Below are 114574 nucleotides of genomic sequence, written 5' to 3' on the forward strand. Positions count from 1 at the left end.
CATCGCGCTGGTCCGGCAGAACGCCGGGTGGTCCTCGATCCCGGTCGCGTTCGCGCAGGGCGACGGGACCTGGCAGATCACCAACGGGTCGGCTCCGACGTTCATCGGGTCGTGGGCGAACACCCCGGGCGTGCGGGTGGTCACCGGGGACTTCAACGACAACGGCCTCACGGACATCGCCCTGATCCGTCAGACGCCCGGGTGGTCCTCGATCCCGGTCGCGTTCGCCCAGGGCGACGGGACCTGGCAGATCACCAACGGGTCGGCGCCCACGTTCATCGGGTCCTGGGCCAACACGGCCGGGGTGCGGTTGGCGTCCGGCGACTTCCGGTAGGCGGTCGTCACGACCACGCGCCGGGCCGAGCGCGTCGCGAGCGGATGCACCAGGCATCCGACCGTGCACGCTCGACCCGGTCGCACCGGTCGTCGGTGCTTGCAGAGGGCGAGACCTGGGCGGACAGTGTGCCCTGGGAGGCCTCCGTGGACCCGTCCGTCGCCAGTGCCCTGCACCGCAGCCAGGTCATCGACCCGACCACCGTCGGCCGTCGCTCCGGAGAGCCGCGGCGGATCGAGATCTTCCTGCACGAGCTCGACGGGCGGCTGTTCATCTCGGGCAAGCCGTCCCCACGGACCCGCGCGTGGGTGCACAACGTCGTTGCCGACCCGCACGTGGTGATCCACCTCAAGCGCGGTGTGACGGCCGACGTGCCGGCCCGCGCCCGGGTGATCGACCGCCCCGACGAGCGTCGTCCGCTGATCGAGGCCGCCGCCGCGCGGTGGGGGCGCGACGACGTCGCCCTGATGATGGAGCAGAGCCCACTGATCGAGGTCACTCCCACGGACGACTAGCGTGCGTCGCTGCCGTCCCACCACCGCAGCACCCGCAGCGCGCGCAGCGTGGCCCACCGGCTCGGCCCCCGCTGCTCCATCCGGAACCACTCGCGCCCGGGGTACCCGCGGTGCACCGGCCACCGCCCGTCGGGGCGACGGGCCGACCGCACGACGGACACGGCGTCCTCCAGCCGGGGGTCCGTCGCGGCGCCGACGGCGGCGAAGTGCTCCAGTCCGCGCAGCACGTCGAAGTGCCACTGCGGCGGGAACGGGAACCGCGTGAACGACCGGTCGATCACCTCTCCCGTGCGGTGGGACCGGTAGAGGCTATGCGCCAGGAAGAACTCCCGCCCGCGCGCGAGCGGATCCTCGACCGGAACGGCCCCGTCGGCGGCGGCATAGGCGGTCAGGGCCTCGAGCACGATGATCGACGTGTGGAACGAGCCGTGGCGCGACCCACGGCGGATCGACTCGCAGTTCCACCCACCGTCACCCAGCTGATGGGCGAGCAGGAACCGGACGGCGTCGTCCACCCGCTCGTCCCGCCGCCCGAAGCGCGCCGCCAGGTGCACGAGCAACCCCGTGATGCACACCTCCGGCTCCCGGAGGGAGAGCGCGAGGTTGAGCCCGCCGTCCCACCGCGAGGCCGCGTCCCACACCACGGCGCACCCGCGCTGCGCCCGCGGGTCGTCGGACGGCAGGCCGAGCCGCTCCAGGAGGAGGAGCGTGTACGTCGTCGAGGTCCACTTGGGGCTGTACAGCGCACCGGCCCAGCGGCCGTCGTCGTCCTGCTCGGCGAGCAGCCGGGCGCCCCAGCCTTCGTGCGCCACCGTGGCCCGCGCGGAGGCGACCTCCTCCGGCGCCGCCGACGTCAGCGCGTCGAGCGCCTGCCAGCGGATGCTCGGGTCACCGGCCAGCAGCCAGTCGAGCACGGACTCCGTCACCTGACACCTCCGAGCACCTCGTTCTCCACACGGTGCCCGCGCGGAGCCGCGCATGACAGGGCCGGAGGTCCGCATCGGTCAACCGGCGTCGTCGCGCGGCACGACGTCGCGCCGAGTCGCGCCCGGCCGGGACCTCCGGCCCTGGTCGCGTGCCGGCCGCGGAGCGCAGCCTGGCGGTGCGGGACGAGACGCACAGGTGCGTGACTCGGGAGGTCGACATGGACGGCCGGCAGACGGTCCTCACGTTCCTGGGCGGTGCCGGGACCGTGACCGGCAGCGCGTTCCTGCTGGAGCACGGCGGTCATCGCCTCCTCATCGACTGCGGCCTCTACCAGGGGGAGCGGCGCTGGCGACGCCTCAACTGGGAGCCGTTCGCCGTGCCACCGGACACCCTCGACGCCGTTGTCGTCACGCATGCCCACCTGGACCACTGCGGGTACCTCCCGGTGCTGGTGCGCGACGGGTTCCGCGGACCGGTGTGGCTGACGGCGGGAACGAACGCGCTGTCGGCGATCGTGCTGCGGGACAGCGCGCACCTGAACGAGCGTGACGCGCAGTACGCCCGCGCCGGCGGGTACTCCCGGCACGACCCGCCGCTGCCGCTCTACACCGTGGCGGACGCCGACCAGGCCATCGCCCGGTTCCGGTCGGCTGCCTACGGCGAGGAGATCGAGATCGGCGGAGGCATCCGTGTGGTGCTCTCGCCGGCGGGCCACGTGCTCGGCTCGGCGAGCGTCCTGGCTGCCGCGGGGGAGTCGCGCGTGCTGTTCTCCGGCGACCTCGGCCGAGGGTCGCACCCGGTCCTGCCGCCGCGCGCCGATCCGCCCGACGCGCGCACCGTGGTCATCGAGTCCACCTACGGCGACCGTCGTCACCCGGCGGTCGAGGCGGAGCACGCCGACCTCGCCGCAGCGGTCCGTCGGACCATCGGCCGCGCGGGGTTCCGTGCTCGTCGCCGCGTTCGCCATCGACCGGACCGTCCTGGTGCTGCGCGCGCTGTCCGACCTGATGCGTCGCGGGGCGATCCCCGAGGTGCCGGTGGTCGTCGACAGTCCCATGGCCCTGGCCGCGCTCGACGTCTACCGCGACGCCGCCGGCCGGGGTGAGCTGAAGGCGGGGATCGGCCCCGACCTGGTCGACCTGCCGACGTTGCGCCTCGCCCCGAGCCCTGGCGAGTCGATGGCGCTCAACCAGCCGCAGGTCCCGTGCATCGTCGTCTCTGCGTCCGGGATGGCGTCCGGGGGCCGGGTGGTCCACCACCTGCGCGACTGGCTGCCCGACCGGCACAACTGTGTCGTCCTGACCGGCTTCCAGGCCGCGGGCACCCGCGGGCGCGCCCTGTCCGAGGGTGCGCGTGAGGTCAAGCTCCTCGGCCGGTACGTGCCGGTGCGCGCGGAGGTGGTGCACGACGACGAGTTCTCGGTCCACGCCGACGCCGACGAGCTGCTCCAGTGGCTCCGCGACATGAGGACTCCACCGGAGACGGTGTACGTCGTGCACGGCGAGGAGCAGACGGCCCGGGCACTCGCCGACCGGATCCGCGACGACCGTGACTGCGTGGCCACCGTCCCGCGGCGCGGGGAGAGGGTGCTCGTCGACTGAGACGGCACCTACCGACCGGAGGCCGCGACCGGTCCGGTCGTCCGGACCTCGACGGGCACACCGTCGACGTCGGTCGGGACGTCGACGGCCGCGTCGACGACGTTGACGCGCAGCACGTACCCCTCGCCGCGCCGGCACAGACCCACGCCACACACCCCGGGCCGACCGGTCATCAGGGCACGCAGACGGGCGTGCGCCAGGCGGGCAGCCCCGAGCGGAACGGGCTCGACGGGCCGCACGACCAAAGCCTTCGTCGTCGACCTGTGGTCCCGTGCGTCGCGCATCGCCCCCACCTCCCGCCCGCTCGCTCTACCGCCATCCCAGCGCCGGGAGGTGCCCCTGGCCCAGGGCCGAAGTGCTCTACCGCCCCGCCGGCGCGCGTTTCGACGATCGAGACGACAGCTCGATCGCGAAGGAGGCGAGCGACATGCACGGGCAGGAACCGGAGCAGCTCGGACGAGGCCACGGACGGATGCACACGCGGTGGCGGGACCTCAGCCGGGGCGAACGGGGAGTCGCGATCGGCCTGGGTGCGGTGCAGGGTGCGCTGGCGCTGCTCGCCTGGGCGGACCTGGCCAGCAGGCCGGCCGCACTGGTCCGCGGTCGCAAGCCGGTGTGGGCGGCGGTCATCGCCGTGAACATCGTCGGACCGATCCTCTACCTGCGCCGCGGGCGCACGTTCCCGAGGATCCCCTGACCCGTCACGGCGACGCGGACCCGGCGGACAGCGGCGACCACGCGCTCAGGGGGTCTCTGACGACTGATCCGGGTGGACGACGACCACGGGGCAGACCGCGTGCTGCAGCACCGTCCGACTGACGGAGCCGAGCAGCAGGCCACGGAAACCCCCTCGACCCCGCGAGCCGACGACGAGGAGCTCGGCGTCGGCGGCGGCGGAGAGAACCACGTGCGCCGGAGCGCCGCGGCGCACCACGGCATGCACCTCGACGTCGGGGTAGCGCTCCGCGTGTCCCGCCAGGCTCTCGGCGAGCAGGGCCCTCTCCGCCGTCCGGAGATCGTCGACCTCCTCCGGCATCCACGGCGGCACCGGTCCCATCAGCGCCGGCAGCTCCCACGCGTGGACCGCCACCAGGGGAGCGCCGAGCCGCGAGGCCTGGTCGAACGCGAGGTCCACGGCGCGCACGCTCGTGGGTGACCCGTCGACCGCCACCACGACGGGCCGACGCGCCGGTGGCGCCGCGGCCTCGGCGTGTCGACGGACGACCACCACCGGGCAGTGCGCGTGCGTCGCGACGGTGAGGCTCACCGACCCGAGGAGCGCGCCTTCGAGACCGCCACGTCCACGCGACCCCACGACCAGCAGGCGGGCACGAGCGCTCGCCTCGGTGAGGACCGAGGCCACGCTCTCGTGCGCTGCCAGCCGCGTGCTGACCTCGATGTCGGGATCGACGGCGTGGGCACGTTCGACCGCGTCCGCGAGCACCTCGTTGCTCACCTGCGGCTCCATGTCCTGCGGACGGTCGCTGACCACGAACCGGTCGACGATCGTCCGTTGCACGTGGACGACCTGCAACGGCAGGTGCGCCCGGCCTGCCTCGGCAGCGGCCCAGGTCAGCGCGTCGGCGGCGTGCGCCGATCCGTCGTACCCCACCACGATCGTCCGGTCCATCTCGCACCTCCGACGCGACTGCCTGACCGCGGCCCCACCCGGCGGCAGGCGCCCCTGTCGTGCTCCCAGACTTCGACGGGCACCGAGGGGGCCAGTAGGGCAGAAGGTCCCGTCGTCCGGCAGCCGCGAGGAGTTCCGTTACCGGGCGGAGGAGTCCGCCCGGACGAGCTGCAGCACCGCGGCCGCGGTGCGCTCGGCGGCGGAGTGCTGGACGAGATGGCGGTGGCCGGGAATCTGGACGAGGGAGCCGCGACCCGCGACGTCGGACAGGTCGGTGCACCAGCGTTCGCGGGCGATCGGGTCGTCGCCTCCGCGGATCACCAGTGTCGGGACCTGCACGTGGCGCACGCGTGCGTCGGTCCGGAACGCGAGCATCACGGCGAGCTCCATCAGGTACCACCGCGGACCGCACCGGACGTAGTCGGCCGTCGTCAGTGCGTTGCCCGACAGCGGCTCCCGCAGCGCGTCCCGTGCGAGGTCGAGTGCCAGCAGCAGCCGTCGTGCCCGGCGAGGGTCGGCAGCCGGCCCGATCAGGACGAGGTGCGAGGCCAGCGGCGGCCGCTGGACGGCGAGCTCGCTGACGAACTGTGCGCCCATCGAGTGGCCGACCAGCACGGCGCTGTGCACACCCAGCAGGTCGAGCGTGGCCCCGAGCAGGGTTGCTGCCACGGCGATCGACATCGCCTCGCCGGGCCTGCGCGTGCCCCCGAAACCCGGCAGGTCGATGCAGTGGGTGGTGCCGCAGGGAGCGAGCTCCCGTTGGAGCCGCGCCAGGTAGCGGTGGGACATCCCCAGCCCGTGCACCAGGACGAACACGGGACGCCCACGGTCGCCCGCTCCCGTGGACCGGACTGCGAGCTGGTACCCGTCGATGGTCACGGTGCGGGCGTGGACGTCGAGCACGTCCGCCGAGGCGGTCCCGGACGGGGCCATGGGAGTCCGATCATGGGGCGGGCGGGGCGCGAGCCGGGTGCGCCGGTTGCTCCGCGCGCACCGACGCTAACCGCCGCGCCATACCGCCGCACGTCGGGGCAGGGGACGCGCAGGATCAGTGCGTCATGCCTTCCATCGCTGAACCGTCGTCCATGACGTGCGTCGGGTCCCACCCGGCCACGGCGGGATCGAGCATCCCGGCGATCATCGCGATGTGCGCGACGACGAGGAACAGACCCACGAGGCTCGCGTGCACCTTCAGACGCCGCTCGTCGTCCCACCCGGCCCCCACCGCGCGAGTCTCGAGCAGGCTCATTCCGAACAGCGGGACGATGCCCAGCAGGTAGAACCCGACGGCGACGACGTCCGCCCACCCGCGCCATCCGCCCGTGGAGGTCAGTGGGACGACCGCGTGCTTGGTCAGGTAGACCAGCACACCGAGGAAGTAGAAGCCGGCGACCAGCCCGGCATACCGGTTGACGGCCGCCACCACCGGGGAGACCGGGCGGCGGAACAGGATCGCCAGCTCGCTGACGGCGATGGTCTCGGCGAGGATCACCGGCACCGCCATGAAGAGCAGCAGGTTCCAAGGCTGGTTGGCGGCGAGCAGGCCCATGTAGTGGGTCGAACCCATGTCCTCGCCCGCGGGCCACGCGGGCAGCAGCAGGGCCACGGCGATGATCGCGACGCAGACGGCCCCGACCGTCGCGACGGTCGCGAGGCGTCCCGCGGGTCCCGGCGACGATCCGGCGGTCCCGATGGTGGCGGTGGGAGCGGTGACGGCCATGACGGTCCTCTCACTGAGCACGCCGGACGATCCGGCTCTCCCCACACCGTCGGGGACTGCTGCCCAGGTTCGGCTCACGGACGATGAAGAACCGATGAAGACGGGTGCCCGTGGCACGGCGACGGCTGCCCCGTGGGACCTAGGGCCCACGCGGCAGCCGCCCCGCCCCGCCGTCGGCGTCGGTCAGCGGTGGTCCCTGCAGTGCGCGTGGATGCAGCGGCGGAGCTCCTCGGGCGAGATGTCGTTGCGTTCGAGGAACGTGGCGCCGACCTTGGTCAGGCAGTCCAGCAGGTCGCACAGGTCGTGGCTCTTCGGGTCGTCGGGGTCGCCGGGTGGCGTGGTGGGGTTGTCGCCGCCACGGATGGCGACGGCGGTCAGCAGCTGCTCCCGGGTGAAGGGGCTGCCCCGAAGCGTCAGTCCGTCCGCGACGACTCGGACCTGGTAGGTCCCCGGCAGGGGTGTGGCCAGGGTGCCGGCGAACAGGCCGCCGGTGGTCTCGGTCAGGGTGAGTGTCGAGGCCCCGGTGGGTCCGGTGACGTGCGCGACCACACGGGCGCGGTGCTCGACGGGCAACCCGTACTCGGTGAGCGCGGCGTGGATCGTCGCAGCACTTCCCGGCTCGATGCTGGGCTGCTCGAGGCTCGCGGCGAGGCGCAGGTTGGACGCGGAGTAGACGTTGACCGAGTAGCGGGCGCCGTGCGCGGCGGCACGCGCGAACGCGTTCCTGCCCTCGTCGTCGTCGCGACTGCGCAGCCGCTTGAGGACCTTCTTCCACGCGCCCTCGTCGATCGTGAGGATCGCGTGCCAGGTGCCCTCGTGGGCGCCAGCCCCGACCGGGACCGGGAGGTTGGTGCGGTAGTAGCGCATGTCGTCACCGGCCCCCGCGGCGACGCCCACCCCGGGTGCCGTCGTGGGGTCGATGAGCGTGCCGTCCGGCGTCTCGAGCACCATGTCGATCACCGGGAGGTCCTCGAGCAGGACGACGGTCGCGTCGATGTCGGCCTCGGTGAGCACGAACGGGATCCGCAACGTGTCGCCGGGCGGCAGGTACCCCGACGGGTCGACCACGATCGCGGTGTCCGTGACGCCCGCGAGGATCTGCAGGAAGTACTTCGTCAGGCGGAAGTACTCGTCCGTGCCCGGCGTGAGGACGCCGGTGAGCAGCAGGTAGCCGCCGGTGTTGTTCGCCAGCTTGCGCAGCGCGGTCGTCGAGACCTGGGCCTCGTTCCCCAGCCCGATGGCGAACGTGCGCTGGTCGATGCTCGACGTCACGCTGTCGATGGTGGCGTCCCGGTTCTCGAGGCCGTCGGTGAAGACGATCAACGCCTTGTGCTGGTAGTCGGTGGCGGGCACCGCGCTCAGGACGTTGCGAGCCATGACGACCCCGTCGCCGACGGAGGTCGCGCCGGCGAGGTTGGTGTGGTGGTCACCGATCGCGGTGAGCGCGATGACGCGGTTCGGGTCGAAGTCGCCACCGGGCCCGATGAGCGTGACGCCGAGGCCGGGGAAGGTCGGGTCGGCGACCGGGTAGGCGTCGGTGTCGAACCGGATCAGGCCGAGTCCGTTGCCGGCGTGGATGAGCTGGCCGAACCGCCCGGCGGCCTGCTTGAGCACCTCGATGCGGGTCGCGCCGGAGGTCCCGGCGGGGTCGTCCATGGACCCGGACTGGTCCAGCGCCATCATGACGGCGACGGTGGGCCGGGGGATCGAGTTGCCTGTGAGGTCGAAGACGAAGTCCTGGCCGGTCTCGACGCACCGGATCGTCGTGGTCCCCGCGGTGGCGCTGGTTCCGGCGGCACCGCCGGTCATGCCGAACCAGATCCTCGCCTCGGTGTAGGGCACGAGGGCGTGCGGCACGGTGACGTGGCCGCCCGGCGTGAGGACGAGGTAGGGGCTGGCCGGGGCGACGATGACCTCGAAGGTGACCGCGTCGCAGGAGTACACGCGGAAGACCGCGGCCCGAGCGGTGGTCTCGCCGGTGGGCACGTCGTTGAAGGTGATGTGGCTGCCCGGGTTGACCACCTCGAGCAGGGAGACCTCGGGCACGGTGTCGTAGCAGGGCGGCGCGACCATCGACGGGTGCTTGTAGGTCTTGACCACCTGCTGGTTGTCCGGCGGCGCCCACGGGCGCAGCTGGAGGGACGGATCGGCCAGGTTGCCCGCCCAGGGTTCCACCGGCCCGTTCAGCCCTGCGTCGGCGCTGTCGCCGCCGTACACCGTGGCGGGGTCGAGTCGCTCCGGGTGCCCTGCCGCCGTCTGCCACATCGAGTACAGCCGGTCGACGTTCGAGTGCAGCAGGAACACGAACGGGTCGTGGAACGAGTAGTGCGCCTGCGTGAGGGTGCCGCCGATGAAGAAGTGCCCGTCGCCGTGGACGGTCTGGATGTTGCTGTTGAAGGTCTCCCAGGTCGCCGACCCGACGACGGTCGCGTCGCTCAGGCTCACCGGGGCCGCAGACAAGGTGTTGCTGCCGCCGTTGACCGCTCGCCAGATGTGCGTGTGGCCACCGCCCTCGGTCGACTCGAACGACCCGAGAGGCGCACCGGCGTCGCCCTGGGCGTTGCCCATGAACGACGTGGTGAACAGGTTGGCACGCCCGTCCGCAGTGCTGCGAGGGTCGACGCTCCAGTCCCAGTAGTGCAGCGACAGGTCGGGGTCGACCTCGCGGATGAGCTGCTCGAACCGGTTGACGATCTCCCGGTGCCACGGGACGAAGCCCGGTCCGCCGTGCACGTTGACTCCGGAGAGGTGGGCGTTCTTGTGGATGTCCTCCTGCTTGTCCCAGAACGTCACACCGTCCGGGTAGATCTTGCTCGTGTCGAGCGTGAGGATCGCGGCGATCAGCCTGTCGCGTTCCGTCTGGGAGACCAGCGCGATGTCCCGCCTGATCCCGTCGCCGATTGCCATGACAGACCTCCCCCTTGACGTCGACGGCCGGTCCGGTCGTCAACGGAGAGGAGCGCGCCGCGCGACACCGAGATACCGCGCGGCCGACCCCTGGACTCGTGCTCGTGAGACTGCGTAGGTGATCGGGAGGGCGGCAAGATCGGAGCATGCGCCTGGTTCTGCTCGCCGACACGCACGTCCCGCGAAGGGCGCGCGACCTCCCGGGTGTCGTCTGGGAGGCCGTGGACGACGCCGACCTCGTGGTGCACGCCGGCGACTGGGTGTCCGACGAGTTCTGCGACCTGCTCTCGCGACGAGCCCGCCGGTTGGTCGGGTGCCACGGCAACAACGACGGCCCCACCCTGCAACGACGGCTCCCGAGCGTCGCGCGTGCCGACCTGGACGGCGTCCGGCTCGGCGTCGTGCACGAGACGGGCTCCGCCACCGGTCGCGAGCGCCGGTGCGATGCCGCGCACCCCAACCTCGACGTGCTGGTCTTCGGGCACAGTCACATCCCGTGGGACTCGATCACCCCGGCAGGGATGCGACTGCTGAACCCCGGATCGCCGACGGACCGCCGACGTCAGCCGTTCGCGACGTTCATGACGGCGGAGATCCGGCAGGGCGCGCTCGTCGACGTGGTGCTGCACAAGGTCCACCCTTGACCCCGGCAGCCCGTAAGTCATAACTTACCGTTCGTGGCCACTTACGGGTCTGCGGCGAGCTGGGACGCGCTGGGCGACTCGACCAGGCGGGCGATCGTCGAACGTCTGGCTGACCGTCCGCGCGCGGTGGGGGAGCTGGCGGCCGAGCTGCCGATCAGTCGGCCCGCGGTCTCCCAGCACCTCAAGGTCCTCAAGGACGCCGGGCTCGTCACCGACCAGGCCGCGGGGTCCAGGCGCGTGTACCGCCTGAGCCCGGAGGGCCTGGGCGCACTGCGCGACCAGCTGGAGACGTACTGGACGCGTGCTCTGTCCGGCTACAGCGCCGTGGTCGAGCAACCCCCGCAGGAGGAGCGATGAACCCAGCACCGATGACCACGGTCCGGCGCGAGGTCACGGTCGATGCCCCGGTCGACCGGGCGTTCATCGTCTTCACCGCGCGGTTCGGGGACTTCAAGCCGGCCGAGCACAACATGCTCCGCGTGCCGATCGCGGAGACGGTGTTCGAGCCCCGGGTGGGCGGCCACATCTACGACCGCGGGGTCGACGGGTCCGAGTGCCGGTGGGCCCGCATCCTGGCCTTCGACCCACCCCACCGCGTCGTGTTCAGCTGGGACATCGGCCCGCAGTGGAAGCTCGAGACCGACCCCGCCCGGACGAGCGAGGTCGAGGTCGTCTTCGTCGCCGAGAGCGCCGACCGGACGCGAGTGCAGCTGGAGCACCGCCATCTCGACCGGCACGGTGCCGGGTGGCCCGCCCTCAGCGACGGCGTCGCGGACGACGAGGGCTGGCCGCTGTACCTGACCAGGTTCGCCCACCTGCTCACGGGAGGACGCTGACATGTCCGCGATCACGGTCGCGGTCGACGTGGAGCGCAGTGCGCCAGAGGTGTTCGGCTACGCCACCGACCCGACGCGCTTCCACGAGTGGCAGCAAGGCGTCGTCAGCGGCGAGATGGAGCAGCCGGGCGTCCCACAGGTGGGCGCGAGATGCCGGACGGCCCGGCGCATCGGTGGTGCGACCCGCGCCAGCACGTCGGTGGTCACGCACGTCCACCCTGGCGAGCACTGGGGAGTCCGCGGGATCGACGGTCCCATCAGGGCCGTCGTCGACGTGACCGTCGAACCACTGGCGCCGGAACTGACCCGCGTGACGATCTCCGTCGACTTCGAGGGGCACGGCCTCGGGCGCCTGCTCGTGCCGCTCGTCGTCCGCCGGCAGGCGGCGGCCGAGATGCCGGAGAACCTCCAGCTGCTGAAGCGGCGCCTGGAGCTGCCCGACGCTCCTCGGTAGCTCGTCGTCGCCGGGGACGACCGTGCACGCGGCGACGGCGCGGCGTGCCTCAGATCGGTACGTCGAACCACACCGTCTTGCCGTCCGCACCGCGCAGGTCGCAGCCCCACCGCGTGGCGTAGGCATCGACGAGCCGCATGCCGTGGCCGCCCACCGCAGCCGGGTCCACGGCGCGGAGCTGGGGTGGGCTGGGGCTCTCGTCGTCGACCTCGACGCGGATCTGACCGTCGACGTCGCGCACGCGGATCGTGACCTCGCCGAGGGCAGGTCCGTGCATGACCGCGTTGGTGATCAGCTCACTGCTCAGCAGCTTGAGCAGCGGCGCACGGACGGCATCCAGACCGCCGAGCCGAGCCTCGGTGGCGATCCAGTCCCTGCCCGTCGAGATGGACGAACGCCGTGCAGCCAGATGGAGAGCCATGGTGCTCCGGGTTGCGTGTCATTGCGGCGCACGAGGCGAAGATCGCGACGCGCATCCCCACGCACTGTCCATCATCGCCCCTGCGGCCCCGGACCGCGCGGCCGGGAGGAGGGTCCGCCTCCTCAGCCCGCGACGCAGTTCGCGGCCCGACCGGCTGGGCTCGAGCTCACGCGGGAGGGGTCTTGTGCGCGCGCGACGGGCACGTCGAGGCTCAGCCGCAGCGAGGCGTCGTCGAGCTCGACGTCGTGGAGGGTGACCCCCCGTGGGAGCAGGGTCCCCAGCTCGACACCGTCCGCGAGCAGCTCGCCGACCGGGAGGCTCGAGCGGATCCCGTCGACCGCAGCCGGCGGGAGGGTCAGCCCCGCGACGCTGACGTCGTCGGCAATGAGTCTGAGCGTGCCCGAGTCGATCACCGGGCTGAGGGTCACCGTCACGGGCATCTCCGCGCCCCGCACCGTGACGACTCTCCGGGCGACGATCTCGCCGCCCTCGATCGACAGCTCGGTGTCGCTCGCAGCCGGCAGACACCGCGTCAGCACGTCGAGGTTCGAGCTGCTGATCGTGACGTCCAGCGGCACCCGGCCGGCAGCGAGGGAGGGCAGCACCGGGCGGTGAGCGAGGCTGATCTGTATCCCGTCGGGAAGTCCGAGGAGCTGCGCGGCGCGCTCGACCCGATCGTTCAGCACGACCCGGACGGTGATCTCGCCACCGACCACCAGGATCGCAGCGGCTGCCGCGATCGAGACTCCCGCGATCCTCGCGCGACGGCCCGCCCAGACCACTCTCACTGCTCTCGTGGGGCCGCTGGCAGCCGGTCTGCGAGGAAGAAGCTGTCGAGGATGTCGACGAACTCGTGGGGGCGCTCCAGGTGCACGACGTGCCCGGAGTCGACCTTCAGGTAGGTGCCGTCGGAGAGGTGGGACATTGCCATCTGGGCGTCGTCCTCGCTCATCGCGCCGTTGAGCAGGCCGTCGTCGGTCCAGGAGTAGTCGGCGTGGAGGAGCAGCGTCGGGCACGAGATCTTCTCGAGGGTCACGGCATGGTCGAACTCGTCGTTCCAGGTGCCGTCGTAGAACGCGGCCCCGAACCGTGGGTCGTAGCTCTCGAGCCCTCGCATCAGCAGTCGCACGGTGTCGTTCCTGACGAAGCTGAGCTCGACGGGCTCGCCCGGGTTCGCCTCGCGGTACGAGGTGGTGAAGTACGTGAGGACGCGGGCTGAGCCGGGGAAGACGTAGGTGTCGAAGAACGTGGTGTTGTAGTCGAGCCAGTACAGGAGGAAGTCGTCGACGTCGCCGCTCTTCTCGGCGTCGTAGCTGCTCTTGAAGGCCTTGCTCGCGACGGTCTGCATGATCCGCGGGTACTCGGCGGCGAAGATCGGTGGGTCTTCGAGAACGACGGCTCTGACGAGGTTGGGCCGGTTCGCGGCCAACCACATCGTCAGCAGGCCGCCGGAGGAGTTGCCGCTGACGTACGCGGGCTGCCCGACCACCTCGTCGAGGAAGGCGCCGAGGTCGGTTCCGATCTGGTCGGCCGTCATCGGGTAGTCGTCCGGGTAGGTCGTCCGGCCATGGCCCTGGTAGTCGATGACGAACACGTGGTAGCTGCCTGCCAGGTCGGGAAGCACGCGGCTGTAGTCGAACCAGTCCATGAGCTGGGCGTGCAGCAGTACCAGGGGGGTGCCGTTGTCCGGCCCCTCGACGTAGCTGAAGTCGACGTCGTTGACCTGCGCGTTCCTCTCGACGTAGCCCGCGTCGGCGACCTTCTGGATCCAGGGGTCGACGTAGCTGTCCACCGAACGCTTGAAGACGACGAGTGCCACGCCCGCGGTGACCGCGAGCACGGTGACCACAGATCCGATCCTCGTCCAGATCCTCGTCCGCCTCGAGCGTGGTGGGCGCGCGTCGGTGGTGCTGGGCATGTGGCTCCTCGCTCACGGCTATTCTTCATGAAGAATACCAGGGTGATCAGTGTGTCGATCGCGACCGGACCATGATGGGAGCCGCACGCGTGGCGCCGACGCGACGTGCAGATCAGAAGGGGCCAACAGATGCCGTCGACGCCGCACCCGAAGGGCACCGGAGGGCGCGGGCTCCGCGCCGAGGTCGCCGCCGACGCGATCTCGCAGCTCGCCCGGCAGTCCGGCCCCGGAGCGCGGCTCGGGAGCCGGGCTGAGCTCCGGGAGGAGTGCGGCGTCTCCATCGGGACCCTCCACGAGGCGCTTCGCCTGCTCCAGTCGACCGGAGAGATCGTCGTGCGCACCGGACCCGGGGGAGGAGTCTTCGCCGGAGACCGCTCGGCGCTCTCCGACCTCCTGCGACGGACCCGCGGCCAGACGTCGTTCGCGTCTGACCTGCCCCAGGTGGTGCGCCTGTTGCGGGCCTTGAGCCCGCTCATCCTCGAGGACGCGATCGGCTCCCTCACGACCGAGGGCGCGGACCTGCTGCGCCAGCGGCTCGACGACCTCATCTCGGCCCGAGACGGCGGCCTCCGCGACGTCGTGCGCGCCAGTCTCGACCTGTTCGCGACGCTCGTCTCGATCCCTGACTTCGGGCTCCTGCGTGTGGTCGCCGGAGCGTTGCTCGGAGCCCAGATCGGCGTGCTGCCCACGATCACGAGTGCCATCGACCCGGACTGGAGCGAGGTGGTCGACCGACACATCGACGCCGCGTCCGACCTGACCTCGGCGATCCTCGGCGAAGATCTCACCGCTGCGGTCGCGGCCCGCGACCGACCTGAGTTCATGGGTCTGTTCGCGGCGCTCGCCGAGCGCGAGCACACCTGAGCGGACCACCCCACGCCGACGACGTCGGGCCGCGCCCCGATCGGAGCGCGGCCCTGGACGCCACCCGCGGGTCAGCGGACCTCGTACTCCCGCTCGTCGACGGCGCGTACTCCCGGTCGGGGAAGCAGTCCAGCCACGTGCGTCCCGGGAACGGGAGCTCGCCGGAGAACCAGCCGCCGTCGAGGTCGAACCCGTCGCGACGACCTGACCGTTGGTGACGCCCTGCCCGTCGTCGTCGCTCACGACGAGCCCAGCGACCTTCTCCTGCCTGGGCTCGACCGTCTCGAAGTGGGTTCGCGAGGCGCTCGGGATGGCAGCCGTGGCTCCATGCCGGTGCCCGGTGCGTGATCGCCGCCGGGTCGAGCGTCAACGACGTCGCGACGGCGCTCCTGACGCGCCTGCACCCGGAGCTGGCCGCCGGTGGGACCCCTGCGGAGGCCCTGCACGCTGCCGCTGGAGTCGGACCGCGGACGTCGTTCGCGGTGCACGGAGCCGGTTGGGGAGGAGCCCGCGCGGGACCTAGGTCCCTTCCTCGGGCAGACGCAGGAATCGACACTTGTCGATATCGACGCCCGTCGATGTGATCTCGGGAGGTCCTGGCGGATGAGCACCATCGCAGTCTTCGAACCGGCACTGTGCTGCAGCACCGGCGTGTGCGGGCCCGACGTCCCGCAGGAGCTGGTGACGTTCTCGGCCGACCTCGACTGGCTGCGGGACCAGGGTGTCGCGGTCTCGCGCTTCAACCTGGCCAGTGAGCCGGGGGAGTTCGCCGGCACCCCTGCCGTGCTGACGTTCCTCCAGGTCTCCGGGTCGGAGGGCCTTCCGCTGGTCCTGATCGACGGGACCATCGCCATGGCGGGCCGCTACCCCAGCCGCGCCGAGCTGGCGCGCTGGGCGACCGCGAGCGCGACCGCACCCGCCCCCTCCCTCCTGCCCATGGCTGGCTCCGCGGGTGGGTGCTGCGGCGGAGGGTCCTGTTGACCGGTGAGCGGGCTCTGCCGGGATTCCTCGTCGATGCCCCCCACTTCCTCTTCCTGACCGGCAAGGGCGGGGTGGGCAAGACCTCCATCGCCTGCGCTGCCGCGGTGGCGCTCGCGGGTGCGGGCAGGTCCGTCCTGCTCGTCAGCACCGATCCCGCCTCCAACGTCGGGCAGGTGTTCGGGCTGACCATCGGGAACACGAGGACGCCGGTCCCTGCCGTCACCGGACTCTCCGCGCTGGAGATCAACCCGGAACAGGCGACGAGCGCGTACCGCGAGCGGATCGTGGGTCCCGTCCGTGGCATCCTGCCTGCCGCCGAGGTCGCGCTCATCGAGGAGCAGCTGGCCGGGGCGTGCACCACCGAGATCGCCTCGTTCAACGAGTTCACGGCCCTGCTCACCGAGGACGCGGCCGGCGAGCTCGATCACGTTGTCTTCGACACCGCGCCGACCGGGCACACCATCCGGCTCCTGCAGCTGCCGGCGTCCTGGACCGACTTCCTCGACGAGGGCAAGGGCGACGCCTCCTGCCTCGGACCGCTGGCCGGCCTCGACCGGCAACGAGCCGTCTACGCCGCGGCCGTCGCCGCCCTCGCCGACTCGCGCCGCACCCGCCTCGTCCTGGTGACCCGGGCTCACCAGGCGGCGGTCGCGGAGGTCCAGCGCACCCACGACGAGCTCGCCGCCCTCGGGCTGCGCCACCAGCACCTGGTGGTCAACGCGGTGATGCCTCTCCCGGTCTCCGGCGACGTGCTGGCCACCGCCGTCCACGAGCGCGAGCAAGCCGTCCTCGCGGCTCTGCCCCCCGACCTCGCCGCACTGCCCCGCGACGTGCTGTCCCTCAAGGGTGGGGACCTGGTGGGCCTCGACGCGCTCGCGCGACTCTTCGAGCCGGACGACCCCTGCGACGGCCACGTCCCGGCCGCCCGCCGGCAGCTCGCGGCGGGAGCCGACTCGTTGGCGGCCCTGGTCGACGAGCTCGCCACCCAGGAGCACGGCTTGATCATGACGATGGGCAAGGGTGGCGTCGGCAAGACCACCGTCGCCGCGGCGATCGCGGTCGCCCTGGCCGAACGCGGGCTGGACGTCCACCTGACCACCACCGACCCCGCGGCCCACCTCGGGCAGACCCTCGCGGGTTCGGTACCGAACCTCGAGGTCTCACGGATCGACCCGGCGGTCGAGACCGAGCGATACTGCCAGTCGGTCCTGGCCCGCCGGGGCGCCTCCCTGGATGCCGCGGGCCGCGCCGGCCTCGAGGAGGACCTGCGGTCTCCGTGCACCGAGGAGATCGCCGTGTTCCAGGCCTTCTCCAAGGTGGTCAACGAGGGCAGGCGTCGATTCGTCGTCGTCGACACGGCACCCACCGGGCACACGCTGCTGCTCCTCGACGCCACCGGGTCCTACCACCGGGACGTCGTTCGGCAGATGGGCCCGAGCGCCGCGACGTTCACCACCCCGATGATGCGGCTGCAGGATCCGAGCTACACGAAGATCCTCATCGTCACCCTGCCCGAGGCCACGCCGGTCCTCGAGGCCGAGCAGCTGGCCGGGGACCTCCGCCGTGCGGGCATCCACCCCTGGGCCTGGGTGCTCAACAACTCGGTTGCGGCAGCGCAGACCACCGATCCGCTCCTCCTTCGTCGCGCCGCCGCCGAGATGGACCAGGTCGCCCGCGTGTACGCCGACGGGGCTGGACGGTGCGCCATCGTGCCGCTCCTGGCGTCCGAGCCGGTCGGAGTGGACGCACTGCGTGCTCTTGGAGGGAGTGGCGTGACTGCGAGAGTGCCGGCCTGACGGACACCGTGGCGCTCCCGACCTGACCGCGACGGCGTCCAGAACAGCGACCCGTCGAGCGATACCGGGGCGGGTATACCCATATACCCCCCCGGGTACAGGTCTTTCGACCCGTCGGCCGGCCCTGCGCGCGTTCTAGCGTGACGCGTTGCCTCCTCACGGATCGGACGTCCGCATGAAGATCGTCGTCGTCGGCGGAGTTGCCGCCGGAATGTCCGCTGCGGCGCGTGCGCGGCGCCTGGATGAGTTCGCCGAGATCGTGGTGCTCGAACGCGGTCACCACGTGTCGTTCGCGAACTGCGGGCTGCCGTATCACATCGGCGAGGTGATCGCCGATCGCAGCAGGCTCCTGGTCCAGACCCCGAAGAGCCTGCGTGACCAGCTCGACATCGACGTGCGGGTGGGTGTCGAGGCCGTCGGCATCGATCGTTCGGCCAGGACCGTGCGCGCCCGCGACGTCGACTCGGGCGCGGAGTACGACGAGCCGTACGACAAGCTGATCCTGACCCCCGGCGCCGAACCGGTGAGGCCAGTTCTGCCGGGGATCGATCTGCCGGCGATCCACGTGCTGCGGCGGATCGGCGACATGGACGTCATCAAGGCGGCCGTCGACGGCGCGGGCGCCACGGCGGGTGTGCGGCACGCGGTCGTGATCGGGGCGGGCTACATCGGTCTGGAGATGGCCGAGAACCTGCACGAGCGCGGTGTGGCTGTCGAGGTCGTCGAGATGGCCGACCAGATCATGCCCGCGCTCGACCGCGAGCTGACCACGACCGTGGAGAACTACCTGCGGGCGCACGACGTCGCCCTGCACCTCGGGACCGCAGCTGCGGCCTTCACCGAGCGGCCCGACGGCCGCGTGCGGGTCGAGCTGAAGAACACCACGGTCATCGACACCGACCTGGTCATCATGGCCGCGGGGGTGCGCCCGAGCACCGCCCTGGCGGTCGCGGCGGGCCTGGAGATCGGCCCGCGCGGCGGCATCACGGTGGACCGGCACATGCGCACGTCCGACCCGGACATCTACGCCGCCGGGGACGCGGTCGAGGTCGAGCACACCGTGCTGCCCGGGACCTGGCTGATCCCGTTGGCGGGGCCGGCCAACCGCCAGGGACGCGTCGCGGCGGAGAACGTCTGCGGTCGGGACACGGTCTACGAGTCCACCCAGGGCACCTCGATCGTCAAGGTCTTCGACATGGTCGCCGGCGGCACGGGCGCCTCGGAGAAGCAGCTGGTTGCGGCCGGGATCGCGTTCGACGCGGTGCAGACCCACCCGCACGGGCACGCGGGCTACTACCCAGGCACGGCGATGATGCACGTCAAGGTCTTGTTCGCCCCGGGCACCGGACGGATCCTGGGCGCCCAGATCGCCGGGTTCGATGGCGTCGACAAGCGCCTGGACGTCCTGGCGACCGCCCTGCGCGCAGGGATGGCGGTGTACGACCTGGAGACCCTCGAGCTGTCCTACGCCCCGCCGTTCGGCTCGGCCAAGGACCCGGTCAACATGATCGGGTTCGTCGCCTCGAACACGCTGCGCGGCGACCTGACGCTGTGGCACGCGGGCGACTACCCGCAGGCGACCGACGGTGCACGGATCATCGACGTCCGCGGCCCGGAGGAGTTCGCGCTGTGGCACCTGCCCGGGGCGGACAACGTCCCGCTGGAGACGCTGCGCGTGGCGCAGGCGGACTGGGACCGCGGCACCCCGATCCGGCTGTACTGCGCGGTCGGGTTCCGCAGCTACCTGGCCTACCGGGCGCTGGTCCAGCGGGGGTTCACCGACGTGTCGACCCTCTCTGGGGGACTGACCACCTTCCGGGCGTACCACGGCGTCGCTCCCAGCGACCTCGACGCCCCGACGCCGGTCATCTCCTACGCGTCCGCTAGCCCCGTGCCCTCCTCGGCACCGGCAACATCGACGGGCGTGCTGGTGGACCTGGACTGCACCGGGCTGGCGTGCCCCGGTCCGATCATGAAGCTGCAGGACGCGGTCCTCGCACTGGCCCCCGGGGACGAGATCGTCGCGCACGTCTCCGACGCCGGCTTCCGGCTCGACGCCCCCGCGTGGGCGGCCCGCAACGGCCACGAGATCCTCTCCCTGGTTCCCGAGGGGCCCGGGTATGCGGCCCGGATCCGCAAGGGCGCCCCCGCGGTGGCCACCGGCGCCGCCGTGAGTGGCGCCGCCTCGCGGATGAAGGACAAGAAGTCCTTCGTCGTGTTCTCCGGCGAGCTGGACAAGGTGCTGGCAGCGTTCATCCTGGCCAACGGCGCCGTCGCGATGGGCGACGAGGTCTCCATGTTCTTCACGTTCTGGGGGCTCAACGCCCTGCGGCGCGAGAACCCCCCGGCCCGCACCCGCTCGCGGATGGACCGCATGTTCGGCGCCATGATGCCGTCGGGCGCGGAGAGCCTGAAGCTGTCCACGCTGAACATGCTGGGCGGCGGCACGATGCTGATGAAGAAGGTGATGAAGGACCACCAGGTCCCGAGCCTGACCGAGCTCATCGCCTCCGCACAGACTGCGGGAGTCCGGCTGGTCGGCTGCACGATGACCATGGACCTGCTCGGGATCGCGCCCGAGGACCTCATCGCCGGGGTCGAGCTCGGCGGCGTGGCGACCTTCCTCGGCGAGGCCAGCGAGTCGAACGGCGCCTTCTTCATCTGACGCACGACGGGGCCGCACCGGGAGGTGCGGCCCCGTCGCGGCGGGTCAGGCGAGGGACAGGAAGAGCTTCTCGAGCTTCTGCACGTCGAGCGTGCCGGTCTCGCCGCCCGGCTCTGTCGGGGTCAGGCACTGCCGCATGCCCGAGGCGATGATCGCGAACCCGGCACGATCGAGAGCGCGGGAGACGGCCGAGAGCTGCATGACGATGTCCTCGCAGTCGCGGCCCTCGTCGAGCATGCGCACCACGCCGGCCAGCTGTCCCTGGGCGCGCTTGAGCCGGTTGGACACCTTGGACATCTCGTCCTTGTCCAGCTCCATGGCGGGACCTCCTTCGTCGCGGGCGAGCCAGGATACCCCGGGAGGTACCGAGCGGATGGTGGTAGACGTCATGGCCTGGAGACGGCGGCGAGGGCTGCCAGGAGGCGTGTGCGGGCGTCTCGTGCGACCCGCTGGAGGGCGTCGTTGCCGCTGAGGTGGACGAGCACGTCGGGGTCGACGGCCTCGACGACCGTGCGACCGTTGTCGCCAGCACGGACGACGACGTTGCAGGGCAGGAGCAGGCCGATCTGCGGCTCGGTTCCCAGAGCCTCGTTCGCGAGCACAGGGTTGCACGCGCCAAGGATCACCTGGGGCGCGATGTCGACGTTCAGCTTGGCCTTGAGGGTGCCGGCCAGGTCGATCTCGGTGAGCACACCGAAGCCCTGCGCCGCGAGTGCCTCGCGGACAGCCGTGAGCGCGTCAGCGAACGGAAGCTCGGTGGTCGTGCTGAGGGCGTAGCTCACGGCTGGGTCACCGATCCGTCCCGGTGCTCGGCGATCTCTCGACGGACGGCGTCCATGTCGAGGGCCTTGATCGCGTCGATGATCTCTTCGAGCGCCGCGGCGGGCAGGGCGCCGGGCTCGGAGTAGAGCAGGATGCCGTCGCGGAACGCCATGAGGGTCGGGATCGACGTGATCCCGGCCTGGCCGGCGAGCTCGCGCTCTGCCTCGGTGTCCACCTTCGCGAAGACCACGTCGGGATGCTGCGCCGACGCGTTCTCGAAGATGGGTGCGAACATCCGGCACGGGCCGCACCAGGCGGCCCAGAAGTCGACCAGGACGATGTCGTTCTCGTGGATCGTGTCCGCGAACGCGGCGCCGGTCAGGGTGAGGGTGGACAACGGCACTCCTTCAGGAGTCGTGGGTGGTCAGCGGCAGGTGCACTGCTGGGCGCGGGGGACGTCGGCCATGACGGCGTCGACGTGCATGCCGCAGCCGGACCAGGTGACCTTGCCGCAGGCGGAGCAGCGGGCGGGTGAGCACATCGGAGTTCTCCTTCTTCGGGGGTGGGTCAGCGGCGGACGGCGCCGCCGGCGGACTGCCAGGCGCCGATGCCGCCGGACAGGCTCGTGGCGTCGAAGCCGAGCTTGCGCAGGTGCTTGGCGGCGCTTCGCGAGCGCATGCCTGAGGCGCACATCACCACGACGGGCGTGTCCTGCTTCAGACGTCGGGGGGCCTTGTCGATCTCGCCGAGGGGCACGTGCACGGCCTGGGGCGCGTGGCCGGTGTTCCACTCGGACCGCTCGCGCACGTCGAGCAGTGCGGCTCCGTCGCGGACGAGCTCGAGCGCCCGCGCGGCGCCGATGGTGGGCCGAAGGGTGTCGTCGTCGGTCTCGGTGCGGCCGAGCAATCGGCGCAGGCTGCTGCTGAGAGACATGGGGCTTCTCCTTCTGAGGGTCAGGGGACGAGGTCGGGGCGGAGGGCGGTGAGGGTGAGCCAGCCGCCGGAGAGGTTGCGGGCGTCGAGTTCCGCGGCGAGCAGGACGCGGGTGGCGATGTGGGAGCGGACGCCCGAGGCGCAGTGCACGCTGACGGGTCGGCCGGCCGCGGCGGCGTGCACCTCGTCGAGGCGGCCGCGCAGCTCGGTGTGCGGGATGTGCAGCGCGCCCTTGAGGTGTCCGCGGTCGAACTCGCCCTGCGAGCGGACGTCCAGCACGAGGGTGTCGGCCAGTACGTCGTCGAGCTCGCCCGGGTGCCACTGCGGCGTGGTGCCGTCGAGGACGTTCTGGGCGACGAACCCGAGCATGTTCACGGGGTCCTTCGCCGAGCCGTAGGGCGGGGCGTAGGCGAGCTCGAGCTCGGCGAGGTCGTCCGCGGTCATCTCGGCGCGCAGCGCGGTGGCCAGCACGTCGATGCGCTTGTCGACGCCGTCGCGCCCGACGGCCTGGGCGCCGAGCAGCCGACCGTCGGGGGCGAAGGACGCTACGAGGTGGATCTGTGCGGCGCCGGGGAAGTAGCCGGCGTGGTGTCCGGGGTGGATGCGGACCACCTCGTGCGCGATGCCGGCCTGGGCCAGCGTCTGCTGGTTTGCGCCGGTCACCGCTGCGGTGAGCCCGAACACGCGGACGATCGCGGTGCCCAGGACGGCTGCCTGCGGGGTCGTGCGTCGACCGAGCATCGAGTCGGCGGCTCGCCGGCCCTGGCGGTTGGCGGGGCCGGCGAGTGGCACGGGGCCGACCGTCCCGGTGACGGCGTGGATGACCTCGACCGCATCGCCGACGGCCCAGATGTGCGGGTCGGAGGTCCGCTGGTCCTCGTCGACGCGGATGGCACCGTGGCGCCCCAGCGCGAGCCCGGCGTCGCGTGCCAGGTCGCTCGCGGGACGCACGCCGACGTTGACCAGCACCAGGTCGGCGCTGAGCGCTGTCCCGTCGGACAGCACGACGCTCAGCGCGGTGTCGGAAGCGGGGTTGAGGGCTTGTGCCGAGACGCCGAGGAAGAGACCGACGTCGTGCGCCTTCAGCTCGTCGGCCAGCAGCGGTGCCAGCTCGGCGTCCAGGGGTGGCAGGACGTGGTCGGCCAGCTCGACCACGTCGACCTCGAGGCCGCGGGCGACCAGGGCCTCGACCGCCTCCAGGCCGATGAAGCCGGCGCCGACGACGACGGCACGCGCCCGGTCGTCGTCGCTGCGTCCGTCGACCAGCCGCGTGACGTGCTCGTCGAGGGCGTCGAGGTCGGGGATGGTCCGCAGGGAGTGCACGGCCGGGTGGTCCAGGCCGTCGATCGGCGGACGCACCGCGACGGCACCGGGGGAGAGCAGGAGCGCGTCGTACGCCAGCTGGTACGAGCTCTCCGAGGTGGTCACCGAGACGGTGCGGGCGGCGCGGTCGATCGCCGTGACCCGGTTTCCGGTGCGCACGTCGAGCGCGAGCGCCGCGCCCAGCGAGGCGGGCGTGTGCAGCAGCAGGTCGTCGCGCCGCTCGATGTCCCCGGACAGGTGGTAGGGCAGCCCGCAGTTGGCGAACGAGACGTAGTCCGACTGCTCGAGCACCACGATCTCGGCGCGCTCGTCCAGGCGCCGTGCGCGAGCGGCCGCGCTCATGCCGCCGGCCACACCGCCGACGATGACGATCCTGCGAGGTTCTCTGTCGTTCATGCCGAGGACTATACCCCGGGGGGTATCGAGACGCGAACGCCGAACTAGATGAACAGCATCTGCTTGCGCGGGCCGTCGCGGACGAACGCGTGCCGCGACCGCACCAGGTCCTCGGTCAGGCCGCCGAACGGCACGAACAGGAACCCCGGCTGGTACGGGTGGGCGTCATCACGATCGACCACCGTGATCGCCCACGTGTCGTCGGGCCGACGTCGCAGCTTGTTGGCCACCATCGTCCCGGCCGTCCCGGCCGTCCCGGCGCCGAGCACCACCACGTGCGTGGTCATGACGGTCGGCCCGTCCAGGTGCGCGACATCGCGCGCCTCCCTTCGCACTCGGGGGGCGGCTCCACGGGGGCTCGCCCGCTCCGCCAGCCTTCGCCGGGTGCGGGCGGGCGCAGTAGAGCAGAAGGTCCCCAAGGTCACCCCGACCTTGTCGGCGCATCTCGCTCGTGACCCGACCGGATGGGCGGCGACGTTGTCCCCCCGGGACTTTCGGCCCTGCTCGTATCAGGACAAAGACGGGTATTGCTGGCAGGACTGAACAGCGTGTCGAGTGCGTCCATCGGCGGGCGAGCTGTGCGCCCGTTCGATCACTTCGCCCACGAGGTCGTGGGAAGAACGGTCCCGGGTCGGGTCGGCCTGGGGAGTCCGCCGGGTGGAAGGAACCTCATGTCATCGCAACTGGTCGCGCAAGCTGGGTCACAGAGTCGGCATCGACGCCGTGGCGTTCGCCGTGCGGGGCTCGCCTCGATCTCGATCTCTGTCGTCGTCGCCGCCATGATCCTTCCGGCAGGCCAGAGCGGTGCGGTCGGTGCCGCACCAGCCGTGCCCGCCGCACTGCCGTCCGGCCCCACGGACTCCTCCGTGGTGCCCCACTACTTCGGGCCGTCGCCGAACTGGGCCAACAGCCCGTTCACGCTCCCCACCGCGAGCGTGGCGATCACCGGAGACGGTGCGGGCGCCGAGGGGGCGGCCACGGTCGACCCCGTCTCTGGCGGGATCGCCAGCGTCGAGGTGACCGCGCCGGGCAGCGGATACACGACTGCGCCCCAGGTCACCATCACCGGCGGCGACGGGACCGCGGCTGCGGTCGCGACCATCGCGAGCACGGGAGTGGTGACCCGCTACGTCGTGGACGACCCCGGTGCCGGCTACACGGCCTTAGCGGTCACGGTCGACGGCGGCGGCGGCACGGGTGCCACTGCGACGGCTGCGGGCGGCGTCGATGCCGTGATCATCGCGGACGGCGGTGCGGGGTACACGATGCCCACCGTCGAGTTCGACCTGCCCAGCCTCCCCGAGGGCACCCAGGCGAAGGGCCACGTGCCGATGATCGCCAACGGTGACGCGGTCGACGGCATGGACGCCACCGGTGTCATCACGGCTGTCGTCGTCGACGAGCCGGGCTCCGGCTACACCAGCGCGCCGGGGGTCGCGATCCACAACGGCACGATCTTCGACCCGATCGCCGGTGCGACGTCCGCCCAGGTCAGCGCGACGCTCGCGCTCTCCCAGGTGATGTCGCTCGAGCTCGGCGCGGACTACACGAGCGCGCCGACGGTCACGGTGAGCGATCCGGACGGCACCGGCTCCGGTGCGGCCGTGACCGCACGGACGTCCATCGGCGCCGTCACCGGCATCGAGGTCACCCAGCCGGGCAGCGGCTACCTCACGGTCGGCATGCGCAAGTTCCAGGACGCGCTGCCGCTGCCGTGCGACCCGGCGGGTGCCGGCTGCCCGACCGACCCGTCCGCCAAGTTCCTGCCGGTCGCGGTCCCCGAGGCCAAGACCTACGGCACCCAGGCGGCCGACGAGTACGTCATCGGCCTGGTCCAGTACCGGTCGACGTTCAGCTCCGACCTGCCGGCCTCCCTCGTGCGCGGTTACGTGCAGCTCGAGACGGCCGCCAACGCAGCCGTCAGCCAGCACTTCCCGCTGGTCAACGAGCTGCTGGACGGCACCTCGACGCCGGCAACCGACGCCAACGGCCAGCAGTACTTCGCCGTGACGAGCCCGCAGTACCTCGGCCCGATCATCGCCGCCACCAAGGACCGCCCGGTGCGGATCGTCTTCCGCAACCTGCTCCCCACGGGCTCGGCCGGTGACCTCTTCCTGCCGACCGACAGCAGCCTGATGGGCTCGGGGATGGGCCCGATGACGATGGCCGACCCGGTCGACCAGGGCACGGTGCTCGACGCGGTGCGCAACCCGGAGTGCTCGCAGTACCCCAAGCCCGACAGCTGCTTCGCGGACAACCGCGCCACCCTGCACCTGCACGGTGGCATCACGCCGTGGATCAGTGACGGGACGCCGCACCAGTGGATCACGCCGGCCGGCGAGTCGACCGCGTGGCCGCAGGGCGTGAGCGTGAGCGAGGTGCCCGACATGGCGACGTCCGGCTGCACGGCGGGCGACGACGGGTGCCAGACCTTCTACTACACGAACCAGCAGAGTGCGCGGCTGATGTTCTACCACGACCACTCCTGGGGCATCACCCGACTGAACGTCTACGCGGGCGAGGCCGCCGGGTACATGATCAGCGACCCCACCGAGCGTGCGCTGGTCGACTCCGGGACGATCCCCGGTGCCGGCGACACGATCCCGCTCATCGTCCAGGACAAGACGTTCGTGCCCGGAGCCGAGCAGCTCGCGGCGCAGGACCCCACGTGGGACACCGACCGGTGGGGCACGAAGGGGAGCTTCTGGTACCACCACGTCTACATGCCGGCGCAGAACCCCGGTGACCCGTCTGGCATGAGCGCGTACGGGCGCTGGATGTACGGACCATGGTTCTGGCCACCGGCCGCCGACACGAAGTACGGGCCGATCGCGAACCCGTACTACAACCCGGCCTGCAACCTGGACGTGCCGTCGACGTGGCAGTACGACACGGACCCGTTCTGCGAGCCCGAGCTGATCCCTGGCACGCCGAACATCTCGGTGGGCATGGAGCAGTTCAACGACACCCCGCTCGTGAACGGGGTGGCCTACCCGACGGTCACGCTGGAGCCGAAGACCTACCGGATGCGCGTCCTCAACGCGGCGAACGACCGGTTCTTCAACTTCCAGTGGTACCTCGCCGACGCGACGCAGGGTGACGGGACCACCGAGGTGGCGCTCGACGCCGACCTGCTCGCGCGGGCGCAGACCGACCCGACGGTCTTCCCGACACCCGTCGGCGCGCACAACAGCGCCGCGGGGCCGGACTGGGTGCAGATCGCGAGCGAGGGCGGCTTCCTGCCGGCCCCGACCGTGATCGACGGGCAGCAGCCGACGACGTGGATCACCGACCCGACGCGCTTCGACGTCGGGAACGTGGACAAGCACTCGCTGCTCCTGGCACCGGCCGAGCGCGCGGACGTGATCGTGGACTTCTCGAAGTTCGCGGGGAGCACGCTCATCCTGTACAACGACGCCCCCGCCGCGTTCCCGGCTCGTGTGCCGTCGTACGACTACTACACCGGCGCACCCGACCTCAGCCCGGTCGGCGCCCCGGCGATCCTGCCCGGGTACGGCCCGAACACGCGGACCGTCATGCAGGTGAAGATCGCGGCCACCACACCGGCGGCACCCTTCAACCTGACGCGGCTTCAGGCGGCGTTCAAGCACAACGCCCAGGGCACGGGTGTGTTCGAGTCCGGACAGCACCCGGTGATCGTCGGCCAGGCCGCGTACAACAGCGCCTACGGCTCGTCGTTCGCGGCGAGCAGCAACTGCAACGCCAAGGGCTCGCCGCTGCAGAGGTGCGACGGTCTCGTCCGCATCAACGACACCACGACCTTCGGGTTCAACACGTTGCGTGGACAGACGACGAAGTCGTCGGTCACGCTGCAACCCAAGGCCATCCACGACGAGATGAACGCGACCACGTTCGACGAGTTCGGCCGCATGCAGGCCAACCTCGGCGTCGAGGCGCAGCCGCCGACACCGGGGGCGCAGAACGTCACCCTGTATCCCTACGTCAACCCGGCGACCGAGATCATCGACGGCACCGCGCTCCCGAGCGCGGACGTCAAGGTGACACCCGTGTCGTCGACGTCCGACGGGATGCAGATCTGGCGGTTCACGCACAACGGCGTCGACACCCACCCGATCCACTTCCACCTGTACGACGTGCAGGTGCTCAACCGGGTGACGTGGGACAACATCATCATCCCGCCCGACCCGAACGAGCTGGGCTGGAAGGACACCGTCCGGATCGCCCCGCTCGAGGACACGATCGTCGCGCTGCGGCCGATCATCCCGAAGGTCCCGTTCGAGGTGCCGAACTCGGTGCGGGCACTCAGCCCGATGATGCCGATCGGCTCGACCGCGATGTTCAACAACGTCGACGTCCAGGGCAACCCCACGACGCCGATCTCGAACACGCTGGTGAACTTCGGGTGGGAGTACGTCTACCACTGCCACATCCTCAGCCACGAGGAGATGGACATGATGCGACCGGTCAGCCTCGCGCTGCCACCGATCGCACCCGATGCGCCGACGTTCACGACGACGGGCAACGGGCGCAACCGGCGCATCGTCGTCACCTGGGTGGACAACTCGATCACGGAGACCGACTTCCTGGTGCAACGCTCCACGGACGGGTCGACGTGGAACACGGTGGGCACACCGCGGATCCAGCCGCTCCTCGGCAACGTCCACGGCACGCGCACCTACATCGACCCGACATCGAACGCGTCCGCGGCGGCGCTCTACCGGATCGTCGCGCGCAACGCGGTGGGCTACGGCGGGCAGTTCCCGAGCGTGACGGTGCAGAGCATGTCCGGCACCGCGGCCGTGAACGCACCTGCGGCACCGACCGGACTCACGGCGACGCCGCAGGCGGGACCGCGGGTGGCGCTGGCGTGGAACGACGCGGCCAACAACGAGACCGGCTACGTGGTGCAGCGCTCGACCGGCGCAGGGGTGTGGACGCAGCTTGCGGCGCTCCCCGCCGGCGCAAGGAGCTACGCCGACACGAGCGTCACGCTCGGGTCCGCCTACTCCTACCGGGTGGGGGCCGTGAACGTCGCGGGCACCGTCCTGGGCTCCGTGGTGGACGTGACCGTGAACGCACCGGCAGCGCCGGCGCCGGCCGCGAGCGCGGCTCGGAGCAGCGGCACCCGGGAGCGGGTCACGGTGACCTGGGCGGATGTGGCGAGCGAGACCGGCTACACCGTGCAGTGGAGCTCGAACGGCACCACGGTGACCGGTTCGGCGAACCGTGCGGCGAACTCCACGAGCTACACCACAGGAAACCTGGCAATCCAGGTCTGGTACGTCCGCGTCGGTGCGACCAACGCGCTCGGCACCACCTGGTCCGGCTGGGTGACCGTCCCGGCGGCGCCATGACGACGCCGACCTGAGCGGTGGGGCCGCACGAGCCACTCGTGCGGCCCCACCGTCTGCGCCGAGGTCGGCGGCGCGATTCAGCCGCTCGTGGGAACAGGCAAGGTGCGTGTCGCGTGTCAGGACCGTCCCGCGCGACGACACGCGCTTAACCTGCCACCGGCCGAGCCCGCTCCCTGTCCCCGAACCCGGCCGCCACGCACATGTCGATGCCCCCACGCGAGACGCCGGTCCGGTCCAGGCCGCCGGCCTCCTCAGCCGTGCCGCCGAGTCGACTGCGGCGTCGGACGGGTGCCGTCCTTCTCGCCGCGGTGATGGCGCTGACCGGTACCGGTGGCGCCAGCTGGGCCGACGGCATCGACGACCGCCGTGCCGAGGCGGAACGGCGCAGCAGTGAAGCCGACCGACGCGCCGAGGAGCTGGAGGCCTCCATCGAGGGTCTCAGTGCCGAGCTGAGCCAGGCCGCGCTCGACCTGCAGGCTACCCAGGCGCGGCTGCCCGAGGCTCAGGCCGAGCTCGAGGACGCCCGGGCGGTGCTGGAGGCGACCCAGCGCGAGGCCGCCATGCTCGCCGGCCGGCTCCAGGACGCGACGGACCTGCGCGGCAGCCTCACCTCGACCATTGCCGCAGACCGTGCCGACGAGGTGGAGCTCCGGGCGGCGGTGGGAGCGATGGCGCGGGAGGCCTACCGGGGTGCACCCGGGGTCTCCGCCATGGACGTGATGCTCGACGCCGAGAACGCCACCGACTTCCTCGACAACGCCCGGCTCGTCGATGCGGCGCTGCGAAGCCAGGCTCGCGTCCTGGACGAGCTGCGCCAGGTCGACGCGAACAACCGCAACAGCGAGGCCCGGCTGGGCGCTGTCACCGATCGCGTCGCCGAGCTGAAGGAGCAGGCCGAGGCGAACGTCATCGCCGCCGCCGAGGCCCAGCGGGTCGCTCAGGCGCGCGAGGACGAGATCAACCAACTCATCGCTGACCAGAGCGCCAGGCAGGACGCGATCGCGTCCCTCAAGACGCAGGCCGAGGCCGAGCAGACCGAGATCGACGCCGAGCGGGCCGCCATCGAGCGCGACCTCGTCGCGATCATCGCCGAGCAACGAGCCGCCCGCGAGGCTGCCGAGGCCGCAGCACGTGCGGCCGAGGCAGCGGCGCGCGCGGCCGCCGAAGCCGCTGCCCGCGCTGCCGCCGAAGCCGCCGGGCGGGAACCACCACCCCCGCCGCCGCCCCCGCCGGCACAGGTTCAGCCTCCGGTGGGGGCGGTGTCCGGAGCTCTGTTCGCCAACCCCACGTCGATCAACCCCATGTACGTGACCTCGGAGTACGGCATGCGGCTGCACCCGATCCTGGGCTACGTGCGCCTGCACGCCGGGATCGATCTGCGCACCGGGTGCAACACGCCCCTGTACGCGCCGCGCGACGCGACCGTGCTCTGGTCGCAGTGGCGCAACGGCTTCGGCAACCAGGTCATGCTCGACTACGGCACGGTCGAGGGAAACTCGGTGATGAGCAGCTCCAACCACCTGACCCGCTCGATCGTCAGGGCGGGGCAGGACGTCGCCAGGGGGCAGCTGATCGGCTACGCCGGCAACACGGGTCTGTCCGGTGCGTGCCACCTGCACTTCGAGGTGTACGTGAACGGCTCCACCGTCAACCCGCGACCTCTGCTGGGCCGCTGAGCGCCAGCGGGCGGGGCCGATCAGACGCGGCTGGGGACTCGTTCGCCGAGCGGGTGAACCCGTCACCCTCCCGTCTCGTCTCCACTGTGTGGGGCCCATCGTGGGCTCGCGGAGGAGGGGTTGACGATGACGACGATCCTGAGGCGTGTCGTGACGGCGGCGGCGATCGTGGCGACCGCTGGGTTGCTCAGTGCTCCCGCGGCCTTCGCCGGCGGCGAGCACGGGGGTGGTGGTGGGCGGACCATCCTGAGGGCGGAGCTGGCGGGCAGCCTGACGACCGACCCGGTGCTGTTCGGGACGACGCCCGGCGGAGCCGACTGGGTGATCGGCGACGGCGAGGCGCGGCTGCGCCAGAACGGTCGGCTGGACGTCCGGGTCGAGGGCCTCGTCCTGACGTCGACCGGCGCCAACCCCGTCCCGCAGCTGGCGGCGAGCATCGCGTGCAACGGGACCGTGGTCGTGACGACGGCGATCGTGCCGTTCTCGCCCACGGGTGACGCGGTGATCCACGCCCGGGTCGCCCTTCCGGAGCGGTGCATCGCCCCTGTCGTGCTGCTCAACCCCCGCGGGAACGCTGCGGTCTACATCGGGGTGACCGGCACGGAGGCCTGAGGCGGGTCCGGTCCACCGCTTCCTCGGCGGTCGATGTCGGTGATCAGCCCTCCCGGAGGCATGCGTTCGACGAGCCCTGTCCCTCGGGTCGCCGATCGGGGGCGTTCGGCAATTGCCGAGGACCGCGCTCGCAACAGCGGTGTCGGGGACGTCCGGCCCGGGTATCCGTCCGGGGCCTGGTCCTAGGCTCGGGAGATGGACCGCGGGCGGGTCGTAGGGCTGCTCCCCGGCGTCGGTGTGGCCAGGAGCTACGAGCGCGCGTGGCTGCGACCGGACCTGGTCGCCGGCGCGACGCTCGTCGCGGTCGCGATACCCGCGGGCATGGCCTACGCCACGGCCGCAGGGCTGCCGCCGGTCACAGGCCTGTACGCGACGATCGTCCCCTTTCCGTCTATGCGCTCGTCGGTCCGTCGCGGGTGCTCGTGCTCGGCCCGGACTCATCGCTCGCGCCGATGATCGGAGCCGCGGTGCTGCCGCTCGCGCTGGGCGACGCCGACCGAGCCGTCGCGCTGGCCGGCCTGCTCGCGGTGCTCATGGGGCTCATGCTCGTCGGCGGTCGCGTGCTGCGGCTGGGGTTCCTCACCGGCCTGCTGTCGATGCCGATCCGCGTCGGGTACATGAACGGGATCGCGCTGGTCGTCATCGCCGGCCAGCTGCCCAAGCTGCTCGGCATCTCGGTGCCCCCCGGCCCGGTCTGGGAGCACCTCGGCCTGACGGTCACCGGTGTCGCCGACGGTCAGGTCGACCGCGCCGCGGCCGCGATCGGCGTCGGATCCCTCGCGGTCATCGTCGTGGCGCGCGCGCTGGGTTCCACCGCGAAGGGCATCGTCCTGGCGGTCGTCGGGGCGAGCGTGCTGACCGCTGCGCTCGGGCTCGCCGACCAGATCCCCGTCGTGGGTGCGCTGCCGTCCGGCCTCCCGACACCGGCCCTCGCGGGCGTCGAACCCGCAGACGTGCTCGCGCTCGTCGGTCCGGCGGCAGGCATCGCGCTCATCACCTTCGCCGACACGACCGTGCTCTCGCGTGCTCTCAGCGGCAGCCGCGGGGAGGCCGTCGACGGCAGCCAGGAGATGGGTGCGCTGGGCGCCTCGAACCTCGCGACCGGGCTGCTCGGTGGCTTCCCTGTCTCGGGCAGCGCGTCGCGCACGCCGGTCGCGGTCCAGGCGGGCGCCCGCACGCAGCTGACCGGCGTCGTGGCCGCGGTCCTGCTCGTCGTCTTCATGCTGGTCGCGCCCGGCCTGTCGGAGTACCTGCCGTCGGCGACGCTGGCCGCGGTCGTCATCGCCGCCGCGTCCTCGTTCGTCGACGTGCACACGTTCGTCCGCCTCGTCCGGATGAGCCGCAGCGACGCGGCGCTGCTGGTGGCGGCGTTCCTCGGCGTGGCCTTCGTCGGCGTGCTGCAAGGCATCGCCGTCGCCGTGGCCCTGTCGCTCGCGGTGTTCGTGCGCCGGGCGTGGGAGCCCTACCGTGCCGAGCTGGTCAGCGTGGACGGCGTTCCGGGGTTCCACGACCTCAGCCGGCACCCGGAGGGGGAGCGGGTCCCGGGCCTGGTGATCGCGCGGTTCGACGCGCCCCTCTTCTTCGCCAACGGCGACGTGTTCGATACGTGGGTTCGCGGACTCGTCGCGGACGCTCCGGCGCCGGTACGCCGCGTGATCATCGCGTCGGAACCGATCACGGGCCTCGACACGACCGCGCTCGACGAGCTCGTCGAGCTGGACGACCACCTCGCCGCGCTCGGGGTCGACCTGGTGTTCGCGGAGATGAAGGGCCCGGTCAAGGACCGCCTGGTGCGCTTCGGTGTCGGCAGCCGGTTCGGGCCCGACCACTTCTACCCCACCGTGCACAGTGCCGTGCGGGCCTACCGCGCCGAGCGGGCCGGTCCGACGGACGGGCCCGATGCGGGCTGACGGCTCCGGCGGCCGCCGGGAGCTTCCGTCGTGTCAGCCGGGAGAAGGACCGTCTCGGCGCTCCCGAACGGACGCGGTTGAGCGACGGGGATGAACGAGGCGGCACGCTGCCGGGCGTGCCTGTCGCGTTCGCGCGTCGTCATGGGTGCGCTCCTGGGTCACTCGATGCCGGCCGGCCCGACCCGTGCACCGTCGGGAACGACCGCGGCCTCCCCGAGGTCGCTCAGCACGGCGTCACCCACGACGACGACATCCCGCCCGAAGCCCCAGTCACCCCTGACCCGCAGCGATGTCGCGTCGGCGAGGGACGGGGTGTGCGGCACGCGGGCGTCGAAGGAGGCGATGAGCGCGAAGCGCCCGGGGTCGAGGTCGACGTAGGGCGCGTCGACGCGGGCCGTCAGACGGAAGTCGTCCCCGAGCTCGTGGACGTCCGACCGGAGGACGAGCAGGTCGTTCGTCGTCTTGACCGGCAGGAACCGCGAGCGGTCGACCTCGAGCACCACGGCACCGTCGAACACCTCGATCGCTGCACCCATGGCCGACTCGATCTGGACCACCTTCGGCGATGCCTTGTCACTGGGGTCCACGGTCTTCTCGTTGCGGATGAGCGGCAGGTCGAGGACCCCGCCCGTGCGGTCGAGCTCCGCCGCGAGCGCCTCCAGGTCGAGCCAGAGGTTGTTCGTGTTGAAGTACTTGTGGGTCTCGATGTCGCCGGCTGCGTCGGCGTCGCCGGGGAGCGTCTGCGCGGACTCGCGCAGCACCAGCCGGCCGTCGGTCCGACGGACCACGAGGTGGCCGCCCTTGCGGTCGGCGGTGGTGCGGCGCGCGACCTCGGCGGCGAACGGGGCACCGGACGCCGCGAACCACCCGGCGATGCGCGCGTCGGGGGCCGCGCCGAGGTTGTCGGAGTTTGACACCGTCGCGTACCTGAAGCCGGCGTCGAGGAGGGCCTGGAGCACGCCGGACGTCTGCAGCGCGGTGTAGAGGTCGCCGTGGCCCGGCGGGCACCACTCGAGGTCGGGGTCCGCCGGCCACGCCACGGGGGTGAGGTCATCGACGAGCAGCTTGGGCTCGCGGTTCTGGACGAAGTCGAGCGGCAGCCCGTCGACGGGCAGATCGGGATAGTCGGCGAGCGCACGGAGGGTGTCGTCCTGGGTCCGGAAGCTGTTCATGAGGACGAGGGGCAGCCGGGCGCCGGTCGCCGCGCGCGCTGCGAGCACCTGGCCGGCGATCACGTCCAGGAACGTCCTGTCGCCACGCACACGCAGAAGGGACTTTGCGCGGTCCATCCCCATCGACGTGCCGAGTCCGCCGTTGAGCTTGACGACCGCGGTCACCGCCAGCGCGGCGCGGGCGACCTCCTCGTCGACGTCGAGGTCGGCGGCGTGCGGCACGTCGGTCAGCGGATCGACGTCGGTCTCCGGGATCACGCCGGTCTCGCCGGACTCCAGGAGTCCGTAGAAGCGGGTGAAGACGTCGACGGCGATGGGGTGCACCGCTCCGTCGCTCATCTTGCGCTGGGCCTGGGCGAGTCCGTGGGCGCTCATGGCGTCGATGCTAGGCGGCTCGACACGGACGCTGCATGTCTGGTGACCGCTGTCACGCAACGGTCCGGGCATGGCCGTCAGGTCTCGAGCGACTGTGCGACAGCACGGCGGCCGCCGCCGGTCGGTGGAGCGCAGATGCCGCTCCGACGGGTTCCAGGATGCAAGAAGCGGCGCGGCTCCATGAGGAACGCGCGCGGCCGACCTGCGGTAATGATGGTGGGCGATGCGGGGATCGAACCAGTGACCGCTCCCGTGTCAGGCAGAAGAACAACGTTCGCTGGCGTTCGCCAGCAGTCGTTTGCGCTGGTCAACGAGTGCGCGCGACTCCCGCAGCCCGGCGACTGCTCGGGGCACCCCGAACGTGGACACGCTGCTGTCGGAGTCGCAGATGCGATCAGTAGCCGGCGTCGCAGTCCAGGCCGGCGAGCACGTGGCCGGTCGCGGAGAGGCCCAAGCGGGTCGCACCCGCGTCGATGAGGGCGACTGCGTCTGCGGCCGTGCGGATGCCCCCAGATGCCTTGACGCCCAGCGCGGGACCCACGGTCGCGCGCATCAGCTCGACGGCGTGCACCGTGGCGCCGCCGGCCGGGTGGAACCCCGTGGACGTCTTGACGAAGTCGGCGCCCGCGGCCACAGCTGCTCGACAGACGCCGACGATCTGCGCGTCGTCGAGCGCCGCGGACTCGATGATGACCTTCAGCACCCCGGGTGCCGGCACCGCGGCCCGGACGGCGACGATGTCAGCCTCGACCGCGGCAAAGTTCCCGGCCTTGGCTGCGCCGATGTCGATCACCATGTCCACCTCGTCGGCCCCCTGCTGCATCGACAGTGCCGCCTCGGCAGCCTTGACCGAGCTGTCGTGCTTGCCGGAGGGGAAGCCGCACACCACAGCGAGCCGCAGGTTCGGCGCCTCGGAGAGGTCCAGCGGCAGGAACGACGGCGAGACGCACACCGAGTAGACGCCCAGCCGCGCCCCTTCGGCCACCAGGGCGGCGACGTCCGCGGCCGTGGCCTCGGGCTTGAGCAGGGTGTGGTCGACGTACTGGGCGAGCGCAGTGGGGTCGATGGTGATGGCGGTGGTCGTGGTCATCGGGTTCTCCTGTCGATCTCGGCGGCCGAGACCGTCCGGATCACGTGGTCGAGGGTCAGCGCAACGGAGGGCGCCCAACGCGGCGCTGGCTCGGGGCCGTCGCCCAGGAGGACCCAGTCATGCGCTCATCCATGCCCGTCACCGTGCAGGCGCCCGCTCACCGAGCACTCGGATACCCACACTGAGGGAGCAAACGGCGCCAGAGGTGGGCCTTTGGGCCCTCCGTGGAGCGCTCCTGCGGTCCGCGACGGGGGGTTGGTTGGGGGACGGGCATTCCTACGAGGCCGCCGGCCACGCCAACGACCATCGGCGCGGCACCCTCTCGGAGGACATCGACAGTGATCCGCACGCTCGACATCGCGACCCGCAGTGTCCAGCTGATCCGTTGCTGAAGCGCGGAGCGTGCGCATCGTCAGGCGGAGACGTGGCGTCAACCGAGCGAGAGCTGGGCGAGCTCGCCACGGGAGCTGACGCCCGTCTTGGCGAAGCAGTTGCGCAGGTGGAAGCCGACAGTTCGTGGTGACACCCAACAGTGGGCGGCGACTTCCTTGTTCGACATCCCTTGGCTGACCAGCTGCGCGACCTGGAGCTCCATCGGGGTGAGCTGCACCAGGGTGCTGACGTCGCGGGTGCGTGCTGTCTCACCGGCTGCCCGCAGCTCTCGAGCGGCCACCGCGCTCAGTGGCGCGGCGCGCAGGTCCTCGAAGCTCTCGAGCGCCCGGCGCAGGTGGAGGCGCGCGTCGACGCGATGCTGCGCGCGTCGCAGGTGCTGACCGTAGGCGAGATGTGTGCGGGCGAGGTCGAACGGCCGGGCGGCGTTCACGTAGTGGGTCAGGGACTGCTCGAAGTGCGCCGGTGCAGCGGCCTGTGGCGAGAGCAGCGCTCGAGCGTGCTCGACGGCTCCAAGGGCCCAGGGCCATCGGGTGCCCTGGGCGAACGGCACGAGCTCGCCGAGCCACTCGGTCGCCTGCTCGGGCTGGTCGGCGTGGACTGCAGCAGTGATCCGGTCGATCGCTGCCATCCGGGTGAGGGCTGGGACGCGCATCTGGGTGACGTGGTGGATCGCGACTTCGGCGGCGCCCGCCTGTGCCGCTCGGGCGCCGTCGGCCCACCGGATCAGATCGGCTGTCGGCGCGGCGAGGATCCCGAGCGGGTGGTGCTCGACGACCTCGTCGAGCTCGGCGCGCAGGTCGGGTGCGACGTCCTCGCCCCGGAGCGCTGCGAGCAGCGCGAGCCACGCGAGCGGGGTGGCGGACAGGGCCGGCTGACCGACGCTGGTGCTCAGACGGTGTGCCTCGTCGGCGGACCTTCGGACAGCGGACCACTGACCGGACAGGAACAGCGGAAACGCCTGGCGGGGTAGCGCGTACAGCACGGTCATTCCCGCTCCGCTCTGGCGTCCGGTGCCGAGCATCGCCGCGAAGGCGTGCCCCGCCGTGGTGTCGTCGCCGAGGTGCACTGCGGCCTGTCCCAGATGCGCCAGGAGGTCCGCGTCGCCGTCGACGGCCCCCTGGGCGGCGTCTCTCAGGCGTTCGACCGCCTGTGGCCACTGGTGCTGGGACGCAGCGGTCATGGCCAGCAGCAGGTCGTGCAGAGTCCGAGCGCGTGAGTCGTCCGGATCACCTCCAGGTCGGATCACGATCGCGGGGTCGAGGCGGATCCCGCTGTCCCCGCCGTAAGCGGCGAGGCCCGCTGCGGCGACCGCGAGATCGAGCGCGCGAGCTGGCGTCGTGTCGACGGCGGCGACGGCCGCGGACACGAAGATGCGGTGGGCAGTGGCCGCGGAGCCGACGTTGACCTCGATTCGGCCTCGAAGTCGGTCGATGTCCGCGAGCAGCGAGGGGTCGTCGGCCTCGCCCCGCGCAGCGGTGACGAGGGACCGGGCGCGGGCGGTCAGGCTGGCCGCCCAGGCGTTGCGCGCGGCAGAGAACCGCCGTTCCGCGCGCAGGTCGGCGGCGGGGGAGAGCTCAGCTGCGCGTTCGAAGAAGTCGGCCGCTGCGGCGTGGCCTCCGCGTCGTTCGGAGCGAACACCGGCGCCGTCGAGACGGGCTGCGATCGCCGCGTCCGGTCCGTCCGCCCCGAACGCGTCGTGCCACACCTGGCGGTCCGGCTCACCGACGCCCTCGAGCGCCGCGGCCAGCGCGCGGTGCACGTCCCCTCGCAGGCTTGTGGGCGCGGCCTGATAGAGGGCAGAACGCACGAGAGGATGCCGGACCCGAAGGGTGTCACCCGCTCGGAGCATGAGGCCCGACGCTTCCGCCTCCGCAAAGGCTCGGTCCGGAATGGCGAGGATCTCGGCCGCGCGCCGCACGGTGGCGACGCGTCCGGAGTCGTCGGCCGCGACGATCAGGAGGAAGCGCTGAACCCGCTCGGGGAGGCGCCGAGCGCGGTCGAGAAAGACTCGCTCCATGGCTGCGGTCACGGGCAGCGGCTCGGCGCCCTGCAGCTGGTCCGAGGTCAGGGCTGTGGAGAGCTCGACCAGGGCGAGCGGGTTGCCGCCCGCCTGGCGCAGCACTCGATCGGTCGTGACGGAGTCCTTGGCTCCGGCGTCTAGGTGGTCCTCGACGACCGCCCGCGCGGATGCGTCGTCGAGCTCACGGATGAGCAGCGAGGGCACTCCCGGGTGCGAGAACGAGGTCCCCTGCCCATCGCGCACCGAGAACAGCAGCACGACCTGATCCGCATCCAGCCGGCGGGCTGTGAACAGCAACACGTCCGCGGACGCGGCGTCGAGCCAGTGGGCGTCGTCCACCATGGCGAGCACCGGCTGGTGCTCGGCCGCCTCCGTGACCAGCGACAGCGTCGCGACCGCGACGAGGAACGGGTCGACAGCGTCCCCGTCCTGACGACCGAACGCGAGGTCGAGGGCCCCGGCCTGCGGCGCCGGAATGTGGTCCAGCCGTGGCAGCAGCGGCCGCAGGAGCCGGTGCAGCGACGCGAACGCCAGCGGCGACTCCGACTCGATCCCCTGGGTCCGGAGCACCGTCACCCCGTGACAGGCCTCGGCGAGGTCGTCGAGCAGCGCGGTCTTGCCCGTCCCAGGGTCGCCGTGCAATGCGAGGGTGCCCGCCCGCCCCTGCCGTGCACCGTCGACGAGCGCGGCCAGTCGCGCTCGTTCGACGTCCCTCCCGTGCAGCACACCCCGACGCTACCCAGCCCGGCGCCATCGTGACCGTCCGATCCCGGCACTTTGACCGGGGCGAACCGACGACGAGACGGCGAGGCTCGAGACGGCGGGGGAGTTCCACCGCGTCGACCATCCAGGCGGAAGAGAGCGCGCATCATGGCCACCACATACACGAACCGCGAGACGACGAACGACGGGACGAGGGTGCACGCGTCCGCACGACGCGGACACATCGGATGGGTTGTCGCCGGCTCGCTGACCAGCGGTCTCCTGGCCGCACTGCTCCTGGCCGCCGCACCCTTCGTCCCCCCGCAGGAAGCGACCATCACCGGTGCGGTCCTGTGCGGGTTCGCCCTCGGCTGGACGATGCTTGCCGTGCTCTCGGTGCGAACGACCGACCAGCCCCAGTCATGGGCGGCCGTCCCCGCCGTGGTCATGGGCCTCGGCGGGTTCCTCCTCCTGGTGCTGGGATCCTCCGTGGACCCAGTCCTGAGCTGGGTGTGGCCGCCGGTCGCGCTGACGCTGGTCGTCTGGATGGTCGTGCAGGCCCGCCGCCACCTGCGTAGCCGGAGCCGACGCTGGCTGCTGTACCCGGTCATCGCGATGCTGGCGATGGCCGCGCTGGGCGGGATGTACGAGACGCTCGGCGCAGCCACGGACCCGTCGACGGCGAGGTCCGGGCGGTCGATCGACGTCGGTGGTCGGTCCCTGCACCTGGAGTGCACAGGTACCGGCAGCCCGACCGTCCTGCTGCAGCCCGGTGGTGGCGCGATGTCCGCGCACATGGCGTGGATCGCCCCCCGGGTCGCAGCGAGTACCCGCGTCTGTGTCTACGACCGCCCCGGTCGCGGCGGCAGCGACCCGGTGCAGACCGCACAGGACGCGACGCAGATCGCCGTCGACCTGCACGCGCTGCTGGAGCAGGCGAACGTTCCCGGTCCGTACGTGCTCGCGGGCCACTCCTTCGGAGGCCTCTACGCGCTGACCTACGCCGCCCGCTACCCCGACCAGATCGCCGGCCTGGTGATCATCGACACGACCGCTCCGCGCGATGAACCCCTCGCCGGAGGCCCGGACCGTCCGAAGCGCTACGACCTCGTGGACCGGGTCGCCACCCTGATCTCCACCTCTGCTCGGCTGGGCCTGACGCGTCTGTACGCGACGACCGAAGGTGCCGGCCTGCCGCCCCGATCCGCGAGCGACGTGCGCGCCACCACCGCCACCGGGAGCAACTTCCGCAGCTTCATCGACGAGTTCGCCCAGGCCACCAGCTCCATGGCCGAAGCGTCGTCGTTCACCGACTTCGGCGCACGACCACTGATCGTCCTGACAGCAGGCACCGGTACCGACGCCGCACTGACCGCGAGCCACGAGCGCATCGCCCAGATGTCGAGCAACAGCGCCCACCGCACCATCGCCGACGCGACCCACGACGACCTCATCGCGGACCAGCACGACTCCACGGCGACCAGCCAAGCGATCCTCGACGTGATCACAGCGATCCGGAACGCGACGACCGTGCCCGAGTAGGTCAGGTCTACGGCACCTGCCCGCTGGCCGGGTAGGTGCCCCGACCTCGGGCAACCTCCGCGTCAGGCAGACGAAGGACGTTCGTGGGTGTTCGCCGGGAACCGTTTGCAGAGCTCAGCCGGGATCGACGGTCGCTCATGCTCCCCGCGGACCGGGGGGCAAACGCATGGCACGTGGCGCCTCACCGAGGCAGCAGGGGCGTGGGTCCAGTCTCGAAGGACCTCGTCCGGGCGCCTTCGGAGAGAAGAGGTCATCGGGCGGCTCGCAGTCGGCGCTGACCTGCGTCGTTAGCGTCTTGGTGGAGTTCGTCGCGGCGTCCGCCGCTGTCCGCCGGCGTCCGCGTTCGCTACATGAGCCGCTCTCGTCGTCCCACAATGTGAGAAGCGACGCGGCCCCATGAGGGACACGCGCCGCTGACCTGCACAAACATGGTGGGCGATACTGGGATCGATCCAGTGACCTCGTCCGTATCAGAGATCGGGAGGGGGCCGGGAGCATCCTCTGACGTCCATCCGTGCAGGTCAGAGCGTTGCGGTGCAGTCGGTGGACGCCGCCGGACGCCCCCGACCGCGTGCTGGTTGGCGTACGCAGTTGGCGTACTGCTCAAGGCGGGGCCAGCCATGTGTCGTGCCGCCGTACCGCAGGTGCGGATTCGGCCGAACAACGCCGTCACGCGCTGGTACTGCCCATCGCCTCCTCGAAGAGATCACCAGACTCGCTGACGTTTACGCGATGCAGGGGGCCTCGCGCTGCCTATCGCCGCCGGCGTGCTGTACCTGTCGCTGGGCGTGTCGCTGAGCCCGGAGATCGCCGCGCTGTCGATGTCCGGGTCTTCTGTGATCGTCGCGGTCAACGTCCTGCTGCTCAAGCGGCTGCGGCTCCCTGCGGGGGAGGACCCTCAGGACCTGACTCCGACGCCCGTGCTGGAGGAGGTCAGTGGGGGCAGAGCACGGTGAAGGTGCTGCCCTTGCCCGGCCCCGGGCTCGTGGCGGTGATCGTGCCCCCGTGGGCGTGCGCGAGGGCGAGCGAGATCGCCAAGCCGATCCCCGAGCCCCCGTGCCCCCGATCGCGCGCGGTGTCGACCCGGTAGAAGCGCTCGAACACGTGAGGGAGGTGTTCGGCCGCTATGCCGTCGCCCGTGTCGGTCACGCTGAAGCGGACGGACCCGCGGGACGTTCGCGAGGCCGTGACCATGACCCGTCCGCCCGGAGGCGTGTGCCGGATGGCATTGCTCACCAGGTTGTCGAGGACCTGGCCCATCCGCAGCGGATCCACCTGCAGAGTCGGGAGGTGCTCTTGCACCTCCCCGTCGAGGTGGACCCCGCCGGCCGCGGCCCTCGTCTGGCCGGCGCCGATGGCGGAGGTGACGAGATCGGCCGGAGCCGTGGCACAGACCGCGAGCGGCAGCTCGCCGCTCTCAGCCTGGGTCACGGCGGCCAAGTCCTCCGAGATCCGGGTCAAGCGCAGCGCTTGCTCGCGGAGCAGCTCGATCGTCGTCGAGTCGAAGGGGCGAACCCCGTCCTCGACCGCTTCGAGGTACGCGGCGATCGTCGCGACGGGTGTGCGGACCTCGTGCGCGACGTCAGCGAGCAGGCGTTCGCGAAGTCGATCGCTGCCCTGCAGCTGCTCCGCCATGTGGTTGAACGAGGCGGCGACCTCATCGAGCTCCGGTCCCATCTGGGGTGCAGCCACGCGGGCGTCATACCGACCTGAGCCGACGCGCGTCGCCGCCTCCGACAGCGAGGACAGCGACCGACCGATCCGGCGCGTGAACACCATGCTCACAGCAAGAGACGCGAGCGCAGCGGCACCGATAGCGCAGGCCAACGCGATGGCGCTGGAGTACCGGAAGGCTTCCTCGGCGTGCAGGATCGCCTGATCGCGATCCCGCAGGTCGGCGTGCATCAGGTGCTCGTGGAAGAGCGGGGGGCCGACGAGCGCGGCGATGGCCGTGGCCGTCAGCGCGCCGACCGCGAGAACGAGCACGGCGCCGACGCGGAGCCGGGTGGCCAGGCTCCACCGAGCCGACCGGCGCTGCCCCGGGTCCGTCATGTGCCGGCACCGATGCAGTAGCCAACGCCACGGACGGTGCGGATGAAGCGCTCTCGCTCGGCCTGGGCGCCCAGCTTCTTGCGGACGTGCAGGACGTGCACGTCCACCAGGTGCTCGTCACCCACCCACCCTGGACCCCACACGTCGTCGATCAGCGCCCTCCGGGTTAGCACAGTGCTCGGTCGACGCGCGAGCGCGGCAAGGACGTCGAACTCCGTGCGCGTCAGCGAGACCACATCACCGTCCACGCGGACCTCCCGGCTCTGCGGATCGACGGTGAGCGTCCCGACCTCGAAGACCGCCGAGGGCTCGGCTTCGGGCGCCGGAACGCGTCGCGGCCTCCGCAGGAGGGTGTTGGCACGCGCGACGAGCTCGCGCGGGCTGAAGGGCTTCGTCATGTAGTCGTCCGCGCCGACCCGAAGACCCCTGAGAGTGTCGACCTCCTTGGCACGCGCGGTCAGCATGATCACGTAGCAGTCCGAGAACGAACGCAGCTGCCGGCACACCTCGACCCCATCCAGACCGGGCAGCCCAAGGTCGAGCACGACCAGGTCCGGGTCGACCTCCCGAAGGAGCGGGATCGCTTCCGCTCCGTCGTGGACCTGGTGGACCTCGAAGCCGTCGCGCTCCAGATAGCCGGCGATGACGTTGGCCAGGGGTTCCTCGTCGTCGACGACGACCGCGCGGCGACCTGCCGCACCCGGTGCAGGGCTGCTCACCCGGCCCATTGTCACGGACCAACCCCGTCGGGCGTCGACCTTCATCAAACCTTGATGCGATGACGACCGGCTCTGCGGGGATCACGAGGCAGGGTGAACAGGGCTTGTGACCGACGTGACTGCTCGAGGGAGACCTGACCGATGAACCCGATGCGCCGCCGTCTGACCGCCTCCGTTGCTGCGGCCGCCTTCGCGATGGCCCTTGCCGCATGCTCGGGCGCTGCCGACGCTGGTGAGGCGCCCACCTCGGAACAAGACACGCAGACCACCTCGATGACTCACAACGATGCCGACACGCAGTTCGCGCAGCTCATGGTCATGCACCACCAAGGAGCCATCGAGATGGCCGAGGTCGCCATCGCCCGAGCATCCAGCCCCGAGGTCCGCGCACTGGCCGAGCGCATCCGTAGCGCCCAGGGGCCGGAGATCGAGCTCATGACCGGCTGGCTCGACGACTGGGACGAGGAGACGTCGCACGACATGGACATGGACAACATGGACATGGGTGGGATGGACATGGACGGCATGAGCCAGGACGAGGTGATGGGCGAGCTCGACGATCTGGACGGGGCGGAGTTCGACCGGATCTTCCTCGAGCGCATGGTGGCGCACCACCGTGGCGCCATCGAGATGTCCGAGCAGGAGAAGGCCGACGGCATGAACCCCGACACCATGGCCCTCGCGGGAACGATCATCGACGCCCAGACGGCGGAGATCACGGAGATGCAGAACCTGCTCGCGGGTCTCTGAGTGAGTGGTCGGGACGTTCGCCCCTACGCCACCCCTGAGTCTCGGCGCAGCGTCAACGCAGGAGGTGGCTCGTCATGATGTGGTGGGGACACGGCGGATGGGGGGCCGGCGGCTGGGTGACCATGGCGCTGATGATGCTCGTCTTCTGGGGGCTCGTCGCAGCCCTCATCGTCTGGATCGTGCGCAACGCTTCGAGCGGCCAGCAGGCACCAGGCGCCGGCGATCGGACACTCCCGAGTCCTGACAGCGTGCTCGCGGACCGGTTCGCTCGCGGCGAGATCGACGAGCTCGAGTTCACGCGCCGGCGGGACACGCTGCACGGCACACGAGGCGAACCGCGACAACCGCGCGATGAGTGAGCGCTGACGTCTGCGCTCGGTCTCCAGTGCCCGGGCTCTCATGAAGGTTCCATGAAGTCGCGCAGGTGGAGGCCGGCGGCGACCAGTTCGATGCCTACCATCGTCGGTGCCGGGGCACCCCGGCACGGTCTTCTGGCGGGCGCCGAGCCCTGCCACCGCCCGAAGACTCCGCAGATCATCGATGGCAGGGACGGGGGAACCAGGATCGTGGACGCTGCAGCAGCGTCCTTGGGGTGAAGCCAGCACCACTGGCCGGGCGACTCTCTCCCGAACCCGACAGCTCACCTCGCAGGCGTCCGGGAGGACCTTCATGCCCGCACGCCCCCTCGCGCGCCACCGCGCCGCTCGCCGCCCCCTGACCGCGCTCGACGACCTCGCCTCGGCCTCCGCCGACGGCATGGCGGCTGCCGGGAAGCGGTCCGCAGCCGCCGTCATCACCTCCGGTCTGGTCATGTCGATGTCCGGCACCCCAGCCTTCGCGGCGCCCATCACGGAATCGACCGCGCTCACCGGCTCGGTGGACACCGCGCGACTGACCCAGGGCGCTCGGGCGGTTCTTGAGCAGCAGGTGGTCGCACCCTCGAACGTCGAATGGACGTTTGAAGCGCCCGCCGTGACCGCCGTTGCGCCGGCCCCCGAGCCGGAGCCGGAGCCGGTCGTCACCGCGTCTCGGTCTCGTGCGCGCGGGGCCGCACCGGCCGCAACCGCGACGGCAACGGCAACGGCAACGGCCGAGCCGACCGTCGCCGTGCCAGCGAGCGCCAACGGCAACGCGATCGTCGAGATCGCAGCACGGTACGTCGGTGTGCCCTACGTCTACGGCGGCACCACACCCAACGGCTTCGACTGCTCGGGCTTCACGTCCTACGTCTTCGCCCAGGTCGGGATCTCCCTGCCTCGCACGTCGTCTGCGCAGCGCAACGTCGGAACGGTCGTCTCCCGCGCGGACGCGCTGCCCGGCGACCTGATCTGGTCCCCGGGGCACATCGCCATCTACGCGGGTAATGGCCTCCAGGTGGACGCCCCTCGACCTGGCAAGACGATCCAGATCAGGGAGATCTGGCAGTCGAGCCCCATCTTCATCCGGGTGGGCTGAGCGCCGGTTGTCCAGACATCTCGACGCTCCACCTCCTGGCGAGCTCGAAGGCGCAACTCCTCGTACAGCGCGCCTGACGGTGTGCTCGCTCTGTGCAGGGGAGACCCTCGGCGCCTCCGACGCGCGTGCGGGCGGGCAGCTTGCGCGTCTGCGCGAGCTCGAGGCGGACGGCACTGCCCGCATCACGCTGGCCGAGTGCCTCGACGAGTGCAACCGAGGTGACGTCATCGTCGCCCGCTCTGGACGATCCGCACAGCGCCGACCCCATCGGCCGGTGTGGCTCGAGCGCGTGGCAGGGGACGACCTGACCGGGGCCCTGGCAGCCTGGCTCGCGCACGGCGGCCCAGGATTCGAGCCCCTGCCCACCGCCCTCGTGCAGCACGTCATCGAGAAGACACCCGGTCGCACCGGTCAGTCGTCGTCCTAGTGGCCCTGCGGCGAACTCCCGACTGACGAGGTCGAGTGGTCGAGTGATGGTCGGGGGAGCCGCCGCTGGCGATCCCTCGCCGACCCGGGTTCATCAGCAGGGCGCTGCGTGTTCTCCGGATGCCCGCGGGGGATCAGGCCAGCATCGTGTCGCTCGCGAGCGTCACCTGACGACGACCTCCTGGGTGTCAGGCAGAAGAACGACGTTCGCTGGCGTTCTCAGACGACCGTCTGCGCTGGTCACGCCGGTGGGCGACTCCCAACGGACTCCGACGGACGTCCCCGAACTGGAACGGGTTGCTACACGAGCCCAAGGCCGCTCCGTCAACGCTGGCGCTGAATGCCCACCCCGACGACCCGACGAACGCTGCGTGGTCATGGAGTGGACGGGTTGTCAGTTCGCGTCGATGGCACCGCCGAACGACGAGGCGATCAGCGGGCATCGGCTCTGGATCAGGGGCCTACAAGATCTGCTGTGGTTGGGCATCGTCCATGACAGCGAACTCATCGCCGGGCTGGAGCTGCAGAACCGGGTCCATCCCATGCACAGCGCCGCGCGCTTCGAGAGCCTCACGCACTACCTCCTTCCACTCAAGGAGTGCGTCGTTGAGCTAGTTGCCCGCGATCTGGCGGTGCACCGCATCGGGGGCACAACGGTCGAGGCAGCGGTCCGAGCTCGAGCCTGACCGATCGACCCCTCGTCAGCACGACCACCCAGACCGCACAGCGCGGATCACCCCTCAATCGCAGGGGGCAGGTGCTCAGTTCTCAGTCGATACCTGCTCAGACTTCAGCCGTCGTCGACCGAACGCCGGACCGTCTTGCGCTCCCCGTGCTCCAGGAAGCTTCGAGGTAGCTACGAGACGGCAGGCTCCGATCGGCCCGAAGTAGCAGGCACCGTCGATCTGCGCCGTCCGCGTCCGTCCATCGGCCCGCTGCGTACGCCAGCTGGAGACCTGGTTGGCGTACGCAGTTGGCGTACGCATGACTGAGGGCCGTTCCGATGATCCGGAAACGGCCCTCTGGCCTGCGGTCATGATGGTGGGCGATACTGGGATCGAACCAGTGACCTCTTCCGTGTCAGGGAAGCGCGCTACCGCTGCGCCAATCGCCCGGGGATGAAGCCGGGTCATGCTCGACGATCAAGAAGCTGTTACGAGGTGGAGATGGGATTCGAACCCACGTATACGGCTTTGCAGGCCGCTGCCTCGCCACTCGGCCACTCCACCCTGAGACCGCAGTCCTCAGCGGCTGCGGTCAGCCGATCAGGAGTGTCTGCCTCCGAGCGGACGACGGGATTCGAACCCGCGACCCTCACCTTGGCAAGGTGATGCTCTACCACTGAGCCACGTCCGCACAGCACGTCTCCCCGGCTTTCACCGGTGTTCCGTGTGCGTCCCGAACTCTAACTGACGATCTCCGCGAGAGTCCAACTGGCTCGCGGCAGCCGGGTGATCGTGCGGATCACGGGTCGTCGTGGTGCCGGTCGGTAGCGTGTGCGGGTGCCCGAGCAGACCTCCAGCCCCCGTGGCGTCGCGTGGTTCCGCGGCGTCGAGGCGGCCGGGGTCGTCGAGGTCGTGGACGTGCGGACCGAGCCCGAGCGGCTTGCGGAGCCGGGCTGGTGGGCGGTGGTCGGGGACTTCGAGGGGCGCGTCCGGGCCTGGCGGTTCGCCCGGACGAGCACCGGGGCCCCGTCGCCGACGGGCCCGTGGAGAGGGCCGGACGCCGGGGCCTGGACGTCGTCGCTGGACCGTGCCGCATACGTCTCGGCGGTGGACCGCGTGCGGGAGCACATCCAGGAAGGGGACGTCTACCAGGCGAATCTCTGCCGGGTCCTCAGCGCGCCGGTCCACGACGAGCCCGACGGGCGGGCGCTCGGCGCCGTGCTCGCGGCCGGCAATCCCGCGCCGTACGCGGGCGGCATCCACGTGCCGGGGGAGGTGTGGGTGGTCTCCGCGTCGCCCGAGCTGTTCCTCCGGGTCGAGGACGGCATCGTGACGTCCGGCCCGATCAAGGGCACGGCGGTCACCGCGGACGCGATGACGGACAAGGACCGCGCGGAGAACGTCATGATCACGGACCTCGTGCGCAACGACCTGCAGCGCGTGTGCGTGCCGGGCACGGTCGAGGTCACGACGCTGCTGGGTGAGGAACGTCACCCCGGCCTGGTCCACCTGGTGAGCACGGTGCAGGGCGTCCTTGCCGACGACGTCGCCCACGCTCCTGACCTCTGGGCGCGGCTTCTCGATGCCACCTACCCGCCGGGGTCGGTGTCGGGCGCCCCCAAGTCGTCGGCGCTCGACATCATCGCCGCGCTGGAGACCGTCCCGCGCGGGCCGTACTGCGGTGCGGTCGGCTGGATCGAGGTCCGGGCCGACGGATCGGTGCGCGCGGAGCTGGCCGTCGGCATCCGCACGTTCTGGTGGCACGACGGCGTGCTGCGGTTCGGCACGGGCGCCGGGATCACGTGGGGGAGCGACGCGCAGGCCGAGTGGGCCGAGACCGAGCTCAAGGCCGCGCGGCTGGTGGCGCTCGCCTCCGGCGCCGAGGTCGCGCCGATGACAGACTGACCGGATGGGTGTCGTGATCTGGTCGAACGGTCGTCTGCACGGTCCGGAGGACCTCCTCCTGTCGGGCATCGACCACGGGCTGACAGTCGGCGACGGCGTGTTCGAGACCTGCGCGGTGTACGACGGCACGGCGTTCGCGCTGACCCGGCACCTGCGTCGCCTGAGGCGGTCCGCGCTGGGCATCGGACTGGGTGAACCTGACGAGGACGCCGTCCGCGAGGGTGTCGCGGCGGTGCTCGCCGCGGCCGGACCGGACACCGGGCGGCTGCGGATCACGCTCACGGGTGGGCCAGGCCCGCTGGGCTCCTACCGGTTCGCTCCCGAGGACCAGCGCCAGAGCTTGCTCGTGCTCGCGGGGCCGGGTGCGCGGTCCGAGGTGTCGCGGGTGGTGCGGGTGCCGTGGGTCCGCAACGAGCGGTCGGCTGTCGCCGGCCTCAAGACGACGTCGTACGCGGAGAACGTCGTCGCCGTGGCCGAGGCCTACCGGCAGGGCGCCGACGAGGCTCTGCTGGCGAACACCGTCGGGGAGCTGTGCGAGGGCACGGCATCCAACGTCTTCGTCGAGCGCGGCGGCGAGCTGGTCACCCCGCCGCTGTCCAGCGGCTGCCTCGCCGGCATCACGCGCGAGCTTCTGCTCGAGTGGTCCGCCGAGGCAGGCCTCCCCGTCCGGGAGGCTGCGGCGGGGGAGCTCCGTTACGAGGTGCTCGACGAGGTCACCGGCGGGACGGCCCACCTGACGATGAGCGGTTCCATCCGCAACGTGTCGCCCGTGGCGAGCCTCGATGGCTCGGACGTCGTCGTCGGCCCGCTCTCGATGCAGGCGCAGCGGCTGTTCCAGGCGAGGTTGGCGGACGACCTCGACCCCTGACAGGTCCGGACATGCGAAGGCCGGTCCCGCGAGAGCGGAACCGGCCGTCGTGAGTGTGTGGTCAGGCAGTCAGGAGAGCGGCGATCAGCGCCGTGATCTCGCCTTCCATCCGGTCGCTCTCGGTGCCTAGAGGCACGAGGGCCTCGGTCCCGGCGAGGAACCTCTCGATGGGCTCGGTGGGAGCGGCGAGCAGCGCGCTGCCCTCGACTCCACTGAGCGACACGAGCGTGTAGTCGGGGTCTTCGTCACGCCACACCTGCACGTCACCTGTCCCGGCGGGGGCATCGGCCGTCGCGTGCATCCCCAGAGAGAGGAGCTCGCGGCCGATCAGCCAGGTCGACATGGTGTGCGGGCCGGTGAAGACCGCGCGCACCGTGTACGGATCAGAGGTTCTGAAGGAGAACTCGGCGCTCACGGGGATGACGCTGGCGTCGGACCCGATGAGCTGCATGGCGACGACCTCGACGACGTCGTAAGTCGAGCTCGTCATCGGGTCCTCCTGTTCGCAAGGGCTGGAGGTCCCATCATGGCAGGCCAGATGCCCGATTGGACCGGTAGGCGCTGCGAGTTCACCCGGAGGGACGCGCGAGTGAATGAAGATGCCGGGTGACAGCACCCATCTTGGCGACGGCGCACCCTCTTGACGCCAGTGCCACGACCTGCATCGTGGCTCGTTTCAGATTCTACGCCCCTGCCGGGTAACATCCTTCTCGATGTCACCTGCGGGTGTGCGTCGTCTTCCCGTACCGGCGTGTCGCGGGGAAGGCGCCACCTGCGACGACGGGCGATTGGCTCAGTTGGTAGAGCGCCTCGTTCACACCGAGGAGGTCATCGGTTCGAGTCCGGTATCGCCCACTCGAACAGAAGGGGTCGGCCCAGCGGGCCGGCCCCTTCTGTCATGCATATGAGGTCCGGCGGGTGGCGAGCCCGCCGGTAGCATCGAGGGGCTCGCCGCCAGGGCGAGCGGCCACGAAGGAGGCTGTACCGGTGCCCGAGCTCATCACCCTCACCGTCGACGGGATCGCGACCACGGTGGAGCCGGGGACGACGGGTACGGACCTGTACGCGGCCCGCCGCGACGTCGTCGTCGTCCGCGTGGACGGCGAGCTGCGCGACCTGCACCTCCCGCTGGCCGGCGGATCGGTCGTCGAGGCCGTGACCATCGAGGAGCCGGACGGTCTCGCGGTGCTGCGGCACTCGGCCGCGCACGTGCTGGCGCAGGCCGTGCAAGAGGTCAACCCGAAGGCGCGGCTCGGCATCGGCCCGCCGATCACCGACGGCTTCTACTACGACTTCGACGTGGACGTCCCGTTCACGCCGGAGGACCTCAAGGCGATCGAGAAGGTCATGGGCCGGATCGTCAAGGAGGGCCAGACCTTCCGGCGGTGGGACGTCACCGAGCAGGAGGCGCGCGCCGAGCTGCGCGACGAGCCGTACAAGCTGGAGCTCATCGGCCTCAAGGGCGATCCGACGGCTGCCGACGGTGCGTCCGTCGAGGTCGGCCTCGGCGGCCTGAGCATCTACCAGAACGTGCGTGGTGCCGGCCGTGAGAGCGAGGCGGTCGTCTGGCAGGACCTGTGCCGCGGGCCGCACGTCCCGAGCACCCGCCTGCTGGGCAACGGCTTCCAGCTGACCCGCTCGGCGGCCGCGTACTGGCGCGGGTCCGAGAAGAACCCGCAGCTCCAGCGCGTCTACGGCACCGCCTGGCCCACCAAGGACGAGCTGCGTGCCTACCTCGAGCGCATCGCCGAGGCCGAGCGTCGCGACCACCGCAAGCTGGGCAACGAGCTCGACCTGTTCTCCTTCCCCGAGGAGATCGGCTCCGGGCTGGCCGTGTTCCACCCCAAGGGCGGCATCATCCGCATGGAGATGGAGCACTACTCCCGCAAGCGGCACGTGGAGGCGGGCTACTCGTTCGTCAACACCCCGCACATCACCAAGGAGCAGCTGTTCCAGATCTCGGGGCACCTCGACTGGTACTCCGAGGGCATGTACCCGCCGATGACCCTGGACGAGGAGCGCGACGCCGAGGGCAACATCCGCAAGCAGGGCCAGAACTACTACCTCAAGCCCATGAACTGCCCGATGCACAACCTGATCTTCGCGGCGCGCGGGCGCTCGTACCGGGAGCTGCCGCTGCGGCTCTTCGAGTTCGGCACCGTCTACCGCTACGAGAAGTCTGGTGTGGTGCACGGCATGACTCGCGCGCGCGGGTTCACGCAGGACGACGCGCACATCTACTGCACCCGCGAGCAGATGAAGGACGAGCTGAGCAGCCTGCTGACCTTCGTCCTCGACCTGCTCAAGGACTACGGGCTGAACGACTTCTACCTGGAGCTCTCGACCAAGAACCCGGAGAAGTCGGTCGGCTCCGACGTCGTCTGGGAGGAGGCCACCGAGACGCTGCGCCAGGTGGCCGAGGCGTCCGGGCTCGACCTGGTCCCGGACCCGGGCGGCGCCGCGTTCTACGGCCCCAAGATCTCCGTGCAGGCCAAGGACGCCCTGGGCCGCACCTGGCAGATGTCGACCATCCAGCTGGACTTCAACCTGCCGGAGCGGTTCGAGCTCGAGTACACCGCGTCCGACGGCACCCGCCAGCGGCCCGTGATGATCCACCGCGCGCTGTTCGGGTCGATCGAGCGGTTCTTCGCGGTGCTCACCGAGCACTACGCCGGGGCGTTCCCCGCGTGGCTGGCGCCCGTGCAGGTGCTCGCCGTGCCGGTCGCCGAGCCGTTCGAGGGGTACCTCGACGACGTGGTGCGCCAGCTGCGGGCGCAGGGGATCCGGGCCGAGGTGGACCGTTCCGACGACCGGTTCGGCAAGAAGATCCGCAACGCCAGCACGCAGAAGATCCCGTTCGTGCTCATCGCCGGCGGCGAGGACGCCGAGGCCGGGGCGGTGTCGTTCCGGTACCGCGACGGACGTCAGGACAACGGTGTGCCCGTGGCCGAGGCGATCGAGCGGATCGTCACGGCGGTGCGTGACCGCGTGCAGGTCTGAGTCGTGCACGACGACGCCGAGCCCGCTGACCACTTCGCCGGCGTGCCGGACGGCTTCGAGCGGCTGTGGACCCCGCACCGCATGGCGTACCTCGGGGGCCAGGACAAGCCGACCGACCGCGAGGCCGGCCAGGGGTGCCCGTTCTGCCGCATCCCGACGCTCTCCGACGAGGACGGCCTCATCGTCGCGCGCGGGACGGTCGCCTACGTGGTGCTCAACCTCTACCCGTACAACTCCGGCCACCTGCTCGTCTGCCCGTACCGGCACGTCGCCGACTACACCGAGCTGACCGAGCCGGAGGTGGCCGACGTCGCGTCGCTCACCCGGACGGCGATGGGTGTCGTGCGCGAGGTGTCGGCACCGCAGGGCTTCAACGTGGGCATGAACCAGGGCGACGTCGCCGGCGCCGGGATCGCAGCCCATCTCCACCAGCACCTGGTGCCCCGGTGGGGTGGGGACTCCAACTTCCTGCCGATCGTCGGCCGCAGCCGTGCGCTGCCCGAGCTGCTCGGCGACACGCGGGCACGGCTGGCGGCCGCCTGGCCGACCGCATCGAAGGGATGATCGGCACGTGCTGAACGGACTGCGCGGTGCCATGACGCGCTTCTTCACCCCGGTCGCCAGGGCGCTCCTGCGGCTGGGCGTCTCACCGGACGCGGTGACCGTCGGGGGAACCCTCGTCGTGGTCGTCACCGCGTTGTGGGCGTTCCCCACCGGACACCTGCTCGTCGGCGCCCTGGTCATCGGGGTCTTCGTGCTCACCGACTCGCTCGACGGCGTGATGGCGCGACAGGCCGGCCGGTCCGGGCCGTGGGGAGCCTTCCTCGACTCGACCCTCGACCGGTTCGGCGATGGCGCGATCTTCGCCGGGCTCGTCCTGTGGTTCACCGCCGGCGGGGACGACCGGGTCACCGCGGTCCTGGCCCTCGCGTGCCTGGTGCTCGGCTCGATCGTCCCGTACGCCCGGGCGCGGGCGGAGGGTCTGGGCATGACCGCGTCCGGTGGCATCGCGGAGCGCGCCGACCGGCTCCTGCTCGTCCTCGTGGCGACCGCGGCGGTCGGTTTCGGCGCACCCGACGTCGTCCTCACCGTCGTGCTCGCCCTGCTGGCGCTGGCGTCGGCCGTGACGGTCGTGCAGCGGATGAGCAAGGTGTACCGCCAGGCCGCGACGCAGGTGTCCGAGTGAAGGTGGATGTCGCCCGCGCCTACGCGTTCGCGTGGAAGGTGGCCGGCCGCCTGCCCGGGCCGGTGCTCCGCGGTCTGTGCGACCTTGCGGCGGACGGTGCGTGGCTGCGCCGCGGCGGCGGTGTCCGGCAGCTGGAGAAGAACCTCGGACGCGTGCGCCCCGAGCTGGACGCGCGTGCGTTGCGTCGGCTCAGCCGCGCCGCCATGCGCTCGTACATGCGCTACTTCGGCGAGGCGTTCGCCCTGGCGACGATGTCCCGGGAGCAGGTCGACGCGCGCGTGCGGGCCGTCGGCATGGAGAACCTGCGGGCCTTCACCGACGGGAACCAGGCCGTGGTCCTCGCCCTCGGGCACACCGGCAACTGGGACCTCGCCGGCGCCTACTGCGCGCGGGCGATCGCCCCGGTGACCACCGTCGCGGAGCGCCTCGAGCCCGAGGCGCTGTTCCAGGAGTTCGTCGCGTTCCGGGAGAGCCTCGGGATCACGATCTTCGCCCTGACGGGGGAGGGCGACGTGTTCCGTGGCCTGGTGCGCGCGGCGCGTGCGGGGGCCGGGCTCCTGCCGCTGCTCGCGGACCGAGACCTCACGTCCAAGGGCGTGGAGGTCGACCTGTTCGGGCACCGCGCCCGCGTCGCTGCCGGCCCGGCCGCGCTGGCGATCACCACCGGTGCACCCCTGGTGACCACGGTCATCTACTACGAGCGGCTCCGCGGGGCGCAGCGCCGTGCCGCCGGGTCGCCCTGGGGCATCGTCATCCAGTTCAACAAGGCGATCCACATGCCGACGGACGTCCCGCGCGCCGACCGGGTGCGTGCGATGACGCAGGCGTGGGTGGACGAGTTCGCCGCCGGGGTCCGACAGCGGCCGCAGGACTGGCACATGCTCCAGAAGGTCTTCGTCGACGACCTGGACCCGGAGCGCTACGCGCAGACGCTCGCCGCGCAGGGGACCCCGAGGTGAGCCCCCGCCGCGCGGAGCGCCCCCTGCGCGTGGGCATCGTCTGCCCGTACTCCTACGACGTCCCGGGTGGCGTCCAGTTCCACGTGCGGGACCTGGCCGAGGCCCTCATCGCGCGCGGCCACGAGGTGTCGGTCCTGGTGCCGGCCGACGACGAGACGCCGATCCCGGAGTACATGACAGCCGCCGGCCGCGCGATCCCGGTCCGGTACAACGGCGCGGTCGCCCGCATGACGTTCGGGCCGGTCACCGCCGCGCGTGTCCGCAAGTGGCTCGCGGCGGGGGAGTTCGACGTGCTGCACCTGCACGAGCCGGTCACGCCCAGCCTCGGCATGCTCGCCCTGTGGATCGCGGACGGCCCGATCGTCGCCACGTTCCACACGGCCCTGATCCGGTCGCGCCCACTCCAGATGGCCTACCCGCTGGTCCGGCAGTCGCTGGAGAAGATCTCGGCCCGGATCGCCGTGTCGGAGGACGCCCGCCGCACGCTGGTCGAGCACATGGGCGGCGACGCCGTGGTGATCCCGAACGGCGTCTATGTCGACGGGTTCGCGCAGGCGCAGCCGGATCCGCGCTGGACCGGTTCTCCGGAGCGGCCCACGATCGCGTTCCTCGGGCGTCTGGACGAGGCGCGCAAGGGCCTGCCGGTCCTGCTCGAGGCGGTCCCGCGCGTGCTCGCCGAGATCCCCGGCGCACGGTTCCTCGTCGCCGGTCGCGGCGAGACCGGACCCGACGAGGTGCGGGAGCTCCTGGGCGAGGAGGCAGCAGCGGCCGTCGAGTTCCTCGGCGGGATCTCCGACGACGAGAAGGCCAGCCTGCTCGCGTCCGTCGACGTCTACTGCGGCCCGCAGACGGGTGGTGAGAGCTTCGGCATCGTCCTGGTCGAGGCGATGAGCGCTGGTGCCACCGTCGTGGCCAGCGACCTGGGGGCGTTCTCGCGGGTGCTCGACGACGGCGAGGCCGGCGTCCTGTTCCGCACGGGGGACAGCGAGGACCTGGCACGGACCCTCGTACGCGTGCTGCGCGACCCGGAGCTGCGCGCCGCGGTCTCCGCGCACGCGCTCGAGGTGGTCCGGCAGTACGACTGGGCGACCGTCACCGACCAGGTGCTGGCCGTCTACGAGATGGTCGTCGCCGGCCGGCGCTCGCCCGTCGGCGAGGACCCGTCGTCGGTGCGCGGTGCGCGTCTCCTCGAGCTCCGCCGGGGTCGGGGTGAGTCCCGATGAGGTGGTCCGAGATCACGGTCTACGTCACGATCGTCGTCGCGCTCGCCCTGTGGTGGGTGTGGGTGGCGGCGTCGCGGCTGGACCGCCTGCACCGCAAGGTCGGGACGTCCCGTGCGGTGCTCGACGCGCAGCTGGTGCGGCGTGCGACGGTGGCCGCGGAGCTCGCGACCTCCGGCGTGCTCGACCCGGTGAGCTCGGTGCTCGTCGGTGAGGCGGCGTGGGCCGCCCTGTCGACCGGCACCAGCGAGCTGCCCGCCGACCTGCTCGCCCTCGTGGGTCCGGACGACGTCCCGGTGGGCGGGGCCGCCCTGCTCGCGGTGGATCGCGGGAGCATCGAGAGCGAGCTGTCGGCCACGCTGCGCGAGGCGATGGACGAGCCCGAGGAGGTGGCCGCGCTGCGTGCCGACCCGGCAGGTGACGAGCTGGTCGGGCTGCTGGCGTCCTCCTGGTACCGGGTGCAGCTGGCGCGCCGCTTCCACAACGAGGCCGTCGCCCAGACCGCCCGGGCACGGCGCGGGCCGCTGGTCCGGCTGCTGCGTCTGGCCGGGCACGCACCCGAGCCCAGCAGCTTCGAGATGGACGACGCGTGGCCCGAGAACCTGGGCCGTCCCGGAGCGCGCAGCGGCTCCGCGGAGACCACCCCTCCGCGCTGAGACGCGCCCGGACGGGCGTCACGCACGGTCTACGATTGACCGATCAGGCCGCCGTTCCTCCGAGGAGGCGGCCGCACCCCGACCGCACCACGATCTGTGAGGCTCGACGTGACCAGCGAGAACAGCCAGCCCACCACCGCGACGCACGCCGGCGTCATCGGCACCGCCCGCGTGAAGCGGGGGATGGCCGAGATGCTCAAGGGCGGCGTCATCATGGACGTCGTCAACGCGGAGCAGGCGAAGATCGCCGAGGACGCCGGAGCGGTCGCCGTGATGGCCCTCGAGCGCGTCCCCGCCGACATTCGCGCCCAGGGCGGCGTCGCGCGGATGAGCGACCCGGACCTCATCGACGGCATCATCGAGGCCGTCTCCATCCCGGTCATGGCGAAGGCCCGGATCGGACACTTCGTCGAGGCGCAGGTGCTCCAGTCGCTCGGCGTCGACTACATCGACGAGTCCGAGGTGCTGACCCCGGCCGACTACGCGCACCACATCGACAAGTGGGCCTTCACCGTGCCCTTCGTCTGCGGAGCCACCAACCTGGGCGAGGCCCTGCGCCGCATCACCGAGGGCGCGGCCATGATCCGCTCCAAGGGCGAGGCCGGCACGGGTGACGTCTCCAACGCGACCACCCACATGCGCACGCTGCGCGACCAGATCCGTCGCCTGACCTCGCTGCCGGAGGACGAGCTGTTCGTCGCCGCCAAGGAGCTCCAGGCGCCGTACGACCTGGTCAAGGAGGTCGCCCGGGCGGGCAAGCTCCCCGTCGTGCTCTTCACCGCGGGTGGCATCGCGACCCCGTCCGACGCGGCGATGATGATGCAGCTCGGCGCTGAGGGCGTGTTCGTCGGCTCCGGCATCTTCAAGTCGGGCAACCCGGCCGAGCGTGCCGCGGCGATCGTCAAGGCGACCACGTTCTTCGACGACCCGGACGTCATCGCCAAGGTCTCGCGCGGCCTGGGCGAGGCCATGGTCGGCATCAACGTCGAGGACGTCCCGGAGCCGCACCGCCTCGCTGAGCGCGGCTGGTGACGCAGGACCACGCCAGGCCGGAGGCCGCGGACGACTCGTCCGCGGCCTCTGCCGTCCCTTCCCGGTCGAGCGCCGACGGCGGCGGTCCCGTGCACGCCCTCGGCACGGAGTGGCGGCGGGGCGACGACGGGCTGCTGTTCCGCGAGGCGGCCCGCGTGATCCTCCTCGACGAGGACGACCGCGTGCTCCTGATCCGCGGGCACGACGCCGACCAGCCCGACCGCAGCTGGTGGTTCACGGTCGGAGGCGGGATCGACGACGGCGAGGACGCACTGTCGGCCGCCGTGCGGGAGGTCCGCGAGGAGACCGGCATCCTGCTCGACCCGGGGCAGGTGCTCGGTCCGGTGTTCACGCGGTCGGCGATCTTCGACTTCTACGCCGAGCACTGCCGGCAGGACGAGATCCTCTACCTCGCTCGCGTCCCCGCATCGGCGTTCGAGTCGGTCGACCGGGCCGGCTGGACGGAGCTGGAGCTCGACGTCATCGACGAGCTGCGCTGGTGGTCGCTCGACGACCTGGACCTGGTGGATCTCGAGGTGTTCCCCGACCGGCTGGTCGATCTCGTCCGGGGGCTGCTGCCGGCGTGGGACGGCGTGACGCGACACCTCGGCCTGGCGCGCGAGTAGCTCAGGTGACGACGTTCCGCGTCGTCCAGGCGGGGTCGAGGTGCTCGTCGTGCCGCAGCACCTCGCGCAGCGCCCGCACGGCAGCGACGAGGTCCGCGTGGGTCAGGTACGGCGCCGCGACGCCCAGTCGCACGAGGTCCGGGGTCCGGAAGTCGCCGACCACGCCGCGAGCCGCGAGCGCCTGCACGATCCCGTAGGCGTCCGGATGGCGGAGAGCCACCTGTGAACCGCGCCGCCGGTCGTCCTGCGGCGACGCGAAGTCGGCGTCCGGGACCACCGTGGCGATCGCGTCGCGCAGGAAACTCGTGAGCGACAACGACCGGGCGCGGACCTCCTCGATGGTCATGCCGTCGAAGGCGCGGAGGGCCGCCTCGAGCGCCAGGAGCGAGAGCATCGGGGGAGTCCCGATCCGGGCCCGCGCGACGCCGGCGGCGCCCACGTACCCCTCGGCCATCGCGAACGGCTCCGCGTGCCCGTTCCAGCCCGGCAGGACATTGACGAACGCGTCCTGGTGCCGGGCGGCGACGTAGCCGTACGCGGGGGCGCCGGGTCCGCCGTTGAGGTACTTGTAGCCGCAGCCCACCGCGAGGTCGACGTCGTGCGCGTCGAGCCCGACCGGCAGGGCGCCCGCGGAGTGGCACAGGTCCCAGACGACGAGCGCGCCGGCGTCGTGCGCGGCCGCGGTGATCCCGGGTAGGTCCAGCAGCTCCCCGGTCCGGTAGTCCACGTGGGACAGGACGACGACGGCGACCTCCGACCCGAGACGGGCGGGGATCTCGGCCGGGGTCGCGTGCTCGACCCGCCAGCCGACCTGGGCGGCGACGCCGGCGACCACGTACTCGTCGGTGGGGAACGACCCCGGCTCCGTGAGGACGACGCCCCGGCCCGGGCGGAGCGCGGCGGCCGCGTGCAACGACTGGTGCAGCCGGACGCTGGTGGAGTCCCCGACCACCACCTGGCCGGGTGCGGCACCGATCAGCCGCCCGATCGCGTCACCCACCCGCACGGGCGCGTCCCACCAGCCGTGCGTGTTCCACGAGCCGATCAGGTCGCGGCCCCACTGCTCGCGCACCACCGACTCGATGGCCTCCGGCACGCCCACGGGCAGCGCCCCGAGGGAGTTCCCGTCGAGGTACACCACACCGTCGGGCAGCAGGAACCGGTCCCGCAGGTCCGTCTGCGCGTGCCGGGCGTCGAGCGCCGCGGCTCGCGCGTCGAGGTCGTCGAGGATCACGGCGGTGAGCCTACGGCCGTGGCCGACGCCTAGACTCGCCCGTCGTGACTGTGACCGTCGGAGTCCTCGCCCTCCAGGGAGACGTGCGCGAGCACGCGCACGCCCTGTCGTCCGTAGGGGCGCAGGCCGTGCCGGTGCGTCGCCGGCGGGAGCTCGACGCGGTCGACGCCCTCGTGATCCCCGGCGGGGAGTCGACGACGATCGACAAGCTGCTGCGGGCGTTCGAGCTGTTCGAGCCGATCCAGGACCGGTTGCGCGCCGGCATGCCGGCGTACGGCTCGTGCGCCGGCATGATCCTGCTGGCCGACCGGGTGATCGGTGGGATCGAGGGCCAGCAGACGCTCGGCGGGGTCGACGTCACCGTGCGCCGCAACGCGTTCGGGCGACAGGTGGAGTCGTTCGAGACCGACCTGTCCATCGAGGGCGTCGAGGAGCAGGTGCACGCGGTGTTCATCCGGGCACCGTGGGTCGAGGAGGTCGGGCCGGCGGCGTCGGTGCTGGCGCGCGTCGAGACGGGTCCCGCCGCCGGTAGGATCGTGGCCGTCCGCCAGGGCCCCTTGCTCGTGACCTCGTTCCACCCGGAGGTCACGGGGGACACCCGGGTGCACCAACTGTTCGTAGAGATCGTCCGCGACAACGTGTGAGGCCCAGCAGCCGGCACAGGTCGCGGGAGACGAAGGGGTAGCTGAAGCGATGTCGGGTCACTCCAAGTGGGCCACCACCAAGCACAAGAAGGCCGTGGTCGACGCCAAGCGGAGCAAGCTCTTCGCCAAGCTGATCAAGAACATCGAGGTGGCCGCGCGCACCGGCGGCGGTGACCTCGCGGGCAACCCGACCCTCTTCGACGCGGTCCAGAAGGCCAAGAAGAACTCGGTCCCGATCGACAACATCAACCGTGCCGTCAAGCGCGGGTCCGGCCAGGAGGCCGGTGGCGCCGACTACGCGACGATCATGTACGAGGGCTACGGCTCCGGCGGCATCGCGGTCCTGGTCGAGTGCCTGACCGACAACCGCAACCGCGCCGCGTCCGACGTCCGCGTCGCGTTCACGCGCAACGGCGGCCAGATGGCTGACCCCGGCTCGGTCTCGTACCTGTTCTCCCGCAAGGGTGTCGTCATCGTGCCCAAGGAGGGCACCGACGAGGACTCCGTGGTCGAGGCGGTCCTGGACGCCGGCGGCGAAGAGGTCAACGACATCGGCGAGGCCTTCGAGGTGCTCTCCGAGGCGACCGACCTCGTCCCCGTCCGCACGGCCCTGCAGAACGCCGGCATCGAGTACGACTCGGCCGACGTCGTGTTCTGGCCCGCCACCCAGATCGAGGTCGACGCCGAGGGTGCGCGCAAGATCCTGCGCCTCATCGACGCCCTCGAGGACTCTGACGACGTGCAGAACGTGTACGCGAACTTCGACGCCTCGGACGAGGTCATGGCGGAGCTCGAGGAGGACTGAGCCGGAGCGCAGCGGAGGTCGAGGGGCGCGGAGCGTCACTCGGCCGCAGTGGAGCGCAGGCTCAGGCCGACCACCTACTCCGAGGACTGACCTGCGCGCCTCCCGGTCGGCCGCCCGATGGGTTGCGACCATGACGGCGTGCGCGTCCTCGGAGTCGACCCCGGCCTGACCCGGTGCGGTCTCGGTGTCGTCGACGGCCTGACGTCCCGGCGGCTGTCGATGGTCGCCGTCGGCGTCGCCACGTCGGACGCCCTCTGGGACGTCGACCAGCGGCTGCTGTCCATCGAGCGGCAGATCGAGGAGTGGCTCGAGGAGCACGCACCCGACGCCGTGGCGGTGGAGCGGGTGTTCGCCCAGCAGAACCTGCGCACGGTCATGGGCACCGCGCAGGTGGCCGGCATCGCGATGGTCGCCGCCGCGCGCCGCCGGATCCCCGTCGCCCTGCACACGCCGAGCGAGGTCAAGGCCGCGGTGACCGGCAACGGGCGTGCGGACAAGGCGCAGGTCCAGACGATGGTGCAGCGGCTCCTCCAGCTCGACGAGCTGCCCCGGCCTGCGGACGCGGCCGACGCCCTGGCGCTCGCCGTGTGCCATCTCTGGCGGCCCGCCGGTGCCCTCGGTGCACCCCAGCGCGCGCCCGGCTCGCTCACCGCCGCGCAGCGGGCGTGGGCGACCGCCGAGCAGGCGGCCCGGCGCCGCGGCTGACCGCGTGTCTTCGTACACGTGTTCGCCTGCGTGTGCCAGAGTGTCCGTCAGCAGATTCGTTCTCGACTGATGGAGGTGGCCGGGTGATCGCGTCGGTCCACGGCACGGTGCAGGCGTTGCGGCTCGACGCCGCGGTGATCGAGGTCGGGGGAGTCGGGCTGCTCGTGCACGCGACACCGGCCACGCTCGCCGGGCTGCGGGTGGGGTCCACCGCGCAGCTGGCCACGTCCCTGCTGGTCCGGGAGGACGCGCTGACCCTGTTCGGGTTCGCCGACGCCGACGAGCGCGAGGTCTTCGAGACCGTCCAGACGGTCAGCGGGGTCGGCCCCCGGCTGGCGCTGGCGATGCTCGCGGTGCACACGCCCGACGGTCTGCGGCGCGCGGTGCTCGACGAGGACCTCAAGGCGCTCCAGCGCGTGCCGGGCATCGGCCTGAAGGGTGCCCAGCGCATCGTGCTCGAGCTCAAGGACCGGATCGGCGCTCCCGCCAACGTGGCCGCCCCGACGTCAGCGGTGTTCGGCGGTGACCGTCGCGACCAGGTGGTCGAGGCCCTCGTCGGCCTCGGCTGGAACGCGCGGGCGGCGGGCGACGCCGTCTCGACCGTCCTGGAGGGCACGGAGGGCCCGGTGGCGGCCGACGAGGTCGCGGGCGTGCTGCGCGCGGCGCTCCGGACGCTGGGCGGCGGACATGGCTGACGACCACGAGGAGCTGGTGACCGAACGTTTCGCCGCCGAGTCGCTCGTCCGGTCCGGCGCCGACGATCTCGAACGTGCAGCCGAGGCCGCGCTGCGACCGCGCCGGCTCGACGAGTTCGTGGGCCAGCGCGTGGTGCGCGACCAGCTCTCGCTCGTGCTCGACGCCGCGCGCGGGCGCGGCAAGGCACCCGACCACGTGCTGCTCTCCGGGCCGCCGGGGCTCGGCAAGACGACGCTGGCGATGATCATCGCGGCCGAGATGGGCGCCCCCCTGCGGGTCACCAGTGGTCCTGCCATCCAGCATGCGGGCGACCTCGCGGCCGTCCTTTCCTCGCTCGAGGAGGGCGAGGTCCTCTTCCTCGACGAGATCCACCGCCTGGCGCGCCCGGCCGAAGAGCTGCTCTACATGGCCATGGAGGACTTCCGGGTCGACGTCATCGTCGGCAAGGGTGCGGGCGCCAGCGCGATCCCGCTGACCCTGCCGCCGTTCACTGTCGTCGGTGCCACCACTCGCGCCGGCCTGCTCCCGGCGCCCCTGCGCGACCGGTTCGGGTTCACCGCACACCTCGACTTCTACTCGTCCGACGAGCTCGAGCGTGTCCTCGTCCGATCCGCCGGCCTTCTCGGCGTGCCGCTGGACCACACCGCCGCCGCCGAGCTGGCCTCGCGCTCCCGCGGCACGCCCCGCATCGCGAACCGGCTGCTCAGGCGCGTGCGCGACTGGGCGGAGGTCCGCGGCGACGGCACGCTCAGCCTCGTCGCCGCCCGTGCCGCGCTCGAGGTCTACGAGGTCGACGACCTGGGGCTCGACCGGCTCGACAGGGCCGTGCTGACGGCCTTGTGCACGCGCTTCGGCGGAGGACCGGTGGGACTCACCACGCTCGCGGTGGCGGTCGGCGAGGAGCCGGAGACGGTGGAGACGGTCGCCGAGCCGTTCCTGGTCCGCGAGGGCCTGGTCGGCCGCACGCCACGCGGTCGGATCGCGCTCCCGGCGGCCTGGACCCACCTCGGTCTCGAGGTCCCCCACGGATCGGGCACACTGTTCGGCTGAGCCGCTGCTCGTGCACAGATCTCGGAACCCTCATCGGGGCTCGTGCGTTGGAGCGGCGAGCCGCTGCGCCTAGACTGCGGCGGACACACCACCCCGATCGGAGCCGTACCGCCGTGGAACTCATGCTCATCCTGGCCATCGCCCTGGGCGCCCTCTGGCTCATGTCGAGCCGTACCCGCAAGCAGCAGCGAGCGGCATCGGAGTTCCGCAACAACCTCGTGGCGGGTGACGAGGTCATGACGGCGTCGGGCCTGCTGGGCACCGTCGTGGCGGTCGAGGACGACGTGATCACGCTCGAGTCGAGCCCCGGCGCCCAGACGCGCTGGATCCGCGCGGCGATCGCCAAGAAGATCGAGCCGCCGGTCGACGAGATCGACGACGTCGAGGACGACGAGCTCGAGGACGACGTCGACGACGAGGACGACGTGGTCAGCGATGCCGACCGCATCAGCCACGCGAACGACGACGTGATCGACGTCCCGGACGACCTGTCCTCGCTGCCGCCCGCCCGCAAGGACGGGGAGCCGGACACCAAGTAGACCGTTCGGTCCGGGTGACGACGCCCGGACCTCGACCCCACCGGTTGCCCTGCGCGGCCGGTGCGCGCACGAGAGAAGAACTCCGTTGGCTCCTCCCACCCGCCGTCAGAGGCCCGTCCGCACGCTCCTCGTGCTCGGGATCCTCATCTTCGCGCTCCTCGGCACCATCGCCGCGGGGACCAAGTGGTCCACCGCGTCGTGGACGCCGAACCTCGCGCTCGACCTCGAGGGCGGGACGCAGATCATCCTGACCCCGGTCGCGGAGAACGGCGAGGAGGTGACTTCGCAGACGATCGCCCAGGCGATCGACGTGATCCGCCAGCGGGTCGACTCCTCGGGCGTCGCGGAGGCCGAGATCACTAGCCAGAGCGGCGGCAAGATCGTCGTGGCGCTCCCCGGCAACCCGAGCGAGGAGACCCTCAAGCTCGTCGAGACCTCCGCGCAGATGGCGTTCCGGCCCGTGCTGGCCATCGGCAACCCGACGCCGACGGACACGACGCCGACCCCGGAGCCCACGGAGTCCGCAGCCGCGACCGACCCGGCCGCGCCGGCGCCGACCCCCACGCCCACCGCCGCGGCGGAGGAGCCGTCGGACGTGCCGTCCAAGGCAGCGCCCGACAGCCCCAGCGACATCGCGTACTACGTCACCCCGGCCGTCCAGGCCGAGTTCGACGCCCTGGACTGCACCGATCCCTCCAACCTCACGGGTGGCGTGAACGGCGACCCGGACAAGGCCTTCGTCACGTGCGGCCAGGACGGCAGCGCGAAGTACATCCTTGGACCGGTCGAGATCGAGGGCGCGCGGATCTCCAGCGCGACCTCCGGCCTGAACCAGCTGCCCAGCGGCGGTCAGGGCAACCTGTGGGTCGTCAACATCGCGTTCGACAACGAGGGCACGACGCAGTTCACCGACGTGACCACGCGTCTGCAGGGGCTCGCGGCTTCCCCGCCGCAGAACCAGTTCGCGATGGTGCTCGACGGGCTCGTCATCTCGGCACCGAGCCTCGACACCGGCGTGATCATCGCGGACGGCAAGGCGGAGATCTCCGGCACGTTCACGCGTGAGTCGGCGGCCAGCCTGGCCAACCAGCTCAACTTCGGCTCGCTGCCGCTCACGTTCACCGTGGAGAGCAAGGAGCAGATCTCGGCCACCCTCGGCTCCGAGCAGCTCCAGAAGGGCCTGCTCGCCGGCCTCATCGGGCTCGGCCTCGTCGTGCTCTACTCACTCCTCCAGTACCGCGCCCTAGGACTGGTGACGGTGGCGTCGCTGATCATCGCCGGCGCGCTCACGTACAGCATCATCACGCTGCTGTCCTGGACCCAGGGCTACCGGCTCTCGCTGCCCGGTGTCGCCGGTCTGATCGTGGCCATCGGCATCACGGCGGACTCGTTCATCGTGTACTTCGAACGCATCCGTGACGAGCTGCGGGAGGGCCGCACCCTCGTCGCCGCCGTCGACCGCGGGTGGGAGCGCGCGCGCCGGACCATCCTGGCCTCGGACGCAGTGAACTTCCTCGCCGCGATCGTGCTCTACCTGCTCGCCGTCGGCAGCGTCCGTGGGTTCGCCTTCACCCTCGGTCTCACCACGCTCATCGACGTGCTCGTGGTCTTCATGTTCACGCACCCGCTCATGCAGCTCATCGCGCGGACGAAGTTCTTCGGTCAGGGACACCGGCTCTCCGGGCTCGACCCGCGCCGCCTCGGTGCCCCCGAGACGCGCTACGTCGGCCGCGGTCGAGTCGTCCACGGCCCGCGCTCCTCCGCCGACGAGGTGGTCGAGGACGCTCCGGTCGACGCCGAGGCGACGCCCCGCGTGCCGGTCGCCGTCGGCGGCGGGACGAGCGGGCTGACGATCGCCGAGCGGCGTGCGGCGGCCCGCGCGGCCGAGCAGAAGACCGGGGCGACCGATGCCCCGGTCGACGCACCTGCCCAGGACGCCGAGCCCGAGTCCGGGCGCACCGAGGGGAACGAGCACTGATGGCCTCCGGATTCGCCCAGTGGGGCAACGACCTCTACACCGGCCGCCGGTCGTACGACATCGTCGGCCGCCGCAAGATCTGGTTCACAATCTCCACGATCCTCGTGGTCCTGTCCGCGGTGCTGCTGATCAAGCCGGGCCTCAACCCCGGCATCGAGTTCCGCGGCGGGTCCGAGTTCGTCGTCTCCGACGTCGTCGAGACCGACCAGCAGCTCGCCATCGACACCGTGCTGGCCATCTCCCCGGACGAGCAGCCGAAGGTCACGACCGTCGGTTCCAACGCGCTCCGCATCCAGACCTCGACCCTCACCGCCGACGAGGTGACCGAGGTCAAGAACGCCCTGGCCGCCGCGTTCGACGTGTCGGCGGCGACCGACGTCACCAGCTCGTTCATCGGGCCGTCGTGGGGCAAGGACATCTCCCAGAAGGCCATCACCGGCATCCTGGTGTTCCTGCTGTTCGTCACGATCGTGATGACGATCTACTTCCGCAACTGGCGGATGGCGATCGCCGCCCTCATCGCCCTGTTCCACGACCTGATCATCACCGTCGGCGTGTACGCAGGCGTCGGCTGGGAGGTCACGCCGGCCACGGTGATCGGCTTCCTGACCATCCTCGGGTACTCGATCTACGACACGGTCGTGGTGTTCGACAAGGTGCGGGAGAACACCGCCGACACGCTGATGCAGACGCGGTACACCTACGCGGAGAAGGCGAACCTCGCGGTCAACCAGACGCTGGTGCGCTCGATCAACACCTCGGTGGTGGCCCTGCTCCCCGTGAGCGCGATCCTCTTCGTCGGGGCGTTCGTCCTCGGCGCGGGCACGCTGCGGGACATCGCCCTCGCCCTGTTCGTCGGCATGCTGATCGGCACGTTCTCGTCGATCTTCCTGGCCACCCCGTTCGAGGTGGCGCTGCGCGAGCGTGAGCCCGCGATCCGCGAGCACACCAAGAAGGTCCTGGACGCCCGCGCCGCGCGTGCCGAGTCGGGCGACGACGACCCCGTCTCCGCTGGTCAGGTCCGCGTGGCGGTCGGTGCGCTCAAGCCGGGAGCCCACCAGGGCGTCACCGCGCAGCCGAAGCGGAAGCGATGACCGTTCCCGACCGCACGGCGGGGCCGCCCACGGGCGTCCCCGCCGCGCGCGCGGACGTGCTGCGCCGTATCGACGAGCTGGTGCGGCTGGTGCCGGACTACCCGCAGCCGGGAATCCTGTTCCGCGACATCATGCCGCTGCTCGCGGACGCCTCGGCCTTCGCCGACGTGATCGGCGAGATCGCGGGGCGCGTGGACGGGCCGGTCGATCTCGTGGCCGGCATGGAGGCACGCGGGTTCCTGCTCGCCGCGCCCGTCGCCGTCGCGCTCGGCGCCGGCGTGCTCCCGGTCCGCAAGGCCGGCAAGCTGCCGGGTCCGACGGCGTCGGAGTCGTACGAGCTCGAGTACGGCACGGCGACCATCGAGATCCACCCCGCCACGGTGCCCGACGGTGCTCGCGTGCTGGTGATCGACGACGTGCTGGCCACGGGCGGTACTGCGGCGGCGACGGTGGCGCTGCTCCAGCGCTGCGGTGCGGACGTCGTGGGCCTCTCGTTCCTGGTGGAGCTCGAGGCCCTGCGGGGACGCGACCTGCTCACGGGTCACGCGATCGACGTCCTGGTCTCCGTGCCCTGACCAGCGTGGTCGCTGCGCTCGTGACCGTCCCACCCGTCGCACGGTCGTAGACTGTCGCCTCGACCGTGGGAGGGGGTGTGATGAGCGAAGACGTCCGCACGCCCGAGACCGGTGTCCCGGCTGCGCAGAGCGACTCCCCGTCGAGCCGCATGCGCTCCCGCCTCGGCCGGTTCGGCGCCCGCAGCGGTGCCGCGTTCCCGGCGATCGAGCCAGTGCTCCAGGCTGCGCGGACCAACCACCCGAAGGCCGACCTCGCGGTGGTGGAGCAGGCGTACGTGGTGGCCGAGAAGGCGCACCGCGGACAGCTGCGCAAGAGCGGCGACCCGTACATCACGCACCCGGTGGCGGTCGCGACCATCCTCGCGGAGCTGGGCATGACGCCCTCGACGCTGGCCGCGGCGCTGCTGCACGACACGGTCGAGGACACGGACTACTCGCTCGACCAGCTGCGCCGGGAGTTCGGTCCCGAGATCGCCATGCTGGTCGACGGGGTGACCAAGCTGGACAAGGTCACCTACGGCGACGCGGCGCAGGCCGAGACCGTCCGCAAGATGGTCGTGGCGATGTCGCGGGACATCCGCGTGCTCGTCATCAAGCTGGCCGACCGGCTGCACAACGCCCGGACCTGGAAGTTCGTCGCCGCGGCGTCGGCCGAGAAGAAGGCCCGCGAGACGCTCGAGATCTACGCCCCGCTGGCCCACCGGCTCGGCATGAACACGATCAAGTGGGAGCTCGAGGACCTGTCGTTCGCGACGCTCTACCCCAAGGTCTACGACGAGATCGTGCACCTGGTCGCCGAGCGCGCGCCGGCTCGCGAGGAGTACCTGGCGACCGTCCGGGAGCAGGTGGGCGCGGACCTCGGCAAGGCGAAGATCAAGGCGACCGTCAGCGGCCGGCCGAAGCACTACTACTCGATCTACCAGAAGATGATCGTGCGCGGCCGCGACTTCGCGGACATCTACGACCTCGTCGGGGTGCGCGTCCTGGTCGACTCGGTGCGGGACTGCTATGCGGCGCTCGGTGCGCTGCACGCGCGGTGGAACCCGGTCCCGGGCCGGTTCAAGGACTACATCGCGATGCCCAAGTTCAACCTGTACCAGTCGCTGCACACCACGGTGATCGGCCCGGGTGGCAAGCCGGTCGAGATCCAGATCCGCACGCACGACATGCACCGCCGGGCGGAGTACGGCGTCGCCGCGCACTGGAAGTACAAGGAGAGCGCGAAGAACGCCACCACGGGGGAGAAGGACGCCGCCGGCAACGACATGCAGTGGCTGCGGCAGCTGGTCGACTGGCAGAAGGAGACCGCGGACCCGAGCGAGTTCCTGGACTCCCTGCGGTTCGAGATCGCCGGGTCCGAGGTCTACGTGTTCACGCCCAAAGGCGACGTGATCGGCCTGCCCTCCGGCTCGACGCCCGTCGACTTCGCGTACGCGGTGCACACCGAGGTCGGGCACCGGACGATGGGTGCGCGCGTCAACGGTCGGCTCGTGCCGCTGGACTCGTCGCTCGAGAACGGCGACGTGGTCGACGTGTTCACGTCGAAGTCGGAGACCGCGGGGCCCTCGCGTGACTGGCTCGGCTTCGTCAAGAGCCCCCGTGCCCGCAACAAGATCCGCCAGTGGTTCTCCAAGGAGCGCCGCGAGGAGGCGATCGAGCACGGCAAGGACGCGATCGCCAAGGCGATGCGCAAGCAGAACCTGCCGATCCAGCGCCTGCTCTCGCACGAGTCCCTCGTGGCTCTGGCCAACGAGATGCGGTACGCCGACGTGTCGTCGCTCTACGCGGCGATCGGCGAGGGCCAGGTGTCCGCCGGCACGGTCGTGCAGCGGCTGGTCCAGTCGATGGGCGGGGAGCCTGCGGCGGAGGAAGATCTCGCCGAGGTGGCGCGTCCGGGCCAGACCCAGCGGCGCGTCCGGACGGGCGACCCCGGAGTCGTGGTCAAGGGTGTCGACGACATCTGGGTGAAGCTGGCCAAGTGCTGCACGCCGGTTCCGGGCGACGAGATCGTCGGGTTCGTGACGCGCGGCGCCGGCGTCAGCGTGCACCGATCGGACTGCATCAACGTCACCAGCCTGCGGAACGAGCCGGAGCGCATGGTGGACGTCGAGTGGAGCCACACGAGCTCCTCGATGTTCCTGGTGCAGATCCAGGTGGAGGCACTCGACCGCAGCAGGTTGCTGTCCGACGTGACGCGCGTGCTGTCCGACTCGCACGTCAACATCCTCTCGGCCTCCGTCTCCACGTCGCGCGACCGGGTGGCGCTCTCGCGGTTCGTGTTCGAGATGGCGGAGCCGTCCCACCTGGCGTCTGTGCTCGCCGCGGTACGCAAGGTCGAGGGCGTGTTCGACGTCTACCGGATCACCGGGGCGAAGGCCGCCGAGGAACCCGCCATCCGCGCCTGACTCACAGGCTCCTCAGCAGCGTGCGGGCCTGGCGCACCCCGCGCTGGCCGCCGAGCTCCACGAGCTGCGCGAGCGCGTGCTCGGGGTCGAAGCCGACCTCACTCAGCCCTCGCAGCAGGGACAGGGCCTCGTCGTGCGGCAGCAGTCGTGCGAGGTCGGCGCCGGTGCGCTGGACCGTGGTGACCCGGAGCGCGCCGACGCGGACCACGTCGTGCGTCGGCAGGATCGCCTCCGCAGCGACGCGCTCCGGGTGCGGGTCGGTCCGGCGCCCTCCGGTGCCCACCAGCACGTCGACGCGCACCGGTGGGTACCGCCCCGTGTGCACCCACGCGGCCGCGCGGCGCCCGACGACCCCGCGGGCGGGGACCAGCGGCGCCAGCGCGACCGCGCGCAGCACCGGCGTGTCCACGAGGTCCGCCGCGATGGCGACGTCGCCCCAGACATGCCGGACGACGCCGTCCCGCAGCAACCCGAACCAGGCGGCTGCTCCGACGTCGTCGCGACTGACCGTGCGGGGGAGGACCGGCGGCACCGCGCGGAACTCGTCGAGTCGGGTGCTCACTCGTGCAGCATGGCGCTGGTGGCGCGTCTCCGACCACGTCCCGGCGGATCTGTGGACGACCGAGGCCCCCACCCGGACGGGCAGGGGCCTCGGACGATCACGCGGCCGGCGTCAGCCGCGGGCGTCCTGCGCGGCGCGCTGCACCTGCTCGAGCCAGGCGCGCCGGGCGTCGAGGGCCGCCTGCGCGTCGGCGATCTTCCGGGCGTCGCCGGCTGCCTTCGCCCGGTCCAGATCGGACTCGAGCCCGGCGATCGCCTGCTCCAGCTGCGCCGCCGCCCCTTCGGCGCGCGCACGCGTCTCCGGGTTGGTGCGGCGCCACTGGGCCTGGTCGGTGTCGCGCACGACCGTCTCCACGGCCCGCAGACGACCCTCGATGCGCTGGACGTCGGCGCGCGGCACCTTGCCCGCGGCCTCCCAGCGGTCCTGGATCCGGTGCAGCGCCGACTTGGCCGCGGCGAGGTCCGTCACGGGCAGGAGCGCCTCGGCCTCGGCCAGCAGCGCCTCCTTGACCTCGAGGTTGGCGCGGAACTCCTCGTCGGTCGCGGCCGACTGGGCGTCCCGGGCGGCGAAGAACGCGTCCTGAGCCGCACGGAACCGGGCCCACAGGGCGTCGTCGTCGGCCCGGCTCGCCCGACCGGCGGCCTTCCACTGCGCCATCAGGTCGCGGAACACCCCGGCCGTCGCGCCCCAGTCCGTGCTGGACTGGAGCCGCTCGGCCTCCGCCACCAGGCTCTCCTTGACCTGCTTGGCGGAGGCGTTGCGCGTCTCCAGCTCGGCGAAGAAGTGGCGGCGTTCGCGGTCGAACGTGGTGCGGGCGTGGCTGAACCGCTTCCAGAGGGACTCCTCCGTGGGGCGGTCGAGACGCGGTCCGCTGCGCTGGGCTTCCTTCCACTGGTCCAGGAGGAGACGCAGCTGCTCGCCGGCGGGCCGCCACTGGATGCGGGACGGGTCCGTCGACGCGATCTTCTCGGCCTGCTCGACGATCTCGGTGCGGGCCACGACGGCTGCCTCGCGGGCCGCGGCACGCTCGGCCTCGGCGACCGCGCGACGCTCGGCCGCAGTCGCCCGCAGCGCCTCGAGGCGAGCACGCAGCCCGTCGAGGTCGCCGACCGCGGCAGGCTCGGCAACGTCGTCGGTGAGCTTGGCCAGCGTCTGGTCGATCTCCTTGACGGACAGGTCCGTCGCGGTCAGGCGCGCCTCGAAGAGCGTGACCTTGGCCTGGAGGTCCAGGAACCGACGCACGTAGAGCGCCAGGGCGTCCTCGGTGGTCGCGCCGGGGTACTGGCCGACGACGCGCTCGCCGGCGGCCTCGCGGACGGAGACGTTGCCCTCCTCGTCGACGCTGCCGAACGTGGCGGCGTGGGCGGCCTCGGCGGCGTCCTGCGGGGGTGCGACCGGCGCCGACGGCGCGGACGCGGCGACCGTCGGGGTCGGGTGCGTGGGCGGGTGGGGTACCGGGCGAGGGCGCGGGACCGGGCGTGCGCCGGGCATCGGGGCAGCAGCCGCAGGAACCGCGGTCTCCTCGACCGACGCCTCCTCGGTTGCCGACTCCACGGTCGGAGCCTCGTCGGTGGGCTCCGGTGCGGACTGGTCGGCGACCGGCTCTACCGCGGGCGCAGCCGCGTCCTCGGCGACCGGCTCCTCGGCGGCCGCGGGTGCGTCCGCGGCAGCCGGCTCGTCGAGGACCGGGGATGCGTCCTCGGAGACGGGCTCGTCGGTGGCCGCGGGTGCGTCGGCGGAGACGGGCTCGTCGGTGGCCGCGGGTGCGTCGACAGAGACGGGCTCGTCGGTGGCCGCGGGTGCGTCGACAGCCACCGGCTCGTCGGTGGCCGCAGGAGCGGGCTCGGCGACCGGATCCTCGGCGGCGGGCGTGGTCGCTTCGTCGACGAACTCGTCGGAGGTCGAGGGTGCCTCGTCGGAAGGAGCGTCCTCCGTGACCGGGTCGGGAGCCGTGGCGTCGACCTCGTCGGGCACCGAGGGTGCCACGGGCTGCTCGGCGTCGGGCGCCGGCTCGAGGTCGTCGGGGTCGGGTCCGGACGTCGGGGTCTGAGTCACTGGATGTTCACTCCCTCGATGATGACGTCGGACACCGGGACCTGGGTCCCTTCGACGGTGCCCGCGTCGGCGATGGCCTGCAGCACGTCCATCCCGGACGTGATGTGGCCGAACACGGTGTAGCCACCCGCACTGTCTGCGGGAATCGGTGAGTCCTCGTAGACCAGGAAGAACTGGCTGCCCATCGAGCTGCCGTCGTTGCCGGTCCGTGCCATGGCGATGGTGCCGGCGGGATAGTTGCCGTCGGCCGGCGCGTTCTCGATCGGGCCCCAGGAGTACCCCGGTCCGCCGGTGCCGCCCGTGGTGGTGTCGGCGGTGCCGAGCGCGGTCGGGTCGCCGCACTGGAGGACGAAGATGCCTTCCTCGGTGAGGCGGTGGCACGTGGTCGAGTCGAAGAAGCCCTCCTGCGCGAGGGTGACGAAGTTGGCGACCGCCTGCGGTGCGGCCGCGCCGTCGAGCTCGATGCCGAGGTCGCCCTGCGTCAGCGCGATGTCACCGGTCCAGGTGCGTCCCTCGGCGAGCGCGGGGTCGGGGACCTCGGCTGCGTTCGCCGCCGGTGTGGTGGCGGTCGGGGTGGGCGACGCTGCGGGATCGTCGTCGTTCGTGAGGACGAAGGCAGCGCCGACGCCGATGACGAGCACGAAGGCTGCGACGATGCTGCCGGCGATCACGCGGTTGCGATGGCGGCGGGCGCGCGCCTTGGCCTGACGCTCCTGCCACTTCTCGTACCGGCGGCGCTCGTACTCACGCTCGCTCTTCGTGGACACGCACACTCCTCGCGTCGTTGGCGGTGCGGCCGGACGTCCGACTGCCGCACTGCATGTAGGGAACCCGGGACAGTCTAGGCAAGCCTGCGCCACCGGCGACCAGCGGCGCCGCGGGGCGACATCACAGTCCGGACACGCCGAGCGGCTAGCGTGCCTCCCATGCAGGTCATCACGGTCGAGTCCGCGGTCTTCGGCGCCCGCAGCAGCGTGCTCGTGAGCGACGACGGGTCGTGCGTGGTGATCGACGCCGGCGCCGGCGTGACGGACTCCATCGTCGGCCTCGTCACCGACCGAGGGCTGCGAGCCGCGGCGGTCCTGGTCACCCACGGGCACGTCGACCACACGTGGGACGCGGGCCGCCTGTCGGATGCGCTCGACGTGCCGGTGATCATGCACGCCGCGGACGTCTACCGGCTGGCCGACCCGTTCGGCACGCTCGGTGTGCTGGGGTCCGTCGGCCTGCCGCCGCACGACCCGTCGGGCCCGCTGGCTCAGGCGATCGCCGCCTCCGGGATCGACCCGGCGGCCTACGCGGCCCCGCGGCGCGTCGAGCCGTTCGGTGGCGTGGGCGAGCCGCGCTCCGCGGACACGGTGCTCGACCTCGGTGGCATCCGGGTGGTCGCCCGGCACGCGCCGGGGCACACGGAGGGCTCGACCCTCTACCTCGTCGACTCCGTGGCGTTCACCGGGGACGTCCTGTTCGCCGGGTCGATCGGACGCACGGACCTGCCCGGCGGGGACGACGCGACGATGCAGCGGACCCTGCGCGAGGTCGTCGCGACCCTGCCGCCCGAGACGGTCGTCGTCCCCGGGCACGGCCCCACCAGCGACATCGCCACCGAGCTGGCCCGCAACCCGTACCTGGCGCGGCTCTGACGCCTGCGCCGGTCTGGAATGATCGGGCCCCATGGCGCGACCCACCCCCCTGTCCGGATTCCCCGAGTGGCTGCCCGACGGGCGCATCGTCGAGCAGCACGTCCTGGACGTCCTGCGCCGCACGTTCGAGCTGCACGGGTTCGTCGGCATCGAGACGCGCGCGGTCGAGCCCCTCGACCAGCTGCTGCGCAAGGGGGAGACCTCCAAGGAGGTCTACGTGCTGCGGCGACTCCAGGAGGAGGCCGGCGCCGAGCCGGACCGCGCCGGGACGCTCGGCCTGCACTTCGACCTGACGGTGCCGTTCGCGCGCTACGTGCTGGAGAACGCCGGCCACCTCGCCTTCCCGTTCCGCCGCTACCAGATCCAGAAGGTCTGGCGCGGCGAGCGGCCGCAGGACGGGCGGTTCCGGGAGTTCGTCCAGGCCGACATCGACGTCGTCGGCGCCGGGGCCCTGCCGTACCACTACGAGGTCGAGCTGCCGCTGGTGATGGCCGAGGCGCTCGGCGCGCTGCGGGCGATCGGGGTGCCGCCGGTCCGCATCCTGGTGAACAACCGCAAGGTCGCCGAAGGCTTCTACCGGGGGCTCGGGCTGACGGACGTCGAGTCCGTGCTGCGGAACATCGACAAGCTCGACAAGATCGGCGCCGACGCCGTGGCTGCGCTCCTGGTCGCGGAGGCGGGCGCCGACGAGACCCAGGCGCGCGCGTGCCTGGAGCTGGCCGCGATCAGCGGGTCCGACGAGTCCGTGATCGACCGCGTTCGGGCCCTGGCGGGGGAGTCGAACGACCTCCTCGACGAGGGCCTCGCGGAGCTGGGTGCACTGATCCGGGCGGCTGCCGTCCGCGCCCCGGGCGTCGTCGTCGCCGACCTGAAGATCGCCCGCGGGCTCGACTACTACACGGGGACCGTCTACGAGACGATCCTGGTCGGGCACGAGCAGCTCGGCTCGATCTGCTCGGGCGGCCGGTACGACACGCTCGCGTCGGACGGCGCGAACACGTACCCCGGCGTCGGCCTGTCCATCGGGGTGAGCCGGCTGGTGTCGCGCCTCCTGAGCGGCGGCCTGGTGACGGCCACGCGTTCCGTCCCCAGCGCCGTGCTGGTCGCCGTGTCGAACGAGGAGGCGCGCGACCGGTCGGACGCGGTGGCGACCGCGCTCCGGGCCCGGGGCATCCCCGTCGAGGTGGCGCCCTCGGCGGCGAAGTTCGGCAAGCAGATCCGGCACGCCGACCGCCGGGGCATCCCGTTCGTATGGTTCGTCGGCGAGGACCAGTCGGCCGACCAGGTCAAGGACATCCGTTCCGGCGAGCAGGTGGACGCCGATGCCGCGACGTGGACGCCCGACGACGCCGACCTGTGGCCGCGCGTCGTGCCTGCTTGACAGTCGTTCGAACAGGTGTTCGCATGGTGTCATGCGATGGGACGGGCAGAAGCTGGGGACCGACGACGCCGAGGCGTTGCCCGGTCTGACCCTGGCCGGGCTCCAGCGCAGCGTGCGGACGCCGGAGTTCGCGGGCGTCACCTTCCACGAGGTGATCTGCAAGAGCGCGCTGAACAAGGTGCCGGAGGCGTCGCAGATGCCGTTCCGCTGGACCGTGAACCCGACGAGGGGCTGCCTGCACGCCTGCGGCTACTGCTACGCCCGGTCCACCCACGAGTACCTCGACCTCGACGCCGGACGTGACTTCGAGACGCAGATCGTCGTCAAGACGAACGTCGTCGAGGTGCTGCGCGCCGAGCTGAGCCGGAAGAGCTGGACGCGGGAGCACGTGGCGCTCGGCACCAACACCGACCCGTACCAGCGCGTGGAGGGCCGGTACCGGTTCATGCCGGGGATCATCGAGGCCCTGGCGGAGTCCGGGACGCCGCTGTCGATCCTCACCAAGGGGACGCTCCTGCGCAGGGACCTGCCGCTGCTGGCGGAGGTGGCGCGGACCGTGCCCGTCGGGATCGGGGTGTCGTTGGCGATCGGTGACGAGACGCTCCAGCAGGCCGTCGAGCCCGGCACTCCGACGCCACGAGCGCGCCTGGACCTGATCCGGGCGATCCGTGCGGCCGGTCTGCCCTGCGGAGTGATGGTCGCCCCGGTGCTGCCGTGGCTCACCGACGACCGTGATCAGCTCGACGCCTTGCTGCGGGACCTGGCCGACGCGGGTGCCACGGGCGTCACGGTGCTCCCTCTGCACCTGCGCGGCCCGGTCAAGCCGCTGTTCCTCGCGTGGCTGGCCGAGCACGCGCCGGCGCTGGTCGACCGGTATCGGGACCTGTATGCCAAAGGCGCCTACGCCCCCCGCGAGTATGCGGCGTGGCTCGACGAGCGCGTGCGGCCGTTGTTGGCGCGGCACGGTTTCGGCGGTCCCGGCGGCGGGCACCGCATGCCGGGTGAGGGCTCGTACCCGACCGGCAGCATCGCCGACGGCGGGCTCCCGGTGCACGAGCCGACCGTCGCCGCGGCACAGCCGGTGCTGTTCTGACGACGGGCGCGGTGCGTCCGCCGCACCTACCGTGGCGCGGTGACGACATCGGATCCCCGCGCTGCCCGCCTCGTGTTCGACGGGCACATCGCCGGCTTCGGCACCACGGAGGGCACCCGGGTGGTCGTCGGGCGCTGGCTGCGCTCGCCGCTCGGCAGCTTCGTCGACGTGATGGTCGAGCGTGCGGACGGCACCCGGCTCCTGCTCGCTCCACGCGACGACGTCGCGGCGCTGGTGGCAGCCACCTACGAGTTCGACGCGGTGCACGTCGTGCCGGTCGACCTGCGTGCCGACGAGGGTCGACGCCGCTGGCGCCTGCGCGCCGGCCCGCTCACTGCGGACCTCACCGTGGGCGCGCGTACCGGCGTCGGGCACCTGCTCGCGCTGGTCCCGCGCCACCAGGCCCTCGCGCCCCTCGTCGCGACGGCGGTCGATCCCGTCGCCCGCGTCGTGCTCGACGGGGTGCGGACCCGGGGCACCGCGGGCCGGGGCCGACGCGAGTGGTACCTCGCGACCGACCAGCACGCGGTGACGTCGGTGCGGGCCCTGTGGGGGTCGCAGGACCTCGGCGCCGTGCGACCGGTCCGGCCGCCGGTCCGGTTCGGGTTCTCCTCCGTCCCGCCGACGCCCACCGTGACCCGCGTGCTGAGCACCATCGAAATGACGGCAGGCCCGTCGCGGCACGGGCACTAAGATCGTGCGGGCGTCCCGACGGGCGCTCCCACTCCCGACCCGAAGGACCTTCCGTGCTCCGCACCCACACCGCCGGCTCGCTGCGAGCCGAGCACATCGGCACCACCGTCACCCTCACGGGCTGGGTGGACCGGCGTCGCGATCACGGTGGGGTGGCGTTCGTGGACCTGCGGGACGCGTCGGGCATCGCCCAGGTGGTCATCCGTGACGAGGCGGTCGCGCACGGGCTTCGTGCAGAGTACGTCCTCCAGGTGACGGGCGAGGTGGGTCGTCGGCCCGCCGGCAACGAGAACCCGAACCTGGCCACCGGCGAGGTCGAGCTGGTCGCGGCGCAGGTCGTCGTGCTCAACGAGTCCGAGCCCCTGCCCTTCCAGGTGTCGTCGTCGCTCGACGAGACGATCGGCGAGGAAGCCCGCCTCAAGTACCGCTACCTCGACCTGCGCCGGCCGGCACCCGCCCGGGCCATGCGCCTGCGCGCCAAGGCGAACCAGGCCGCGCGCCGCGTGCTGGACGCCCAGGACTTCGTCGAGGTCGAGACGCCGACCCTGACGCGCTCCACCCCGGAGGGCGCCCGCGACTTCCTCGTGCCGGCGCGCCTCTCCCCGGGCTCCTGGTACGCGCTCCCGCAGTCCCCGCAGCTGTTCAAGCAGCTGCTCATGGTGGGCGGCCTCGAGCGGTACTACCAGATCGCCCGCTGCTACCGCGACGAGGACTTCCGCGCGGACCGTCAGCCGGAGTTCACGCAGCTGGACGTCGAGATGAGCTTCGTCGAGCAGGACGACGTCATCGCCCTCGGCGAGCAGATCCTGGTCGCGCTCTGGGACCTCATCGGCGTGACGGTGCCGACGCCGATCCCGCGCATCACGTTCGCCGACTCCATGGCGCGCTACGGCAACGACAAGCCGGACCTGCGCTTCGGGCTCGAGCTGGTCGAGCTGACCTCGTACTTCTCGGAGACCCCGTTCCGCGTGTTCCAGGCGCCCTACGTCGGCGCGGTCGTCCAGCCGGGCGGCGGCTCCACGCCGCGGCGCGGGTTCGACGCGTGGCAGGAGTGGGCGAAGCAGCGCGGCGCCAAGGGGCTGGCGTACGTCACGGTGGGCGAGGACGGCGAGCTCGGCGGCCCGGTGGCCAAGAACCTGTCCGAGTCCGAGCGCGCGGGACTCGTCGCCGCCGTCGGTGCGAGCCCCGGGGACGCGGTCTTCTTCGCTGCCGGCCCGGTCAACGACGCCCGCGCGCTGCTGGGCGCCGCGCGCCTGGAGATCGGTCGCCGCGGTGGCCTGATCGACGAGAACGAGTGGAAGTTCGTCTGGGTGGTCGACGCCCCGCTGTTCAAGCCGACCGGCGAGGACGACGACGTCGCGGTCGGCGGTGGCGCCTGGACCGCGGTGCACCACGCGTTCACGTCCCCGACGCCGGAGTGGATCGACACGTTCGAGAAGGACCCCGGCGCCGCGCTGGCGTACGCGTACGACATCGTCTGCAACGGCAACGAGATCGGCGGCGGGTCGATCCGTATCCACCGCAAGGACGTGCAGGAGCGGGTGTTCGACGTCATGGGCATCGGTCCCGCCGAGGCGCAGGAGAAGTTCGGCTTCCTGCTCACCGCGTTCCAGTTCGGCGCGCCGCCGCACGGCGGGATCGCGTTCGGCTGGGACCGGATCCTGGCCCTGCTGACCGGCTCGGAGTCGATCCGCGACGTCATCGCGTTCCCGAAGTCGGGCGGCGGGTTCGACCCGCTGACGGCTGCGCCGGCGCCGATCACGCCGGAGCAGCGCCGAGAGGCCGGCGTCGACGCCAAGCCGAAGGTCGCGCCGCCGGTCTGATGACGGACATGCTCGAGCTGCTCCCGCCCCGGTGGCAGCAGGACAGGCTGATCATCGGCGACCGGACCCGCTGGGGTGCGGTCGAGGTGGTGGGGGACGACGACGGGATCCTGTTCGTGCTCGGCGGCCCGGAGCGCGCCACCCTGCTCGGCCGCGGCGACCCCGCCACGGTCGACCGCCTCGTCGCGGGGCTCGACGTCGGCCCGGCCCGCTGGATGAGCCTGCCGCGGGGGGCTCACCCGAGCGCTGCCGTGCTCGCCAGGCTCGAGCTGGTCCCGTTCTCGACGTGGGACTGGCTCTCCACGGACGTGGTCCCGCCGGTCGTGGCGGGGGAGTCCGCCGTGCGGCGGCTCGACCCGACGACCGACGCGGACCGGATCCGACAGTGCCTGAGCGCGGCCAGCCCCGACTCGACGGCCGACCCCACCCGGCCCGGCGAGGTCGGATGGTGGGGGGTCGAGGTCGACGGCGTGCTCGGCGGGGTCGTCGGTGCGTCGGAGCGCGGCGCGACCGGGGCCGCCCCCTCCTGGCACGTGCACGGTCTCGGGGTCCTGCCCCGCCTGCGCGGCACCGGGCTGGGGACCGCACTGACCGCGGTCGCGACGCGTGCCGGGCTGGCTGCCGGGGCGCCGTGGGTGTCGCTGGGCATGTACGCGCAGAACGACGGCGCCCGCCGGATCTACCACCGGCTCGGCTACCGCACCGACGTCGAGCTCACGTCGTTCTCGCCCGCCGGGGCCAGCCGACCGCCCGGTTGAGTCACCACCGACGGGGTGGTGGCTCCGCGCTCCCGGAGAGCGTGCTGTGCCTCCCGGCAGGGGCGTCGAGCTCGGGCACCCCCATGATTGTGCCGGGCTGCGCGTCGTGGGCGAGGACGACCGGGCGGGCGCGGAACGACCGGCGCCACGTGAACCACAGGGCGACGCCCGCGAGGATCGAGTAGACCCCGAGCTGGAAGAACACGAAGGCCGCGCTCGCGTGGGTGGACGGGTCGTCGCTGAGGGCGCGCGAGATCAGCTCCGTCGCCAGGAGGGCGAACGGTACGGCCACGGTCGCGGTGAGCCATCGCGACCGCCGCAGCAGGTGCCGGTAGGCGACTCGGTCCGTGGGCGCGCTCCGGGGCATGGGTCCGTCCTCAGTGGGTGAACGAGATCCGGTCGTACAGACGGCGCAGGAACGGCGGCGCCCACCAGTTCGCCCGCCCCAGGAGCGTCATGGTCGCGGGCACCAGCAGCATGCGGACGAGGGTCGCATCGATCAGCACGGCGACGGCCAGGGAGAACCCGACCTCCTTGATGACCAGGAGCTCACCGGCGACGAAGCCGGCGAACACCACGATGACGATGAGCGCGGCGGACGTGATGATCCGCCCCGACCGCTGGAGCCCGAGCCGCACGGCGTCGTCGTTGGGGACGCCCTGGTCCACCAGCTCCTTGATCCGGGACAGCAGGAACACCTCGTAGTCCATGGCCAACCCGAACGCGAACGCGACGACGAGCGCCACGACGTAGGTCTCGATACCGCCGGTCGGCGTGAAGTCCAGGAGGCCGGACAGGTGCCCGTCCTGGAACACCCACACGAGCACGCCGAGCGACGCGGCCAGGGACAGCGCGTTGGTGAGGAGGGCCTTGACGGGCACGACGACGGAACCGGTCATGAGGAAGAGCAGGACGAGCGTCGTGATCGCCACGATCCCGATCGCGATCGGTGCCCGGTCGACGACGGCCGCGGTGAAGTCGATCTGCGACGCGGCCTGTCCCGTCACCCACGTGGGGAACGGTGCATCGAGGTCGCGGACCTGCTGCACGACCCCGCGCGCGACGGTGTCACCGGGGTCGTCGGTGTCGGGGCGGACCCCGATGACCACGTAGGAGTCCACCGGGGAGGGCGGGTCGACGGACGCGACCCCGTCGAGGTCCTCGAGGGTGGCGGCCCAGGCGGTGGCGTCGTCGAGGGACGTCTGCGCGACGACCGTGATCGCCGGGGTGGACGCGGCGGGGTAGTCGCGGGCGAGGACGTCGACGAACTCGCGCTGGGTGCTCCCGGCGGGCAGCAGCTCGGTGGTCGAGTTGCGCAGCTCGAGGTGCGCGAGGGGGAGGGCGAGGAAGCCGAGCACGGCGAGCGACCCGAGGAGCACGAACCAGGGGTGCCGCTGGACCCGGGCAGCGAGACGCGAGAACAGTCCCTCCTCGGTCTGCACGTCGGCCGTGCGCGCCAGCACGCCGCGCAGGCCGGGGATCCTGGCCAGGATGCTCGGCCGGATCATCCGGCGGCCGGCCAGGATCAGGAGAGCCGGGACGAGGGTCAGCGCGGTCGCCACCGCCACGACGATCACGGCGACGCCCGCCGCTCCGAACGCTCGCAGGATCGGCGGCCGGAACACGAGCAGCCCGGCGATCGAGATGACGATGATCAGCGCCGAGAACGTGACGGTGCGGCCGGCGGTCGCCATGGTCCGTTCGATCGCGGTCAGCACCGCGCCGTCGCCCCGGCGTCGTCGGCTCCCGCGTCCGCCGTCGCCGTCGACGACGCGGTGCAGCTCCTCCCGGAACCGGGAGACCATCAGCAGACCCCAGTCGATGGACAGGCCGAGGCCGAGCACGGTCACGATGTTGACCACGGACGAGTCGAGGTCGAGCACGTAGGAGAAGCCCAGGAGCGCAGCGAGTCCGCCGGCGATCGACGCGACCGCACCGACCATCGGCATCCCGGCGGCGAGGAAGCCTCCGAAGACGAGGATCATGATGAGCAGCGCGATCGGCAGTGCGATGGTCTCGCCGGTGCGCAGGTCGGTCTCCACCTGGTCCGTGATGGCCTCGACGATCAGCGTCGTGCCACCGACGATCCCCGTCACTCCGGGCGACGCCACCTCGAGGTCCGCCGGTACCTCGCGCAGACGGGTGGCGACGGCGTCGAGCGCGTCCTGCTGGTCGTCCTCGGACAGGTCGGGGGCGAGCTCGACGACGACGAGGAACCCGTCGCCGTCCTGGGCGAGCAGCGGGGCCGCGGCGGGGTTGGCGGCGCCGTCCGGCAGGCCCAGCGCGTCGATGACGGAGACGACACCCTCGATCGCGGCGAGGTCCTCGCGTGCCGGCGCGAGGGACGTGGCCACCTCGGGGTCGGTCGGGTCCACGCCCTGGAGGACCAGCGTGAGCGACGGGCCGCTCTCGTCGGAGTCCTCGAGGATCTGGCGGCCCTCGGCGCTCTCGGACCCGGGGACCGACGGGGCGCCCGTGCTCAGGCGGTCGAACAGGTTCTCCCCGTGCACGCCCAGGACGGCCAGACCGTAGCCGAGCACGGCGAGGACCAGCCACGCGACGACGGTGAGGCGGGGATGGTGGGCGACTGCGCGACCTACTCGGGCGAACACGCCGGTCATCGTCGCAGGTGGAACGGCCGTCGCGCACACGGAGTCACCCGGATTGGCGTGCTGGTGTCTCTCGAGCGTGGGTCCGCCTGCGTACCCTGCCCGCATGGACCTGTTCGATGCGGTGACGTCGACGGCTACCGGCCTGCCCGCCGTCGGAGCCGGTGCACCGCTCGCCGTGCGGATGCGGCCGCGGGACCTGACCGAGGTGGCGGGCCAGGAGCACCTGCTCGTCGGGGGGTCGCCGCTGCGGCGGCTGGTCGAGCCCGCCAACGAGGCTGCCCGTCGGGCGGCGCCCACATCGGTCGTCCTGTGGGGGCCGCCCGGCACCGGGAAGACCACCCTCGCCTACCTCATCGCCGCCACGTCCGGCCGCCGGTTCGTGGAGTTGTCGGCGGTCACCGCGGGGGTCAAGGACGTCCGGGCCGTGATCGAGGACGCCCGCCGCCGGCTGGCGACCGATGGCACGGAGACCGTCCTGTTCATCGACGAGGTCCACCGGTTCACCAAGGCTCAGCAGGACGCCCTGCTGCCCAGCGTGGAGAACCGCTGGGTCACCCTGGTGGCCGCCACCACGGAGAACCCGTCGTTCTCCGTGAACTCCCCGCTGCTGTCCCGCTCGCTGCTGCTCACGCTCCAGCCGCTCGACACCGAGGACGTGCGGCGACTGGTGCGGCGCGCGGTCGAGGACGAGCGCGGCCTGGGCGGCTCCATCACGTTGTCCGACGACGCCGAGGACCACCTGCTCCGGCTGGCCGGCGGGGACGCGCGCAAGGCGCTGACCATCCTCGAGGCTGCCGCGGGCTCCGCCCTGTCGGAGGACGACGCGGTCCCGCCCGTGCTCGTCGACCTGGCGACGATGGAGCGGGCCATCGACGTCGCCGCGGTGCGCTACGACCGTGACGGCGACCAGCACTACGACGTGATCAGCGCGTTCATCAAGTCGATGCGCGGCTCCGACGTCGACGCCTCGCTCCACTACCTGGCACGGATGATCGCCGCGGGGGAGGACCCCCGGTTCATCGCCCGCCGGATCGTCATCTCCGCGGCGGAGGACGTCGGCATGGCGGACCCGAGCGCGCTCCAGACGGCCGTCGCCGCGGCGCAGGCCGTGGCGCTGATCGGGATGCCCGAGGCGCGGATCATCCTGGCGGAGGCCGTGGTGCACCTGGCGACCGCCCCGAAGTCGAACGCCGCCTACACCGGCATCGACCGCGCGCTGGCCGACGTGCGCGCGGGCCGGATCGGGTCGGTGCCGTCGCACCTGCGCGACGCGCACTACCCGGGCGCCAAGCAGCTGGGCCACGGGACGTCCTACCTGTACGCGCACGACCAGCCGCACGCGGTGGCCGCCCAGCAGTACCTGCCGGACGAGCTGGTGGGCACGCGGTACTACGAGCCGAGCGACCGCGGCTACGAGCGCCAGGTGACCGAGAGGCTGGACCGGATCAGGGCGATCCTCGACGGCCAGGGCTGATTCGGGTTTCCCGACCGCCGCAGGGTAGAGTGTCGAGGTCGTCCGCGGGACGGGTGTGCATTCACGCCCCCAGCTCGGACGGCCACCTGGGGCCTTAGCCAGCGTCGGACACCAGACACGACGCACCACACGGTCGGCCCCACGCCCGGCGGAGCTCTCCGTCTTCGGGTGTGACGTCTACAACGACAGGAAGTAACTCTGTGAGCAGCGTGACCCGCTCGCGTCGCCAGGTGCGCCTTTCCCGCGCCCTCGGCCTCGCGCTGACGCCCAAGGCCGTCAAGCACTTCGAGAAGCGGCCGTACCCCCCCGGCGAGCACGGCCGTGCGCGTCGCCGCACCGAGTCGGACTACGCGGTCCGTCTCCGTGAGAAGCAGCGTCTGCGCGCCCAGTACGCGCTGCGCGAGAAGCAGATGGCTCGTGCGTACGAGGACGCCCGCAAGGCCCCGGGCCTGACCGGTGAGGCGCTCGTCGAGAACCTCGAGACGCGTCTCGACGCCCTCGTCCTGCGCTCGGGCTTCGCCCGCACGATCCTCCAGGCCCGCCAGGTGGTCGTGCACCGTCACATGCTGGTCGACGGCAAGATCGTGGACCGTCCCTCCTTCCGCGTGAAGCCGGGCCAGACGCTCCAGGTCAAGCCGAAGAGCCAGGCCACGGTGCCGTTCCAGGTCGCCGCCGCCGGTGCGCACCGCGACGTCCTCCCGACGGTCCCGGGCTACCTCGACGTGCAGCTGGAGAAGCTCAGCTCCGTGCTGGTCCGCCACCCCAAGCGCGCGGAGGTCCCCGTGACGTGCGAGGTCCAGCTGGTCGTCGAGTACTACGCCCGCTGATCCGTTCCTCACGGACGCCCCGCCGCGCAGCTGCGCAGCGGGGCGTTCGTGCGTGCAGGGGCGGGTAGGGTTTCCGCGGGGTCGACGACCCCAGGACCAGGAGGCTGGACATGTCGGTGGGTGACGTCGCGGGTCTGATCGCCGCGATCGCGTTCGTGCTGCTCGTGGGCTTCTTGGCGGTCCCGTTGATCAAGCTGGGCCGCGTGCTGGACGAGACGCGGACCTCGGTCAAGGAGATCACCGACCACACGGTCCCGGTGCTGGACGAGACGGCCACGCTCGTGGCGTCCTCGAACGGGCAGCTGGCGAACATCGACACGGTCACCACGGCAGCCGCGCAGGTGTCGGAGAACGTCTCGGCGCTCACGTCGCTGTTCGCCGCGACCGTCGGCTCGCCGATGATCAAGGTCGCCGCGTTCTCGTACGGCGTGCGCCGGGCGCTGTCCGGTCTCGCGGCGAGCGCGCGCCGGAGCCGATGATGGCGCGCCGCCTCACCTGGCTGGCCGTCGGCGTCGTCGTCACGGTGATCGTGATCCGCAAGGGACGCACGGTCGTCGAGACGTACCTGCCGGCCGGGACCACCGATGCCATCGACGGCGCCCAGCGCGTCACGCACGCGGTCGCCACCCTCAAGAGCGAGTTCCTGGCGGGGATGGCCGAGCGCGAGGCGCAGCTGCGGCACGACCTCGTGGGAGACGTGGACGTCGACGCGCTGCGGGCGGAACGGCCCGAGCGTGTCGAGAAGATGCGGCGTGCATGGTCGTCCCGCCGCGGCGAGGACTGGGCGGGCCCCACCGAGGACCCGGACGACGACGACGGCTACACCTTCTTCTAGGCACCACCCGATCACCACTGCACGACGACGAGGACACCGATGCGTACCGCCGAGATCCGCCAGCGCTGGCTCGACTACTTCGAGGGCAAGGGCCACGTCGTCGTCCCCTCGGCCTCGCTGATCTCGCCCGACCCGTCGACCCTCTTCGTCATCGCGGGCATGGTGCCGTTCATCCCGTACATGCTCGGCGAGCAGACCGCGCCGTGGCCTCGCGCCACCAGCGTGCAGAAGTGCGTGCGCACCCTCGACATCGAGGAGGTCGGCAAGACCACGCGTCACGGCACGTTCTTCCAGATGAACGGCAACTTCTCGTTCGGCGACTACTTCAAGGAAGGCGCGATCACCTACGCCTGGGAGCTGGTCACCGGGTCGCGGGAGACCGGCGGGTTCGGGTTCGACCCCGACACCATCTGGGTGACTGTCTTCCACGACGACGACGAGGCGGCCGACCTCTGGAAGCAGATCGCGGGCCTGCCGGACGAGCGGATCCAGCGCCGCGGCTGGAAGGACAACTTCTGGTCCACGGGCGCGCGCGGACCGTCGGGTCCCTGCTCGGAGATCTACGTCGACCGCGGTCCGGAGTACGGCGCCGAGGGCGGCCCCGTCGTCGACGAGGACCGTTACCTGGAGATCTGGAACCTGGTCTTCATGCAGTACGAGCGGGGTGACGGGGGCGGCAAGGAGAACTTCCCGATCCTCGGCGACCTCAAGCAGAAGAACATCGACACCGGCATGGGCCTCGAGCGCGTGGCGTACCTGCTCCAGGGCGTCGACAACCTGTACGAGATCGACGAGGTGTTCCCCGTCATCCAGGGTGCGCAGGAGCTGTCCGGCAAGCGGTACGGCGCGGTGCACGACGACGACGTCCGGATGCGCGTGGTGGCCGACCACGTGCGCAGCTCGCTGATGCTCATGGGCGACGGCGTCACGCCGTCCAACGAGGGCCGCGGCTACGTGCTGCGCCGCCTCCTGCGCCGCTCCATCCGTGCCATGCGTCTCCTGGGTGTCGAGGGCCTCGCGCTCCCGTCGCTGCTGCCCCTGAGCAAGGACGCGATGAGCCCGTCGTACCCGGAGCTCGCGGCGAACTTCGAGAAGATCAGCCAGGTCGCGTACGCCGAGGAGGACACGTTCCGGCGCACGCTCGCGGCGGGTACGACCATCCTCGACACCGCGGTGCAGGCGGCCAAGTCGTCTCCGGCACCCTTGCTGACGGGTTCGCAGGCGTTCCAGCTGCACGACACCTACGGCTTCCCGATCGACCTCACGCTCGAGATGGCGGCCGAGCAGGGCGTCTCCGTCGACGAGACGGCGTTCCGCACCCTCATGAAGGAGCAGCGGGACCGCGCGCGGGCGGACGCTCTGGCCAAGCGCGCCGGTCGCGCGGACACGGCGGCCTACCAGGAGCTGCACAGCACGCTCAGCAGCGAGACGGCCAAGCCGGTGCAGTTCATCGGCTACACGGACGCGACCGCACGCTCGCGCGTCGTCGGCCTGCTGGTCGACGGCGTGCCCGCCCCGGCCGCGACCGCGCCCGCGGACATCGAGGTCGTGCTCGACGTGACGCCGTTCTACGCCGAGGCGGGCGGGCAGCAGGCGGACACGGGCGTCATCGTGCTCGACGGCGGTGCGCGCATCGAGGTCGACGACGTGCAGGCGCCGGTCAAGGGTCTGTCCGTGCACCACGGTCGTCTGGTCGACGGCACGGTGACGTTCGGCGAGGCGGGCACCGCGACGATCGACATCGACCGCCGTCGGGCGATCGCGCGGGCCCACACGGCCACGCACCTGGTGCACAAGGCGCTGCACGAGTCCATCGGGGAGAGCGCGACGCAGGCGGGCTCGCTCAACGCGCCGAGCCGGCTCCGGTTCGACTTCCGCTCGCCGTCCGCGACCTCGTCGCAGGTCGTCGCGGAGATCGAGGCACGGGTCAACGAGCGGCTCCAGGACGACCTCGAGGTCACCGACTCGGTCATGCGGATCGACGAGGCGCGTGGTCGGGGTGCGATGGCCCTGTTCGGCGAGAAGTACGGCAACGAGGTCCGCGTCGTCGACATCGGCGACGGCTGGTCGCTCGAGCTGTGCGCGGGCACGCACGTCAAGCGCTCCGGCGAGCTCGGCCTGGTCACCCTGCTGTCCGAGTCGGCGATCGGCTCCGGCGTGAGGCGTGTCGACGCGCTCGTCGGTGCGGGGGCCTACGGGTACCAGGCGAAGGAGCGCGCGCTCGTCGGTCAGCTGTCGGGACTGCTCGGGGCTCGCCCGGACGAGCTCACGGAGCGGGTGTCCTCGCTGCTCACCAAGCTCAAGGACTCGGAGAAGGAGCTCGCGGGGCTGCGCCAGGCGACCCTGCTCGCGCAGGCGGGCGCGCTCGCGTCCGGCGCGCAGACGGTGGGGGAGACCCGTGTGGTCGCGCACGACGCGGGCGAGGTCGGCGGCGACGAGCTGCGCACCCTGGTGCTCGACGTCCGGTCGCGGCTCGGCGAGGCGGCGCCCGCAGTGGTGGCGATCGGTGGTGTCAGCAAGGGGCGGCCGGTCGTCGTCGTCGCGACCAACGCAGCAGCGCGCGAGCGTGGTGTGCGCGCCGGCGCCCTCGTGCGGACGGCCTCCGGGATCCTGGGCGGTGGCGGTGGTGGCAAGGACGACCTGGCGCAGGGCGGCGGCACGGATCCCGCGCGGCTCGCCGAGGCGCTGGCCGCGGTGACCGCGGCGGTGAGCGGCTGACGTGCCCGCCGCACCCGACTCCGACCGGGCCGTCGTCCGCGGCGCCCGGCTCGCGGTGGACGTGGGCTCCGTGCGCGTCGGCCTCGCGAGCAGCGACCCCGACGGGCTGATCGCGACGCCGGTGGCCACCCTCGCACGCGCCACCAGCGCGAAAGGTCGGCTTCCGTCCGACGTCGCGCAGGTGGTGCGGGAGGTGCAGGAACGAGGTGTGGGTGTTGTGTATGTCGGACTTCCGATGCACTTATCGGGCGCCGAAGGCTCCGCATCCGACGCCGCGCGCGCGTACGCTGTCCAACTGGCGCAGGCCGTCGCACCCGTCACGGTGCGGTTGGTCGACGAGCGGATGAGCACGGTGTCCGCCCATCACGCGCTGCATGCGTCCGGCCGATCCGGACGCAGCCACCGGCAGGTCGTCGACCAGGCGGCCGCGGTGGTGATCTTGCAGTCCGCGCTGGACGCGGAGCGTGCGTCGGGACGACGTCCCGGTGAGCGGGTGCTCGTCGGCCCAGCACAGCATGCTCCAGTGGCGCGCGGGGGGGCTGCGGGCGACGCACGGACGACTGTGGAGTGACGCGCGAGTGACCAACAGCCAGACCGACCGCTGGGCCCCCGGAGAACGGAGTGACGAGGTGAGCGACCTGTTCGGTGGTGACACCCGTGTCGCCCCCACCGAGCGCCGACCCTCCCGATCCCGCGGCCGCGCGAAGGAGCAGCGGGAACGCAAGCGGCGTCGTCGTCGCTCGATCTGGGTGCTCGTCGTGGCCGCGCTCATGGTCGCCGGTGCCGCCTACGTGGTCATCGAGCTCATGGGCGGCCTGTTCCAGGGCGCGCAGGGCTCCGACGGCGGCGTCGACGACTACAGCGGGATCGGCCACGGCAGCGTCCAGGTGGTCATCAAGCCCGGGGACTCGGGCGCGGACATGGCCGCGACGTTGGCGGAGGCGGGCGTCGTCGCCACGCCGAAGGCGTTCAAGGACGCCTTCGCCGACAACCCCCAGGCAGCGTCCATCCAGCCCGGTACGTACAACATGCTGCTCGAGATGAAGGCGTCCGACGCCGTCATCGCGCTGCTCAACCCGACGAGCCGGGTGTCCTTCAAGCTGGGGATCCCCGAGGGGCTCACCAAGGACCAGATCGCGACGAAGATCAGCGAGAAGATGGCCGTCCCGATCGAGGAGGTCCAGGCCGCCATCGCCGACCCGGCCGCCATCGGGTTGCCGGCCGAGGCCGGCGGCAACGCCGAGGGCTGGCTGTTCCCCGCGACGTACGACATCGAGCCGGACGCCACGCCCGCCAGCGTGCTCGCGCAGATGACCGCGCAGACGGTTGCCGTGCTGACGCAGAAGGGTGTGCCGCAGGACCAGTGGCAGACCGTGCTCAACAAGGCGTCGATGGTCGAGCGCGAGGCCCGGCTGGCGGAGGACCGGCCCAAGGTCGCGCGGGCGATCGAGAACCGGCTGGACAAGGAGATGCCGCTCTCCACCGACTCGGCCGTCGCCTACGGCCTCGGCAAGCCCGGGACCGGCCTGACCACGGCGGACACCCAGGACGCGAGCAACCCGTACAACACGTACAAGTTCCTCGGCCTGCCGCCGACACCGATCGCGTCGCCGGGTACCGCGTCGATCGACGCCGTGCTGTCGCCGGCCGAGGGGCCCTGGCTCTTCTGGGTCACCGTCAACCTCGACACCGGCGAGACGCTGTTCGCCACGACGTACGACGACCACCTGGCGAACGTGGCGCTCCTGCGCGCGTGGCAGGACGAGAACAGCGGGTGAGCACTGCCGCCGCTCGACGGGCGGCGGTGCTCGGGCACCCGGTGGCGCACTCGCTGTCACCGGCTCTGCACCGCGCCGCCTACGCGGCGCTCGGCCTCGACGGCTGGCGCTACGACGCCGTCGACGTCACCGAGTCCGAGCTCGCGACGTTCGTGCGCGGGCTCGACGCGTCCTGGGCGGGGCTGAGCCTCACGATGCCGCTCAAGCAGACGGTCATCCCGCTGCTCGACCACGTCGAGCCCCTGGCGGAGGTCGTCGGCGCCGTCAACACCGTCCTGGTCCAAGGACGCACGCTCATCGGTGCGAACACCGACGTGCACGGGCTCGTCGCCGCGCTCGGTGAGGGCCTCGACGGCCGGGTCCGCACTGCCGCGGTGCTGGGCGCGGGTGCGACCGCCGCGTCCACGGTCGCCGCGCTCGCGCAGCTCGGCTGTGCGTCGCCGGTCGTCTACGTCCGGGCGCTCGCCCGGGCGGGCGGGCTCATGCGGGCGGCCCACCGGATGGGCGTGACGCCCGTCTACCGCACGCTGGACGCCGCGGCGGGGGAGATCGGCCGGGCAGACGCGGTCGTGTCGACCCTCCCGCCGTTCGCCGCCGACGCGATCGCCGCGCAGCTCACCCACGCGGACGGCGTCCTCCTCGACGTGGCGTACGACCCCCGCCCGACCGCGCTGTCGGTCGCCTGGGCGGCGGCCGGGGGAGCGGTGGTGGGTGGGGAGCGCATGCTGCTGCACCAGGCGGCCGAGCAGGTGCGGCTGATGACCGGGCACCCGGCCCCGCTCGCCGCGATGGCGGCGGCGCTCGAGGGCAAACTCGCCCACTGACTTCCTCACGCGCCGGACGGTTCCTGCCGATTGACCGGGGAGACACCCGTGCGGCCACCACCAGGCCGCCGGCTCGACCGGAGGGACGGCGCGTGAAGCAGCTCGGGGAGATCCTGCTCGATGAAGGCCTCGTCTCTGAGGTGCAGCTGCTCGCGGCGCTCGACGAGACCCATGCCCGCGGCTCGTCGCTCGGACGCACGCTGGTCGAGCTCGGCGTGATCACCGAGGGCCAGCTGGTCAAGGCCCTCGCGGCGCAGGTCGGCATGCAGTTCGTCGACCTCGACGAGCACCCGGTGGATCGCGCGGCACTCGCGCTGGTGCCCAGCGCGCTCTGTCGCAAGTACACCGTGCTGCCCGTCGCGCTGGAGGGCGGGTCGATCGTCCTGGCCACCTCCGACCCGGGCAACGTCATGGCCGTCGACGACGTGCGCACGGTCTCGGGCCGTCCGGTGATCTCGGTGATCTCGACGCACGACAACCTGCTGCGGGCGATCGACCGGTTCTGCCGCGCCGACGACGAGATGGACGACCTGTCGCAGGCCTTCGAGGACGAGATCGGCACCGCCGACACCGACCTGTCGAAGATGGGCGACTTCGTCGACGACGACGCGCCGATCGTCCGGTACGTGAACCTGCTGGTCACGCAGGCGATCACCGACCGCGCCTCGGACATCCACATCGAGCCCACCGAGCACGACCTGCGCGTGCGGTACCGCATCGACGGCGTCCTGCACGAGACGCAGCGGTCGCCCAAGCAGATCCAGGGCGGCGTCATCAGCCGCGTCAAGATCATGAGCGACATCGACATCGCCGAGCGTCGCAAGCCGCAGGACGGCCGCATGTCCGTGGTGCACAACGGCCGCAAGATCGACCTCCGCGTGGCCACGCTGCCCACGGTGTGGGGCGAGAAGATCGTCATGCGAATCCTGGACAACTCCACGGCGAGCCTCGACCTGCGCGACCTGTCGTTCCTGGACGAGAACTACGCGACCTATCACGAGGCGTACACCAAGCCGTACGGGATGATCCTGGTGACCGGCCCCACCGGGTCCGGCAAGTCGACCACGCTCTACGCGACGCTCAACGCCGTCTCCAAGCCCGAGATCAACGTCATCACGGTCGAGGACCCGGTCGAGTACCGCCTGGCCGGCATCAACCAGGTCCAGGTGAACCCCAAGGCGGGCCTGACCTTCGCGGGTGCGCTGCGCTCGATCCTGCGGTCGGACCCCGACGTCGTCCTCCTCGGTGAGATCCGCGACCACGAGACCGCGCAGATCGCCATCGAGGCGGCCCTCACCGGTCACCTCGTGCTCTCGACCCTGCACACCAACGACGCCCCGTCGGCGATCACCCGCCTCACCGAGATGGGGATCGAGCCCTTCCTGGTCGGGTCGGCGCTGGATGCGGTCGTCGCTCAGCGGCTCGCGCGCAAGCTCTGCAACAAGTGCAAGGAGCCGTACACACCGACTCCCGTGGAGCTGGCGGCGGCACGCTTCCCCTGGGTCGACGGTGAGCCGCTGCCCGAGCTGATGCGCGCGGTCGGTTGCCCGACGTGCTCGAAGACGGGTTACCGCGGGCGCCTGGCCCTGCACGAGGTGATGCGCGTGACCGAGGAGATCGAGCGGCACGCTGTCGCGCACTCCTCCAGCGCGGACATCGCGGCGACCGCGATCTCGCAGGGCATGATCCCGCTGCGCAACGACGGCTGGCACAAGGTGGCGCTCGGCTACACGTCCATCGAGGAGATCCTGCGCGTCGTCGCCTGACCGGGGGACCGCTTGACGTGCACCGATGCCTCAAGTCGGGCACGCGCCAGGCCGATGAAGCGCAAAGAGCGTGAACGGTGCGTGACCAGACGCACCGACGGATGCCGTACGACCGTGGAGGAACGACGTGAGCGAGACGTACCAGGCATCCGCCGGAGAGCCGTCGCGGCCGCTGCCGCCCTACCGGCCGGTCGGCCCGCAGGCGGGTGCACCCGCGCCTGGCCAGGCGATGTTCTCGCCGATCCCGTCGCAGAGCTCGCTCCCGCCCGCGCCGGAGCCCCCGCAGCACTATCAGGCTCCGCCGGCGAGCCCCGCCTCGTACCCGGGCGGCGTCACGACCCAGGCCGCGCAGGCGTCGTTTCTGCCGGCGGGACCAGGGGCGACCACGAACGGCGTGTTCATGCCCGCTCCCGCTCCGGCGGTCGGTGCACCGGGACACGTCCCCGCACCGCAGCCGCCCCCGCCGCCCGCAGCCGGTCCGCCGAGCCAGCGTGCCGCCGCCCCCGCGGCGGTCCGTGACCGAGCACCCCGCCGAGGGATGGGCCAGGAGGCCGAGGAGGGCGACATCGCGATCGACGCCGTCCTCACCGAGATGGTGAAGCTGGGCGCGTCGGACGTGCACCTGACGACGGGCGCCGCGCCCATGGTCCGGATCTCCGGGTCGCTCAAGCCGCTCGACGGCTTCGGCACCGTGATGCCGGAGCCGCTGCGTCGCACGCTGTACGGGATCCTGACGCAGAAGCAGCGGGAGAAGTTCGAGGCGAACCTCGAGCTCGACCTCTCCTACGCCGTCCGCGGCCTCGCCCGCTTCCGCGTGAACATCTACCAGCAGCGCGAGTCCATCGGCGCCGCGTTCCGCGTGATCCCCTACGAGATCAAGCCCCTCGAGGCGCTGGGAGTTCCGCCGATCGTGGGATCGTTCGCCGGGCTGCCCCGCGGTCTCGTCCTGGTCACGGGTCCCACGGGGTCCGGCAAGTCGACGACCCTCGCGGCCGTGGTCGACCTGGCGAACCGGACCCGCGAGGATCACATCATGACGGTCGAGGACCCGATCGAGTTCCTCCACCGCCACAAGAAGTCGCTGATCAACCAGCGCGAGGTGGGCTCGGACACGCACTCGTTCGCGAACGCGCTCAAGCACGTGCTGCGCCAGGACCCCGACATCATCCTGGTCGGCGAGATGCGTGACCTCGAGACGATCTCGGTCGCGCTGACCGCGGCCGAGACGGGCCACCTCGTCTTCGCGACGCTGCACACGTCCGACGCCGCCCAGACGATCGACCGCATCATCGACGTGTTCCCCGCGCACCAGCAGGCCCAGGTGCGCACCCAGCTGGCGAGCGCCCTCCAGGGCGTCGTCTGCCAGACGCTGGCCAAGCGCGCCGACTCGACCGGCCGTGCGGTCGCCACCGAGGTGCTCATCGCGACCCCGGCCATCCGCAACCTCATCCGCGAGGGCAAGACGCACCAGATCTACTCGGCCATGCAGGCCGGTGCCCAGCAGGGCATGCACACGATGGACCAGCACCTCGCCGACCTGGTCAAGACCGGCCGGATCTCGTACGAGACCGGCCTGGACAAGTGCCACCACATCGAGGACTTCAACCGGCTCACGGGCCGCGCGAACGGCGGCTCCGCGGGCGCCGGCCTCCAGAAGGCCGGCATGGGCGGCAACTTCTACGCGGAGGGGACCGGCTGATGGCCGCCACGTCCAGCAAGACCTACGAGTACGCCGTCCGCGACCGCGGCGGCAAGATCGTCAAGGGCCGCATCGAGGCTCCGAGCCAGGCAGCGGTCGCCAACCGGCTGAAGACCATGGGCCTGGCGCCCATGTCGATCAGCGAGGTGGGCACCGGGGGACTCTCCAAGGAGATCTCCATCCCGGGCTTCTCGGACAAGATCTCGCTCAAGGACCTGGCGATCATGGCCCGCCAGCTGGCCACCATGATCAACGCCGGACTGTCGCTGCTGCGGTCTCTGACCATCCTGGCGGAGCAGACCGAGAGCAAGCCGCTGGCCAAGCGCATCGCGCAGGTCCGCAACGACGTCGAGGTCGGCGTCGCGTTCTCGACCGCCCTGACCAAGCACGCCGACGTCTTCCCGCCGCTGATGATCAACATGGTGAAGGCGGGCGAGGTCGGCGGATTCCTCGACCAGGTGCTCGTCTCGGTCGCGCAGAACTTCGAGGACGAGGTCAAGCTTCGCGGCAAGGTCAAGTCGGCGATGACGTACCCGGTCGTCGTGTTCGTCATCGCGATCCTGGCCGTCGTCGGCATGCTGCTGTTCATCGTCCCGGTGTTCGCCGGCATGTTCACCAGCCTCGGTGGGGAGCTCCCGCTGCCCACCCGGATCCTGGTCATGCTGTCCGATCTGCTCAAGTGGATCGCGATCCCGCTCGTCGTCGTGCTCGTCGGCTTCTCACTCTGGTGGAGCAAGCACAAGAACGACCGTGGCGTCCGGGAGCGTCTCGACCCGATCAAGCTCAAGGTGCCGGTGTTCGGCAACCTCTTCCGCAAGATCGCGGTGGCACGATTCACCCGCAACTTCGGCACGATGATCCATGCCGGCGTCCCGATCCTCCAGGCGCTCGACATCGTCGGCGAGACCAGCGGCAACCTGGTGATCGAGCGCGCCGCCAAGGCCGTCCAGGAGTCCGTGCGGTCGGGGCACTCGCTGAGTGGGCCGCTGTCCCAGCACCCGGTGTTCCCGCCGATGGTGGTGCAGATGATGGCCGTCGGTGAGGACACCGGTGCGCTCGACACGATGCTCGAAAAGATCGCGGAGTTCTACGACCAGGAGGTCGAGGCGACGACGGAACAGCTGACGTCGCTCATCGAGCCTCTGATGATCGTCGTGCTGGGCTCGATCATCGGTGGAATGATCATTGCGTTGTACATGCCCATCTTCAAGGTCTTCGACCTCATCACCTGAGATGAACAGACTCCGGAAAAGCTCTGCGGACGACGGATTCACGCTCGTCGAGCTCCTCGTCGTGATCATCATCATCGGGACGTTGGCAGCGATCGCGATCCCAGCCCTGATCAGTCAGCGCCGCAAGGCCACCGACGCCAGCCTGAAGTCCGACCTGCGCACGGTCGCGACCGCGATCGAGGCGGCTCGAACTGCCGACGGCGATCTGCCCACGACGAAGGCGGAGATCGCCTTCGACGCCCGGACCAGCCCAGGGAACACGTTCGGCGTGACCGTGACCGGCACCCACTTCTGCATCTCGGGGGACCACCCTGCCGGCCAGGGCGCGTCCCACGCGTGGGTCTACGACACGGCGAACGGCGGGTTCCAGGCGGGGGCCACGGCGACCTGCACCGGGAGCGTGACCTTCGTCTTTCCGTAGGCGAAGCCGAGCTGTGAACTGCCGCGCAGCGGCGAGACGAGCGCGTCCGGGGGAGTTCCCCGGGCGCGCTTGGTCCGTTCGGGTGAAACGGACTAGCACCTCATTCCACGACTCAAGTCGGCGGCCCCGATGCCGAAATAGCATCCGTGCGGCGCCCCAGGTTGACGCACATTGACGCAGTATTCACATCGACGTTGAAATGGGGACCGAGCATGATCGCTCGCATTCGCAAGTCCATCGACGAGAAGGACCAGGGCTTCACGCTCATCGAGCTCCTCGTCGTCATCATCATCATCGGCATCCTCGCGGCCATCGCGATCCCGGTGTTCCTCAACCAGCGCAAGAAGGCCGTCGACGCCTCCATCAAGTCCGACCTCCGCACGGTCGCGAACGAGATGGAGACGTACTACACGGACGCGCAGACCTACCCGGCTGCCGTGCCCACCCACACCGCTGCGGTGACGGCCAACGCCATCACGATCAGTGGCAACGCGGTGAGCCTCAGCTCGAACAACCAGATCACGATCACGTACGACGTCGCCTCGCCGAACACGCAGTCGTACTGCGTGCGGGGCACCAACACCAAGGGCTCGAACTCCGTGGGTTGGTTCTACATCAGCAACAAGGGCGGCCTGCAGCCGAGCTCGACCACGACCTGCACCTTCTGATCCTGACCTGAACCCGATGTGGGGCGGGAGCACCTGCTCCCGCCCCACATCGGTGCACCCGCACCACCACACGAGGGAGGGATCCGATGCGGCGTTCCGCTGAGCTGGACCTGCGCGACGAGGGTGGCTTCACGCTCATCGAGGTCGTCGTCGCACTCTTCCTGCTCGGCATCGTCGCCACCGCAGGTCTGACCTTCTTCTTCCGTGGCATGCAGAACACCTCGCACCTCCAGCGCACGCAGACGGCCGTGGCTGTCGCGAACGAGGCGATGGAGAAGGTCCGCGCCGTGACGCCGCGGATCGCGGACACCGTGACCGCCACCAGCGGGTTGCTCATCGGACGGTCGCAGACCGCCGTGCAGGCCGCGTGGGCCGCCGCCGCCGCCGCGGACACCAGCCAGTCGAACGCCGTGTGGGACACCGCCGCAGCGACGCGACCCCAGGTGGCCATCCCCGTCGTCGACACCGTCCGTGTGTCGGACGAGACGTTCACCACCACGACGCTGATCGGCACGTGCTACCGCCTCAAGGCCGCGAGCGCGACCGACCAGACCTGCGTGAAGACGAACCCGGGCATCACGGCCGTCCAGCTCTACCGCGTGACCGTCGTGGTCACTTGGGAGGCGGGCACCAGTGGCCAGTGCGCAGCGGGGACGTGCAGCTACCGGCTCTCGACGCTCGTGGACCCGACGCTCGACGCCAACTGGAACCTCACCGCAAAGCCGGTGACGTACGACGACACCTCGACCATGGTGACCGGCGGGGCCGCCGACGTCATCAACACCCTGGCCAACGACGTCATCGGGTTCGTCCCCGCCGGCGTGAACCCGACCACGATCACGTCTCCGCCCTCGATCGGTACTGCGGCAACCGTGGCGTCCGGCACCGAGATCGGGCGCATCCGGTACACGCCACCGGCCAACGCCTCTGGCATCACCACGCTGCGGTATCGACTCAAGGACGGTGCGGGCCGGACATCGAACGAGGCAACCCTCACAGTGTCGGTCCGGCCGCTGGCGACCGCGTTCGCGCAGACCGTCGAGACGTCCTCGACCACCACCTGGTCCGTACCCGCCTACGGCACGGGGCTCGACGTCGTCATCGTCAGCGGGACCGCGACGGTCAGCGGCAACACCCTGACGTACGCGTCCGGTGCGACCGCCGGGTCCGCTGTGATCAAGTACAAGGTCGTCGACGACAGCGGGCTCGAGAGCGACACCGTGAACCTCACGGTGACGGTCGTCGTGCCGTCGCCCCCCGCCGTGACCGACGTCGCGACGACGATCGTGGCGGCACCCGGCCCGGCGACGACTACGCAGGACCTCAAGATCCTGGACCAGCTCGGCCTGAGCCCGAAGACTGCGTACTCGGTGACCTGGGTGCCCGCCAGCACCGTGATCAAGGCGGCCACCGGCACCACACCGGGCACTGTCGTCCAGTCGGCGCCCAAGACGGAGCTGAACTGGGTCATGAGCTCGGCGTCAGGTTTCAACCAGGTCGGCGTGTACGAGACCAGGTTCACTGTGGCCAAGGGCACGAGCGCCCAGTCCGCGCAGAAGAAGGTCACCGTCTCCGTCCGACCCCTTGCCACGGCGTTCACGGATCCGACGTCCGTGTCGGGTGGCGCATCCAAGGTGGTCGCGATGCCGACGACCAATGCACCGAACGTGGTTCCCACCACAGGCGTGACGTACCTGGTTGCTCCCGGCACCGTGCCCGTCTGCAGCATCGGTACCGCAAACGTCAGCTCGCAGCCTTCCGTGACGGCCGGGACGACCGCGGCCCCGACGTTCAAGGCACCGAAGTGGACGAGCGGCAACGGCACGGGGACCTGCACGTTCCCCTACTGGATGGTGTGGAACGCCAGCGGCTACACGCTGACGTCGGACACGGTCGTGGCGACGATGAAGGTGACGAAGTGAGCCGGCTGCGACTGCTCCTGCGCCGCCGCGCGCAGGGAGACCAGGGCATGAGCCTGGTCGAGCTCCTCGTGTCGATGGGGATCTTCATGACGATCGTGTCGGTCTTCATGGCGGGCGTCGTGATCATGACCAAGAACACGACGCGCGCGCAGGCCGTCGGCGACTCGGGCGACGCCGTCCGGAAGGTGTTCCAGCGCCTGGACAAGGACGTCCGCTACGCCGCGGCGATCAACCGGCCCGGTGCCGGAGCGGCGGGGACCTACTACGTCGAGTACCTGACCACGGCGGTGGACACCGGCCTCAAGCCACTGTGCACGCAGTGGAGGTACACCGCCTCGACGCGCAAGCTCGAGGTGCGCACGTGGCGGACAATCGCGGTCCCGACCCCGACGGCGTGGCGGACCATGGCGACGAACGTGCGCAACGACCTGACGGTGGTCGCACAGCGGCCGTTCGAGTTCACGGCCGCGGGCGCCATGTTCCGCAAGCAGCAGCTGCGGGTCTACCTCGATGTGAGCCCGGGCGCCACGGGTGCCACGGCGCGCAAGGGCGCCCAGCTGGACTCGGTGTTCGTCGCGCGGAACTCCTCGGAGCTGTCGCAGTCCAACGCCGACGCCGCGCCCGCCGACGGTTTGAGCGACACCCCCGTTTGCCCGGGTCCTGGGAGGCCATGATGCGAGCACGCACCACCGACCGCACGACGTTCGCCGCCGCCGTGCGGCGCGCGACTCGTCCCGCCGCCTCCCCGGGCACCGACGAGGGCATCGCCATGCTCACGGTCATCATGCTCATGATGGTCATGGGCGCCCTGAGCGTGCTCCTGCTCGGCGTGGTGATGGCCCAGGTCAAGCCCACGATGTTCGCCGGCAAGAACGCGCGCACCGTGTTCGCTGCCGAGACCGGGGTGGACGCCGCGATGAGTCAGGTGCGCTCGGCGCTCGGCGCGCCCGACGCGGTCAGCGGCCAGATCTACGGCGACCCGACGAAGCTCCCCTGCACGGTGCAGGGCAAGGTCAACGGCAGCACGGCGACGCTGTCGTACGAGGTCACGATGATGTACTTCGGCGAGGACCCGGCCGGCAAGGACGCCACCTGGCGCACGAACAACCAGCTGACCTGCACGCCCGGCCTGGGCGTCCCGGTCGCCCCCAGCTTCGCGCTCCTGACTGCCGAGGGCCTCGACGGGGGAGTGCGAGGGCTCGCGACGACCGCGGGTGACCGCACCCTGGAGACCGTGTACACCTTCCAGGTCACCAACAACAACATCAACGGCGGGTCGATCTACGCGCTTGGCCTCAAGCACTGCCTCCAGGCGACGGGCCAGGCCATCGGGTCGACGGTGGTGTATGTGGACTCCGCCCAGTGCGGCGCGGACGACCCGCGGCAGCTGTGGACCTATGGCACGGACTACGGCATCCACCTGGCGGTCACGGACCTCGGCGCGACCCCGCTGTGCATGACGGGGAACGCCTCGACGGGTGGCAACATCAACGTCACCCTGACCAAGTGCACGGTCGGCAACACCGCGCAGATGTTCAGCTGGCAGGGTGGCGCCAAGTGGGAGGGTCAGAAGACCGACAACTCCAACTACAGCGGTATGTGCATCAGTGCCGGCGCCGTGTACACGGACGCCGAGCTCATCGGCAAGACACTGAAGTACGGCACCTGCCTCGGTAACGACGTGACCTACGGATCTTTCGACCCCGACGCCCGGGTCGGACCTGGCGCGGCGAGCAAGGCGACGAACCAGATCGTCAACTTCCTCGAGTTCGGTCGCTGCATGGACGTCACGGGCGAGAAGGTCATCGAGCTCTTCATGATCAGCTACCCCTGCAAGCAGGACCCCAGCGGCGGCACCAAGCTCAACTGGAACCACAAGTGGTCCTACAACGAGCCGACGAGCCTCCTGGGTTCGCTCGGCAACCAGCAGATCACGGTGCTGAACAAGAACGGGGACTCGAGCAAGGGCGTGTACAACGCGACGTACTGCCTCAAGACACCGAGCGAGACGGCAAGCCCGGCGTACGTCACCTTCGTGACACCCTGCTCTGGCGGCCTGTCAGAGAAGTGGACGCGGAACGCCGAGATGGCGACCTACGGGGACAGCTGGACGTTCACCGACCGATACGGTCGCTGCATCTCCCTCGGCGACAAGTTCAACGGCAGCTGGTCGAAGCTCGTCGTCGCGGCCTGCAACGGCGGCATCGAGCAGAAGTGGAACGCGCCCGAGGTCAACCAGGACGCGAAGCTGTCCGACTACAAGGAGCTGAACAACTGACCCCCGTCGACGACGCGACGCTCACACTCGTCGTCGCGCTGCTCTCAGGTGTGCTCGGGCTGCTGGTCGGTTCGTTCCTCAACGTCGTGATCTGGCGCGTCCCGCGTGGCGAGTCCATCGTGTCCCCGCCGAGCGCGTGCCCCAAGTGCGGTGCCCGGATCCGCGCGCGGGAGAACATCCCGGTTGTCTCGTGGCTCCTGCTGCGCGGGCGGTGTCGCAGCTGCCGCGCGTCGATCTCCGCGCGGTATCCACTGGTCGAGCTCGGGACGGGGCTGCTCTTCGCCGCCGTGGGCTGGTGGGCGGGCCTGTCCGCGGAGCTGCCCGCGTTCCTCTACCTCGCCGGGATCTCGGTGGCGCTGACGTTCATCGACCTCGACACCCACAGGCTGCCCGACGCGATCGTGCTGCCCGCGTACCCGGTCGGGCTCGTCCTGCTCTCGCTCGCGAGCTGGGCGAACGACGACTGGTGGGCGCTCGCGCGCGGTGGGATCGGAGCGGCTGCGCTGTTCGCCCTGTACTTCGTCCTCATGGTCGTGCGACCAGGAGGCATGGGGTTCGGGGACGTGAAGCTCGCGGGCGTCCTCGGGCTGTACCTCGCCTGGGTGGGCTGGGCGGCGCTCGTCGTCGGCGCGTTCGCGGCCTTCCTCGTGGGTGGCGTGCTGTCCATCGTCCTGCTGCTCAGCGGCCGGGCCACGCGCAAGTCGGGCATCCCGTTCGGTCCGTTCATGCTCCTCGGGGCGTGGATCGGGATCGCGGCGGGGGAGCCGCTCGCGGCCGCGTACCTGTCGTTGCTCAACTGAGCGCTCCCCACGGGCTCGCCAGCACCAGCACGGCGAATCGCTCAAGTCGGCAGCCCGAGCGCCCGATACGAACAACGGCACATCGGTGCTAACCGGAAGGGGTAGAGGTGGCCAAGACGCGGGTGATCGGGCTCGACATAGGCACGACCGCCGTACGAGCGGCACAGCTGGAGTTCGGAGCCGGAGGCAAGGGGCAGCCCAGCCTCGTCCGCTACGGCGAGGTCGCCCTGCCGCTCGGCGCCGTCCGGGACGGTGAGGTCACCGACCAGGGCGTCGTCACGCAGGCGATCAAGCAGCTGTGGGCGACCCACAAGTTCGACGGCAAGGACGTCGTGATCGGCGTCGGCAACCAGCGTGTCGTCGTCCGCGACCTCGCGCTGCCGTACATGCCCCTCGCACAGCTGCGGGGATCCCTGCCGTTCCAGGTGCAGGAGCTCCTGCCCATGGCGACCGACGAGGCTCTCCTCGACTTCTACCCGACCGGGGAGACCACGACGGAGCAGGGGCGGATGGTGCGCGGCCTGCTGGTCGCTGCCGTGCGGGACACCGTGACCGCCAACGTCATGGCGGTCGAGTCCGCCGGTCCGCGCCCGACCATGGTCGACCTCAACGCGTTCGCGCTGCTGCGCGCCATGACTCGCGGCGACCTCGGGCAGCGGACCGTCGCCCTGGTCGACATCGGCGCGCGCGTCACCGACGTCACCATCGTCGCCCACGGCGTACCGCAGTTCGTGCGGACCCTGCCCAGCGGGGGCCAGGACGCCACCGACACGATCGCCCGGCAGATGAACGTCTCGGGCACCGAGGCCGAGACGCTCAAGCGCAAGATCGGCGTCGGCTTCGCCGTGAGCACTGACCTCCAGGAGGCAAGCGACGCGCTCGCCACCGTCACGCAGACGCTGATCGAGGCGGTGCGGAACACGTTCGTGTACTACTCGAGCAACAACCCCGGTGCCGGCATCGACGTCGTGGTGCTCACCGGCGGCGGCTCGCACCTGCCCGGTCTCGGGCAGTACCTGTCGAGCGCGAGCCGGCTGCCCGTCACCCTCGGTGACCCCCTCGCCTCGCTGAACGTGGCGAAGACCGCCGGCGGCCGCGAGGCGTTCGCCGGGCACGAGTCGCTCATGGCGCTGCCCGTGGGCCTGGCCTTCGGAGTTGCAGCATGAGCCTGACTCTGACCAAGCCCGTCGTCCGGGCAGCCGGCGCTGCGCTCGGCGGACCCGCGTTGCCGCAGGTCAACCTCCTGCCGCCCGAGGTCAAGGCCGCCCGTGGCCTGGTCAACACCAAGCGTTGGCTCGCCGTGACGATCGGCGTCGTCCTGGTGCTCATCGCCCTGGTCTACGTCTTCGCCATCCTCGCGCGGTCGACGGCAGAGAACGAGCTGGCCACCGAGCAGGACCAGACCACCCGGCTCCAGGCGGAGGTGTCCAAGTACGCCGAGGTTCCCCAGGTGCTGTCGAACCTCGACCGGACCGAGGCCGCGCTCACGCTCGGCACCTCGACCGAGATCATGTGGAAGGGATACCTGGACGCGATCGCCGCCGTCCTGCCCCCGAACGTCAGCATCGACACGTTCAACGTCTCCCAGGCGACGCCGTGGACCGCTGCCCAGCCCGTCCAGGACTTCCTGGCCGCGCCCTCGGTCGGGATCATCACCTTCACGGCCCGCACGAGCACCCTGCCGGACAACGCGGCGTGGCTCGATGCGCTGGCGACGATCCCGAACCTGTCCAACCCCACCTTCAGCGCTGCTGCGGTGACTGCCCAGGACGGCGAGCCGTACTACACCGTCTCGGCGTCCGTGCAGGTCCAGTCCGGGGCGTTCGCGCTGCGCTTCCCTCAGACGACGCCGGAGGGCTGATCACATGACCGGATCGAAGAGTGGACCCTGGATCGCCGGGACCGTCATCGTCTCCCTGCTCCTCGTCGTGGCCTCGTGGTTCCTGGCGATCTCGCCGGTGATGGCGAGCACCACCGCGGCCAACGAGTCCGCGGTGGCGCAGCGCGACCAGAACGCGCTGCTCCAGAACAAGATCAAGGTGCTCAAGCAGCAGTCCCTGAAGCTCGACGAGTACCGGGCAACCCTGGCGGGCCTCCAGCTGCGCATCCCGACGACGAGCGCCCTCGCCGAGTACCAGCGCCAGCTGGCGGCGATCGCAGCGCTGCACTCGGTGACGATCGCGTCGCTGACCGTCGCCACGCCGACCCAGGTCGTCGCGGCGGCTGCGGCAGCTCCTGCCACCGAGGAGGTCGTGGACCCGGCGGCTGCTACCGACGGCGCCGCGCCCGCTGACGGCGCTGTCCCGGCGGCCCCGGTCTCGACGACGCTCCAGGGCTTCTACGAGCTCGGTGTCGGGATCGACGTGGTCGGCACGTACGCGAACGTCCAGGCCTTCCTCAGCGACGTCCAGACCAACCCGGGACGGATCCTCTTCGTCTCGGCGCTGAGCGGGTTGTCGACCACGGAGAACCCCGAGGGCGGCGGCATCCCCGCGACGGCCGTGGGCGACCTGCGGCTCACCGTCACCGGTTCACTGTTCGTCCTCACGGACGGCCTGCCGGTGCTTCCCGTGCCGGTCGACCCGGCCGCGGCTCCGCCCGTGCTGCCGGTCCCGCCGGCGGACAAGAACCCGCTCCTCCCGATCGGGTAGCGGTCGAACGCTCACCGACGACGCCGCAGGCCGCACCTGGCCTGCGGCGTCGTCGTCTGTGCGGGACGCGCGACGCTCGCCCACCAGGCGGACCTGGGGCTGACCGCCCTCGGGCCCATGGGAAGATGCGGCCATGCTGCGCTGGTTGACCGCGGGTGAGTCGCACGGCCCCGCTCTGACGGGGATCCTCGAGGGCGTTCCCGCCGGGGTCGACATCACGACCGAGGACATCCGGTCCGCACTGGCCCGCCGACGCCTCGGGTACGGGCGCGGGGCGCGCATGAAGTTCGAGCAGGACGAGGTGCAGCTGCTCGGCGGCGTCCGCCACGGCAGGACGCAGGGCGGACCGGTCTCGGTGCAGATCGGCAACACCGAGTGGCCGAAGTGGGTCGAGGTGATGTCGGCGGACCCCGTCGAGGACCCGGACGTGCTGCTGCGGGCGCGCAATGCCCCGCTGACGCGACCCCGTCCGGGGCACGCCGACCTGGTCGGCATGCGCAAGTACGGCTTCGACGACGCCAGGCCGGTGCTCGAGCGGGCGAGCGCGCGGGAGACGGCTACCCGCGTGGCCCTGGGGACTGTCGCAGCCGCATTCCTCGCGCAGGCCGCAGGCGTGCACCTGGTCAGCCACGTGGTCGGCATCGGCCCGGTCTCGACGCCCGACGGCGCGGCGCTCCCCACCCCGGACGACGTCGCGGCGCTCGACGCCGACCCGGTGCGGTGCTTCGACCCGGCGACGTCCGCCGCGATGGTCGCCGAGATCGACGAGTGCCACAAGGACGGCGACACCCTCGGCGGAGTGGTCGAGGTGCTCGTCTACGGGCTGCCGTCCGGGCTCGGCTCGTACGTCCACGCGGACCGACGGCTCGACGGGCGGCTGGCCGCGACCCTCATGGGAATTCAGGCGATCAAGGGCGTCGAGGTCGGCGACGGCTTCCGGACCGCCACCCGCCGGGGTTCCCAGGCGCACGACGAGATCGAGCGGGACGTCACCGGCAGGATCGTGCGCCGCACCAACCGCGCTGGCGGTCTCGAGGGCGGCATGACCAACGGGGAGATCCTGCGGGTCCGGGCCGCGATGAAGCCCATCTCCACCGTCCCGCGGGCGCTCGACACCGTGGACACGGCGACGGGCGAGGCCGCCAAGGCCCAGCACCAGCGGTCCGACGTCTGCGCGGTGCCTCCCGCGGCCGTGGTGGCGGAGGCGATGGTTGCGCTGGTGGTCGCCGAGGCGCTGCTCGAGAAGACCGGTGGCGACTCGGTCGCCGAGGTGCGCCGGAACCTCGCCGCCTACGTCGCGGCGATCCCGACGCTCCTGTCGTGAGCACGGACGAGCGCGTGGCCACCCCGCGGATCGTCCTTGTCGGCCCCCCGGGGTCCGGCAAGTCGACGGTCGCGGTCGCGCTGGGCGAGCGGTGGCAGCTGAAGGTCCGCGACACGGACGCCGACGTCGAGTCGGAGGCGGGCAAGCCGATCGCCGAGATCTTCGTCGAGGACGGCGAGCCAGTGTTCCGCGCGCTCGAGCACGATGCGGTCGCGCGCGCGCTCGACGAGCACGACGGAGTTCTCGCGCTCGGCGGGGGAGCGGTGCTGCACGATGACACGCAGGCGGCGCTCACCGCCTACCGGGAGCGGGGCGGTGTCGTCGTCTTCCTCGACGTCTCGCTCGCGCACGCCGCGCCGCGGGTCGGGTTCAACCAGTCCCGGCCGTTGCTGCTGGGCAACCCGCGTGCCCAGTGGCAGGCGCTCATGGAGGCGCGGCGGCCGGTGTACGAGCGGGTGGCCAGCGTGCGGGTGGTCACGGACGGGCTGCGACCTGCGGACGTCGCCGCGCTGATCGAGCAGGAGCTTGCGACGCTCCGCGTCGCCGGGACACGAGAGGGCACCGAGGAATGAGCGACACCACCACCGTGCACGTGGCGGGGGAGCGGCCGTACGACGTGGTCATCGGCCGGCACCTGCTCGGAGCGTTGCCCGCACTGCTCGGCGCGGACGTGCGTCGCGTGCTGGTGGTGCACCCGTCCGCCCTGGCGACGTCCGCGGACGCGGTTCTCGACGACCTCCGGGCGCACGGGTACGAGGCCTTCGGTGCCGAGGTGCCGGACGCCGAGGAGGCCAAGACCGCCCAGGTCGCGGCGTTCCTGTGGCAGGTCCTGGGCCAGGCCGACTTCACGCGCTCCGACGCGATCGTCGCCGTCGGGGGCGGGGCCACGACCGACCTGGCCGGGTTCGTCGCGGCGACCTGGCTGCGCGGCATCGCCGTCGTCCAGGTGCCGACCACGCTGCTCGCCATGGTGGACGCCGCGGTCGGCGGCAAGACGGGCATCAACACGGCCGAGGGCAAGAACCTCGTCGGGGCCTTCCACCCGCCGGTGGGCGTGCTCTGCGATCTCGCGGCGCTGGCGTCGATGCCGAAGCACGACTTCGTCGCGGGACTGGCCGAGGTGGTCAAGTGCGGGTTCATCGCCGACCCGGTCATCCTCGACCTGGTCGAGGCCAACACCGAGCGCCTCACCGACCCCGCGGCGGCGGCGGCCTCGGACGTGCTGTTCGAGCTCGTCGAGCGCGCGGTCGCGGTGAAGGCTCGCGTCGTCGGCGAGGACCTGCGCGAGGCGGGCCTGCGGGAGATCCTCAACTACGGCCACACGTTCGCCCACGCGATCGAGCAGGTCGAGCGCTTCCAGTGGCGCCACGGCGCGGCGGTCTCCGTGGGCATGGTCTACGTCGCCGAGCTGGCACGACTGGCCGGCAGGCTGCCCGACGCCGTGGTCGATCGGCACCGCTCGGTGCTCACGTCCTTGGGACTGCCCGTGACCTACCGCGGAGACCGCTGGGACCGGCTCCTCGCCGCCATGCGCAGGGACAAGAAGACCCGCGGCGACCTGCTGCGCTTCGTCGTCCTCGAGGACGTCGGACGCCCGGCACGGCTCGAGGGACCGGACCCGACGCTGCTCGCCGCCGCCTACGCGGAGGTCAGCGAGGGCGCTGTCACCTCGCGGGTGGTCTCGCTCTAGCCGGATGTGACGGCGTCCCTCAACTCGGCACGTCCTGCGACCGAAGTACTTGGACGAGGACCTGCCGAACCCGAGGAGCTGACGTTGGTGACGGACGTCGTCGACCAGATCTCGGGCCGCGGCGACCGGGGCCAGGACGTCACCGACCGGTCACTGGCCGCCCGGTGGGCACGGGAGCGCGCGCTCCTCGTGCACGACCGTCCCCGACTGGCGCGGGCCGCGCAATGGGTCTGGGACCGTCCGTGGACGTCGTGGCCGGTCGCGTTCGTGTGCTTCGGCGTGCTCGGTGCGGGGAGCACCGACAGCGACGCGGCCCTCTTCCTCGAGGCCGGGCGCAGCATGCTGGGGCCGGGCATCCTCGACGTCTTCGCGGACCCGGCGCTCCAGATGGGCCCCCTCGACCTCGTCCTCGTGGGCGGGGTCGCCCTGACTGCCGACGCCGTCGGCATCTCGGCCGCGTTCCTCGTCGCGGCGGTCCAGGCCGTCCTGGTGCTCGCCCTCGCCCAGGCCGTCGCCGCGCGGGCCGCCCGGCGCGCCGGGACCGACCCCCTCGCCGTGCGCTGGCTGGTCACCGCGGTCCTGCTCGGCAGCGGCGTGATGGCCGAGGCGACGCTCATGGGACACCTGGAGGAGCTCGCCCTGGGCCTGCTGCTCGCACTGGCGGCATTCGAGGCCGCCGACGGACGGCGCTGGTCGGTGGGCGTCCTGCTCGGGCTGGCAATCGGGACCAAGCTCTGGGCGGTCCTCGGCATGCCCCTGGTCCTGCTCGGCCGGCGGTGGCCCACGGCGATGGCGCGGGCGGTGCTGGCGGTGGCGATCGGGCTCGGCCTGTACGCGCCGTTCGCGCTGTGGGGGGACCTGCGAACGTTCGACTTCGCCTGGACGGTCTCCTCCACCTCGACCGTCGCGCTCGTCGCCGGGTCGCTCGCGACGTCGGGCTGGGCCCTGCGCGTCGCCCAGACCGCGGTCGTCGGCCTGATCGGCGCCGTGCTGGCCCTACGACCCCGGGTGGACCCGCTCGCCGTCGTCGTGGCGATCCTCGCGGCACGTCTGCTGCTGGATCCGCTGCGCCTGCCGTACTACCCGGGTCCGCTCCTCGTCGTCCTCGTGCTCTGGACGTGGACGAGCACCTCCCGCACCACCCGCAGGTGGCGCATCCCCGTCCTCGTGGCGTCACCGCTCGTGGCGCTCGCGCCGTACGCGCTGACCGAGACGGTGCAGGCCGTGGTCGGCACCGTCGTGCTCGTCGGTGTCCTTGTGCTCGCCGTCCGGGTGGGGCTGGCGAAAAGAGAGGTGGCCGTGCTGTGACCCTGGCCCTGGACCGCCCGGCGCTCCCTGCCCCGACGTGGAGCCAGCGAGAGATCGGCCGGCTCGAGCAGGACCGTCCCCGCCTGGCTCGCCTCCTGCGCGTGGTGTGGATGCATCCGACCACCGTCGTCGTCTGCTTCGGACTCCTCATCGGCGTGATGGCCGGGCTGGACAGGAGGGAAGGGGACCAGGTCCTCTTCCGTGCCGCGGGTCTGGCGATGCTCGGCCCGCACTTCCTCGACGTGTTCTCTGACAGCTGGTTGCAGATCGGACCGGTGTACCTCGTCCTGCTCGGGCTGGGCACCCTGCTCGGGACGGTCGTGCAGGTGCCTCCAGTCGCGATCGGAGTCTGCGCCGCGGCCGCCCACGGTGCCCTCACGGCATGGCTGGCGTGCCTGGCTGCGCGACGTGCGGCCGAGGCGACGGGCGCGTGGGTGCGCCGCGCACAGTGGGTCGTCGGGCTCACACTCGTCGTGGGCGGATTCCTCTACACAGCGCTCGTCGCCGACCACGCCGAAGAGCTGATCCTGGGCCTCGTCCTCGCCCTCGCGGCGGTCTCGGCAGGCAGGGGACGGCTGGTCTGGGCGGCCGTGCTGCTCGCGCTGGCGACGGGCGTCAAGCAGTGGGCCCCCACCGCGGGCGGGATCTTGCTGGTGGGACGAAGGGTGCGGGCCTCGGTGCTGGCCATCACCGTGTTCGTGGCCGGGGTTGCCCTGCTGTACCTGCCCTTCAAGCTGTGGGGCGACATGCAGACGTTCTCGGTCCAGTGGCCGTTTCCCGAGCAGACGTGGCTCGACCGGGTGCCGGGTCTGGCGGGGTCGTCCGACTGGACCCAGCGCATCGTCCAGGGCGCGGCAGCCGGCCTCGTGGGGGTGGGCATCGCATGGCGTCGCCACGGGTCGGCGCTGGTCGTCGTCATCGGCTCGGTCGCCATCCGCCTCCTGCTTGACCCGCTGCGACTGTCGTACTACTGGACGGCTCTCGCTGCTGTCGCGATGGTGTGGCTGTGGACCAGCCAGGCGCCCGACGTGCGTCGCGCTCGCCTCTGGATCACGCCGGCACTGCTGGTGCTCACACTGGTGCCGATGCTGCCGGACGGCGGCTGGTGGCACCTCGAGACGTTCGCCGCGATCGCGCTCCCGGTCTTCTGCCTCGTCGCGGAGCGACGCGCCCGACCCGCTCGCCCCGACCCGACGCCGCTGGCAGCGGAGGATCGCCTAGGCTCGGCGGCATGACGCACGTCCTCGTCCTCAACGGTCCCAACCTCGGACGGCTCGGCGTGCGTGAGCCGGAGGTCTACGGCTCGGCGTCCCTCGACGACCTCGCGGTGTCCGTGGGCACGTGGGCCGCAGACCTGGGCCTGGACGTCGAGGCGCGTCAGACGGACGACGAGGCCGTGCTGGTCGGCTGGCTGCACGGCGCGGTGGACGCGCGGGCGCACGTGGTGCTCAACCCGGCCGCGTTCACGCACTACTCGTACTCGCTGCGGGACGCGGCGGCCCAGGTGACGGCGGCCGGTCTCCAGCTCGTCGAGGTGCACCTGACCAACCCGTACGCGCGGGAGTCGTTCCGGCACGTGTCGGTGATCGGGCCCGTCGCCACGGGAACCGTCGCGGGTTTCGGGGTGCAGTCGTACCGCCTCGCCCTCGAGGCGATCGCCGGAGGGCTCCGGCCGTAGCGCCGTCGCTCGGGCACGGCCGACCGCACGATAGAATGGTCGGCGGTCTGCGGCCGCCCGTGCCGTGCGCGCCTCCGGGTCGCGTGCGCGGCGGACCGCTAGGACACCTCATCACCGACAGGAAGCGACGATCGTGGCGACCACCAACGACCTCAAGAACGGCACCGTGCTGAAGATCGACGGCCAGCTGTGGACCGTGATCGAGTTCCAGCACGTCAAGCCCGGCAAGGGTGGCGCGTTCGTCCGCACCAAGCTGAAGAACGTCCTGTCCGGCAAGGTCGTCGACCGGACGTTCAACGCCGGCCTGAAGATCGAGACGGCCAACGTCGACAAGCGCGACATGCAGTACCTGTACAAGGACGGCACGGACTTCGTGTTCATGGACACGGACAACTACGACCAGATCCACATCTCCGAGGTCACTGTCGGCGACGTCGCCAACTTCCTCCTGGAGAACCAGAACGCCATGGTCGCGACGAACGAGGGCGTGCCGCTGTACGTCGAGCTCCCGCCGTCGGTGATCCTCGAGGTCACCTACACGGAGCCCGGCCTCCAGGGCGACCGCTCGTCTGCCGGCACCAAGCCCGCGACGCTGGAGACCGGCTACGAGATCCAGGTGCCGCTGTTCCTCGAGTCCAACACGAAGGTCAAGGTGGACACCCGCGACGGGAGCTACCTGGGCCGCGTGAACGACTGAGGTGGGAGCTCGCACCAAGGCCCGCAAGCGGGCCCTCGACGTCCTCTTCGAGGCCGACCAGCGCGGTATCGACCCCGTCACCCTGCTCGCGGACCGCATCGCGCAGCCGGGCACGGAGACCTCGCTGCCGCAGTACTCGGTGGACGTGGTCGAGGGCGTGATCGCGCAGCAGGACCGGATCGACGAGCTGCTAGCGACGCACGCCCACGGCTGGACCATCGACCGGATGCCGGCGGTGGACCGCGCCCTGCTGCGCATCGGCACGTGGGAGATCCTGTTCAACGACGACGTGCCGGACGCCGTGGCGGTGGACGAGGCCGTCGAGCTGGCCCGGTCGCTGTCCACGGACGACTCACCGCAGTTCGTGAACGGGCTGCTCGGCCGGATCGTGGACCTGAAGCCGACGCTGCTCGCCTGAGCTCGCTCCCGTCGCGTCAGCCGCGGCGGGGGAGGGCGGCCACGCGGGCGCCGTCGTGCCCCGAGATCGGCGTCGGGACGCCGATCGATCGCAGGGGCCGAGCCCGTTCGGGGACGAGGGCCATCGCGCCCGTCGTCGGCCGGGGGCCACGCACGGGCAGGTGCGGCGCGGCGCGGCCCAGGAAGTTGCCCTGGACGCGGGTCACGCCCATGTCGGCGAGCGCCGTGAGCTGCAGTGGCGTCTCGACGCCCTCGGCCACGATCCCCAGACCGTGGGTCTCCGCCAGGGCGACGATCGCGCGCACCACACCGCGGCCGCGCTCGGAGCCCATGTCCCGCACGAACGAGCGGTCGATCTTCAGCTCGTCCACGGGAAGCCGCGCGATCCGCGCCAGCGAGCTGTAGCCGGTGCCGAAGTCGTCCACGGCGATCCGGGCGCCCCGGGCTCGCAGCTCCGAGAGCACGGGCACGGCCGACGACGTCCGGACGAGGGCGCTCTCGGTGATCTCCAGGGTGAGGTGCTCCCAGAAGGCGTCGCCCCAGGCCGTCTCGATCTGCTCGAGGGCGTCCGGCTCGGCCAGCTGGCGTGCGGCGATGTTCACCGACACGGGCATCTGGAACCGCTCCAGCGCCCTGCGGGCCTGGCGCATCACCTCGAGACCGATGGGCACGATGAGGCCCGACTCCTCGGCCAGCTCGAGCCAGTCGGCGGGCAGGATGAGGTGGCCGTGGTGGTCCCAGCGCGCGAGCGCCTCGACCTGCACGATCTCCAGGCTCTGCGCGTCCACGATGGGCTGGAAGTAGGCGGTGAAGTGGCCCTCGGCGACGGCCGCCTCGAGCGCTGCCCGCTGGTGCCGCTCGGCCTCGACGCGACGCCGGAGCGCCCTGTCGAAGACCCGGAACCCGGACCGGGACCGCTTGGCCTCGAGCATCGCGGTGTCGGCGTGCCGGACCAGCGCGTCCGCGTCGACGACGTCCCCGGGCAGCCACGTAGCGACGCCGACGGTCAGGCGTGCGGGCCTGCTGCCGCCGGCACGGTCGATGAACCCCTCGCGGATCGCGCGTGCGATCGCGACGAGGTCGACGTCCTGGGGCGCCCGGGCGAGCACGATGACGAACTCGTCGCCACCGACGCGCCCGACGTAGGACTCGTGGTCGGAGAGGGTGTTGCGCAGGTAGTCCGCGACACGCACGAGCAGGGCGTCCCCGTGCGCGTGACCGTAGGAGTCGTTGACGCGCTTGAACCCGTCGAGGTCGCAGTAGATCAGCGAGACGCGGGTGCGCTCGACGTTCGCCCGCTCGAGCATGGCCAGGAGGTGCTCCTCGACCGCCCGACGGTTGGGCAGGCGGGTGAGGGGGTCGGCGAACGCGGTGGTGAGCAGCCTGTCGCTCAGCTGGTAGCGCTCGGCGGCGGCGGAGACGATCTGGGCCAGGTCGATGAGGAACGTCCGGGCCGCGGGGGGGTGCTCGACCTTGGCCGAGGAGAACAGCTCGGTGACGAAGCGGTCGCGGGCGATCGGCCGCAGCGAGCCCTCGATGCTGGGGTCGCGCAGGATCGTCCGGGCCTCGTCGCGGGCCGTGAGCAGCAGGCCGTCCGCGTCCTTGACGAACCACGCGGAGTTGGCCAGGCGCGCCAGGGCGTCGCGCATGTTGTTCTGCCGGACCGCCGCGACCTGGGCGTCGCGCAGCCGGTTGAGCGCGAGCACCTCGAGGCCGACGGCCAGCGGGATGGCCCAGAGCGCCGCGCTCATCGCGCCGATCGAGTTGTCGCGGACCAGGACTCCGACGGTGAAGAGGGCGAGCGACTCCCCGCCGGCGATCACCAGCAGCGAGCTCAGGGCCGTGAGCTTCGTGCGGCCGAGGGCGACGACGACGTAGGAGACGACGACGGCCGTGGGGGTCAGGACGAGGATGTCCGACAGCACGTCGGCGTCGGCGACGTAGTCGTCGAGAGGCACCCACCACAGCCCCGCACGCGCGACGAACAGGGCGATGGTCGCCCACAGCCAGTAGCGCACCTTGGGGCCGCCGGCGATGGCCCGGGTGGCCGGGATCGCGATGACCAGGAAGCTCGCGACCAGCTGCGCGTGGACGAAGTCGATGACGTCGCGTGCGGTTCCCGGGGTGGTCAGGGCGCACAGGCCACCGGCCAGCAGGACCAGCGCCATGTGGATCGACCAGGCGAGCGACCACGCCGCGCTGGCCGGACGGACCTCGCCGCGCCACCAGAGCCACTGGAGCACGCAGAAGCCACCGACCAGGCCTGCAGCAAGCAGCTGCAGCACGGTGACCCACGTAGGAACGGTTCCGAGCACGATGAGGGCATCGTCACATAGTTGCCCGGGGATGACGTGGCATCCGAGTGACGAGGCGGCGTACGCGCACCTGGGACGCGATGGACGTCGCGTCGGGAGGACGACCCGCGCGAGGTAGGGTGAGCGCCGCAGAGACATTCCTTTAAGACCCGTCCAGTGAGGCGGGGAAGGAGTTAGCTGGATGAGCACACGCACGCCCGCGCCGGACCGCGTCGACGATGACGCGAACGTGGTCCTCGGCGCCCCGGAGATCGGCCGGGCACTCACGCGCATCGCGCACGAGATCCTCGAACGCAACAAGGGCGGCGCCGACGTCGTGCTGCTGGGCATCCCCACCCGTGGCCTGCCCCTCGCCCGCCGCCTGGCGGAGCGCCTGGTCGCGGTCGAGCCGAGCCTGGACCTCGCGCTCCTGGTCGGCAGCCTCGACGTGACCATGTACCGCGACGACCTCGCGCACCACCCCACCCGGACGATCGGCGCCACGGACATCCCGGGCGGGGGCCTGGACGGCAAGGTCGTCGTGCTCGTCGACGACGTCCTCTACTCCGGCCGCACCATCCGCGCGGCCCTCGACGCGATCAGCGACCTCGGCCGGCCGCGCGCGGTGCAGCTGGCCGCGCTCGTCGACCGCGGCCACCGGGAGCTCCCGATCCGCGCCGACTACGTCGGGAAGAACCTGCCCACCTCCACCAACGAGCGGGTGCGCGTGCTGCTCGAGGAGAACGACGGCCGCGACGCCGTCCTGATCGAGGGAGGGGTGCGATGAAGCACCTGCTGTCCACCGCCGACCTCTCGCTCGACGACGCTGTCCGCATCCTCGACACCGCCGGCTCGATGGCCGCGACCCAGGGCCGGGAGATCAAGAAGCTGCCCACGCTGCGCGGCCGCACGGTGGTGAACCTGTTCTTCGAGGACTCCACGCGGACGCGCATCT

General features: G+C 71.4%; 109 protein-coding genes, 4 tRNA genes and 1 riboswitch (1 of these 114 cut by a window edge). Of the genes, 82 read left to right on the top strand and 31 right to left on the bottom strand.

All coding sequences use genetic code 11. The features are described 5' to 3' along the window. Together HP550_RS09925 and HP550_RS09930 are read left to right on the top strand one after the other, a co-directional pair. On the top strand, nucleotides 1-334 hold a 334-nt coding region (locus tag HP550_RS09925; RefSeq protein WP_210767929.1), incomplete at its 5' end, for a hypothetical protein. A 146-nt stretch (nucleotides 335-480) separates the two neighbouring features. Then, on the top strand, nucleotides 481-849 hold the full coding sequence (locus HP550_RS09930) for a nitroreductase family deazaflavin-dependent oxidoreductase (protein WP_175347537.1): 369 nt from the start codon (nucleotides 481-483) through the stop codon (nucleotides 847-849). Here HP550_RS09930 and HP550_RS09935 read toward each other — a convergent pair. Beyond that, nucleotides 846-1775 carry a hypothetical protein gene (locus tag HP550_RS09935; protein ID WP_343048097.1) on the bottom strand — a complete coding sequence of 310 codons (930 nt, stop codon included), beginning with the start codon at nucleotides 1773-1775 and terminating at the stop codon, nucleotides 846-848. The two genes, HP550_RS09930 and HP550_RS09935, sit on opposite strands and share 4 nt — an antisense overlap. Before the next feature lie 200 nt (nucleotides 1776-1975). Here HP550_RS09935 and HP550_RS21960 point away from each other — a divergent pair, with 200 nt between their 5' ends. Beyond that, a complete protein-coding gene (locus tag HP550_RS21960; RefSeq protein WP_210767930.1) occupies nucleotides 1976-2881 on the top strand; it encodes an MBL fold metallo-hydrolase in 906 nt (301 codons plus the stop codon). Continuing rightward, complete coding sequence (locus HP550_RS21965; protein WP_210767931.1) at nucleotides 2784-3377, top strand: MBL fold metallo-hydrolase RNA specificity domain-containing protein; 594 nt, start codon at nucleotides 2784-2786, stop codon at nucleotides 3375-3377. The genes HP550_RS21960 and HP550_RS21965 overlap by 98 nt, the downstream gene beginning before the upstream one ends. 8 nt (nucleotides 3378-3385) lie before the next feature. Here the strand turns inward: HP550_RS21965 and HP550_RS09945 are convergent, their stop codons facing one another. Continuing rightward, on the bottom strand, nucleotides 3386-3661 hold the full coding sequence (locus HP550_RS09945; RefSeq protein ID WP_175347538.1) for a hypothetical protein: 276 nt from the start codon (nucleotides 3659-3661) through the stop codon (nucleotides 3386-3388). 143 nt (nucleotides 3662-3804) lie between these two features. Here HP550_RS09945 and HP550_RS09950 point away from each other — a divergent pair, with 143 nt between their 5' ends. Next, nucleotides 3805-4074 carry a PLDc N-terminal domain-containing protein gene (locus HP550_RS09950; protein WP_246280754.1) on the top strand — a complete coding sequence of 90 codons (270 nt, stop codon included), beginning with the start codon at nucleotides 3805-3807 and terminating at the stop codon, nucleotides 4072-4074. Between the two features lie 45 nt (nucleotides 4075-4119). Here HP550_RS09950 and HP550_RS09955 read toward each other — a convergent pair whose 3' ends face one another. From HP550_RS09955 to HP550_RS09970, 4 genes are all read right to left on the bottom strand, one after another. Further along, complete coding sequence (locus HP550_RS09955; RefSeq protein WP_175347539.1) at nucleotides 4120-5007, bottom strand: universal stress protein; 888 nt, start codon at nucleotides 5005-5007, stop codon at nucleotides 4120-4122. 138 nt (nucleotides 5008-5145) lie between these two features. After that, nucleotides 5146-5940 (bottom strand): alpha/beta fold hydrolase, encoded by a 795-nt coding sequence (locus HP550_RS09960; RefSeq protein ID WP_175347540.1) that lies wholly within the window; start codon nucleotides 5938-5940, stop codon nucleotides 5146-5148. 115 nt (nucleotides 5941-6055) lie between these two features. Then, nucleotides 6056-6727, bottom strand: coding sequence for a DUF6803 family protein (locus HP550_RS09965; protein ID WP_210767932.1), 672 nt, complete (start codon nucleotides 6725-6727; stop codon nucleotides 6056-6058). Between the two features lie 183 nt (nucleotides 6728-6910). Next, a complete protein-coding gene (locus HP550_RS09970) occupies nucleotides 6911-9634 on the bottom strand; it encodes a tyrosinase family protein (protein WP_175347541.1) in 2724 nt (907 codons plus the stop codon). A 146-nt stretch (nucleotides 9635-9780) separates the two neighbouring features. Between HP550_RS09970 and HP550_RS09975 the strand changes: the two genes are divergently transcribed. Genes HP550_RS09975 through HP550_RS09990 form a run of 4 tightly spaced genes read left to right on the top strand, consistent with a single transcriptional unit; the run spans nucleotide 9781 to nucleotide 11568 of the window. Further along, entirely contained in the window at nucleotides 9781-10278 is a 498-nt protein-coding gene (locus HP550_RS09975) for a metallophosphoesterase family protein (protein ID WP_175347542.1), read from the top strand. Nucleotides 10279-10311: 33 nt separating this feature from the next. Next, a complete protein-coding gene (locus HP550_RS09980) occupies nucleotides 10312-10635 on the top strand; it encodes a metalloregulator ArsR/SmtB family transcription factor (protein ID WP_175347543.1) in 324 nt (107 codons plus the stop codon). Next, the gene (locus HP550_RS09985; protein ID WP_175347544.1) at nucleotides 10632-11114 is read left to right on the top strand and encodes an SRPBCC family protein; all 483 of its coding nucleotides are present in this window, start codon (nucleotides 10632-10634) and stop codon (nucleotides 11112-11114) included. The genes HP550_RS09980 and HP550_RS09985 overlap by 4 nt, the downstream gene beginning before the upstream one ends. 1 nt (nucleotide 11115) lies before the next feature. Continuing rightward, the gene (locus tag HP550_RS09990) at nucleotides 11116-11568 is read left to right on the top strand and encodes an SRPBCC family protein (protein ID WP_175347545.1); all 453 of its coding nucleotides are present in this window, start codon (nucleotides 11116-11118) and stop codon (nucleotides 11566-11568) included. Nucleotides 11569-11617: 49 nt separating this feature from the next. Here HP550_RS09990 and HP550_RS09995 read toward each other — a convergent pair whose 3' ends face one another. From HP550_RS09995 to HP550_RS10005, 3 genes are all read right to left on the bottom strand, one after another. Further along, nucleotides 11618-11989 (bottom strand): ATP-binding protein, encoded by a 372-nt coding sequence (locus HP550_RS09995; RefSeq protein ID WP_175347546.1) that lies wholly within the window; start codon nucleotides 11987-11989, stop codon nucleotides 11618-11620. Between the two features lie 122 nt (nucleotides 11990-12111). Continuing rightward, the gene (locus HP550_RS10000) at nucleotides 12112-12777 is read right to left on the bottom strand and encodes a hypothetical protein (RefSeq protein ID WP_175347547.1); all 666 of its coding nucleotides are present in this window, start codon (nucleotides 12775-12777) and stop codon (nucleotides 12112-12114) included. Continuing rightward, a complete protein-coding gene (locus HP550_RS10005; RefSeq protein ID WP_210767933.1) occupies nucleotides 12774-13838 on the bottom strand; it encodes an alpha/beta fold hydrolase in 1065 nt (354 codons plus the stop codon). Before HP550_RS10005 ends, HP550_RS10000 begins: the two co-directional genes overlap by 4 nt. A 198-nt stretch (nucleotides 13839-14036) precedes the next feature. Between HP550_RS10005 and HP550_RS10010 the strand changes: the two genes are divergently transcribed. The 4 genes from HP550_RS10010 to HP550_RS10030 all read left to right on the top strand — a co-directional run bounded on the left by HP550_RS10010 (nucleotide 14037) and on the right by HP550_RS10030 (nucleotide 20213). Beyond that, entirely contained in the window at nucleotides 14037-14771 is a 735-nt protein-coding gene (locus HP550_RS10010) for a GntR family transcriptional regulator (RefSeq protein WP_175347549.1), read from the top strand. A gap of 603 nt (nucleotides 14772-15374) precedes the next feature. Further along, complete coding sequence (arsD, locus tag HP550_RS10020) at nucleotides 15375-15752, top strand: arsenite efflux transporter metallochaperone ArsD (protein WP_175347551.1); 378 nt, start codon at nucleotides 15375-15377, stop codon at nucleotides 15750-15752. After that, on the top strand, nucleotides 15749-17548 hold the full coding sequence (gene arsA / locus HP550_RS10025) for an arsenical pump-driving ATPase (protein WP_281362176.1): 1800 nt from the start codon (nucleotides 15749-15751) through the stop codon (nucleotides 17546-17548). The genes arsD and arsA overlap by 4 nt, the downstream gene beginning before the upstream one ends. A 175-nt stretch (nucleotides 17549-17723) precedes the next feature. Beyond that, nucleotides 17724-20213, top strand: a complete 2490-nt coding sequence (locus tag HP550_RS10030) for an FAD-dependent oxidoreductase (RefSeq protein WP_175347552.1) — start codon at nucleotides 17724-17726, stop codon at nucleotides 20211-20213. A 45-nt stretch (nucleotides 20214-20258) separates the two neighbouring features. Here the strand turns inward: HP550_RS10030 and HP550_RS10035 are convergent, their stop codons facing one another. The 6 genes from HP550_RS10035 to HP550_RS10060 form a co-directional block, all read right to left on the bottom strand. Next, nucleotides 20259-20531, bottom strand: a complete 273-nt coding sequence (locus HP550_RS10035; RefSeq protein ID WP_175347553.1) for a metal-sensitive transcriptional regulator — start codon at nucleotides 20529-20531, stop codon at nucleotides 20259-20261. Nucleotides 20532-20599: 68 nt separating this feature from the next. Then, complete coding sequence (locus HP550_RS10040; protein ID WP_175347554.1) at nucleotides 20600-20995, bottom strand: DUF302 domain-containing protein; 396 nt, start codon at nucleotides 20993-20995, stop codon at nucleotides 20600-20602. Beyond that, nucleotides 20992-21372, bottom strand: coding sequence for a thioredoxin (gene trxA, locus HP550_RS10045; protein ID WP_175347555.1), 381 nt, complete (start codon nucleotides 21370-21372; stop codon nucleotides 20992-20994). The genes HP550_RS10040 and trxA overlap by 4 nt, the downstream gene beginning before the upstream one ends. A gap of 170 nt (nucleotides 21373-21542) precedes the next feature. Next, complete coding sequence (locus HP550_RS10050) at nucleotides 21543-21908, bottom strand: rhodanese-like domain-containing protein (RefSeq protein WP_175347556.1); 366 nt, start codon at nucleotides 21906-21908, stop codon at nucleotides 21543-21545. Between the two features lie 20 nt (nucleotides 21909-21928). After that, nucleotides 21929-23626, bottom strand: a complete 1698-nt coding sequence (locus HP550_RS10055) for an FAD-dependent oxidoreductase (protein ID WP_175347557.1) — start codon at nucleotides 23624-23626, stop codon at nucleotides 21929-21931. Between the two features lie 44 nt (nucleotides 23627-23670). Next, entirely contained in the window at nucleotides 23671-23913 is a 243-nt protein-coding gene (locus HP550_RS10060) for a hypothetical protein (protein ID WP_175347558.1), read from the bottom strand. A 492-nt stretch (nucleotides 23914-24405) separates the two neighbouring features. On the opposite strand from HP550_RS10060, the gene HP550_RS10065 reads away from it, so the two are divergent. From HP550_RS10065 to HP550_RS23045, 5 genes are all read left to right on the top strand, one after another. Further along, nucleotides 24406-28962, top strand: a complete 4557-nt coding sequence (locus HP550_RS10065) for a multicopper oxidase domain-containing protein (RefSeq protein ID WP_175347559.1) — start codon at nucleotides 24406-24408, stop codon at nucleotides 28960-28962. A 257-nt stretch (nucleotides 28963-29219) separates the two neighbouring features. Next, entirely contained in the window at nucleotides 29220-30638 is a 1419-nt protein-coding gene (locus HP550_RS23035; protein ID WP_210767934.1) for a M23 family metallopeptidase, read from the top strand. A gap of 126 nt (nucleotides 30639-30764) precedes the next feature. Beyond that, complete coding sequence (locus HP550_RS10075; protein WP_175347561.1) at nucleotides 30765-31250, top strand: hypothetical protein; 486 nt, start codon at nucleotides 30765-30767, stop codon at nucleotides 31248-31250. A gap of 195 nt (nucleotides 31251-31445) precedes the next feature. After that, nucleotides 31446-31706 carry a SulP family inorganic anion transporter gene (locus tag HP550_RS23040; RefSeq protein WP_343048099.1) on the top strand — a complete coding sequence of 87 codons (261 nt, stop codon included), beginning with the start codon at nucleotides 31446-31448 and terminating at the stop codon, nucleotides 31704-31706. Beyond that, a complete protein-coding gene (locus HP550_RS23045; protein ID WP_343048127.1) occupies nucleotides 31673-33160 on the top strand; it encodes a SulP family inorganic anion transporter in 1488 nt (495 codons plus the stop codon). Before HP550_RS23040 ends, HP550_RS23045 begins: the two co-directional genes overlap by 34 nt. Nucleotides 33161-33318: 158 nt before the next feature. Here HP550_RS23045 and HP550_RS10085 read toward each other — a convergent pair whose 3' ends face one another. The 3 genes from HP550_RS10085 to HP550_RS10095 all read right to left on the bottom strand — a co-directional run bounded on the left by HP550_RS10085 (nucleotide 33319) and on the right by HP550_RS10095 (nucleotide 38936). After that, entirely contained in the window at nucleotides 33319-34707 is a 1389-nt protein-coding gene (locus HP550_RS10085; protein ID WP_175347562.1) for a UTP--glucose-1-phosphate uridylyltransferase, read from the bottom strand. Nucleotides 34708-35101: 394 nt separating this feature from the next. Then, complete coding sequence (gene deoC, locus HP550_RS10090; RefSeq protein WP_175347563.1) at nucleotides 35102-35797, bottom strand: deoxyribose-phosphate aldolase; 696 nt, start codon at nucleotides 35795-35797, stop codon at nucleotides 35102-35104. A 430-nt stretch (nucleotides 35798-36227) separates the two neighbouring features. Next, a complete protein-coding gene (locus HP550_RS10095; RefSeq protein ID WP_175347564.1) occupies nucleotides 36228-38936 on the bottom strand; it encodes an AAA family ATPase in 2709 nt (902 codons plus the stop codon). Between the two features lie 144 nt (nucleotides 38937-39080). On the opposite strand from HP550_RS10095, the gene HP550_RS10100 reads away from it, so the two are divergent. Continuing rightward, a complete protein-coding gene (locus HP550_RS10100; protein ID WP_175347565.1) occupies nucleotides 39081-40454 on the top strand; it encodes an alpha/beta hydrolase in 1374 nt (457 codons plus the stop codon). Between the two features lie 767 nt (nucleotides 40455-41221). Beyond that, on the top strand, nucleotides 41222-41410 hold the full coding sequence (locus tag HP550_RS10105) for a hypothetical protein (protein ID WP_210767935.1): 189 nt from the start codon (nucleotides 41222-41224) through the stop codon (nucleotides 41408-41410). On the opposite strand, the gene HP550_RS10110 is transcribed toward HP550_RS10105, so the two are convergent. Further along, nucleotides 41388-42359 carry a sensor histidine kinase gene (locus HP550_RS10110; protein ID WP_343048100.1) on the bottom strand — a complete coding sequence of 324 codons (972 nt, stop codon included), beginning with the start codon at nucleotides 42357-42359 and terminating at the stop codon, nucleotides 41388-41390. The two genes, HP550_RS10105 and HP550_RS10110, sit on opposite strands and share 23 nt — an antisense overlap. 143 nt (nucleotides 42360-42502) lie before the next feature. Further along, nucleotides 42503-43225, bottom strand: coding sequence for a response regulator (locus HP550_RS10115; protein ID WP_425484436.1), 723 nt, complete (start codon nucleotides 43223-43225; stop codon nucleotides 42503-42505). A gap of 273 nt (nucleotides 43226-43498) precedes the next feature. Here HP550_RS10115 and HP550_RS10120 point away from each other — a divergent pair, with 273 nt between their 5' ends. The 5 genes from HP550_RS10120 to HP550_RS10140 all read left to right on the top strand — a co-directional run bounded on the left by HP550_RS10120 (nucleotide 43499) and on the right by HP550_RS10140 (nucleotide 46542). Beyond that, the gene (locus HP550_RS10120; protein WP_246280755.1) at nucleotides 43499-43975 is read left to right on the top strand and encodes a DUF305 domain-containing protein; all 477 of its coding nucleotides are present in this window, start codon (nucleotides 43499-43501) and stop codon (nucleotides 43973-43975) included. A gap of 116 nt (nucleotides 43976-44091) precedes the next feature. Further along, nucleotides 44092-44334 carry an SHOCT domain-containing protein gene (locus HP550_RS10125; protein WP_425484437.1) on the top strand — a complete coding sequence of 81 codons (243 nt, stop codon included), beginning with the start codon at nucleotides 44092-44094 and terminating at the stop codon, nucleotides 44332-44334. A gap of 159 nt (nucleotides 44335-44493) precedes the next feature. Then, nucleotides 44494-44642, top strand: a riboswitch (cyclic di-AMP (ydaO/yuaA leader). A 2-nt stretch (nucleotides 44643-44644) separates the two neighbouring features. Then, nucleotides 44645-45430 (top strand): C40 family peptidase, encoded by a 786-nt coding sequence (locus HP550_RS10130; protein ID WP_175347568.1) that lies wholly within the window; start codon nucleotides 44645-44647, stop codon nucleotides 45428-45430. A 289-nt stretch (nucleotides 45431-45719) separates the two neighbouring features. Beyond that, complete coding sequence (locus HP550_RS10135; protein WP_175347569.1) at nucleotides 45720-45857, top strand: hypothetical protein; 138 nt, start codon at nucleotides 45720-45722, stop codon at nucleotides 45855-45857. Nucleotides 45858-46227: 370 nt separating this feature from the next. Continuing rightward, nucleotides 46228-46542, top strand: coding sequence for a hypothetical protein (locus tag HP550_RS10140; protein ID WP_175347570.1), 315 nt, complete (start codon nucleotides 46228-46230; stop codon nucleotides 46540-46542). A 353-nt stretch (nucleotides 46543-46895) separates the two neighbouring features. On the opposite strand, the gene HP550_RS10145 is transcribed toward HP550_RS10140, so the two are convergent. The 3 genes from HP550_RS10145 to HP550_RS10155 form a co-directional block, all read right to left on the bottom strand. Next, nucleotides 46896-46970: transfer RNA gene (locus HP550_RS10145), tRNA-Val, on the bottom strand. A 44-nt stretch (nucleotides 46971-47014) separates the two neighbouring features. Beyond that, nucleotides 47015-47085: transfer RNA gene (locus HP550_RS10150), tRNA-Cys, on the bottom strand. Between the two features lie 55 nt (nucleotides 47086-47140). Then, nucleotides 47141-47212: transfer RNA gene (locus HP550_RS10155), tRNA-Gly, on the bottom strand. A gap of 146 nt (nucleotides 47213-47358) precedes the next feature. Here HP550_RS10155 and HP550_RS10160 point away from each other — a divergent pair. Both HP550_RS10160 and HP550_RS10165 read left to right on the top strand, forming a co-directional pair. Beyond that, complete coding sequence (locus HP550_RS10160) at nucleotides 47359-48426, top strand: chorismate-binding protein (RefSeq protein ID WP_343048101.1); 1068 nt, start codon at nucleotides 47359-47361, stop codon at nucleotides 48424-48426. Between the two features lie 4 nt (nucleotides 48427-48430). After that, nucleotides 48431-49294 carry an aminotransferase class IV gene (locus HP550_RS10165; protein WP_175347572.1) on the top strand — a complete coding sequence of 288 codons (864 nt, stop codon included), beginning with the start codon at nucleotides 48431-48433 and terminating at the stop codon, nucleotides 49292-49294. Between the two features lie 61 nt (nucleotides 49295-49355). Here HP550_RS10165 and HP550_RS10170 read toward each other — a convergent pair whose 3' ends face one another. Then, complete coding sequence (locus HP550_RS10170; protein WP_175347573.1) at nucleotides 49356-49784, bottom strand: SsgA family sporulation/cell division regulator; 429 nt, start codon at nucleotides 49782-49784, stop codon at nucleotides 49356-49358. Between the two features lie 292 nt (nucleotides 49785-50076). Here HP550_RS10170 and HP550_RS10175 point away from each other — a divergent pair. From HP550_RS10175 to HP550_RS10215, 9 genes are all read left to right on the top strand, one after another. Next, nucleotides 50077-50149, top strand: a tRNA-Val gene (locus tag HP550_RS10175). 132 nt (nucleotides 50150-50281) lie between these two features. Continuing rightward, complete coding sequence (gene thrS / locus HP550_RS10180; protein ID WP_175347574.1) at nucleotides 50282-52294, top strand: threonine--tRNA ligase; 2013 nt, start codon at nucleotides 50282-50284, stop codon at nucleotides 52292-52294. Between the two features lie 3 nt (nucleotides 52295-52297). After that, nucleotides 52298-52858: an HIT family protein gene (locus HP550_RS10185; protein ID WP_343048102.1), complete on the top strand. Its 561-nt coding sequence runs from the start codon at nucleotides 52298-52300 to the stop codon at nucleotides 52856-52858. 7 nt (nucleotides 52859-52865) lie between these two features. Next, on the top strand, nucleotides 52866-53480 hold the full coding sequence (gene pgsA, locus HP550_RS10190; protein WP_175347575.1) for a phosphatidylinositol phosphate synthase: 615 nt from the start codon (nucleotides 52866-52868) through the stop codon (nucleotides 53478-53480). Beyond that, the gene (locus HP550_RS10195) at nucleotides 53477-54439 is read left to right on the top strand and encodes a phosphatidylinositol mannoside acyltransferase (RefSeq protein ID WP_175347576.1); all 963 of its coding nucleotides are present in this window, start codon (nucleotides 53477-53479) and stop codon (nucleotides 54437-54439) included. The genes pgsA and HP550_RS10195 overlap by 4 nt, the downstream gene beginning before the upstream one ends. Before the next feature lie 23 nt (nucleotides 54440-54462). Further along, nucleotides 54463-55662, top strand: coding sequence for a glycosyltransferase family 4 protein (locus tag HP550_RS10200; protein WP_175347741.1), 1200 nt, complete (start codon nucleotides 54463-54465; stop codon nucleotides 55660-55662). Then, nucleotides 55659-56315, top strand: coding sequence for a hypothetical protein (locus HP550_RS10205; protein WP_175347577.1), 657 nt, complete (start codon nucleotides 55659-55661; stop codon nucleotides 56313-56315). Before HP550_RS10200 ends, HP550_RS10205 begins: the two co-directional genes overlap by 4 nt. A 108-nt stretch (nucleotides 56316-56423) precedes the next feature. Next, the gene (pdxS, locus tag HP550_RS10210; protein WP_175347578.1) at nucleotides 56424-57347 is read left to right on the top strand and encodes a pyridoxal 5'-phosphate synthase lyase subunit PdxS; all 924 of its coding nucleotides are present in this window, start codon (nucleotides 56424-56426) and stop codon (nucleotides 57345-57347) included. Further along, nucleotides 57344-57973, top strand: coding sequence for an NUDIX domain-containing protein (locus HP550_RS10215; protein WP_175347579.1), 630 nt, complete (start codon nucleotides 57344-57346; stop codon nucleotides 57971-57973). The genes pdxS and HP550_RS10215 overlap by 4 nt, the downstream gene beginning before the upstream one ends. Before the next feature lies 1 nt (nucleotide 57974). Here the strand turns inward: HP550_RS10215 and kynU are convergent, their stop codons facing one another. After that, on the bottom strand, nucleotides 57975-59207 hold the full coding sequence (gene kynU / locus HP550_RS10220) for a kynureninase (RefSeq protein ID WP_175347580.1): 1233 nt from the start codon (nucleotides 59205-59207) through the stop codon (nucleotides 57975-57977). A gap of 44 nt (nucleotides 59208-59251) precedes the next feature. Here kynU and pdxT point away from each other — a divergent pair, with 44 nt between their 5' ends. The 10 genes from pdxT (at nucleotide 59252) to HP550_RS10270 (ending at nucleotide 69698) form a co-directional block, all read left to right on the top strand. Beyond that, nucleotides 59252-59851 carry a pyridoxal 5'-phosphate synthase glutaminase subunit PdxT gene (pdxT, locus tag HP550_RS10225; protein ID WP_175347581.1) on the top strand — a complete coding sequence of 200 codons (600 nt, stop codon included), beginning with the start codon at nucleotides 59252-59254 and terminating at the stop codon, nucleotides 59849-59851. Between the two features lie 49 nt (nucleotides 59852-59900). Next, a complete protein-coding gene (locus HP550_RS10230; RefSeq protein WP_056095081.1) occupies nucleotides 59901-60656 on the top strand; it encodes a YebC/PmpR family DNA-binding transcriptional regulator in 756 nt (251 codons plus the stop codon). A gap of 138 nt (nucleotides 60657-60794) precedes the next feature. After that, nucleotides 60795-61361, top strand: coding sequence for a crossover junction endodeoxyribonuclease RuvC (ruvC, locus tag HP550_RS10235; RefSeq protein ID WP_175347582.1), 567 nt, complete (start codon nucleotides 60795-60797; stop codon nucleotides 61359-61361). A gap of 83 nt (nucleotides 61362-61444) precedes the next feature. Next, nucleotides 61445-62056: a Holliday junction branch migration protein RuvA gene (gene ruvA, locus HP550_RS10240; RefSeq protein ID WP_175347583.1), complete on the top strand. Its 612-nt coding sequence runs from the start codon at nucleotides 61445-61447 to the stop codon at nucleotides 62054-62056. Then, complete coding sequence (ruvB, locus tag HP550_RS10245) at nucleotides 62049-63107, top strand: Holliday junction branch migration DNA helicase RuvB (protein WP_175347584.1); 1059 nt, start codon at nucleotides 62049-62051, stop codon at nucleotides 63105-63107. The genes ruvA and ruvB overlap by 8 nt, the downstream gene beginning before the upstream one ends. A gap of 122 nt (nucleotides 63108-63229) precedes the next feature. After that, the gene (yajC, locus tag HP550_RS10250) at nucleotides 63230-63646 is read left to right on the top strand and encodes a preprotein translocase subunit YajC (RefSeq protein WP_175347742.1); all 417 of its coding nucleotides are present in this window, start codon (nucleotides 63230-63232) and stop codon (nucleotides 63644-63646) included. A gap of 85 nt (nucleotides 63647-63731) precedes the next feature. Continuing rightward, nucleotides 63732-65624 (top strand): protein translocase subunit SecD, encoded by a 1893-nt coding sequence (gene secD, locus HP550_RS10255; protein WP_175347585.1) that lies wholly within the window; start codon nucleotides 63732-63734, stop codon nucleotides 65622-65624. After that, complete coding sequence (gene secF / locus HP550_RS10260; RefSeq protein WP_175347586.1) at nucleotides 65624-66718, top strand: protein translocase subunit SecF; 1095 nt, start codon at nucleotides 65624-65626, stop codon at nucleotides 66716-66718. Before secD ends, secF begins: the two co-directional genes overlap by 1 nt. Further along, on the top strand, nucleotides 66715-67293 hold the full coding sequence (locus HP550_RS10265; protein ID WP_175347587.1) for an adenine phosphoribosyltransferase: 579 nt from the start codon (nucleotides 66715-66717) through the stop codon (nucleotides 67291-67293). Before secF ends, HP550_RS10265 begins: the two co-directional genes overlap by 4 nt. 80 nt (nucleotides 67294-67373) lie before the next feature. Next, nucleotides 67374-69698 (top strand): RelA/SpoT family protein, encoded by a 2325-nt coding sequence (locus tag HP550_RS10270; protein ID WP_175347588.1) that lies wholly within the window; start codon nucleotides 67374-67376, stop codon nucleotides 69696-69698. Nucleotide 69699: 1 nt separating this feature from the next. Here the strand turns inward: HP550_RS10270 and HP550_RS10275 are convergent, their stop codons facing one another. The 3 genes from HP550_RS10275 to HP550_RS10285 form a co-directional block, all read right to left on the bottom strand. Beyond that, nucleotides 69700-70260 carry a hypothetical protein gene (locus tag HP550_RS10275; protein ID WP_175347589.1) on the bottom strand — a complete coding sequence of 187 codons (561 nt, stop codon included), beginning with the start codon at nucleotides 70258-70260 and terminating at the stop codon, nucleotides 69700-69702. A 111-nt stretch (nucleotides 70261-70371) separates the two neighbouring features. Next, nucleotides 70372-72315 carry a DUF349 domain-containing protein gene (locus HP550_RS10280; protein WP_175347590.1) on the bottom strand — a complete coding sequence of 648 codons (1944 nt, stop codon included), beginning with the start codon at nucleotides 72313-72315 and terminating at the stop codon, nucleotides 70372-70374. Further along, complete coding sequence (locus HP550_RS10285; protein ID WP_175347591.1) at nucleotides 72312-73082, bottom strand: peptidylprolyl isomerase; 771 nt, start codon at nucleotides 73080-73082, stop codon at nucleotides 72312-72314. Before HP550_RS10285 ends, HP550_RS10280 begins: the two co-directional genes overlap by 4 nt. Before the next feature lie 159 nt (nucleotides 73083-73241). Between HP550_RS10285 and HP550_RS10290 the strand changes: the two genes are divergently transcribed. From HP550_RS10290 to HP550_RS10315, 6 genes are read left to right on the top strand one after another with little or no spacing between them, the layout of a single operon-like run. Then, nucleotides 73242-73958, top strand: a complete 717-nt coding sequence (locus HP550_RS10290; RefSeq protein WP_175347592.1) for an MBL fold metallo-hydrolase — start codon at nucleotides 73242-73244, stop codon at nucleotides 73956-73958. A 31-nt stretch (nucleotides 73959-73989) separates the two neighbouring features. After that, entirely contained in the window at nucleotides 73990-75339 is a 1350-nt protein-coding gene (hisS, locus tag HP550_RS10295) for a histidine--tRNA ligase (protein ID WP_175347593.1), read from the top strand. 31 nt (nucleotides 75340-75370) lie between these two features. Then, nucleotides 75371-76432 (top strand): Rv2578c family radical SAM protein, encoded by a 1062-nt coding sequence (locus tag HP550_RS10300; protein ID WP_175347594.1) that lies wholly within the window; start codon nucleotides 75371-75373, stop codon nucleotides 76430-76432. A 39-nt stretch (nucleotides 76433-76471) separates the two neighbouring features. Further along, complete coding sequence (locus HP550_RS10305) at nucleotides 76472-77125, top strand: hypothetical protein (RefSeq protein ID WP_175347595.1); 654 nt, start codon at nucleotides 76472-76474, stop codon at nucleotides 77123-77125. A gap of 53 nt (nucleotides 77126-77178) precedes the next feature. Next, complete coding sequence (gene aspS / locus HP550_RS10310) at nucleotides 77179-78948, top strand: aspartate--tRNA ligase (RefSeq protein WP_175347596.1); 1770 nt, start codon at nucleotides 77179-77181, stop codon at nucleotides 78946-78948. Then, entirely contained in the window at nucleotides 78948-79706 is a 759-nt protein-coding gene (locus HP550_RS10315; RefSeq protein WP_175347597.1) for a GNAT family N-acetyltransferase, read from the top strand. Before aspS ends, HP550_RS10315 begins: the two co-directional genes overlap by 1 nt. Before the next feature lies 1 nt (nucleotide 79707). Here the strand turns inward: HP550_RS10315 and HP550_RS10320 are convergent, their stop codons facing one another. Further along, the gene (locus HP550_RS10320) at nucleotides 79708-80073 is read right to left on the bottom strand and encodes a hypothetical protein (RefSeq protein ID WP_175347598.1); all 366 of its coding nucleotides are present in this window, start codon (nucleotides 80071-80073) and stop codon (nucleotides 79708-79710) included. Nucleotides 80074-80083: 10 nt separating this feature from the next. Further along, nucleotides 80084-82327: an MMPL family transporter gene (locus HP550_RS10325; RefSeq protein ID WP_175347599.1), complete on the bottom strand. Its 2244-nt coding sequence runs from the start codon at nucleotides 82325-82327 to the stop codon at nucleotides 80084-80086. A gap of 94 nt (nucleotides 82328-82421) precedes the next feature. Here HP550_RS10325 and HP550_RS10330 point away from each other — a divergent pair, with 94 nt between their 5' ends. From HP550_RS10330 to nusB, 28 genes are all read left to right on the top strand, one after another. Continuing rightward, nucleotides 82422-83792: a replication-associated recombination protein A gene (locus HP550_RS10330; protein WP_175347600.1), complete on the top strand. Its 1371-nt coding sequence runs from the start codon at nucleotides 82422-82424 to the stop codon at nucleotides 83790-83792. Nucleotides 83793-83992: 200 nt separating this feature from the next. Further along, nucleotides 83993-84619 carry a 30S ribosomal protein S4 gene (gene rpsD / locus HP550_RS10335; protein WP_175347601.1) on the top strand — a complete coding sequence of 209 codons (627 nt, stop codon included), beginning with the start codon at nucleotides 83993-83995 and terminating at the stop codon, nucleotides 84617-84619. Nucleotides 84620-84729: 110 nt separating this feature from the next. Beyond that, nucleotides 84730-85098, top strand: a complete 369-nt coding sequence (locus HP550_RS10340; RefSeq protein ID WP_175347602.1) for a DUF948 domain-containing protein — start codon at nucleotides 84730-84732, stop codon at nucleotides 85096-85098. Beyond that, nucleotides 85098-85454, top strand: coding sequence for a hypothetical protein (locus tag HP550_RS10345; RefSeq protein ID WP_175347603.1), 357 nt, complete (start codon nucleotides 85098-85100; stop codon nucleotides 85452-85454). Before HP550_RS10340 ends, HP550_RS10345 begins: the two co-directional genes overlap by 1 nt. Before the next feature lie 39 nt (nucleotides 85455-85493). Continuing rightward, complete coding sequence (gene alaS, locus HP550_RS10350; protein ID WP_175347604.1) at nucleotides 85494-88172, top strand: alanine--tRNA ligase; 2679 nt, start codon at nucleotides 85494-85496, stop codon at nucleotides 88170-88172. A gap of 1 nt (nucleotide 88173) precedes the next feature. Beyond that, a complete protein-coding gene (gene ruvX, locus HP550_RS10355) occupies nucleotides 88174-88743 on the top strand; it encodes a Holliday junction resolvase RuvX (protein ID WP_175347605.1) in 570 nt (189 codons plus the stop codon). A gap of 58 nt (nucleotides 88744-88801) precedes the next feature. Further along, on the top strand, nucleotides 88802-89950 hold the full coding sequence (gene mltG / locus HP550_RS10360) for an endolytic transglycosylase MltG (RefSeq protein ID WP_343048103.1): 1149 nt from the start codon (nucleotides 88802-88804) through the stop codon (nucleotides 89948-89950). Further along, nucleotides 89947-90774 (top strand): shikimate dehydrogenase, encoded by an 828-nt coding sequence (locus HP550_RS10365; RefSeq protein ID WP_175347607.1) that lies wholly within the window; start codon nucleotides 89947-89949, stop codon nucleotides 90772-90774. Before mltG ends, HP550_RS10365 begins: the two co-directional genes overlap by 4 nt. A gap of 92 nt (nucleotides 90775-90866) precedes the next feature. Beyond that, the gene (locus HP550_RS10370) at nucleotides 90867-92540 is read left to right on the top strand and encodes an ATPase, T2SS/T4P/T4SS family (RefSeq protein ID WP_175347608.1); all 1674 of its coding nucleotides are present in this window, start codon (nucleotides 90867-90869) and stop codon (nucleotides 92538-92540) included. Nucleotides 92541-92667: 127 nt separating this feature from the next. Further along, nucleotides 92668-94239, top strand: coding sequence for a type IV pilus twitching motility protein PilT (locus tag HP550_RS10375; protein ID WP_343048104.1), 1572 nt, complete (start codon nucleotides 92668-92670; stop codon nucleotides 94237-94239). Next, nucleotides 94239-95471 (top strand): type II secretion system F family protein, encoded by a 1233-nt coding sequence (locus HP550_RS10380; protein WP_175347609.1) that lies wholly within the window; start codon nucleotides 94239-94241, stop codon nucleotides 95469-95471. Before HP550_RS10375 ends, HP550_RS10380 begins: the two co-directional genes overlap by 1 nt. Nucleotide 95472: 1 nt before the next feature. Next, nucleotides 95473-95892: a type II secretion system protein gene (locus HP550_RS10385; protein ID WP_175347610.1), complete on the top strand. Its 420-nt coding sequence runs from the start codon at nucleotides 95473-95475 to the stop codon at nucleotides 95890-95892. Nucleotides 95893-96104: 212 nt separating this feature from the next. After that, nucleotides 96105-96560 (top strand): prepilin-type N-terminal cleavage/methylation domain-containing protein, encoded by a 456-nt coding sequence (locus HP550_RS22710; RefSeq protein ID WP_175347611.1) that lies wholly within the window; start codon nucleotides 96105-96107, stop codon nucleotides 96558-96560. An 86-nt stretch (nucleotides 96561-96646) separates the two neighbouring features. Continuing rightward, nucleotides 96647-98482, top strand: coding sequence for a type IV pilus modification PilV family protein (locus HP550_RS10395; protein ID WP_175347612.1), 1836 nt, complete (start codon nucleotides 96647-96649; stop codon nucleotides 98480-98482). After that, nucleotides 98479-99156: a PulJ/GspJ family protein gene (locus HP550_RS10400; protein WP_175347613.1), complete on the top strand. Its 678-nt coding sequence runs from the start codon at nucleotides 98479-98481 to the stop codon at nucleotides 99154-99156. Before HP550_RS10395 ends, HP550_RS10400 begins: the two co-directional genes overlap by 4 nt. Beyond that, entirely contained in the window at nucleotides 99156-100760 is a 1605-nt protein-coding gene (locus tag HP550_RS10405) for a hypothetical protein (RefSeq protein ID WP_175347614.1), read from the top strand. The genes HP550_RS10400 and HP550_RS10405 overlap by 1 nt, the downstream gene beginning before the upstream one ends. A gap of 50 nt (nucleotides 100761-100810) precedes the next feature. After that, on the top strand, nucleotides 100811-101560 hold the full coding sequence (locus HP550_RS10410) for a prepilin peptidase (RefSeq protein ID WP_343048105.1): 750 nt from the start codon (nucleotides 100811-100813) through the stop codon (nucleotides 101558-101560). Nucleotides 101561-101667: 107 nt separating this feature from the next. Beyond that, entirely contained in the window at nucleotides 101668-102726 is a 1059-nt protein-coding gene (pilM, locus tag HP550_RS10415) for a type IV pilus assembly protein PilM (protein WP_175347615.1), read from the top strand. Next, the gene (locus tag HP550_RS10420) at nucleotides 102723-103421 is read left to right on the top strand and encodes a PilN domain-containing protein (protein ID WP_175347616.1); all 699 of its coding nucleotides are present in this window, start codon (nucleotides 102723-102725) and stop codon (nucleotides 103419-103421) included. Before pilM ends, HP550_RS10420 begins: the two co-directional genes overlap by 4 nt. A gap of 4 nt (nucleotides 103422-103425) precedes the next feature. After that, nucleotides 103426-104211, top strand: a complete 786-nt coding sequence (locus HP550_RS10425) for a hypothetical protein (RefSeq protein WP_175347617.1) — start codon at nucleotides 103426-103428, stop codon at nucleotides 104209-104211. 133 nt (nucleotides 104212-104344) lie between these two features. Continuing rightward, the gene (aroC, locus tag HP550_RS10430; RefSeq protein WP_175347618.1) at nucleotides 104345-105535 is read left to right on the top strand and encodes a chorismate synthase; all 1191 of its coding nucleotides are present in this window, start codon (nucleotides 104345-104347) and stop codon (nucleotides 105533-105535) included. Beyond that, a complete protein-coding gene (locus HP550_RS10435) occupies nucleotides 105532-106107 on the top strand; it encodes a shikimate kinase (protein ID WP_343048106.1) in 576 nt (191 codons plus the stop codon). The genes aroC and HP550_RS10435 overlap by 4 nt, the downstream gene beginning before the upstream one ends. After that, nucleotides 106104-107225 (top strand): 3-dehydroquinate synthase, encoded by a 1122-nt coding sequence (aroB, locus tag HP550_RS10440; protein WP_175347619.1) that lies wholly within the window; start codon nucleotides 106104-106106, stop codon nucleotides 107223-107225. The genes HP550_RS10435 and aroB overlap by 4 nt, the downstream gene beginning before the upstream one ends. Before the next feature lie 87 nt (nucleotides 107226-107312). Next, nucleotides 107313-108533: a glycosyltransferase 87 family protein gene (locus HP550_RS10445; protein ID WP_175347620.1), complete on the top strand. Its 1221-nt coding sequence runs from the start codon at nucleotides 107313-107315 to the stop codon at nucleotides 108531-108533. Beyond that, nucleotides 108530-109768: a DUF2029 domain-containing protein gene (locus HP550_RS10450; RefSeq protein ID WP_175347621.1), complete on the top strand. Its 1239-nt coding sequence runs from the start codon at nucleotides 108530-108532 to the stop codon at nucleotides 109766-109768. Before HP550_RS10445 ends, HP550_RS10450 begins: the two co-directional genes overlap by 4 nt. Beyond that, nucleotides 109765-110211 (top strand): type II 3-dehydroquinate dehydratase, encoded by a 447-nt coding sequence (locus HP550_RS10455; protein WP_175347622.1) that lies wholly within the window; start codon nucleotides 109765-109767, stop codon nucleotides 110209-110211. Before HP550_RS10450 ends, HP550_RS10455 begins: the two co-directional genes overlap by 4 nt. A 133-nt stretch (nucleotides 110212-110344) precedes the next feature. Beyond that, entirely contained in the window at nucleotides 110345-110908 is a 564-nt protein-coding gene (gene efp / locus HP550_RS10460) for an elongation factor P (RefSeq protein ID WP_175347623.1), read from the top strand. A gap of 1 nt (nucleotide 110909) precedes the next feature. Continuing rightward, on the top strand, nucleotides 110910-111326 hold the full coding sequence (gene nusB / locus HP550_RS10465; RefSeq protein WP_175347624.1) for a transcription antitermination factor NusB: 417 nt from the start codon (nucleotides 110910-110912) through the stop codon (nucleotides 111324-111326). Between the two features lie 16 nt (nucleotides 111327-111342). Here the strand turns inward: nusB and HP550_RS10470 are convergent, their stop codons facing one another. Next, nucleotides 111343-113610 (bottom strand): putative bifunctional diguanylate cyclase/phosphodiesterase, encoded by a 2268-nt coding sequence (locus HP550_RS10470; RefSeq protein WP_343048107.1) that lies wholly within the window; start codon nucleotides 113608-113610, stop codon nucleotides 111343-111345. Between the two features lie 211 nt (nucleotides 113611-113821). Here HP550_RS10470 and pyrR point away from each other — a divergent pair, with 211 nt between their 5' ends. Both pyrR and HP550_RS10480 read left to right on the top strand, forming a co-directional pair. Beyond that, on the top strand, nucleotides 113822-114406 hold the full coding sequence (gene pyrR, locus HP550_RS10475; RefSeq protein ID WP_175347626.1) for a bifunctional pyr operon transcriptional regulator/uracil phosphoribosyltransferase PyrR: 585 nt from the start codon (nucleotides 113822-113824) through the stop codon (nucleotides 114404-114406). Then, nucleotides 114403-114574, top strand: the 5' end (the start) of a protein-coding gene (locus tag HP550_RS10480) for an aspartate carbamoyltransferase catalytic subunit (protein WP_175347627.1). The gene runs 851 nt beyond the window's last position; 172 of the gene's 1023 nt are visible here — the first part of the coding sequence; the start codon lies at nucleotides 114403-114405; the stop codon falls past the right edge of the window. The genes pyrR and HP550_RS10480 overlap by 4 nt, the downstream gene beginning before the upstream one ends.

Source organism: Cellulomonas humilata, from assembly GCF_013359775.1.
Lineage (GTDB): Bacteria > Actinomycetota > Actinomycetes > Actinomycetales > Cellulomonadaceae > Cellulomonas > Cellulomonas humilata.

Excerpts from the sequence above, each read along its gene's own strand:
- yajC (WP_175347742.1), top strand. The coding sequence starts at position 63,230 with ATGCTCATCCTGGCCATCGCCCTGGGCGCCCTCTGGCTCATGTCGAGC.
- HP550_RS10405 (WP_175347614.1), top strand. The coding sequence starts at position 99,156 with ATGCGAGCACGCACCACCGACCGCACGACGTTCGCCGCCGCCGTGCGG.
- HP550_RS10170 (WP_175347573.1), bottom strand. The coding sequence starts at position 49,784 with ATGACGAGCTCGACTTACGACGTCGTCGAGGTCGTCGCCATGCAGCTC.
- HP550_RS09975 (WP_175347542.1), top strand. The coding sequence starts at position 9,781 with ATGCGCCTGGTTCTGCTCGCCGACACGCACGTCCCGCGAAGGGCGCGC.
- HP550_RS10380 (WP_175347609.1), top strand. The coding sequence starts at position 94,239 with ATGGCCGCCACGTCCAGCAAGACCTACGAGTACGCCGTCCGCGACCGC.
- HP550_RS10010 (WP_175347549.1), top strand. The coding sequence starts at position 14,037 with ATGCCGTCGACGCCGCACCCGAAGGGCACCGGAGGGCGCGGGCTCCGC.
- HP550_RS10065 (WP_175347559.1), top strand. The coding sequence starts at position 24,406 with ATGATCCTTCCGGCAGGCCAGAGCGGTGCGGTCGGTGCCGCACCAGCC.
- hisS (WP_175347593.1), top strand. The coding sequence starts at position 73,990 with ATGGCGCGACCCACCCCCCTGTCCGGATTCCCCGAGTGGCTGCCCGAC.
- HP550_RS21965 (WP_210767931.1), top strand. The coding sequence starts at position 2,784 with ATGCGTCGCGGGGCGATCCCCGAGGTGCCGGTGGTCGTCGACAGTCCC.
- HP550_RS09995 (WP_175347546.1), bottom strand. The coding sequence starts at position 11,989 with ATGGCTCTCCATCTGGCTGCACGGCGTTCGTCCATCTCGACGGGCAGG.
- HP550_RS09985 (WP_175347544.1), top strand. The coding sequence starts at position 10,632 with ATGAACCCAGCACCGATGACCACGGTCCGGCGCGAGGTCACGGTCGAT.
- HP550_RS09945 (WP_175347538.1), bottom strand. The coding sequence starts at position 3,661 with ATGCGCGACGCACGGGACCACAGGTCGACGACGAAGGCTTTGGTCGTG.
- HP550_RS10265 (WP_175347587.1), top strand. The coding sequence starts at position 66,715 with ATGACCGTTCCCGACCGCACGGCGGGGCCGCCCACGGGCGTCCCCGCC.
- HP550_RS10420 (WP_175347616.1), top strand. The coding sequence starts at position 102,723 with ATGAGCCTGACTCTGACCAAGCCCGTCGTCCGGGCAGCCGGCGCTGCG.
- HP550_RS09960 (WP_175347540.1), bottom strand. The coding sequence starts at position 5,940 with ATGGCCCCGTCCGGGACCGCCTCGGCGGACGTGCTCGACGTCCACGCC.
- ruvB (WP_175347584.1), top strand. The coding sequence starts at position 62,049 with ATGGCTGACGACCACGAGGAGCTGGTGACCGAACGTTTCGCCGCCGAG.
- HP550_RS10120 (WP_246280755.1), top strand. The coding sequence starts at position 43,499 with ATGACTCACAACGATGCCGACACGCAGTTCGCGCAGCTCATGGTCATG.
- HP550_RS10205 (WP_175347577.1), top strand. The coding sequence starts at position 55,659 with ATGAGGTGGTCCGAGATCACGGTCTACGTCACGATCGTCGTCGCGCTC.
- HP550_RS10320 (WP_175347598.1), bottom strand. The coding sequence starts at position 80,073 with ATGCCCCGGAGCGCGCCCACGGACCGAGTCGCCTACCGGCACCTGCTG.
- aroB (WP_175347619.1), top strand. The coding sequence starts at position 106,104 with ATGAGCGACACCACCACCGTGCACGTGGCGGGGGAGCGGCCGTACGAC.
- deoC (WP_175347563.1), bottom strand. The coding sequence starts at position 35,797 with ATGACCACGACCACCGCCATCACCATCGACCCCACTGCGCTCGCCCAG.
- HP550_RS10340 (WP_175347602.1), top strand. The coding sequence starts at position 84,730 with ATGTCGGTGGGTGACGTCGCGGGTCTGATCGCCGCGATCGCGTTCGTG.
- HP550_RS10055 (WP_175347557.1), bottom strand. The coding sequence starts at position 23,626 with ATGAACGACAGAGAACCTCGCAGGATCGTCATCGTCGGCGGTGTGGCC.
- secF (WP_175347586.1), top strand. The coding sequence starts at position 65,624 with ATGGCCTCCGGATTCGCCCAGTGGGGCAACGACCTCTACACCGGCCGC.
- HP550_RS10395 (WP_175347612.1), top strand. The coding sequence starts at position 96,647 with ATGCGGCGTTCCGCTGAGCTGGACCTGCGCGACGAGGGTGGCTTCACG.
- HP550_RS09970 (WP_175347541.1), bottom strand. The coding sequence starts at position 9,634 with ATGGCAATCGGCGACGGGATCAGGCGGGACATCGCGCTGGTCTCCCAG.
- HP550_RS10050 (WP_175347556.1), bottom strand. The coding sequence starts at position 21,908 with ATGTCTCTCAGCAGCAGCCTGCGCCGATTGCTCGGCCGCACCGAGACC.
- HP550_RS10075 (WP_175347561.1), top strand. The coding sequence starts at position 30,765 with ATGACGACGATCCTGAGGCGTGTCGTGACGGCGGCGGCGATCGTGGCG.
- HP550_RS10085 (WP_175347562.1), bottom strand. The coding sequence starts at position 34,707 with ATGAGCGCCCACGGACTCGCCCAGGCCCAGCGCAAGATGAGCGACGGA.
- HP550_RS10345 (WP_175347603.1), top strand. The coding sequence starts at position 85,098 with ATGGCGCGCCGCCTCACCTGGCTGGCCGTCGGCGTCGTCGTCACGGTG.
- HP550_RS09990 (WP_175347545.1), top strand. The coding sequence starts at position 11,116 with ATGTCCGCGATCACGGTCGCGGTCGACGTGGAGCGCAGTGCGCCAGAG.
- HP550_RS23040 (WP_343048099.1), top strand. The coding sequence starts at position 31,446 with ATGGACCGCGGGCGGGTCGTAGGGCTGCTCCCCGGCGTCGGTGTGGCC.
- pyrR (WP_175347626.1), top strand. The coding sequence starts at position 113,822 with ATGAGCACACGCACGCCCGCGCCGGACCGCGTCGACGATGACGCGAAC.
- HP550_RS10030 (WP_175347552.1), top strand. The coding sequence starts at position 17,724 with ATGAAGATCGTCGTCGTCGGCGGAGTTGCCGCCGGAATGTCCGCTGCG.
- HP550_RS10130 (WP_175347568.1), top strand. The coding sequence starts at position 44,645 with ATGCCCGCACGCCCCCTCGCGCGCCACCGCGCCGCTCGCCGCCCCCTG.
- HP550_RS22710 (WP_175347611.1), top strand. The coding sequence starts at position 96,105 with ATGATCGCTCGCATTCGCAAGTCCATCGACGAGAAGGACCAGGGCTTC.
- HP550_RS09965 (WP_210767932.1), bottom strand. The coding sequence starts at position 6,727 with ATGGCCGTCACCGCTCCCACCGCCACCATCGGGACCGCCGGATCGTCG.
- HP550_RS10300 (WP_175347594.1), top strand. The coding sequence starts at position 75,371 with ATGCGATGGGACGGGCAGAAGCTGGGGACCGACGACGCCGAGGCGTTG.
- HP550_RS09955 (WP_175347539.1), bottom strand. The coding sequence starts at position 5,007 with ATGGACCGGACGATCGTGGTGGGGTACGACGGATCGGCGCACGCCGCC.
- HP550_RS10325 (WP_175347599.1), bottom strand. The coding sequence starts at position 82,327 with ATGACCGGCGTGTTCGCCCGAGTAGGTCGCGCAGTCGCCCACCATCCC.
- HP550_RS09950 (WP_246280754.1), top strand. The coding sequence starts at position 3,805 with ATGCACGGGCAGGAACCGGAGCAGCTCGGACGAGGCCACGGACGGATG.
- HP550_RS10425 (WP_175347617.1), top strand. The coding sequence starts at position 103,426 with ATGACCGGATCGAAGAGTGGACCCTGGATCGCCGGGACCGTCATCGTC.
- HP550_RS10100 (WP_175347565.1), top strand. The coding sequence starts at position 39,081 with ATGGCCACCACATACACGAACCGCGAGACGACGAACGACGGGACGAGG.
- HP550_RS10330 (WP_175347600.1), top strand. The coding sequence starts at position 82,422 with ATGGACCTGTTCGATGCGGTGACGTCGACGGCTACCGGCCTGCCCGCC.
- HP550_RS10035 (WP_175347553.1), bottom strand. The coding sequence starts at position 20,531 with ATGGAGCTGGACAAGGACGAGATGTCCAAGGTGTCCAACCGGCTCAAG.
- arsD (WP_175347551.1), top strand. The coding sequence starts at position 15,375 with ATGAGCACCATCGCAGTCTTCGAACCGGCACTGTGCTGCAGCACCGGC.
- HP550_RS10270 (WP_175347588.1), top strand. The coding sequence starts at position 67,374 with ATGAGCGAAGACGTCCGCACGCCCGAGACCGGTGTCCCGGCTGCGCAG.
- HP550_RS10165 (WP_175347572.1), top strand. The coding sequence starts at position 48,431 with ATGGGTGTCGTGATCTGGTCGAACGGTCGTCTGCACGGTCCGGAGGAC.
- HP550_RS10315 (WP_175347597.1), top strand. The coding sequence starts at position 78,948 with ATGACGGACATGCTCGAGCTGCTCCCGCCCCGGTGGCAGCAGGACAGG.
- aroC (WP_175347618.1), top strand. The coding sequence starts at position 104,345 with ATGCTGCGCTGGTTGACCGCGGGTGAGTCGCACGGCCCCGCTCTGACG.
- HP550_RS10455 (WP_175347622.1), top strand. The coding sequence starts at position 109,765 with ATGACGCACGTCCTCGTCCTCAACGGTCCCAACCTCGGACGGCTCGGC.
- HP550_RS10230 (WP_056095081.1), top strand. The coding sequence starts at position 59,901 with ATGTCGGGTCACTCCAAGTGGGCCACCACCAAGCACAAGAAGGCCGTG.
- alaS (WP_175347604.1), top strand. The coding sequence starts at position 85,494 with ATGCGTACCGCCGAGATCCGCCAGCGCTGGCTCGACTACTTCGAGGGC.
- HP550_RS10385 (WP_175347610.1), top strand. The coding sequence starts at position 95,473 with ATGAACAGACTCCGGAAAAGCTCTGCGGACGACGGATTCACGCTCGTC.
- HP550_RS10110 (WP_343048100.1), bottom strand. The coding sequence starts at position 42,359 with ATGCACGCCGACCTGCGGGATCGCGATCAGGCGATCCTGCACGCCGAG.
- HP550_RS10290 (WP_175347592.1), top strand. The coding sequence starts at position 73,242 with ATGCAGGTCATCACGGTCGAGTCCGCGGTCTTCGGCGCCCGCAGCAGC.
- HP550_RS10060 (WP_175347558.1), bottom strand. The coding sequence starts at position 23,913 with ATGACCACGCACGTGGTGGTGCTCGGCGCCGGGACGGCCGGGACGGCC.